Below are 115,343 nucleotides of genomic sequence, written 5' to 3'. Positions count from 1 at the left end.
ATACCATAAACCCTTGAATTTGCGAGGGGAGTCAAAATAGAATTCAGGTTTGGCCATCCACTCCGTATTTCCGAAATCAGAGTAGCCGTATACAACAGCAAAATTGGAACCGCTGTGACCTGCCCCTGTATTGGCCCCATCTGTGGATGCTGTATTATAGACACTACATTGATTCTCCCAAGTATACCACCAATTAGTTCCAGAAGTCTTGCCGGCAGCAGAATCAGAACGATAATTGTATTTCGACAACGCAATGGCACCACTGGAAAATTCAGTATACGCTCCATAAGAATTGGTTACAGTATTCATGTCGGAGACAAACACAAAATCGGGATCGTATATTTCCCTGATTTGGTTCTCTGCAGTATATCCATAAAGCGTGTAGTAGTTCTCTGCTTTAGGCGAAACCGCCATGAATGTTTCATCGAAGTCATCGAATGTAATGGTTGTAGTGCCATCATCATTAAAGTTGGCTCGGGTTTCGGGAGTTACTGAATCAGTTTGAGGATTCATCAAAAAGTCATCGTCTGAATTACAGCCGGTGAACAGGGCGGTTGCCGTCAACAGGAAAGCTCCCGCCAGAAAGCGTAAATTTCTTTTCATAGCTTACTTGTTTTTTAATAAAACATATTTTTAACAAACACAAAAAATCCCGTTCGCGCAGGTTTACACGAACGGGATTATGTTTGTCTTCAAATATGAGAATGACTCCTACGGCATTCCGTATCTGATCGCAACCCGATTTTCTCCCGCGGGTGTAAATCCTTTTCCGGTCATGGCAGGTCTTCTGACTCGTCCCAGTCGTCGCGCCTTCCCAGCATTACACCAGTGGCAGGTTGCGGCAACCTTGAGGGGACTTACAGCAGCGGGTACTGTCCCGGATTCTCACCGGATTCCCTTTTCATCCGTGGCGGCGAACCGCCCGGAACCATTTCCAATTACAAAAATACAAATATTTTTTATAATAATATCATTTACACGAAAAAAAATCCGCAACCTGCCGGAATCATTCCGCACTATACTTTCAGAAAAAGGTTTCATGGCAAAGATTCTCATCGCCCGGGGACAGGCGACCATCTATGTCCAGAAGGACGGGTATACCATAACCCAGTCTTTGGGTGAATACGTGTTCCCCGCGGATGACACGGGGAAGATTCTCTCGTCCGTCACTCTCACCTCGACCGTACGGGTGATGTGCGGGGACGAGGAACTCACGGCCTTTACCATCGGTGCGGTGGGTAAGCCGGCGGGATTCTCATCCGTTACCGTCAATAACGGCACGAAGACCTTAACCTACGTTATCACCGCCGGTACGACGACCCTCGCCGACCACGGAACAATAGATATTCCCGTGACAATTTCCGGTATTGTCTATCATCTGTCGTTCGTCTGGTCGAAAGCCAAGGCGGGTATCCCGGGCAAGGACGGGGTCGATGCCGACATGCTCGACTGGGTCAAGGAGTGGAATACGGGTAAGACGCTCATCAACGGCAACACGGTCATCACCCCCAAACTCTTTGCGGGCACGAAAAACAGCGACGGCACCGTCTCCGGGATAGCCATAGGCTCGTTTACACTCAATACGAAGACCTCCTCGGGAACGATCGCCGCAGAGGCGGTAAACGGCATCTATGGATTTAGGGATGGCTACAAAACCTTCTATGTAGATAACGGCGGTAACGCCCAGTTGGGTTATGGCGACCAGTATGTCAGGTATAACGCCACGACAGGCAAGGTCGAGTTCGGCAGCGGAGTGAGTCTGAACTGGGTCGGTGCGACCTACATCGACAAGGACGGCGTCTTTACCGGAACACTCTCGGCCGATACGATTAAGACGATTTCCATCAGTGCTTCCCAGATCACATCGGGGATTATCGCTGCGGCACGCATCGACACGGCGGCGTTGAAAGCCTCCTTGATTACCGCCGGAAACATCGAAGCTCTGACCTTGAACGTTACAAAAGGGAAAATCGGCGGCTGGACGGTGGATGCCGACTCCCTTTACCGGGGTACGAAGAACAACACTGTGGGGAGCTGCACCTCTGCCGCAGGTAGCATTACGCTCGGCTCGAACGGTATCCGGGGCTATAAATGGCGGCTGGATGCCTCGGGAGCCGGAGCGGTCGCGGGCGGCAACATCGCGTGGGACGCTTCGGGCAACGTCACGTTCGCCTCGACGGTCAGTGCCTTGTGGACGGCACCTATCGGCTCCCTCACCACGGCTTTGGGCGGCAGCGGCTATCCCAAGCTGACGAAGATCACGGCCGACGGAATCTATACCGGCAGTATCACCGCCTCGCAGATTACCGCAGGAACCATCTCCGCCGACCGCATAGCGGCAGGCAGTATAGCGGCCTCGAAGCTCGATGCCGCCAGCATCAGGTCCTCCATCATCAACACGGACTATATCAACGGCCTGAGCTGTACCTTCACCAAAGGAAAAATCGGCGGCTGGATGATCGGGGCTTCGGCCCTCACTGCCACGCATATCTCGATAGACAGCGGCAACAGACGCATCGCGGTGTACGGGGCCAATTCGGGTGTCGCTAGCGGGCAGCGGGTGCAGCTCTACTACAACAGCGACACGGACTTCGGGCTCTATACCACGGACAGTGCAGGGTACTGCGTGGCACAGCTGGGTTCGAGCAACAGCATAGCCGGCTGGACGATCGACACGACTTCCATTCGCAAGGGCAACGTGTCGCTGGGCAGCGACGGCTCGATCATCAACTCCACGAAATGGAAACTGAACAACGACGGTTCGGGGCAGATCGCCTCGGGCAACATTGCATGGGACACTGCCGGGAACGTTACGTTCGGGGCTTCCGTATCGCTGCAATGGAAGAACGACATCGAAGCGGCCAAGGTTACGAACTTCGGCTATCGATATTACAAGAAACTCATCATCAACGGCGACGAAGCGACCTATTATCCAGTCGTTTTCAAAGGTGGCGACCAGAACATCAAACGTACCATTCTCGTCCGTCGGGGATATGCCGAGCAGGCTCCGGTCTCGTGGAACACATCCACGCACAAAGGAGGTCTGATCGTACTTATCAAAACCAACTTCGGCGGTTGGGGTGGCATTGCCTATTCATGGGATATCTATGACCTTTCCGAGACCTACTGCCGGATGTTCGCCGGGGCGCAGCTGTGCGGCAACTACTGCATGTTCGCCGTCTTCCTGCGTGGCGGCGGCGATACGGGTGCCGTGTACCACCTCTACTCCGACCAGCCGATAGAGAGCAGCAGTTATAGTCCTTCGCCGATTCCGGCAGCTCCGCAAATCGCTTACGGCAACGACCTTATCTTCCAGAGCGGTTCCACACAAGCCTATGCCCCCGCGCCGCGCACCCTCACGGCTGCCGTCGAGGAGGAGATCCGCCGCCATCGGTTCATTGCTCTGGCGCAAAGCACGGACAGCACGCTTGCGGCGCACCCGCTGACCTATATCGGCTCGACAGGGATTTACACGGGCACCCTTACCGCGGCGCAGGTCAACGCCGTGGCGATCGATGCCGGCAGTATCAAGACGGGAACACTTTCGGCAGACCGTATCGCCGCGGGCAGCATCAGCGCCTCGAAACTCGATGCCGTGGGTATCAAGTCGTCCATTATCAATACCGATTACATCAACGGTCTCAGCTGCACGTTCACGAAGGGCAAGATCGGCGGTTTCTCCATCGGCAGTGACAACATGACCATAGGGAACGTCGGAGCTGTGGGTGCCATCCCGTTGCAAATCCGTTCCGCCTCCACGGGCAGCGGTTACTGGTACACGGGAGCCTACAAGCCGCTGGGTATATGCCTTACGTGGTATCAGAGCAGCAATGCAGGGCATATCGTCCTCGGGCAGGTGGCGGCATCCGGCAACAGTGTCAAGACCGGATTCATAGGTCTTCAGATGATGTCATGGGACAATCTGGAATACTTCTGCCTCTCGGTGAACTATACCAAAAGCGGCAGCAAGGAGGTATACAACCGTATCGCGGGGTGGGCCTTCGACCACAACCATATCTGGAAAAACAACATCTCGCTGGGCAGCGACGGATCTATCGCCAACTCCACGAAATGGAGTCTGAACAACGACGGGTCTGGGCACATAGCCTCGGGTAATATCTCATGGAATGCCGCCGGCACGGTTACCTTTGCCGCATCCGTATCCGCCCAGTGGACTACGGGCATCACGACGGCGCAGGAACTCGCTTCGGCCATGGCGTTCGGGAAGATGCTCTACCGCGACCCGACTTTCTGGAACGGAAACAACGGTGTCGTGGTTTACAACAACTCCCAGAACGGTATGGTGACCGTTACCCGGCAGCAGGATGCCACGGCACCCAATGACAGCAAGTATGTCCTGAAAATCCAGACCAGCGGCAGTGCCAGCCCTCGCAACGGAGGCTTCTATTTCGGGGCGAAATGCGGTTACCGCAAGGTGCTCGTCGCCCGCATTATCGCCAAGATCCCCGCCGGCAGAAATCTCTGTTGGGCGACGAACAGCGTCGGCACGGGAGGTTCGCACCGGTGGCTTACGTCGAACGCCGGCACGGGCGACTGGAAAGAATACGTCTACAAGGTCGTGTGCGGCACCGCCGATTTTTCCAGCACCCATTTCTTCTACGTGGACGGCACGCAGGGGACTTCCGATACGCCTGTCATCTGGTATGTGGCCTATGCCACGGTCTTCGACCTTACCTCCACGGAGAAATACACGACCACCATCGATGCCAACGGCATTTACACGGGAACCGTACGCGCCAACCAGATTATCGTGGATTCCGCCCTGACTGTCGGAGGGAGCAGCTATAACGGCAGCATCTCCGTCAAGGATGCGAACAATAGCGTAAAGGTCACGCTGGACAGGAACGGTATCACGGCCGTGAGCGGCAAGATCGGCGGCTGGATTCTCGGAACAAGCGCCCTGACCGCTTCGGCTCCGGCCTCGGGGCACCGCATCGTTATGGGGGCTTCAGGATATATTTACCACGACAACCCTTCCACCGGAGTAAACTATTGGGCGCTGAACACGGACGGTTCCGCCACGTTCGGGTGCGGGAAAATCTCCTTTGCCAATGACGGATCGGGTTATCTGGCCAACCAGAATATCAAATGGGACGCCTCGGGAAATGTCACGATGACGGGCACCATCAACGCCAATGCCGGCACCATCGGGGGATTCGTCATCGGTCAGGGGCGCATCGGCTCGACGGCGACAGGAACCGGCTCAGGCGGCGGCCTTGCCATCTACGACGACCTGTTCCGCGTGGGGGACACCATTTCGTATGTCCTGTTCGGCAGCAACACCATACCGGCATCCGCCGGCGGATCATGTGCCACCGGACGTATTGTGAACAACAAGGTGAACAGCATCTTTAATAACAACTACGGGCTTTATATCGATGTCAAAAACGGTAACCGTAACTACGGAATATGGTCCAATGCCTCTGTTATAGCCCCTGCCTGCATCGGCAACAAGATCAAGAATGTCTATTTCACAGGCAGCGGTTACACGATCGATTTCTCGCAGTTCAACATCTTTTTCGTTTATGCCAACCAGAAGTACAGCGTGACCCTGCCGTCGGCATCGTCCGTGGCCACCATGTTCGGTTACTCGACTCTGCCGTCGGACTTCGCCTGCATATTTACCCTAATTTACAACTACAACTGGGGGAATAGCCTTGTATTCACCAATATCCGTAACCACAACGGGGATCTTGCCAGTTACACGTTAGCCAAGGGAGACTCCATTACGGTATTGTGCGCCAATTACCCCTCGTTCCATTACCAGATATTAAATCACTCTTATTAAAAACTTTTCTGCTGGGAATATCCCTACACTTAATAAAAACAGAAGCGAATTATGAACATCACCAACGTAACGGTAACCAAGGTTGCCGAAGAGAGCACGGAGAATGCCGACTACCAGTTGGAATATTCCATCGTCAATGACGCGCTGACCCGCGTCCACGCCTCCATCCGCAAGAAGGATACGGATGGCTCGGGGAACGCTCCGCAGATAGGTATCATCTACATGGAACAAGGCGTTATTTCATGCAACATTCCTATGGGAGAGCCGCTTGCACCCCTGTTTCATGATTTCGATACCATGATCGACGAAATAAAAAAGAGTAACGTACAAAATGCATAAATAATATGGAACTGTCAGTCAAAGACCGCCTTTACCTGCCGTCCTTTTTGCCGGCACGGGGCAACTTCAAGGACTTCAACCTCAAAAAAGAGATTCTGCGCAAGATCGCCATTCCGGACGAGGAGCGCAAAGCCATCGGTCTTCACGAGAATGCCGAGGACAAGCGCATCGAATGGGATGTGGAGAAGGAGAAACCGCTTGCCGTGGAGTTCTCGGGGGACGAGATGGAGTATCTCCGGAAAGCCTGCGAACGCATCTCGGACGAGGAGCTTCCGGACGATATGTGGGCTACCGTGTCGCGCATCTACGATTTCATTCAGGAGAAGTAAACCATCCTTTCTTTCTGCCGCTACTCTTTTGAAAAGAGTGCCCGGTCGTACTCTGATGTATGGTCGGGCTTTTTGTTGAAGTATCGTTCATGGCAAGACAGGACATAACAATGGACGCCGAATACGGTGAGGTGGAGACTTCCGGCAATATCGCCGGCAAGAGTTTCTACGACTTCCGCCTGCTCGATGCCGTCGCGGGTGCGGACAACGACACCTTCCGCTACGGAGAGATTACCGTCCCCGTCGGCTTCGTGTACACGTATAACGACGGCAAAGGGTTCCATGTCAGGATTCCCTATACGCCCGACATGCGCCGCCTGACGGTCCGTCTGGTTATGGAAAGCGGTTCGGGCGGCACGGAGTACCTGAGAAATCCTGCGACGGGCAAACATTGGTTTCCCGTCGTGGTGGAGACGGAAGCCGGCACGGCCGATATCGCCCTGGCCGCATTTTTCTCCCTCAATGAGAAGGGAGTCTACAACCTGCTGTCACGGGACGGTTACCTTGCCGTGTACAGCGGCTCAGAGACCGACTTCGAAATAGGAGCCGCCAAAGCCCAGAACGAGACGTTTCTGCTGAAAGCTTCAGCCGGAAATCTCTACCAACATTCTACGACAGGTGTCGGCCTCGTCGACTACCTGCATTCGAGTCTGGAAAACAACGGTCTTGCCGCCAAACTGCAGTCGGAATTCCTGTCGGACAAGGTCGTCATCAAGAATGCCTATATGGATTCTGCCACGGGAGAGCTGCTTTTAGAAACCGAGGAAAAGGAGGAGAACGATGGGTAAGTACAGGGTCGTAGCCGGACAGAATATCTACGATGTGGCCCTGTACCTGTACGGCAGCATCGAGGGAGTCGTGGATTTGCTCATCAACAACCCCGATCTCTCCTTCGCCACGACATTGACTGCCGGCCGGGAACTTGTCTACACGGACGATTTCGTTATCCGCGCCGATGTAGTCGCCTATAACGGGTTGCACGGCATCGTCCCCGCTAACGGTGAACGGCATGTCTATCCCAAAACGTTCACCTTGCCGCTTGCTGTCGTCCTCACGCTCGCTGCCGGGATCATCACCGTGCAGTGTGCCGTTTCCGGTGCGGGACAGCTGGAAATCGACTGGGGCGACAACAGCGACACCGAGACCGTCCTCCTCGCGGACACGCCGCAGCTGCTCACCCATACCTTCGACAACAAAGTCAGGGACAGGCGTCGTATCCGTTGGTTTACCGATGCCTGCTTCCGGAGTATCGACTGGAGCGGGCTCAAACCGCGGTCGTTGGTACTGGTGCAGACACTGCCGGTGGAGGAGCTGACGCTCACGCACGCCACACTCTCCTTGGAGAGCCTGCGGCTGCTTTCCGGAACCTACAGCCTGAACCTGTCGAATTGCGCGTTGGCCGATCTTGCACCGCTTGCCGAATGCCGGGAACTGATGACACTCGACCTCTCCGCCGCCCGACTGAAACCGACAGTCATAGATCATTACCTGACAACCCTTGTGGAACATTACGGCGACCGACGGAATTGCACGGTCATTTTACCTACAGCCCCGACGGGAACCTATCGGGAGCCGGACCGGGATACCGAAACGGGGCGCTACCGTATCGCCTCGGGCATGGAAGCCGTATGGGTCATCCTGCACGAGGAGGCCTGGAATGAGGGTGGCGCGTGGAAATTCATTATCGACGATATAACCTATACAGTGGAATGAGCCGTACGATCAAGGAAATATACAACGAGGCCGTTGCGGAACGCAACCGGAGGCTGGAGCTGGCAGAGTTTGCCAGCGACTCCAAACTGTCCGTCATGAACGGCATCCTGTGGGTAGTGGCGGCAGCCATATACAGTTTCGAGACCCTGCTGGATGTCTTCGCGGTGGATATTTCCGAAGCCATCAACGGGCGTATCAACGGTACGCCTGCCTATTATGCCAACGCCCTGCTGCAGTACCAGCAGGGAGACGAACTGACGGTGCGGGAAGACGGGCTGGCGTTCGGCTATCCGAATGTCGACGAAACCAAACGCATCATCACACAGGTATCGTATGTGGAGAGTACCGATGACCGGAACCTGGACAGCAAGCTGATCCTGAAAGTAGCTACCGGCACGAAAGGCAACCTTTCCGCCATACCGCCTGAAGACCTGGTACCCATCAATGCCTATATCGGCAAGTTGAAGTTTGCCGGAACACGGGTGGAGGTCATCTCCACCAAGGGCGATGTGCTGATACCGCGCCTGACGGTCTTCCATGACGGGGCCGTACCTGAATCCGAGGTATATGACGCCATCGAGGAGCAGCTGAACGCCTATATGATGGAAATCGACTTCGATGCCGCCGTCTATGTCTCCCGTCTGACGGATGCCGTACGTCGTGCGGAACATGTGACCGATGTCCATATTGACGAGAATGCGGTACCCGAACAGGGAATCTTCATAGCCAGCCACGATACCGACGGCCATATCCGGCCCCCGCAGCGTGTCGCCCGCATGACCCATACCGCATCGGGATACCTGAAAGAATCATCCGGCAAGGACGAGGAGGCCGGCCTGCCCAACTTCCGTGAGGCCATCATCCTGAAAATAGAAAACCATGAGGTATAAGTTATCCATAGACCGCACCGTAAACCGCCTTGTCCCGCACTATCTGTCGGGACGGAAATTCATCCTGTTCGTGCAGAGCTGCCTCTACCCGCTGCAACGCACCAACGAGTGGTTCCGCAGTTTCACGAGGGAACGGCACATCGAGGCGCGCATGACCTCACAGGTCATCTATTTCGAGTGGTTCCTGAACTACCGGTTCGGTAAATACATCAAGGACGGCAAGGACCGCATCTTCATCAAGGACAGCACGAGTGTCGGTGTGGACCTGTACCACGAAGGGGCGGAATACCAGCGTCCTTTCACCGTATGGTACAACGGGGAACAGGTTACAACGGACAATGAGGCGGAACGCCCCCGTCCGTTCTACCTGCTGGCGGAAGAGAAGCTGATCAACAAGGTCAGCTTCATGGTCTGCGTCCCGCCCGTCACCATACCTCCGCGGGAACTGGTCTATATGCTTTCCTATGTGGTGAACACCTATAAGACAGCAGGCAAGACCTACCTGATCAAGATCGACGAAGACGAATACACCCCCAATAAGAATACAGGACAATGAAAGAATATATTGCGGAAACCGGCGGACGGTATACCTACTCGGACGATATCCTGAACTTGCAGGAACTGGCTCTCAGCATGAGTGCCGTTTTTGACGGCTGCTCGGACTTCATCATCTCCGGATGCGAGATCGAGGGTCCCCGCGTCTCCCCGGGTTATGTCTGGCTCGGCGGAAAGGTACGCCGTTTCGACGGCTGCGCCGATGCTGTCTATCCCTATTATATATACGAAATCAACCGGCATGAATCGGTGGTCTACGCCAATGAGGTCAACAAGCGCGGGCGTACCTGTTATCTCTGTGCCGGAGCCAAGGCTGTCCCGGATACGGTCGATCCGGTTACTGACAAACTGCCGGCGGCCATCGAGGTGACGGAGAGCTATGCACCCCGGTTCATCGACAAGTTCTTCGGCCGCTATGCTGTCCTGCTCGATACACCTTTTGCCCGGCAGACCGTCAAGAAGGATCTGGTGCTGGCCGGAACGTTCACCGGGCAGAAAGAAATCAGCTCCAAGACCGCCGTCTCCGTCAGCGGCGGGAACGGCTACATGCTCAAAGGCATCGTCAAGGCGGACGGCCATGCCGCCATCGGTGCCTACCTGCACGGTCTGCTTGTCAACGAGATTGTCATCCGGACGGACGGCACGTTCAGTTTCATGAAACAAGGCAAGGAACTGGCCAGGGTTACGGAAGACGGCATATCCTGCGGTACTTCGCTGAATGAAAACGCCCGGATCGGGGCTGTCCGCATCAAGGGATACGACATCTATAACACCTCGGATGTGACGGATGAGGGTTGTATCCGTATCAATTACCACGGCACGGAGGGCGGCGGAACAAAATACCGTGACTTTGCCGTGCATGACGGAAAAGCCTGCACCACACCTGTTTTGAAAGTCATCGGGCGTACCGCCACCCTGCAGGTCGGCGGACTGCTCTCCCTGCAAAGCACCGGACGGGGTATCGATATTCAGAATACCGCCTATACGAAAGACAATGCCAGGCTGACAAACCTGATTACCTGGCGCGACAGTGCCGCCGCGCTGCTCGCCACCGTCGGCTTCGACACCGCTGACAGTTTCCGTTTTGCGCTGAGGAACGCTCTGGGCGACATCGTGCTTGCCCCTTTGGGAGCGGTGGATGTGCTCGGTACGCTTAAAATCAACGGAAAATCCGTGTCCGACACCTATGTGACCGTCAGGGCCTTTACGGAGGCGATGGGAAAGAAAGTGGATGTGGTAGAAGGCAAACAGCTCTCTACCGAAGACTTCACGACCGAATACAGGAAGAAACTGGCGGCTATCACTACCGGAGAACTGACGGAGGGCGGCGAAGGTTATGTCACATCGGGAACCGTCGCGGCGGCTTTGAAAATGAAACTCTCCGCCGACGGGAACCTTTCCGATGTCATGGACAAGGCTGCCGCCCGGAAGAATATCGATGTCTATTCCAAAGCGGAAGCCGGGGAGGTATTTCTGGAAATCTCCGAAGGATTGAAGGAGCTGGTGCGCCTGACGGCGGACGAGATCAGCGGGCTGACGGCAGAGGAAGCCGCCGAACTGAAAGCAAAGCGGCAGGCGGCCGTCAGGGATACCCTCGATGCCGAAAAGAAAGGTACCGGGGAGCTGAAACTGGCCAAGACCTCGAACCTGTCCGACCTTCCGGACAAGGGCAAGGCACGCAAGAACCTCGAAGTCTATTCCACGGCCGAGATAGACCGGATGATGGACGGCAAGCTCGGGACTGACTCCGCTTACGAGGGCATTGTCTTCACACCCGAACTCAGGGACAAACTGCTGGAAATCAAGACCGGTTCGTTCGCCTACATAGATGAAGGCGGCATTTCGCACGCGCAGGTCGAGGGATACGTGATGACCTCGCAGGTTGTCAGGGAACTCAAGAAAAAGGCGGAGCGGCTGATGGGCGGCTACAACGCTTCCGAAAAGGATACCATCGCCACCAACCTGAACCTGTATACCAAGGCCGGGGCGGACGCCCGCTTCGCCGCGCTTGAAAACCTGTTCCAGGATTACATCGACTTTTTGACCGGGCAAGGAAAATCCCCCATGGAAGCCCGGCAGCTCCTGCGGAACAAGTTGGACGTGCTGTCCAAAGACGAAATCGTCAAGGACTACCTGCGCAAGGACGGCAAACTTTCCGACCTGTCCTTGCCGACAGCGGAGGCGAAACGGCAGGCCTGCCGCGCTATCGGAGCCGCCTATGCGGAAGAATACCAGCCCCTGCTGGCGGATACGGGATGGATGCACATGGAGAACAGCGGCTCGGGAACAGATACCCAGGGGCTGTTTATCCGCCAGATCGGGAATATCGTGTCCATACAGGGGTATATCAATACCGCACGCAGGGACGGCAGCAACTGGGGCGGCATCGTTGCCGTCATCCCGAACAAGATACAGCCCCCGAGATACAGCGTGCGCTGCAGCGCCGCTGACTGGAACGATGACCACAAGTACAACCGGGGCTCCTCGTTCACCATCTACGGCGGTTCGCGCAGGATACAGCTTTACGAGCGCGGTATGTACAATGTCAATGTAGAACTCAACTTCACCTATTTTGTATAGTCATGAAACATAAACTCAATGTAAACGGCGATATTGAAAGCCGCCGGAGGATTGCGGAGCGCAGGAACGTTCCCGTCCGTGAAACCGTACAGCAAACCATTCAACCGCAACATCATGAAACAGAAGAAAATCAGGCGGCAGCCGCAGAAGAAACCGTCTCCCCGGCAGCAGAAGCCCCGAAAGCGAGAAGACGGAAGACCGCAGGGGACGCTTAAGCGCTTTCCTTTCGACGAGACACGGATAGGCTTCATGCTCCGGTATGAGATGCCGGTAGTCTATCATCTGCTCCGCAGGTTATGCGCCACGCAGCAGCCCTTCGAGCCGGACTGGCAGGTCATACGGTCGGTGGCGGAGGCATCGAAAGACCCTTCCTGCGGCAAGGCGAAGTTCCGCCGCTACCTGGACGAGTACCGCCGGGACGGGGTCTATTGCCGGCGCGGGAAACGGCTCACGCCGGAGCGCAAAGCCTACTATGAAGGCATATGCCGCCGCAAGAGAGAAGAGTATATCCGCCGGAACCGCAGGAGGCTGCTTGCCGAAGCGCGGAACGCGCCGGGCGGCGACAGACTGCTCGGAGAGATTAAAAGCATTCTTAAAATGAAACGGTAATGCGCTGAAGGACAATGCCGGTGAGAAACATTCATGTACATGTATGGCTGTTCCGGGTAATTTGCCTAATTTTGTATTCCACGGTCGCTGCAAGACCTTTCCATATTGTCAAATGAGTATCCTCTTTCGGGATACGGTCAGCGAGACATCCTCTCCCAATTTTATCAGTTGAACGCGGACGGTGCAACCGAACCCGTCCGTCCTGTTACCAGTTTCTTTGCGATGCGGGTATACCGTGTCGCATTCTTCGGGCATTTTTAAATCCATAAAACAAAGCGTTTATGCAAGAAGAAGAAAAGAACAACGGCATGGAAGGCATGTCTGTCGAGGAAATGTTCCTCGGCGTTCAGGAATCTTATCAGGAGGCACAGTTGCGTGCCCAGGAGGAGAACAGGGCGTTCGCCCGTACGGAGTTCTTCCGCATGGACAAGTTCGGGACTTACCGTCTCCGTATCCTGCCCATCGCTCCCAATCCGGACGGCTCGCCGACACGTCCGGGCTATGAGTATCCCGTCCACCAGCTGCTTCTGGAGCTGGAGAAACCCGCTACGGGGAACAAGCCCCAGAAGATGTATGTCACTGTCACCCGCGCTACCGATGCCGGATATAGCGTTGATCCCATCGAGACTTACCGCCGCATGGCCGTCGAAGCCGCAAAAGAGGACGGGGACGACAAACTGGCGGAAAAGATTGCCGGGGGCTCGTTCGGAGGCGGTCTGAAATACAGTTACGGCCACTGTCTCTATGTATTCGACCTGGGTGAACGAGCCAAAGGCGTGCAGATGATGACCCTTTCCCATGCCCAGTTCAAGGATCTGGATGAGAGGAAGTTCAAGCTGTGGAGCAAGAAACTGGCCAAGAATCCGTCTTACCCGTGCCCGATTTCCTCGGTGTATGACGCCTATCCGGTGGAGATTGAAAAGCGCAAGAACGGAGCCAAGACCGAGTATGTCATTTCCATTGACAACGAATCGGAACCGGTACCGTTGACCAAGGAGGAGCTGACCGCCCTGATGGGTGCGCCGCGTATCCCGGAAATCATCTACCGCTACACCCGTTATCATCTGGGAGCCACCGTCGAGTTCCTCAAACAGTGCGACGGTATCTACGGCATGTCGCTCATGGAGACGGATGAAATGAAGACGGTCATCGACACGCTGGACGGTGAACTGCCCAAGGAGGATATATCCGCGTTCTCGTTCGACCGCCGTACGAAAGATAACAGAGAAAACGGGCGTGAAGGCGGAGGCATCTCGCTGGACGACCTTTTCGAACGTTATGACGAGCTTCAGCGGCAGGAACTCGGTGAGAAGACCGAGGAAGGCCAGGAGCTGCGTGCGATGATCCGCGGCTACATCGAGCAGGAAGGGCTCTCCGTGCGTGTCACACGCTCCACGAGCAACCGGGAACTACTCGACCTGATCGAAAGCGAGATGGAGGGTCCGAAGCCCAGTGACGAACCGGAGGATGTCCCCGGGGAGGAAGAAGAGCAGCCGGAGGAAACGGAAGAGCGTGCCGGGCGTCCCCGCCACCGCAGATAAGCCTTTCACAAGTTCTTGAATTCTAATCCGACGGGAGGCATCCGGGCCTCCCGTCCTAATCACAATCACTTAGTATGAAAGAGAACAAACCCTGCCTTTTGTTATTGAATGACATCCACATCTCGAAAGACAACATCCCTGCATTCCAGGCCAACTGGCAGGAGGCCATGGGAATTTGCAGGGAACGGGATATCCGGGAAGTGGTTGTCGGAGGAGACCTGTTCTTTTCCCGTGCCGCCCAGACACTCGATGTCCTGCTGGCCGTCAGGGATATGCTTGTATCCGCCGCGGACCATGACATTCATGTCACGCTGGCGGAAGGGAACCACGACAAGGTGAACCAGGAATCCCTGCGCGGATATTGTCATGTCTTCGACCGGCATCCGAATGTGACTGTCGTGGATGAGTACCTGACCCTGTGCCGCCCGGAATGGAAGTTCGCGCTCCATGTAATGAGCTATTTTCCGGAAGACGGCTCTTTTGCCGAAAGGCTCGGACGATTGGCTGCGGAAGCGCTTTCCGGAGAACCGGAGCACTTCCTCTACATCCATGAGGGTATCAACGGGGCATTGGCACAGCCTTCGGAAAAGGAACTGCCTGCCAGGATATTCTCTCCTTTCGACAAGGTCTTTGTCGGCCATTACCACAACCGTACCGTCATTCCGGGGACGGGAATCGAATATATCGGTTCCTCGCGCCAGCATAACTTCGGGGAGGACGAGGAGAAAGGATACACGGTGCTGTATACGGACGGCACGTACGAGTTTGTCAAGAACCGCGTGAACATGCGGTACCGTGTCATGGATATGCCGGCGGAACGTGCCGGGTTGCACCTGATGGACGAGCTGCGTGAAATGGAGGCCGATGGTCGCTACAAGGTCAAGGTGCGTGTCCATGCACCTGCCGCCGCGATGAAATCGGTGGACAAAGCCGCCTTGCTGGAAGCCGGAGCGGCGAAGGTAGAACTGGTTGCCGATGACGAGCAGCTGCCGGAGGCGGTATCCTCTTCGCTCTTCGAGAAATTCGACAGCCGCCGCATCCGGGAAACCTACGAGGACTTCTGCCGGGAGAAACAGATCGAGGATGTGTCGATGGGATTGGAGTATTTATCTAGAATAGAAAACAGATCATGTGGAAATTAAAGACGATAGAAGCCGAAAATCTCTGCGCCTTCCGTTCGCTGTCCTACATGCTGCGGCAAGGCGTGACGACATTGATTTTCGGCGATAACCGGGACAATGAGTCCCAGCAGTCGAACGGGGCCGGCAAGTCTGCCCTGTTGGAATGCATTGCCGTGGGTATCACGGGCAGCCCGCTTAGAAAGATACGCTCGGAGGAGATTATCAACGATGCAGCGGAAGAATGCCGTATCGCTTTGCGTTTCATCAACGATTCCGCCGCCGAGGAACTGCTCGTCAACCGCCGTATCCCGCGCAAGGGGGCTTCCTCTGTCAGCTGTACGCTTTACCGTGGCGGCAAGCAGGTGGTAACCGATGAAGCGGTACAGCCTTCGGTGGATGCCTATAACCGGTATATTCTTGACAAACTGGGTATCACACGCGACGAGCTGCTCAACAATTTCATCCTTTCCAAATACCGGTATGAGGATTTCCTCTCGTCATCGGACAAGGAGAAGAAAGAGGTCATCAACCGCTTTTCCAACGGTATCCTGGTGGATGAAGCCATCGCCAAAGTGGAGGAAGACATCGTGCCGCTCTCTGAAAAGAAACGGCAGGTGGAACTGGAACTGGCCGGGTTGGACGGGCGTATCGGGATGTTACAGGAGCAGATACGCAAGGAGGAGGAAGCCGGAGCCGAGCGGGGGCGTACCCGTGTGGAACGTATCATGGGACTGGAAACGGCCATAGCGGCCAAGAGGGAGCAGATCCGTACCGGGCACGAGAACGTGGACAGGCTTGAGGAACAGCTTGCCGGAGTGCAGCGGGCGGACGAGGCTTTGCAGGAACTGGAAGCCGGAGATACCGCATTGGAAGCATGTCTGGAAAAGATAGCGGAAATGATGTCCCTCTTTCCCGATGCCCGGCAGACGGACTGGGACAAGGTCATTGCCGAAAAGAAAGGACGGTTACAGACCGCCACAGAGCGGCTGAAGGATTGCGATGCCGTCTTGAAGCAGGCGGAACAGGAACTGAAAAACAGGACTGACGGCTGGGAACAGTTCAAGAAGGAGTATGCCGCATTCTGTGAGGCATACAGGGATCAGTCCGATACGACTGCGGAGAGACTGCGGGAAATCGACATCCGTCTGCGCGACCTGTCCGGCAGCATCGAGGAACTGCGTCATAAACGGCGTATCGTTTCTGCCGGTATTGACGGCCTCTCGAACAAACTGGCCGGCTCCATCACCTGTCCTTTCTGCGGGCATGAGTTTCTGGTGGCAGAACCACAGTTCGACATCGAGGCCGGCATGAAGGAACTGAAGCTCCGTCAACGGCAGCTCACGGAAATCAACGGCCGTATCGATGAGAAGCAGGAGGAGACGGATGCCGTGGAGTTGCAGCAGAACCGGCTGAACCATGAGCGCCGGATATTGGAAGGCAGACGCACCGGATGGGAGGAGCAGCTGGCCGGGCACGAACGGGCCATCAGGAATGCCACCCGCCACGTGGAAGAGGTGGAAAGCGGGCATAAACGCATCGCTTCCGAAATTACCGCCCTGCAAAGTGAAATCGAAGGTGTCCGCCGCAAGGTATTCGACGAGGTGTTCGGATTCATAGACGAGCGCAATGCCGCACTGAACCGCGGCATACGGGTAGGCAAGGAAGATATACAGGCTGCGGCCTGCGCCATCGACACTTTGCAGGCCACGATCCGGGAGCTGGATGAGGCGGCTTCACCCGACCTCATACAATCGCTCAAGGACACTCTCCGTGAAACGCGCGGGAAGTCCAACGAGGCGGCAGGGCGCAAGACGGCCGTCGATGCCCGGGTCCGTGCCCTGGAGATACAGCGGGAACGGTTCGTGCAGTTCAAGACCTATCTGGCCAACACGAAAATCGAGGCGCTCAGCCGTATCACCAACGAGTTCCTGCAAGACATCGGCAGCGACATCCGTATCCGCTTCGACGGGTATACCGTCCTCAAGAGTGGTAAGGTAAGGGAGAAAATCTCCATCTCACTGCTGCGCGACGGCATGGACTGCGGCTCGTTCGGCAAGTTTTCGGCAGGCGAAGCCGCCCGTGTGAATTTGGCGACCATCCTTGCCATGCAGAAACTCGTGAACAGCAACTGCGACGGGGACAAGGGACTGGATCTGCTCGTGCTGGACGAGATACTCGAGGCGGTCGATGAAGCGGGGCTGGCCTCCATGTTCGAGGCGCTGAACTCGCTCGGCGGTACCGTGCTGGTAGTCTCGCACGGGAATGTGGCTGAAGGCTATCCGCATAAACTGGTAATCGTGAAAGAGAATGGCGAATCGAGACTCGGAGAATAGCGTACTGACCCGGGAGCAGGTACTGGCGCTGGACATCGCCACGCATACCGGATACTTCTCCCTGCATGAGGCCGGGACATGGAACTTCACCGAAAGCAAACGGCGCAACGGCAACAAGATGCACGGCGCTTTCAGGACTACGCTGCTCTCGCTGCTCCGTCGTTACGGCATCCGCCGCGTCGTGGCCGAGGATGTGAGCGTGAACCGCCATTTCTACGACATGCGGCGGCTCTCGGAACTCAGGGGTATCCTGCTCGAAGTGTGCGATGAACTGGATATCCCGGAACCGGAGTTCGTCAACCCGGCTGTCCTCAAGAAATGGGCGACGGGAGACGGACACGCCACCAAGACGCAGATGGTCGCGGCCTGCAAGGACAGATACGGTATTGTCCCGGTGGATGACAATGCGGCGGATGCCTGCCACCTCTTCTACTATTACATCCGCAGGCACAGGCTGTGACAAGCCGACAACGGTTTGGATTTTTTCCGGGCGGCGGTAATGCTGCCGCCCGTTTTTTCAATTGACGCTCACGGTAGCTGACAGATTAGGACATGAGATTCATTATCAACCTTTTCAGTCAGTGGAAACGTGGAAAAGAAAGATGTGTTTATTGCGGTTCTCCAGCCTGAAGACGAATCCGCGAGACAGAGGGCGGAACTTCTCAGAAAATATGTGATGCCGCACAAGAATCTGATATACAGCATTTGTATCAAATATACCTATAACCAGGAGGACATCGAGGACAACTACCTCGAGGCGTTGGCCAACTTCTTCAAGTATATGGACAGTTATGACCCGGCCCGTCCGGTAAAGACCTGGATCTATGCCGTGACCAAACGGCTTGTGGCGGACCTGAACAACCGCAACAGGAACCGCATGCCCCCGGACGACAATATCGACATTTCGGAAATATCCTCTTCGCTGTCGGATGAGGACGAACCGTCGGGAAACAGCATGGGGATGGACAACTACCGCGAGTTCTATAACGATGACATCCTCTGGGCACTGGACCGGCTCAAACCGATTTACCGGGAAGCCCTGCTCTTGCAGCAGGCTGGTTACAAACTCGGGGAAATCATGGAAATCACCTATAACAACGGTACTTTGCAGACCAGGAACGTAGAAACGGTAAAAAGCCGCATCTTCCTAGCCAAGACGCAGCTGCGCAAACTATTGACACGCGATGGAGAGAAAAGAATGGATTGACGGATGCCGGAGGCTCTTTACACGGCTGGTCCGCACCACGGTGTGGGCGGATTTTGTGTTCCCTACCGGCGGCAAGTCGGACAGGCAGCTCGGGATGTGTTTCGACGGCTTGTGCCGGGAGGTCGTCTCCGTCAGTGCGGAACGCCTGTCCGACTTCTGTATCTGCCAGGCATATGCCATTTCCGGATATGATACCGCGTATCGCAGGAAATGGAACGTCTCCCATTCATTCGGAAAGAAAGCCATCGGCCGCTATCTCCGCTCGGGAAAGGAACGCCGCTACCGGGAGGACCGGTGGCTGAAGAGTTTCGGGCTGTCACGGCATGATTTGGCGCGGGCAGTGGAAGACCGCCGCAGCCATCCGTTCGGGCGTTTTATTTATCCGGAATACGAGGAGACGACCAAGCGGCGACTGCTCTCCACCGAAGCGGGATATCTCGTCTGTGCGCTCTCCACGCTGATGTGGACGCCTTTCTCCCCGTCATGCTCAAAATGTGCGAAAGCGGAGCCATGCCGCAGAAGGACACAGGCGCGCTATCCGGAACTGTACCGTATCCGCTGTGAGGCGTGGCGGAAAAAGGAGGCGAAGCCATGAGTGCCGTCAATCCGCTCAGTGCCGAGTTCCTGTATGAACTCTATGCCACGGCGCTCAGACAGGAACCGTTGTGTGCTGTCCTAGCCCGGCATATGCGTAAGGAATACCTGCCGGACCGTTCGTTCCAGCGGGTACAGGAGGCGATAGCCGTACACTTCAAGACATACAAGGCACCGCCGTCGTATGCCGTGCTGGCACAGACCTTCCATGAGGATTACGACGCCATCGAGCTGATAGACACTTTCCGGGAGTATGACGAGGGACAGAGTGCCGAGGTGATGACCGACATGCTGGAGTCCTACATCAAGGGGGTCCGGTTGCAGTCGGTCTATGCGGAGGTCGGGAAACTGTATAACGAGAACAAACAGGACAAGGCGGAGAAGACTCTTCGGGAATATGCCGAGTGGCTGGCAGGGTTCACGCTGAAGAGTTCCTCGTTCGTCGATGTGGCCGCGACTTTCAAGGAGCGTTTCGAGAGGAACCGCCGGCGCGAGGAGGAAGAGGAACGCTCGGCCGCCCCTCGTGTGTCCCGCTTCTACATCCCGTATCTGGATGCGCTCAATGCCGGACGTAACCTGCGAGGTCAGCTGACCTGTTTCCTGGCCAGCACAGGCGTGGGAAAGTCGCACATCGCCAAATGGATCGGTGTCAGGGCGGACATCGATGACGGGCTGCATGTGCTGCATTTCCAGCTGGAAGGTTCGGAAGAAGAGGCGTTGAACGCCTATTCCGGCGGACTGATTTCCAGGAACGCCTACTATTACGAGCGGGGAAAGATTTCGGATACGGAGATGAGACATCTGGAAAAACTGGTCGCCTCGTATGCCGGAAGCATCACGGTGCGCAGTTACCCGCGTTTCAATGCCCAGGTCTCGACACTCGACATCAAGAACGGCATTTCGGAATACAGGAAGCTCAAAGGATATAATCCGGACATCGTGATTGTGGATTCGATGGACTTGCTGACGGATGCCAACCGCCGTTCATGGGGAGCCGACCATGAACGGGCGAAGCGTATCGCGGTGGCTAATGACCTGAAGGACCTGGCGGCGGACGAAAAGGTATGGATGGTGGTGACTTACCAGTCTACCATCGAAGACCGGGAGTGGCTGAATGACGAGCGGAACGTGCTGACCGAGTACAACTGTTCGGAGGCCAAAGGTCTGGCCCGCCCGTGCACGCACCTTGTTTCGCTCAACCAGTCATCGGCTGAAAGAAAGGAGAACGTTATGCGCCTGCACGTGGCCAAAAGCCGGTTCTTCAAGAAAGGAGACACTATCAGGATTGCCACCGACTACGACAATGAGGTGTTCTATGACGGGCAGAGGACACTGAATCTGAACAGGGAATAAAAAGCCATCGATCCGGATGCGGCGTGTCGGTGGCTTTTTGACTTGTAACGACTGGAATGTTGAGAATATATGGCAGCTTACATGCGTAAAACCAATTCCGGACAGATACGATTTTTATTGTATGCCCTTTGTATTCCGCCATATCGTCCGTTCCCCATGTTATCAACAGCAGGTTTTCACATTTCAATTCCTCTGCCGCCTCCAAGACTTTCAGTTTCCGCTCACGGGTCTTGGCGTTCGAGATATCATACGACCTTTGTTCGAGGAAAGTTCGAATGACCTCGCAAATACAAATCCGTTATTTGTAGTAATTGGAAAACGATACTTTTCATTCAGTATGTTTATTGTACTGCACAAAAAATACGCTTTTTTTATGTAGAGAGTGATCATTTTAGAAAAGTACATCTCTACACCTGATAATCAGCCAATGCTGATTATCAATCTCCTTATTTATATATTGTTTTATCGATTAGACAAAAGCAGTCATTTTTTGTCCAGCCGGGAAGACAATTTCTCTTTTCCTTTGGGTGGAAAGACCTTCCATGATTCTGCCGGTCTATTTTTATTGGGCTAATCCGGATTCTTTTTCCAAACATTTCAAACCAACCTGTAGCGGTCACGACTATACCTTAATATGGAACTGTCGGTACAGGAATATCAATATCTGGTTTCGGAGATAACCCGCGAGACGGGTGCCAAACGGGACGGGAGCGGTAAGAACCTTATCGTTCCGCGCTGCCCGTTCTGCGGAAAGTCGGGCGGTAAGTTCGGTATCTACATCGGCAAGGCGACTGCCCACCGCCGGCCTTTCATGGCCCACTGCTTCTCCTGCGGGGCATCCACCCGTACATTGGAGCAACTTCTGGCGGCTATCGGTCGCATGGACCTGATGGTTTTGCAGACAGCTGACATTGCCGCACCGTTGAACCTGCACCTGCTGGAGAAGGACGAGGCGGAAGAAATAGACGACGAACTGGTGCCGGTCGAATTGCCGGACTTTTACAAGCGCACTTTCCGGCATCCGTATTTGCAGCGGCGCGGCTTCTGTTTCGACGATTACGAGTATTTCCCGGTCGGGATAACCGGCAGGCTCAATCCGCGCTACGCGGACTATGTCGTCTTTCCGGTCATCGATGACTGTACGGTTGTCGGCTATGTCTCCCGCCATACCTGGCCGAAAGAGGATATAGACGCCCACAACCGCAAGACCAGACATAGCGGCGGGTACAAGATCCTGCGTTACCGGAACTCCACGGAAAACGACTTTTCCAGACTCCTTTATAACTACGATGCCGTCCGTATGGATGAAACCGATACGGTCATCCTCGCGGAAGGTATTTTCGATGTCATCGCCCTGACCCGCAGACTCGAACTCTATGACAATTCCCATGTCGCAGCCGTGGCCACTTTCGGAAAGAAAATATCCGATGTACAGATCTACAAGCTGCAATCGAAAGGCGTCAGAACCGTAGTCATCGGTTACGATGGTGATGCCGTCGAGTCGGTAAAGCGGACGGCTGAACGGCTGAAACCCTATTTCGAGGTTTTCATCGCGGACATTGCTGATGCCGCCAAAGACTGGGACGAACTCACGGAAGCGGAAATCTACGGGATTTTCGCCTGCCGCCTGCTGTCCGTCCTTGAATACAAACTCAAAAAAGTACAGGAAAGATGATACAGGAACTTTTCTCATGGCTCGATGCACAACGGATAACCTATATCCCGGTCGATACGGAAGTGGTGGATATTCCCGGCTTCGGGCGGCTTTTCACGGCCGACCTGTCGGGAGTGGAATCCATCTTCCGCGGCGACGGGGACAAGCTCGTGTTCAACCTGATGGAAAGTCCGGATGTGCTGATGGAAGAAGGAATCTTCCATGTGGCCTTCCCGTTCGGCAGGAACTGGTACTACTATGACCTGCGGGAAGAATTCCGTTTCAACCTGCTGAAATATATCGGCCGGCCCAAGCCTCCGGTACATGATGTACCTTTCGTGAACCTCGGCATCCATACCTCCTACGAGCTGCTGAACGCCTGCTGCTCGCCGGAAGATTTGTGCCGCAAGGCGAAATGGCTCGGGCATACGGCTGTCGGCATCTGCGACCGCAATACAATGGCCGCCACGCTGAACCTTCAGAAGGAGTGCGCCAATACCGGGCTGAAACATATATTCGGCTACTCGCTGACAATGATGCACGAAGAAGAACGTGTCGGGCTGAAGATTTATGCCTTGGATAACGAGGGGCTGCATAATCTGCTGCGCATCCAACGGGCCGTCATGGTCGATTCGGAAGACAACACCCTCCGCTATGAACAGCTGCTGATGTATGCCGCAGGTTGTGTGGTGGTTTTCGCCATCCGTTCCGTCTACTGGATGGCCGGACACCCCAAACAGGTGAAGCGTATCCGGAAAGGTGCCGAAGCGGTCTATTACCAGGTCGACGCCAACGAATACAAGGCGGACCGCATCGACAGGGAGCAACTAGAAGCCCTGAAATATTATTTCGGCAACTGTTATGATGCCGACACGGATTCATTTACAGTAGAACCAGTCCTGATTCCGGACTGCTACTACATGGACAAGGACGATGCAGGGTACAGAATCGTGGTGAACAAGATTGCCACGGGAGCCGCCCATGAACAGAGCGATGACCAGTATTTCAAGACAGCGGATGAATTGTATGACACGCTCCGTCCTCTGTTCTCCGGGCAATGGGACTTCGATTCCCTGTTTAGGCGCATGTGCCGTCCCACGGTGGAGATTGCCGGACGTGCGGACGCCTCATTCGAGACCGGGCGAATGTTCATGCCGGAATACCGTATGCGACCGGAAGAGCGGGAACGGTATGGTGACCGCCGTACGATGTTCCTCCGACTGCTTGACGACGGGCTGGACCGGAAAGTGCCGGAACCGGAGCGGGAACGCTATCGGGAACGGCTGGACGAGGAAGTCTATATCATTGAATCGACCGACAATGTGGACTATTTCCTGGTGCAGTGGGATATGGTGCGGGAGGCGCACCGGAGAGGCATCGCAACTGGTATAGGTCGCGGTTCCGCCGGGGGCTCGCTGGTTTCCTACTTGCTTGGCATAACCTCCATCGACCCGCTGAAATACGACCTTATCTTCTCGCGCTTCCTCGTGCCGGAACGCTGCGGGCTCAGCTGGAAAGACGAACTGACGGTGCTTGCCCCGGACATCACACTCGGCAAGGGCGAACGCTATGTGGAGATGGAATCTGAAGGCAAGACTTACCGTCTGTGCACGGATGCCCGGATGCGGGTAATCCGTAACGGAGAAGAGCGGACGATATACGCAGATGAATTGATGTGTGGCGACGAAATCCTTTTTGACCGCCGAGATTGCTTGTGGAACCTAAAGGAACTCGAAACCCATGAATCCGACCTACGAACACCACCGTCCCTATGACGGTTGCGACCTTTACCGGGGCGATGCACTCGATGTGCTGCCCCTGCTGGCTGAAGAAGGCATCACTGCCGACATGGTATTGTCAGACCCTCCATACGGTACGACACATTGTCGATGGGACGCCGTGATAGACATCCCCGGGATGTGGAATGCTGTACAGGGCATATCCAGACCTGACACTCCCGTACTGCTGTTCTGCCAGCATCCTTTTACGAGCCTGCTGGGCAGCTCCAATCTCCGCAGGCTGCGGTATGCCTGGGTATGGGAGAAGACGCAGGCGACAGGCTTCCTAAACGCCAGGCGTATGCCGATGAAGGCGCACGAGGACATTCTGGTCTTTTACGACAGGTTGCCGAAGTATCATCCGATCAAGACGGACGGGCACAAGCGCAAGGTCGTGATGGCCGAACATCAGCGGAAATGCGATGCCGACGAGATATACCGGAAGCACGATAATTTCCGGGATTACATATCCACGGAACGCTATCCGCGCAGTGTGCTAAAATTCAAGACGGACAAGCAGCTCTCCTGCCTGCACGCGACACAGAAACCTGTCGCCCTGCTGGAATACCTGATACGCACCTACACCGACGAAGGAGACATCGTCCTCGACTTTGCGATGGGCAGCGGCAGTACAGCCGTGGCCTGCCGGAATACGGGACGCCGGTTCATCGGCGTGGAGATAGACCTGGGAATTTTTCAGACAGCACTAAACCGTATAACCCATGGCTGACACCCGGGAAATCTGGGTGGATATCAAGAACTATGAAGGAAAGTACAAGATCAGCAACCTCGGGCGTGTCAAGAGTCTGGAACGGCAAGTTTCGCATGACGGTATCACCTGGACACAACCCGAACGTATCATGTGTCATTGGTGTGGGACGACTTCGCTCTATGACTGTGTCCGACTCTACAAGGGCGGTGTCGGAAAGAAGTTCTCCGTGCACCGTCTGGTGGCACAGCACTTCCTGCCCGACTGGAATCCGGGACTGGAGGTGAACCATATCGACGGGAACCGCGACAACAACCGTGCGGATAACCTGGAAATGTGTACGCACCAGCGGAATATGGAACATGCCATAGCGGGTGGCCTCAAACGGGATTACGGCGAGAAAAGCGTGAACGCCAAACTGACCAACGGGCAGGCGGAAGAGATACGGGTGAGGTATTCCTCCGGCCAGGCTTCCCAGAACAGCCTGGCAAAACAGTACGGTGTCAGCCGCCAGACGGTAAGCGCGATAATACGATACAAGAAATATATCAGATGAAAGTAACACATATAAGAATCAGGAAAGCAGACGGACCGCTGACGGTCATGGATGCCTTTGTGGACAAAGGACTGACAGAAGGCGGCCACGCTTCGCTGCCGGACATAGATGTCGACTATGCCTCCGACCGGCGGCAGGAGATCAAGGATTACCTGGAAGAACGGTACAACGCGGACGGCCGCCAGCGTGTCTTTTCCGCCGGCACCTTTACCACGATGAAACTGAAAGCCGCCTTGAAGGACGTGGCACGCGTACACCGCGTGCCTCACTCCATCGTGAACTATATTACCGCCATGATAGATGACGGCACGGACTGGACAGGACTGTTCAGACAGGCTGCCTTCAACAGAAAACTTCGGGACTTTATCCAGACCTATCCGCTGGTCATCGAGGACGTGCAAGGATTGCTCGGACAGCCCAAAGCGGCCTCCATACACGCCTCGGCCATCGTTGTCACACCGGACACGCGGGACGGCAGGCCCGCCGAATGCTTCGATTTCCTGCCGGTCCGTAAGATGGACGGGGCACTGGTATCGGAGTTCGACGGCTATTCGGTCGATGAGATCGGATTGTTGAAGGAGGATGTGCTGGCGACAAAGGAACTTGCCAAACTGAGTGCCGTCATCGCGTTGGTCAACCGGAATTTCGGGCAGGAACTTACTATCGGGCGTATTACGCAGGATATGCTGGAAGACGGGAAGACCTACCGACTGCTCTCGGACGGCAACACGCAGAATGTGTTCCAGTTCTCTTCGCCGGGCATTACCCGGTTTATCCAGGATGTACAGCCGGAGTGTATCGAGGACCTGATCGCCATCAATGCCCTGTACCGTCCCGCCACACTCGACATCGGTGCCACCGATGATTATGTCCGTTTCAGGCGTGGCGAAGTGGCCCCGGTCTATAACTACGGCTGTTATGAAGCAACGAAGAACACTTTCGGAATCATGGTCTACCAGGAGCAGTTCATGTCCGTTGCTCATACGCTCGGGGGATTCGACCTCGGGAAGACCGACTATCTGCGCAAGGCCATAGGAAAGAAGAAAGCCGACCTGATGGCCACGCTGAAGGCGGATTTCATTGCCGGAGCCGTCGGGAACGGATGCCCGGACTATGAGGCGGAGGAAATCTGGCACAAGATAGAGGTAGCCGGGAAATATTCGTTCAACCGTTCCCATGCCGCGGCATACGCCCTTACAGCCTATTGCGGGGCATGGCTCAAGGCCAATTACCCCTCGGCATTCTACACGGTGGCATTGCAATGGGCGGACGACAAGGAGATTCCTTCGTTGATGGCGGAGATGGAACGCTGCTCGTCGGCCAAGATCGTGCCGCCGGACATCAACCGCTCCGGGACGGAGTTCTTCACCGACTATGCCACCGATGAAATCTTCTGGTCGCTTACCCGTATCAAACAGGTCGGTGTCAAGACAGTGGAATACATCGTCACGGAACGCGACCGGGGCGGGGCATATACCGGTATCGAGAACTTCATCCACCGCATATTCCGTTACAAACTCAAGAAATACAGTTACTGGGACGACCCCGACAACGCGGAAGAGGCCGTGAAAGTCCCCGTGAACGCCCGGCATGTCAAGCACATGATCCTTGCCGGATGCTTCGACCGTATCGAAAAAGTCGGGGCGGTTACCGAACGCTGCGCGCTGCTCGAACGCGCAGCACGGGAACTGGGATTCTCCCTTTCTGAAAAAGACTTCCCGCAGGACATGCGCGGGCGGCATTTCTTCTGGTCGCAGCAGCAGATTGCCGTGTCGGGCATAGGCAGCATCGATTATCGCCGCATCTTCAACAATTCGGAAGCCCGCAGGCAGGTCAAGGGAAAAGCCTCTTACCTGACCCTGGACGAGGTGGCACGGGACGAGAACGACGGCAGGCGTGCGACTATCTGCGCCACGGTGGTGGATGTAACCGAACATACCTACAAGGACAGGGAGACGGGAAGCCGGAAGCGTTTCGCCAAGCTGACACTCTCCCAGAACAACCGTCTGGCGGAATGTGTATGCTGGAACGACTATTACATGGAACACCACACCGAGATCCAGTCGCTCAAAGACCGGGTGGTCATCCTCACTGCCGTCATCCGTTACAGCGACTACAACGGATGCAATACATTACAGACCTATAGGAACTCATTGTTATTCATTCAATCCTGAAAAGATATGGCACCCAAGACAGAACAGAAGATATATGTAGGCATCGGGCTGGACTTCGAGACCGGAGGGCTGGACTGCCGTGAATGCGCCTGTACACAGATCGCCCTGCAAGCCGTCCGTTTCGACACATGGCAGGTATTCGACCGCTATCAGGCGTATATCGCCCCCTACGGGAAACAGGACGCGGGGCTTCCCCGACGCAAGGTGTTGCGTACCCGCCATGAACAGGCGAAAGAACCGGAATATGTCCCGATGAAGTACGAACAGACGGCATTGGACTATTCCGCCATTACCATGGAGATGCTGCGCACACAGGGTGTGGACATGAAGAAAGTCGCCGGAGAAGTCATCGCCTTCGCCAAACGCAGCACCCTCTCGAAGGGCTATCAGTGCAAGCCCGTGCTGGTCGGACAGAACATCGCTTTCGATATCGGATTCCTGCAACAGCTGATGAACTATGCCGGACTGGCCGCCGAGTTTGAAAAGACCTTTTCCGGTACCAAGGACTATTACGGCAACTTCCAGCCGCACTACATCGACACGCTTGTCATGGGACGGTTGGCTTTTGCCGCTGATCCGGAGGTTACTTCGTATAAACTGGAACTGGTAGCCTCAAAATTGGGGGTGGAACTGGACGATGCCCACGATGCGGCTGCGGATGTGACGGCCACGCTTGACATCCTGGGGGTCTATACCTCCCGTCTGCGCCAGACGGAAGGGGCGGCAATCGCTACGCAGAAGAAAGAGAAAACCCGTAAATATTTCAAGATATGAGTATGGACACGAATAAGGAAGCCCAAGGCATTGACCGGGAACAGATTCCCGAGACCATTACATTCCGTACGGCGGACCGGATGACCTACGGGGCGCTGGGCTATGACGGGAACGAACTGATGGCGTTCATATCGGGCTACGACCTGGAAATCAAGTTCAACCTGCGGCTCATCAACTCGCTAGCGGATGCGGAGGCGTGTGCCGATGCGTTGGCCCAGGTATTCTATGACACATTAATGGAGCAGTTGCTCAATGAAAAGGCGGATTTTGTAAAACCTCCGGGATACAAACCCGCTACTCTTTCAGAAAAGGAAGGAAGAACCGATGTCAGACAAGATAACGAACACGCAGGATAGGCCGGAAGAGAAACCGCTCACGGAGCAGGAGCTGCAATTCTGCAACCTCTATGTGAACGGCGGGCTGGAATATGCCGGACGGCCGAAAAAATGCTTTGTGGAGGTATTCGGTGAGGATACGGTGAAGAACCCGTATGCTTCGGCCAATTACCTGATGAACAAACCGCATGTGCTGGCACATATCAAGGCATTGCTCTTCTCGGAACGGTTCGAGATGGAGACGATGGCTGTAAAGCTGCAGGTGACCGAGACTCTCAAGGCAATCATGGACGAGACGGCCACTTCGGACTATACAGACCGTTTCGGTGTGCCGCTCTCTCCGGCACCGCTCAGGGCCGTGTCGGTCAATGCCGCCAAGGCGCTGATGGATATCTTCCCCATCAGGCACAAGGAGGAGAACCGCCTGCGTATCGAAGGCAGCGACGGCAATGTTATCTTCAATGTAATCGTACCCCAAAATCCTGTAAAAGATGGCGAAGCGGAAACGTAAAATCACTAAGGAAGAAATCGCCTGGTGGGTCTATCTGGCGATGATGATCGCGCTTGTCATCTATGGGTTCCGGGATAGTGCGGCAGCCGAGACTCTGCTGAGGGCTATCAGGGACGCATTCTCACTTTTAATGGAATAAGATATGGAACAACTCAAAGAATTTGTAATGAAGTACTTCAAGATCATTGTCGTGGTACTCTCGTTCTCGCTGACACTGTACATACAGCATGTCAACAACACCGCCCAAATTGCAGAACTGGAAACCAAATGTATCGGTTTGGAAGTGGAAATCAAGAACCAGTATGACCGTATCAACGCCATGAAGCTGGACAAGTCCGTGTTCGAGGCAACCATGATGCAGCTCAACACGGTACAGAATGACCTGCACGAAATCCGTGCCGATATCCGTGAACTTCTCAAATGTCAGGGAACGCACAAGTAAAAACATCGTGGAAAGACCAGTTATGAAAAAGAATGCATACGTTACCATCATCGCTTCGCCTGAACTCTCCGAAATGAGGTTGGACGAACTGGTCGGTCGCCGTGGACTGGTCGTTGAAGACCTCCCGCAGAACCGAAAAAAGAACCGGGGCGGCCTTGTATTGTTGGAAGAAATCTATATGGATGAATTTCTGTGGTTCATCCCCGAAGAATCAGTATCATATGAGTAGATTAAACAGAATACTTCTGGCAACGGTGTTGCTGCTCTGTAGCATCCTCTGGCTGCAGCACCGGCGGACAATACGCCTCACGGAAGAACGCGACCGATTCCGCATGAACAGCACCGCACTGCTTTCCGATGTGAAGCGGATGCAGATCGATTCAGCGACGATGGTCCTCGATGCCAAGGCATTGCGGCTGACTATAGATGAGTATAAAGAGTTCCGTGCCAAGGATGCCGAGACCATCGAAAGGCTAGGCGTGAAAATCAGGAACCTCGAAGTGGCTGCACGGCATGAAGTCGAAGTGAAAGCCCCGATAGATGCCGCCATCCGTGACACGCTCATTATCCGTGATACCGTTCCACTGCTGCGGCAGAAGGTGGAGATGGTTACACCGTATATCCAACTTACCGGGTTGATCGAGAACAAACGGCTCAAAGGCGACATCAAAGTTCCGGTAACCCTCAATCAGGCGGTTTGGGTAGAATACAAGGGATGGTGGTTCTGGAAGCGTGTAAAGGCTATCCATCAGTCCATTTCCAGTGACAACCCGTATGTGGAAATCAGGTATTCGGAATATATACGCATACAGTGAAAGAACATGTGTCTTTTATATGTGAAAAGTTCCTGTGACGCCGGTGCGCCAAGGGACTTTTTGCTTTTAGATGTGTTAAAGGCAGATGAATATTCATGCAATGGTTTCCCCGGGATTAGTTTTCAGGTGAAAAATTAAATAACAGATATATTCATGGCAACAATAAAAGTTAAATTCCGTGCCTCTTCCGTCGAGATGAAGGAAGGCTCGCTCTACTATCAAGTGATTCACAACCGTCTGGCAAGACAAGTACATACCGGCTACAAGCTTTTTCCCTCGGAATGGGATGCCGGCATTTCCGAGATCGTGATGGATTCCGGCACGGAAGGGGGGCGCAGGAATTACCTGCTCTCCGTGAAGACCGCCTTGGCAGATGACTTGTCCCGTTTCAGAAGCATCATCGCACGGCTCGAACGTTCCGACGTAATGTATACCGCCGACAAGGTGGTGGAACTGTTTTCCTCCCCGGCTGACTGCGGCGGGTTTGTCTCTTTTGCACGGCAGCTCATAAAGGAGTTGAAACAGATAGGGAAAAGGCGTACGGCTGAGACGTATACGACCGTGCTGAACAGTTTCCTGCGGTTTCGTGGCGAACGTGACCTTCTGTTCGGGGAGGTGGACTCCAACCTGATGGTGGAATACGAGACCTTTCTGAAAGGGTGCGACGTTTGCCCGAACTCCTCCTCTTTTTACATGCGTAACCTGCGTGCCATTTACAACCGTGCGGTGGAACGGGAACTGACCGTGCAGCGTTACCCGTTCAGGCATGTCTACACGGGCGTGGACAAAACGGTCAAACGCGCCGTTCCGCTGAAAGTGATCCGCCAGATACGGGATCTGGACCTGACACTCAGTCCCATGCTGGATTACGCGAAAGACCTGTTCCTTTTCTCTTTCTATACAAGGGGAATGTCATTTGTGGATATGGCTTACCTGAAAAAGAAAGATTTACAGAATGGAGTTCTGGCCTACCGTCGCCAGAAGACGGGACAACAGCTCTTTATCAGGTGGGAGAAGCCCATGCAGGAGATCATCGACAAGTACGACACGTCCGGGACTCCTTATCTGTTGCCGATCATACGGGACATGAAAGAGGATGCCCGAAAACAATACAAGAGCGAGGCGCATCGGGAAAATCAGAGTTTGAAGAAAATCGGTAAACTTTTGGGGTTGGCCATACCACTGACGAGCTATGTGGCCCGCCATAGCTGGGCAAGTATCGCCAAAAGCAAGAATATTCCTATCGCTACCATCAGCGAGGCGATGGGACACGATTCCGAGAACACCACCCGTATCTATCTCGCTTCACTCGACACTACGGTGGTGGACAAGGCGAACAGTTTGATTCTGAAATCACTGTAATAGAAAATCGCGTAAGTGCATCCGTTTATATGGCCATTAAACCGTTCTTTGACCAAGTTCGGTTTATGGCATACCTTATATCTTTAAAATTCATGTGCAAGAATTTTGTTTTCAGCCTTTTATATATCATTCAGATGGGTATGATCCGGCAGATTGATTTCTCCGGCGGTGTTTCCGTTTACGACCGGTTGCACCGGAAACGCGTCATCCCGTTATAACACGCCCCGGACAGAACGGCCCTTCCATTTCTACAGGTACCGGCAGGACAGACCCATGTTGTGCGATATCACCGGATAACGGACAAATCCCGCCCGCAAATTTTTTACACCGTTAAGCGATAGATACATACAAAAAATCGGATGATTTCTTTTGAAGAGAAGTTCTAAACAACTACAAAAATACGAAAATTATTGAGAATGACAATGAAAGCAGCCGGAATAATTGCCTTGTCGTGCAAAAAAAGTTGTGCGACAAGAAGAATATGTTGAGCCAATTAACGCTATTTTCAGTGTACGTCGCTGATATATAGATGATTGTATAAATAAATTTCTCTTCAAAAGAGAAATGCGACAGGTTGATCGGCAAAGACGAATAGTTGGAACAGACAACCGTTAAAAAGAGTCTTTGTCATGACTGGCTAAAAGAAAAAGGCAGGCAATATGGAAAGAAATAATAAGTGCAAATGACTCTTGAGCGACATGAAAAGTGTTGAGTGAAAAAACGTTTCTCTCTTTAAGAGAAATGACTACGCTTCGAAGATACGAAAAATCCCTCAAACGGCTATAAAATCAGCCATGTTTTTTTTCAGTTATTTGCATCTTATCTCTTTTCCACAACAAGCATTGAGCTTTTGCCTTTCCTCTTAAAATTATTAATAGTTGAATATCAGCTAATTACAAGCAGAACCAACCTTTTGTATTTCTCTTAAAGAGAGAAATATAAATCGTGTGCGGGGTATTTCCCTCTAAAAAATGAAAAAAAACACGGGACCACAGTCCCCATGATTGATAACAAAGTGCCGGCTTTGCCGGTTCAAATGAGATAACAAGAAGAAGGAAAATATGAAAAAACTGATCCTCGGTGTTTTCCTTGCCGTCTGCTGGTGTACAGGCACCGCCAACGCGCAGGATATAGCAGCAAAGACCAATCTGCTGTATTGGTCAACCACAACGCCCAACTTGAGTCTGGAATTTGGGTTGGGTCAACGCACAACCCTCGACCTCACGGGTGCCTACAACCCGTGGACGCTGAATAAGGACAAGAACAAGAAAATCAAGCACTGGCTGGTGATGCCGGAGTTCCGCTACTGGCTCTGTGAACGCTATAACGGCCACTTCTTCGGTCTGCACAGCGGCTACGCCTTCTACAACATCAGCGGCGTGAGAATCCCTTTCCAAAGCAAATCCACCAAGGACCACCGTTACCAGGGCTGGGCCACGGGCGTCGGGCTTTCATACGGCTACTCGTGGATTCTGGGCAAGCGTTGGAACCTCGAAGCCACGATCGGTCTGGGCTACATCTACACGAATTACGACAAGTACGAGTGCGCCACCTGCGGAAAGTTCAAGGGCAGTCAGAATAAACACTACTTTGGCCCGACCAAGGCGGGCATCTCTCTGATATACATAATCAAATAACAAGGAAACGACTATGAGACGCTTATATATCATACTATTGTTGATACTGGCAGGTAGCCCCGTGATGCTGCATGCCGAGAACGAAACCAGTTACCTGCCCTCGATCGGAATCCGTCAGGGAGGTGTCGTCAAGCGGGACCGCTCGGTCGAGCTGACGATGTCCGTGGATTTGAGCAAGGCCAAAATCCGCACGCAGCACACCGTGGCGCTGACGCCCGTGCTCGTGTCGGCGGACGGCAACCGGGAAATCGCCTTTCCCCCGATTGTCATCGACGGCAAGACCCGCCACAAGGTCTATTTGAGGGCGCAACGCCTCGAAAGCGTGGAACTCCCGCCTTTTCACAACGATTCATCACAGGTTATCATACGTCACGGCGGCAAGAACCAACAGTATGACTATGCGGCCTCCGTCCCCTACGAGCGATGGATGCTCGACGGACGGGTCGAGATCCGCGAGGAGGTACACGGCTGCACCAACTGCGGCGAGGGTAAGGCCGAGCAAGGTCTGTGGAGTGGCATACTGCCCACCTTTATCCCGGATTACCGTCTCGATTCCATAGCCCCGGAACCCGAACCGGTGAAGGTACGTGCCGAGACCCGTACCGCACGGTTGCAGTTCCGGCAGGACAGTTACAAGATACTGCCCGGGTTCAAGGATAACCGTGCCGAATTGGACACCGTTTCCAACTCCATCGAACTGGTAAAGAAGAATACCGATGTCAAGATTATCGGCATCTACATCACCGGTTACGCCTCTCCCGAGGGCAGCATGGCGCACAACATGACCCTTTCCGAGAACCGCGCCAAGGCACTGGCCGACTATATCCGTCGTCACGACGGCATATCGCCCGACATGCTCCACGTGGACTGGAAAGGTGAGGACTGGGAAGGCTTCATCCGTACGCTCGGCGACTTCCCGAACCTGCTCAAGCGCGACGAGGTATATGAGGTCATCGAACGCTATCCCGACGAACGGGACTTCTGCGAGTTACAGCTCCAGAAACTCGTACCGCCGACCATTTACCTCAGGCTGCTCACCGAGATATACCCCGCATTGCGCCGCAACGAGTACCGCATCGAGTATAACGTGCGCAACTTCAACCTCGAAGAGGCGCGCCGCATGGTCGATGAGCGTCCCGATCTCTTGAGCCTGTCGGAAATGTACAAGGTGGCCGGCTCCTACGGGAAAGGCACGCCCGAGTACGACAAGGTGATGGCCACCGCAGTACGCTATTTTCCGACATCGCCCGCCGCGCTCAACGAGAATGCCGTGAATGCCATCTCCCGTGAGGAGTACGCCAGGGCGGTGGAGCTGCTCGAAAAGTCGGAAGTCACCGCGAAATCTGCCGGGTTGCTGACTACGCTCGGCGTGGCATACGCCGAAGCGGGACTGTATGACAAGGCCGAAGACGCTTTCCGGCGTGCCGCGGAGGCCGGTTCCGAGACGGCCCGGCATAACCTCGAAGAGGTGCGGCAGGTCATCGACCAGTTGTAGACAAAATCCATAAGCGAGAAGTTATAAAAACCTTTTTACTAATTTTTAAATAACAAAAAGATGAAAGTCAAGAGTTTTTTATTGACAGCTTTAGCTGCTTCAATGACGTTTGTTGCATGTGACAACAAAGACGATGAAATGGGACAGTTGGACAACACCCCAAAGAGTGTAAGCATTGACCTGTCTAATGTGATTCCAGTAACCAGAGGCGCCGGTCAAGAGGTAGAAGACAACTCAAAGGTTTCTTTGACAGATTTACAGGTATTCTTTACAGACGGAACTACCCTGTATAAAGGAAAAACAATCGAAGGAACTGAGGCAACCCACTACTTCAGCAATAAAAGTAATTTTGACGACCGCGCAGATAAGGTATTCCATTTTTTACCTGCTGAGGTGAACAAGGTAATCGTTGTAGGTAACAACGGTAGTCAAATAAATGCATCTACTTATGTAGATTTGAAAAAAGACCTGATAATCGCCGAACAGCAAAATCCGACTGATCTAGACCTTTATAAAGAAGTCGAGTTGACTTCTGTGTCCGGTCAAGACGAGGCAGGACACCCGCTTTACAAAGCGAAGGTAGTGCTTGAACCGCGTGTATCCAGAATTGAAATCGGTAAATTTGAGTATACAGCTCCTACTCAAGGTCAGCGTAAGTACAAGAGTATTGAAGTTCAGCAGGTCATGTTGAACAACTATTTCGGGAAAGCAGACCGTCAGGGAGGAACAGCCAGTGACATACAGAACTCCGATATTAACCCCGGTTCTATATTCGGCCTTTTCGAGACAGCTGCTGATGCGTGGTATAACGATGAATTTACCTCAACAGAGAGTCCTGCAACCACCTTGCCTTTGGTTACATTGGATGAAAATACACAGTATAAGCATTCCTACGAGAAAGGCAATGTCCGTCCTGCATACCACTTCTTTCCTAAAGATAATAATATTGGAAATACTAACCATCCTCAAGTTCTTGTAAAATTGATTGGTACAACAAATGAAGGAACTAAGGTTCCTCTTTACTTGGCTACCAGTACATTCACTCCTGCTGTTACAGCAGATTTCGCCAAGATTTACGTCATGAACTTTGCATTTAGCGATGAGGATTTGGATAATCCTCAAAAATGTGTGGAGGTAACTGTTGACGTCATGAGCTGGGATGTAGTTCCTGTCACACCTGAATTTTAATTGATAACCCGATAGGCAGGGCGAAAGTTCCGCCCTGTCTATCCTTTAACACTTCAATCACATATATATGAAATTGACGAATATTGTTTTCTGCCTGACGTTGCTCGCCGGAGCCGCCACATCCTGCATCCGTGAGGATCTGGACGACTGCCTGAGCACGAACAAGTTGTTGCTCAGTTACAAGGGTGACGGCACCACGGAGATATTCCCCGACAAGATTTGCCGGGTGGAAATGTTCGTATTCGATGCAGAGAATCGATGCGTCAATTCGAGTATCTTACCAGAGGAACAAGTTAAGGGCCGCACGGCTACGCTTCCCCCGCTCGCTGACGGTGATTACCGGATTGTCTGCTTGGGGAACACCCACCACACGAAGGTCGATGGCATCGCTACGGGCGACTACGACCGGATGCTCTTTGCCGCCGGGGATTATTTCGACGAGAAACAGGTTGCCGGCAATGATTCGCTTTATTATGCCTCCACCTCCTATACCGTGCTGCCGTACAGCGCCCACAAGGGGGAGGACCAGACCAAAATCATAGAGTTCGCCAGCTCTCACTACGATCTGTTGGTGGAAGTGGCCGGAGTTCCCGTCACGGGAAACCGCGCAGGCTCGATGCCTGTGCTTGAGATATGCGGAGTCTCGCCCTGTACCGATTTCGAGAACCGGGCCTGCGGGGAAGCGACCGACTATTTGCTTGAAACCGAATACGAGGCCGGGAAAGCGTTGCTCACGGCCCGTACCAATATAATGCGTCACAAGGACCACGAGAACGTGAACGTCCGCCTGAGCGCCGCCCTTGATGGGGAGACGCTGGCCGAAGTCAACCTCGCCAAGTTCCTTGCCGACAATCCCGTTATCGACTGTTCCAAACACGAAGTGCTCATCCCGATACGCTTCGAGTTCAAGTCGGGAGAAATCACGGTAAGCGTACCCGAATGGTACATCGAACAAGTGAAACCTGAGTTTTAAGACCGAACCGAAAAGAATATGCTGAATACAAGAAAAATATTATATTGGGCGGTTACAGCGGTATGCTGTGGCTTGTTGCCTTTCGGGTGTGTCAAGGAAGATGCCGCCTCGCTCGGCGAACGGCACGACGTGGCGGTGCGCCTCAACGTGGGGACACGCGCCGTCAGCGAAACCGACGGCACACCGACCGGCGAAGAATCGGCCATTCACTCGCTTCGTGTCTATGCCTTTGTAAAAGGACAACTGGCGGGCCACGAGTTCCGGAGCGGAGACATGGAGACTCCGGCTACATTCTGGATGGATCTGACGATGACTTCCCTGACTACCGAAACGGTAGACTTCTACATCATCGCGAACGAGAAGGCCATGAGTACCCCAGGTGCCGAGAAAACCTTTACGGAAAATACTACGGAAGCGGAACTAAATGATTTCACGTTTACCACGCTGACACGAGATGTCCAAGCCTACGGACTTCCAATGTTCGGCAAGGAATCCAAAACAATCGACTTCTCGAAACTTTCTAACCGTCAGCCGATCGACCCCGGCCATTCGGGGCATACACCGCTGGAAGATGTCTTGACGTTCCAACTGAAGCGTCCCATAGGCAAGTTGGGCGTGTTCGCGGCCAAAGAAGCAGGTGAGGCAGGAGAGCTGTGTGTAACGGACCTGACCTTGCTGGAAGCCGGAACGCGTGCGTATAATTACCTGATGCCACAGACCGACGAAACGCTGAAACTGGCAGGCGCCACTGGTACCGGCGAGTTTTCACTCGTCCCCTCTTCAGCACCGGTAACGAAGACGCTGGCCACGAATATCACGCCCGAAGAGAGGCAGAACCCCGAAAACTACACGCCTGTACTGGGGGCTCCTTTTTATCCTTTCGAGAACCCTTGGGGCAGCGATTCGTGGAACACACCGGGTGATGAGCATGGAAACATCCTCAAAATCGGCTACACGTTCGACAGCGAGCCGCGCGAAGGTCTGGTCTATATGCCACGCATTGAAAGGAACAAGTATTATGCGGTATGCTGCCTGATGCACAACAGCGGCAAGATAACTGTCGCATACGATGTGGCCGACTGGGAGGACGGTGGAGATTATCAGTTGGAGTTCGATTACCCTTCCTATGAACTGCTGCAACCTTTCGGTGGAGGGACCGCCCCCTACGCGCAGCCGACGGTTTACTACAATGGCGGCGCATCATCGACAGCGGGAACCTACTCTTTTAGGTTCACCATCACAGGTCCTGTGAGACAGGAATGGCAGCCCACGCTGTTTGATGCCACAGCCGCAGACTATGAACTGACGGTATATCAAAACGTGGATGGTGTCAACACACTCGTGACACCGCCTTATGTGGCTTCCGATACAGCGTACGAAATCCGGGTAAGGGCACTGAAAGGCGAGAACGTGGACAAGCAGTTCTCGTTGGGCATCGCCTATACCCCGAAGTGGGATCCTTCGGGAAGCTCGCTCCTGCTGATCAACATGCAGAGCGGAGCCACGAACTGGACAGGAAGCGAGAGCACCGAGAAGATTGTAATCAAACAGGTTGACATACCTACAAACTAACAAGCGATGAGACGGATTATATACAATATGATGATTTGTTGTGCGGCGGCATGGCTTCTTGCCGCTTGCAGCAAAGATGACGATCTCCCCGGCGGGCAGACAGGAGGTAACGGCAACAGCATTATCCTCGACATCTCGTCGGGAGCGTTGCCGGTGAGTCGTGCTACCGTACCGGCCGAAGGGGCGGAGGTCGCAGTGAGCCATATCGACGTGCTGATTTTCAACGATACCGACGAGAAAACGAAGGTGTGGAGCGACCGGGTGAACGCGTCAGCCAATGAAACGGGACGGATTACACTGCCCGTAAAACGGTCGTCTTTTACGGAAAATGAGAGGTATTGGGTGTATCTGATCGCCAACAGCACCCACCCGGAAAAGGATTTTGAAAACCTCGCGAACCTGAACGCCTTGAAGGCGATGACGCAGGAGGACGAGAACATTCACCTGACAGGGAAAGACATTGAAGGTGTCCCGGGAACATTCCTCATGGACGGCATAGCCTATCCCGAAGGGAACGATGAACCGGCGGTTGCTGCTCCGGTCGTCCTCTACGACGGCTCGCAAGGGAATGACACGCGGCTGGCGGTCACGCTGCGCAGGGCAGCGGCAAAAGTCGTGGTGACCATCAACAAAGGCCAAGACGTGACTTTTGATTCCAAAGGCATAGGTTACTACCTGCGCAATATGCCCTATACCACATCGGTAGTGGCGGGTGCGGACGGTGCGGCAAAGCTGAGGAATACCGCCCAGACCTCCGGCGGCTATCTTGAGTGGACGGCGAACAAAATTACCGTAACGGCTTACATGTATGCCCATGCCTGGGACAATGGAAGTTCCATGGAGCAGGAAGTGCGCCTGGTGATGAACATCCCCCTGACTTACCAGAAGGATACCGACCCGCAACTGCGTCCCGATAACTACTACCAGATTCCTGTCTGTAACGGCAAGGCCCTGAACCGCAACACCTGCTACAGGGTAACGGCAACGGTCAATGCCCCCGGAGCGGAAAATCCCTCCACACCGGTGCAGTTGACGGATTTGAAATATACCGTGGAGAATTGGATAGACGAGACGGTAAATGTCGGAGGCGGGGACCGCCCGACTTTCCTTGTGCTCAACCGGTACGACCTGGAAATGCACAACAAGGAGGACGACCGCACCAGCCTGATCTTCACCTCCTCGTCGGAAGTGACGGCACAGATTACCCGGGTTTACTATATAGACAAGTTCGGAAGGGAACAGAACTTGGAGAAAAGATACCCCGATAATCCAAACGATAACGAATGGGGAGTGAGTACCGGATACAGATGGCGCAGCCATGGCAACATCCTCATTACTCCCGACAAGGGGCTCAACGGCAAGCTGGATGTACACAGCGACCTCCCCAGGAACAATACGATACGTTATATCGAAGTCCGGGTAACAAATGAGGACGGCAACGAACGTACCGTAACCATTGAGCAGTATCCGTTGGAATATATCACGAATATCCAGGGGTGGTACTCGTACCGCGATGATTTCAAGAATTCAGATCCTAACCCGACTACCTATGAATATGTAGGTGATAAAATTACCGGAATCGCCCTTGCCACCAGAAATATCTCCAGTTGGAACGGAGAATATAGATACCTAACGGGGACAGATGGTTTATTTGGAGGTCCTCCGGACGGATTCTTCGTTTCAAAAGTAGCAAAATTGAGGAATGATGGAAGCGGACAGTCTGATTTATATGAATACTATTACACATCAAACTCAAACAGACTTCGGGAATCCCGCTATAGCGAAATTAACGGCAGAATGTACACCATTGTATTGACAGGGACATCCAGTGAATATACTCTTGGCCGTCCACGTATGGTCCAGGATACATACCATCCGGAACTTATGGTTACGGATCCGGGACAGGACAATGCCCAATTGGTCTCGCCGTCATTCATGATAGGTTCCTGTGTAGGCGAATTCCAAGTTGGAGGAGGAAACCTGAAGCTGGACGGGAGTGACAACAGTGTCCGCGTTGCACGCGAGCACTGCGCGCATTATGTAGAAACGTATAAAGACCCGAAAACCGATAGGACGGTTACCTTGGATGACTGGCGCCTGCCCACAGAAGCCGAACTTAAAATCATTTTTAAATTCCAGGGCTCGAAAGACCAGGATGCAGACGCCATAGACTACCGCTTGAACGGACAGTACTATTACAGCGCAAGCGGAAGATTTTATAATGAGAAATACACCGTTAGCGGTACCGGAGTGGCCTGTGTACGCGATGCCTACGGTAAAAAGGAATAAACGTAGAAACCTGTCAAAAAGAAACGAAATATGATAAAGGAAATAATAGACAAGCTTGTCGCCCTGCTTGCGGTATCGGCCCTGCTCGCTTCGTGCAGCGAAAGCGAGTTGTGGCAGAATCCGCAGACCGAGGCACGCGACGGCTACATCATGCTGAATTTCAAGACGGAAATTCCTGCGATGCAGGAAGTCGTCACCCGTGCGGTAGACCCTGACGGTGGCGGAGTGCAAGATATGACACTTTTCTGCTTTGACAGTTACGGGCTTTTCATCTCTACCGTCAAGGCCGGTGTCACGGTGCAGAAGCCCGGCCCGGGGGAGATGGAGGGCACATTCAAGGCTGAGGTGCCCGAAAATACCCGGACCATCCATTTCCTGGCCAACCAGAATATGGATGAATTCAAGGAGGACAGTTTCCGCAACAAGTCGGAGTCCGAGGTCATGGCAGTGTTGGAGGGCTCGTCCGGACGCATGATCTATTGGGGCCGTTTCGCCTGCGATGCAGGAAACGACAGCAATATAGCCGAACAGATGGCCACCTCGGGCAATTCCGTCAAACTGATCCGCAACCACGCGAGAATCTCCGTCGACAACCCGGACAATAACGGGCATATCGTGATTACGGGCTTTGCGGTCTGCAACACCAACGCTTTCGGAACGGTGGCCCCGCACCACCCGAAGAAAGGCTTTGATTTCACGTGGCCTTCCAGCGACGACCCCTTCGTCACGCTTCCCGTGAACGATGCCAAGATGAGCGATATTACGGACGTGACATCCAGCATGAACCAGTATGTCTTCGAGTGCGAGAACAGTGCCGATGCCCCTGTCAGCGTAATTCTTCGGGGACATCTTCCGGATCAGGACGAAGAGAAATACTACCGTGTCCTGCTGGTTGACGACAAGGGCGAGCAGCTCCTCGTGCGCCGGAACCACCATTACAAGCTTCACATCGAGGGCGCGCTATCTTTCGGTCAGGCCTCCTTTGCCGAGGCGTTGGAAGCGGCAGCCACGAACAACGTATGGATTTCCATTTCCGATGAAGTGAACGAGGTGGAAGATACGGACTATATCCTGACAGTAGAGAAGACTTTTGTCGTACTGGACGAGAGCTTTACGGAAAACGGAGGCAGCTACACGCTCAATTATACCATTAAAGGAAAAAATGACAAAGCCATCACCGAAGCCGATGCCGCAACGGTCTCCTGGATAGACAACGGGGTGGCGACGCAGACATTCGAGACGAAATTCGAGGTCGTGAACGGTGTCGGACAGGGACATATCCAGATACACCTGCTTCGTTTGGAAAATAACGAGAAACTGGAAGGTACGCTGCTTGTCAAGAAGGGACGGCTGCAACGCAAAATCAAGGTCATCACGATCAGGAAGCAGTCTTTCGTGCCTGCATGGGTCGGGACGGAAATATACGGTAATTTAGGGAACGGTGCCAACAAGAACAACCGTGCCCATGTTACGGCCATGTTCACCATACCCGAAAGCTGTCCCAAGGAGCTGTTCCCGATGAATGTGTACCTTTCCGTTGGCGATCTGGATATCCGCAACGCTTCGGGCATGGAACTGCCCGTGGTGCGCGAGGCGGACAATGACTGGTACAGCAGCGGTGAAATCTCTTCCGTCTATCAAGGCAAAGAGCCGGATTACAAATTTGTCTACACGGCCGATGGTCCCGGCGTCCAGCGTGTCTATTTCGAGAACATATTGAATCAGGAAAACGGCTACGAGGGCACGCTCTATATCGAAGCCGAATATTTCGAAACGATGCGGCGCAAGTTCAAATACTCCACCAATCTCGTATCCATCACGGTGCAGGGACTGAACAAATACGATGCCGTAGGCTCGGGCGTACAAGATGAAGTGATATACTATCGTCTGGTTCCACAGAAAAAAGGAGCCAACGTGCAGTTTGACATGCTGCTGGCAGAGAGGTCCGACAATGATCAAGGGACAGGGAACGACAATCCTGCCAATGCGCAAGGCAAAGACGAATTCCTGCTCTACTCGCAATACCTGGATTATTACGAGGACGGTGAGGAACCCGATGCCGGAGTGACTGCATTCGATTGCAAATTCTATCCCGATGAATCGAACAATTGGTGGCAGACCAACAATCCCCAAGGCGGCCGTATGCTGATGTTCAAACCGAGAACTGAAGTTTTGAGCAGCCCGTCGCAAGGTACCGGAAGATATTCCATCTACATGAAGACCAACCGTGCCCGGAGCGCCGAGGTGATCCACATCGCCTCCAACGACAACCGGCTCGGACCGGTATTGCCGGAAGATGCAAACGAGGATAATCCCGGTATATATGGCGGCCGATCATACCGCAGTACGACTTTCGAGCTGGCCAACTACACCCCGTTCCGGTTCGGAGCCCGCGTGAAGTACGGCAACAACGACTGGCAGGGAGAGGCCGACGAGCCTGACCGCACGGTAGCATCCGGTGCCATACCGGCAGACATACCGGAAAAAGTCACCCCGTTGGAATGGACATATCAACCCGACCAGCGGGTGGATATCGGCATCGATGTGACGAGCTTTGCCGGTTTTGACAACAAGTCGGTGGATCCTTTCGGCCAAGCGTTCGAAATCTATATCGACGCGCCTATGCTGAAAATCGATGCCGGCCGTCTTGCGGAAAACAGACTGGACGGAACCAAACTGAAAGCGCATCCCACGATTCCCGGGCGTTTTGTCTATACCGTGGATGCCAAGCGGGAGACGGAACGGCGATATGGTACGGATGATATTGCTAACACGGACAATATTGCCTCCAGTCAGCGTGGGGAACGCAAGACCCTGCCGTTCCTTGTGAATAGCGTCGTAAGTGCCGGGGACATCGTGATTTCGTCCGATGAAAGCCGGGTAGTGTATTATTCCAAGACTTTCCGTGTGTCGAACCAATCGATTGCCGGGACGCTTCAATATAAAAATACCGCCGGCGTGGTGCAAAACATACCGAAGGATGCTTTCGTATCCTTCGAGCGTACCCGCAACGGAAGCCGTATCGGGTCGGTAAGCGTAACAGCCGACGGCCAGTACGAACTTCGGCTTCGCAAGGAATATGAGTTTAACTGGTACACGGACGAGGTGGAACTGCATTACACAGGTGACGGAGGCATGGTTTATCATGCGACATACCCGAGCCTGTCCAGCCTGTTTGCCAGTCCGCACATCGTACTTGAACCGTCTGCCGGCGAATGAGATTTTCCGAACCGGTATATGCAACGGCACCGGACGTTTCCACATCCGGCGCCTTTTTAACAACATAAGATATGAAGATGCTGAATCATACTTTTTTCGCCTGTCTTTTGGGCATGAGTCTCGTTTCCTGTTCACATGCCCAACAGCAGAAAACCAAGGAATTCCGTCTGCCCGACGTGCCTGTCACGCTGACGGCGCCTGAAGACAGGGCGGCGTACTTGTCCCTGCATTACTGGGACCACTTCGATTTTGCCGATACGTCGCTCATCTCCCGTCCTGAAATCACCGAGCAGGCCTTTGTCGATTTCCTCGGCATCCTGCCCTATACCGACCGGGCACAGGCTGCCATCGATACTCTTTTCCGCCGCGCCGCAACCGGACAGGAGATGCTGTATCACTTCATCGGGCTGAGTGACAAGTACCTCTACGAGCCCAATTCGCCCATGCATGACGAGGAACTGCATATCCTCGTATTGCGGGCACTGCTGGACAACCCCTGCCTGTCCGATACGGACAAGATACGTCCCCGCTACCTGTTGGAAATAGCCATGAAGAACCGTCCGGGAGACGTGGCGGCGGATTTCACCGTCACTTGCCGGGACGGCAGGCGCAGGCAGCTCTCCGGCATAAAGGCCGACTACGTGCTGGTTTACTTCAACGACCCCGATTGCGAGGACTGCCGCCGGGTGAAGGAATTGCTCACCCTGTCCCCGGTTGTGAACGACCTGTTGGAGTCCGGCCGTCTGAAACTCCTCTCCGTGTGTGTGGAGGGCAAGACCCCCGCGTGGGAAAAGGCGGAATTTCCCGCCGGTTGGATAGATGGTTATGATGCCGATCAGCGGCTTACCCGCGAACAGGTGTACGACCTCAAGGCGATGCCCACCCTTTACCTGCTCGATGCGGAAAAACGGGTGATACTCAAGGACGCTTCGTTCGAGCAGGTGGAAGAACGGTTGTCCTGAAAGATGCCTCATGAAAGCCTATGAAGACATCCGGAAAAGACAGTAAGGAGAGCAACCGTTTCAGGGGCATCAGGCCGGAGACGGAGGAGAAATACCGCCGAGCGATCGAGATGTACGCTTCCACGGAGCTTTCCGGCTGTGAGATATGCCGTATCTGCGAAGTGACAGAATCGGGTTTCCGGTGTTACCTGACCAAGTACCACCGTGAACTCGTGCTGGCCCGTTACGCTATACTGTGCAGCAAAGAAGAGGCCGGGCAGATTAAGTTGGGACAGCTCCGGGGACAGTTGCCCGCTACCCGTGTCAAATACAAGGATACCATCGAGGCGTGCGGGAGCATGGAGCATATCGGATTGCACGTAAATTCGGGTTGGAAGGCACGAATCTGGGCAGGCAGCCGTGTACGCACTACCCCGAGATAATCGAATGGCGCGAGAAGGTGCGCGATTGGCTGGGTATCGGTGACGGGCTGCCGCGCGGCACGCGCCGCTCCTGCAAGGAATAGTATGCTGAGGCCGTCAGGCTCTTGCAGGGTAACTCGTATGTCACGGTGCCGGAGGTTGCCGACTCCTGCGGGCTTTCCTATACCGGACTGGAACAGCACCTGTTGTTCTACCATAAGGATCTGGTGAAGCGGCGCATCAGGATACGCAAGAAGGCTCTCCGACGGCAGCGGAAAGGGGAAATCACCGGTCGGGGTACCGTGCACGCCCCCTCTCCGGAGTTGGTGGAGAAGTATGCCGAAGCGGTGCATCTGTATGCCACGACACCCATGTCGGCCGCACGGATAGCCGGGAAGACGGGAGTGTCGAAGAAGGGATTCTACGAGCACCTGCAAAGGTGGCATCTGGACCTGGTATGCAGGCGGAAGAATATCCCCTACGAGGAAGGGCGGCTAGTGGACTGGTCTAAAGTCCGGAAATACAACCCCGCGACAAAGGCCAAATATGCCGAAGCCATCCGCCGGCTGAAAGAAAGCGGGCTGCCGACGGCACAGGTCGCCGCCGAGTTCGGGCTGCAACCCGAAGCGTTCCGCAGCTACCTGAAGGAACACGAGCCGGAACTGTATGCCCGGAAGGGAATGGTCAGGACGGATACGGGCGGCGCGGTGTCCCGCCGCAGCATGGAGAAATACAGCGAGGCCATGCACCTGTACGGCACGACAACCGAAAGCGTGAAGTCGTTGGCCAGGCGGTTCGGGTTCAACGACTGCTCGTTCGGGCAGTTCATCAGAAGGAATTTCCCCGAACTGGTCGAAAAGCACAACGAAATCGTCCAGAAAAAAGGAAAACAAAATAAATAACCGGCTTTCGTATGCCGCTCCGTTGCGGAAGATAAGCTGTCATAGACAGTCTGACAAAATTCAATTAGGATACCTACTATCAAAATGATTTGCAGGATTATCCGATTCTGTCATTTTTCAATACACTCTCTCTAATAATCATCAAGGTTAGATGGACATTCATCGCATTTTTTTTCTGTCTTTTAATCCTAAGTGTTGCATAATATCGGATAACGATTTAGGTTCAACGCAGCTGACAATCTTATTCAATCGACTATCAACTTTTGGGGAACCCCCAAGCATCATGGACATTTTTTAATATCCGGTTGCGATAAATACAGATAAATACTACATCTTCTCTCAAAATACTGTTATTGGGGACCCAGCATTATACCTTGATTTATAAAAACAAGGAATCTATATACCAATTTACTGTCAACCAACTTTCTTCCAACTTCGCCATACTTTCTCTATAAACAGATAGAGTTAAGTTACTTACTATCTGTTGGGGAAAACAAAAATTTTTTCTCTGTTTATAGAGGAAATAAGCAATTAAATGCGGGTAAAAGAAAACTTGCTCCTTATCTACAGAACGTAGCCCATTTGAAACCCGTTTAGACTTACTTAGCATGAAGTGACAAAAATTTGGCATGAAAACAAGTATCCTCGTCATGCGCTGTAAAGTGGTACATAATATATAGTATGAAAACGTCTAATTATTGGGAAGTGTATGACCGATAAGTTCAGACTAACAATAATGAAGCAAAAAAGGTTTTGTTACAAATAAGTCTGAGTGTAAGTTATATAGAGAGATTGTTCGACAAAAATTCCGTTCTCTCCATAAGAGAAGTATTTGGGATACAAAATTATACAATTCACTGAAAATAACAATATAAAAATGATATAATTTTCAACCGAGTGCCTCATTTCAAACAGATGTTATAGGTTTTACTCAACAGTTGTTAAGTGAATCGTCTTCCAAGCAAATAAAACAAATATTGTTTACTAGCTGATTACAACCAATTTTATATTCAAATACTTCTCTTATGGAGAGAAGTAGCAGAAGATGGAGCCGGAAACGGCTTCAGAGATTTTGTGCATGTGTGAGATAACGGAATCTTTTATGGTGTAAACATGAACAGATATACTGACATGGGAAGTTATTCTCCAGCTTTTGAAAAGAATGTTTGTAACTGCTTGATATGTAGTATAATTTACAATCTTGCAGGATTAGAAGAATTGTCCTAAATCCAAAATATGGCTACTTCGGAAGGTGAAAAACAGACATGCTGGTACGTGATGCGCGACCTTAAACGGGCCAATGCCAAGTTGCCCGCATACAAGCAACTGTTGAACGAGCATTTCGAGGTGTTCACTCCCATGAAAGAGCAGTTGAGTGTTCATGGCGGCAAACGGACTCGGGAAGAAGTTCCCTTTATCCAGGATTTGCTTTTTGTTCATGATACCCAGGAAGCTATTGATCCGTTTGTGGAAAAGTATCCCACGATACAGTATCGTTTCCAGAAGGGAGGTGGTTACAAAAATCCGATGACTGTCGCTGATGCGGACATGGAGCGGTTCATACATGCTGTAAGTGTGTCGAAAAATCCGAAATATTATCTTCCTGGCGAATTGACACCCTCTATGTGCGGACGGCACATCCGTATTGTAGGCGGTCCTTTGGACGGTTATGAAGGAAAATTGCTGACTGTACGCGGGTCGAAAACGAAACGTCTGTTAGTGGAGCTGCCCGAGTTCTTTTCCGTAGGGGTGGAAGTCAATCCCGAATATATCAGGCTATTATAAAATAATGATATGTAAGCCCGACTCTATTTTGGATGATATATGGTCCAAAGTTAAAGCGGTGTGCATTGATTATGACCTGCCGGACGAGCTGCGGATATTAAAGGTTATGCTCCGGAACAAGATGAGTACTGGTTTCTGTTATCTGTTTTGACAAATGCATCTGTACAGAACAGCCCGGCGCATGTTACAATGAGGATAAAACCTGCATTTCTGGCTTTGTAAAATTGAATATACGCTAATTCCCGACAACGGATGAAACATTTTTGAAAGTAATGAATGGTTACAATTCCGGAACTGAGCCTTGCTGGATGCCATTGATGGAACTCATCGAAACATGCCTGTTCGACATCATTCACACAGAAGATACAACCGGACGATTCATTCGTCTGTATGGAGCAGGTGACTATTGGCACGCATTCGAAGAATCCGCCTACCAATTGAGTCAGCTGTTCGTGACACACGATGTAACTGTACTCAGGCATAAAGTTTACCCATTTCCCGTTTTAATGGTCAGCATCTCGGATGACGAACTCCAGGCTTACGGCAAAAATCACATCTTCAGAAAGAAAGTATCAGGGTACAGGGAACTTGTTGGGATAGGAATCTCGATGAAGCGGTACAAGGAATGGCACAAAAAAGAGGTGATGAAATTCTCTTCTCTTCCATGACTTTGCACAAGTAAAGAACAAATTCTGACATAATATGATTTTTTGGATAGTTAATTGCAGTATTGCATTCCTGATCTGTGTGTTCTGTGCGGGTATCATCATTCCCCAGATTTTGTTGATCGCTTTCCGCAAGCGGTTATTCGACCTTCCCGACGAACGGAAGATTCATCATTGTGCCGTGCCCCGGTTGGGCGGCATCGCATTCAAGCCGGTAGTGTTTTTCACCGTAGCCTTGTTGCTGGGGATCAATATGGTTATGGGGCATTCGGAGATGTTGTCCGAAATCGAGAACGATGTTCGGCCCTTGGCTTTCGCCTTCTGCTCCATCATGGTTCTGTATCTGGTTGGCATGGCCGATGACTTGATCGGCATCCGTTATCGAGCCAAGTTCGTTATCCAGATTCTGTGCGGCATGATGCTTATCGCCGGTGGTATATATATCGATAACCTGTACGGCATTCTAGGCATTCATTCGGTTCCATTATGGCTGGGGTATCCTCTGACCATTCTGTTCGTGGTCTTCATCATCAATGCCATCAACCTGATCGATGGCATTGACGGACTGGCTTCCGGGCTATGCAGTATTGCCTGTTTGCTTTATGGGTTGACTTTTCTTATGTTTCACCAGTATATATATGCCATGCTGGCGTTCGCCACATTAGGGGTGTTAGTGCCGTTCTTTTATTACAATGTTTTCGGGAATGCCGAGCACGGAAAAAAGATTTTCATGGGTGACACAGGCAGCCTGACCGTTGGCATGATGCTCTGTCTTCTCAGTCTCAAGTTGACTATGTGTGGGACAGATGATAATACGGTACATATAAATCCGATGGTGCTGGCATTCTCCCCGCTGCTGATTCCTTGCTGTGATGTGGTCCGGGTTTATCTGCATCGGGTACGCAACGGAAAGAACCCGTTCTTGCCGGATAAGAACCATATCCACCATAAACTACTTGCTGTCGGAATGCAGCAGCGAAGTGTCATGATTATCGTCATATCCGTATCGACCGTATTCATACTGTTTAATATTCTTCTCTCCCTTTATCTGAATGTAAACTGGATCGTACTAGTCGATATCCTGATATGGACTTTCACCAATATCCGACTGACGAAACGTATCGGACAGCTTCAGTCGAGACAGGCAACCAACAAATAAAAATCAATGAAATATGAAAATCAGATACATTTTACTCTTATTGACCGTGGCTTCCCTGCTAGGATCATGTGCCGCGCCGAAAGTCGCTTATTTTACGGACCTGAAACCGGGTATGGCAGAGCAGGTTCTTAATCCATTGGAAATCAGGGTACGTCCCGAAGACAAGATTTCCATATTGGTCAACAGCAAAGACCCTTTGTTGATGGACCTTTTCAACCTTCCGATTATATCCCGACAAATCGGTATAAGATCAGAAGCATCCAACAATCAAGGAATGTCAGGATACACGATAAACAAGGATGGAAATATCGATTTTCCCGTGCTGGGGCATATCCATGTGGCGGGAATGACACGCGAGGAGATTGCCTTGTGCATAAAAGAAGAGTTGATCTCGAAAAACCTCGTAAAAGATCCGGTAGTAACAGTGGAATTCATGAACCTGACCGTTTCCGTGTTGGGTGAGGTCGCCAACCCCGGACGTTTCAATATCGACAAGGACAGGCTGACGCTCCTGGACGCTTTAAGCATGGCCGGGGACCTTACCGTCTACGGGAAACGGGAGAACGTGCTGGTACAGCGGGAGGAAAACGGCAAAAAGACCCTGTACCGGGTCAATCTGAATTCGGGATATGACCTTTATGCTTCTCCCGTGTACTACCTGCAACAGAACGATATTGTTTATGTCGAACCTAACTCGGTCAGGGCAAGACAATCGACAGTCAATGGGAACAACGTGCGGTCTACCTCTTTTTGGTTATCGTTGGCCTCGCTGCTGACCACCATTACCGTGTTGATCGTGAAATAAATATAGAATCTGATATGGCCGTAAATCAAAAGAATACAAAACCGGGACAGCCGGATGATTTCCTGCGGATACAGGATCTGTTGTACCTGTGCCTCGCGAGGTGGAAGTGGTTCGTCCTGTCTTTGGCGATAACGACAGGTGTTGCTGCTGTCTATCTGCTGTGTACCCCTGCCGTATATACACGCACTGCTTCGGTGTTGATCAAGGAGGATTCCAAAGGCAAGTCGGTTTCCCCGGATCTGGAATCCTTTTCGGAGTTTGGGTTGTTCCAGTCCAGCACCAATGTAAATAACGAACTCATCACCTTTCAGTCGCCGGCTTTAATGACCGAGGTAGTTAAACGATTTCGTTTGGATATGAATTACTTCGTTCCGGGGAAATTCCACCGTCAGGTGGCCTATGGACTGACATTACCAGTGGATGTAACGATAAGTGACTTTCCTGAAAACGAATCGGCTGGGTTTACATTGGAAGTACAGCCAGACAGCACATTACTCTTATCCGACTTTACACGTAACGGGACGGAGCTCGACGGAAAGGATATAAAGGGCCGCTTGCTCGACTCCATCACTACGCCATTAGGGAAAATCATTATCCATGCAACCCCCAATTATGTGAAAGGCGAGACATACACATTGTATGTAGGTAAATCCAGTTTGTATGATGCTGTAAACTCCTGCTCGTCCAATCTGTCCGTTTCATTGAATAATGAGAAAGCGTCAGTTATCGACCTGTCATTCAGGGATAATTCTGTACAACGGGCGGAGGATGTATTGAGCATGTTGATTTCCGTTTATAATGAGAACTGGGTGAAGGACAAGAACCAGATCGCTATCAGCACCTCGATGTTCATCAACGAGCGTTTGGGCGTAATCGAACAGGAACTGGGCAACGTGGACGAGGACATTTCATCCTACAAGTCCGAACATCTGTTACCCGACGTGCAGGCGGCTTCGAGCATGTATATGGCGCAGAGCAGCCAGACGAATGCGCAGATTCTGGCTTTGAACAACCAGCTCTACATGACCCGCTACATCCGGAACTATTTGTCCAATGACGCCAACCGTACCCAACTGCTTCCGGCCAATTCCGGCATTGAAAGCGCCAATATTGAATCGCAGATTGCCGAATACAACAAACAACTGTTGCAGCGCAACAGCCTGGTTGCGAACAGTAGTACGGAAAATCCGCTGGTCGTTGATATGGATCAGGCCCTGGCATCCATGCGTGGGGCGATAATCAGGTCTATCGACAATCAGATAGTAACCTTGAATTCGCAGATAAAAAGTTTGCGGCAGACGGAGCAACAGACAACATCACGTATAGCAGCTAACCCTACACAAGCCAAATACCTGCTCTCGGTGGAACGCCAGCAGAAGGTAAAGGAGGCTCTTTATTTGTTCTTACTGCAAAAGCGTGAGGAGAACGAACTCTCACAGGCATTTACGGCCTACAATACCCGTATTGTTGCCCCGCCCCACGGTAGCATGTTGCCGATGTCACCCGTGCGCAAAAACATCTTAATGGTCGCGTGTGCTTTGGGACTGCTTATTCCGGTAGTCATTATCTTTATATGTGAGAACATGAATACCCGTGTACGGGGAAGAAAAGATCTGGAAAGCGTAACCGTACCGTTCATCGGTGAAATTCCGCTGTTCACAAGAAAGAAGAAAGGAATATTCAGAAAGAAACCACAGGAAGTCAGGGCCATTGTTGTCAAGGAGGGCAGCCGTGACATCATCAACGAGGCATTCCGTGTATTGCGTACCAACTTGGAGTTCATGACTGGCAAGGATAAGGCATCGAATGTCATCATCGTGACCTCGTTCAATCCGGGCAGCGGCAAGTCGTTCCTGACCATGAATATCGCCGTGAGCTTTGCCATTAAAGGGAAGAAAGTGTTGGTAATCGACGGTGACCTGCGTCACGGCTCTGCGTCATCCTATATCGACTCTCCTACCAAGGGGTTGAGCGACTATCTTGGCGGCAGGATTGACAATCTCAATGAAATAATTGTCACCAATCCGAAACAGAAATATCTGGACATCCTTCCTGTCGGCACCATACCTCCCAACCCCACCGAACTGTTGTTCGACGACCGGCTGAAACAGGTAATAGATACCGTAAGGGAACAATACGAATATGTGCTGATTGACTGTCCGCCCATCGAACTGGTGGCCGACACGCAGATAATCGAGAAGCTGGCTGACCGTACTATTTTCGTGGTTCGTGCAGGATTGCTTGAACTGAGTATGCTTGCTGAACTGGAGAAAATCTACGGGGAGAAAAAATACAAGAACATGTCCCTGATCCTGAATGGAACCGAGGGAAGCGGTGGTCGCTACGGATACCGTTATGGCTATCGGTATGGTTATCACTATGGTTACGGTTCGGAATATCACTATGGTTCCGATGAAAAATATATAGAGTAAATCGTTGATTATCAAGCAATTAAATACGGAGTAAGAATGTAAATTTGATTTCCCTATTGTTTCACTAAAAATCACAACTATGGCACAGAACGATTTTACAGAAGACAAAGCGACCTTATTCGGTGCGGGTATGGTTACTGTAGGTGTATTTGGTAAAACAGCATTGATTACCAAAGGAGTCGGAGTGGTTGCCGCAACAAAAGCCGGAGTATTGGCTGGTGGATTTATCTGTCCTCCTGCGGCTATCTGTATCGGTTTAGCTTGTGTTGGGGCCGGGTTGATAAATCATTTCGGCAAGCGAAACTGGTGGTGAAGTTTATCACCGGGACAATCAATTCATTCCCGGATTCCGCATATATGTCATGTGGAATCGGGAATGATTAAAAAGTTTTATGTCATTATATGTGGTTTTTTAAAAAAAGGGAAAAACAAAATATAATAAAGCTAATCGGTTTTACAGACTATCATTCGCATATTCTTCCGGGCGTGGATGACGGTGTACAAACGATGGACGAATCTTTGGAAATTCTACGTTTGTATGAGGAGCAAGGGATCAAATCCGTATGGCTCACACCGCACATCATGGAAGACATTCCCAATACGACTGCCCATCTTCGCGACCGTTTTGCAGAATTGCAGGCTGCTTACACAGGTGGCGTACAACTGCACCTTGCAGCGGAAAACATGCTTGACAATCTCTTTGAGGAACGGCTGGGAAAGAATGACCTGCTACCTTTAGGCGAGAATGGCGACCACCTGCTGGTGGAAACCTCTTATTTCAGTCCTCCGATGGGCTTGAAAAATATCCTGCTTCGCATCAAATCTAAAGGATACCACCCTGTTCTCGCCCATCCGGAGCGTTATGCTTATATGGATGAATCGGATTACCGACAGCTAAAAGACATGGGTGTGAAATTCCAGATTAATCTTCCATCAATAGCGGGTATGTATGGCAACCGGATTAAGAAAAAGGCCATGTTTCTTATGAGAGAACAGGCTATTGCTTATATAGGGACAGATATTCACAGTTACAGTATATTTCAAAAGTTCATTTGTACAAGCGTTACAAGAAACGTACAAAAACTGCTTGATTTATAGTCAAGATTATTGCGGCTATGGATAGCCAAGCTATAACAAAAATTCCTATTAATAAACAACAAGATGACAAGCGGAGAAAAGGCTCTTTATCATTCCATTATAGAGCAGTTAAAAGATAAGGAACTTTCCGATAGCCAAAAAGACAATTTTGTGAAAAAGCTGGATGAACTGTTCAAAAGTATGAATGACCAATCAAAAGAATTTCAATTAAACTCAATTTTATGAAAGCATGTTTTATGGGCTTGGGCTATATCGGATTGCCTACAGCCATTATCGCAGCAAAGCACGGAGTACAGGTAACGGGTGTTGACATCAACCCCAAAGTTGTAGAGCTGACCAATCAAGGTAAGCTCCACATCATTGAACCGGGGATGGAAGAAATGCTGCAAGAAGTTGTGAAAAACGGGACATTGCACGCAAGCACGAAGCCGGAGACAAGTGACGCTTACTTTATGGTTGTTCCCACCCCGTTCAAAGGTAATCATGAGCCTGATATTTCGTATGTAGAGGCGGCAACTCGTGCTGTACTTCCTTTTCTCAAGGAAGGTGACTTATATGTAATTGAAAGCACATCACCCGTTGGTACGACTGATAAAATGCGTGACTTAATTTTCGCTGAGCGTCCTGAATTGGAAGGTAAAATTTATATCGCCTATTGCCCCGAGCGTGTACTTCCGGGCAATGTGATTTATGAGTTGGTACATAACGACCGTGTCATTGGCGGTATGAACGAAGAAAGTACAACAAAAGCAATCGAGTTCTACTCGCAGTTCGTACAGGGGACGCTGCATCGGACTAATTGCAAGACCGCTGAAATGTGCAAACTGACTGAGAACAGCAGTCGTGACGTGCAGATAGCTTTTGCCAATGAACTTTCATTGATTTGCGACAAGGCAGGGATTAATGTTTGGGAACTTATCAGGCTTGCCAACAAACATCCGCGCGTAAATATCCTGCAACCTGGCTGTGGAGTCGGAGGTCATTGTATTGCTATCGATCCATATTTCATTACAGCGGATTTTCCGGTTGAAAGTCGCATAATTTCTACAGCACGCGAAATCAACAATTATAAATCGTTCTATTGTGCTGAAAAAGTAAAGAACGCCATGTTTGAATTTGAACTGAAAAATCACTGTAAGCCTGTGGTAGCAATGATGGGGTTGGCATTCAAACCGGACATTGACGATTTGCGTGAATCTCCAGCAAAATATATCACAACTAAAGTAATGCAAGGATGTAATAATGCCAACATTTTAGTGGTAGAGCCAAATGTGAAAGAACATAACGTGTTCAAGTTGACAGACTATAAAGAGGCTTATGACAAAGCCGATATTGTTGTGTTCCTTACAGCCCATACACCTTTCAAAGAACTACCGTGGAAAGATGATAAAGTGATACTTGATTTCTGTGGAATATTTAAGCAATAGAGGTAGACAATCATTAAGTTTACCAAGACTTACCCTCCCAATAAACGTACACATATACTGATTGCAGATTTACAGAAAATCTATTGCTTTAAGAAGATGACATTAAGCCAAGTTTTCAAATCAAGATTGTTGTCAAATATTTGGAATCAGTTTCTCCTTTATGGTTTCAGTAGCATTATACCAATTCTACTAATTCCATATTTGTTGAACGTTATAGGAGTAGAAAAATACGGTCTTGTAAATTTTGCCATTATATTTAGCTTTTACTTTCAGATATTCAATGAGTTCGGTTTCGATTTATCTAATGTCAGGCATGTCGTCAATAATAGAGACAATCAAGAAAAATTGGGAAGGATAGTTTCTTCTATTCTGCAATGTAAGTTTTTTCTCATACTCTGTTCTCTATTTGTTTATATTTTAGTTGTAGGGTTGATTCCTTCACTAAGGAATGAACTCACGCTTTATATATTAGCCTTTATTCGTTTGATAGGGGTTGTCATTGCTCCCTATTGGCTTTTCCGTTCAATGGAGGACATTAAATATATAACACGTATCAGCGTGCCAATAAAGCTATTATGTATATTGCCTATTTTTTTAATCGTTAAGTCTACTGATGATTATGCATTGGTGATGTTGTGCTATGCTCTTGAAACATTTGTTTCAGGTATTGTCGCTTTATTCATTGCCCAAAAAAGATACGGGATCAAACTTCAAATAGTCTCGGCACAAGAAGTGAAATTTTATCTTAAGGATAGTATTCCGTTTTTCTCATCAACTTTTTTGATGAGAGCCTATAAAACAATGAATACCTTAGTGCTTGGCTTTATTCTTGGAGATTTTGCAGTCGGATTATATACAGCTGCGGAAAAACTTCATAATGCGTATTCATCATTTGTTTCTCCGCTTTTATCTCAGATATTTTACCCATATTTCACAAGGATAAAAAATATGGGTAGAGCGACTAAGATGGTATTGCTTTTATGTATTGCCAATACAATCGCTTTAGCTTGTATATATTTCTTATCACCGTATCTTATACCGATTTTTATTAAGACTGAAACAGCAAGTATAACCACGTATTTCAACCTATTCTTGCTTTTATTGGCGATTAGTGTGCCAGCTGACATGTTCGGTTTCCCTTATTTGGGCGTACTTGGAAAAATCAATGAGGTAAATATGACAACCATTTATTCTGCAATCATATACATCATTGTTGTCCTTGTCTTGATTCTTACTCACAGTATTAGCATAGGAAGTGTTATTTGGGCTTTGATTATAGCGAACGTGGGATGTTTGGTTTTGCGCCTATATTTAGCCAATAAAGTAAGAGTTGGTAATGTTGATAAACAATAGGATATACAATATAGATACTAATTCTCGACATTGGGCTATTTCTTTAGCCTTAATTGTAATCTTGTCTGTAATAATGACATTTATTCCTTTTGTAGGACTGTGTTTGTCATTAATGTTTTTCAGACAAAGGTTTGCCCCCATTCTATTTATTATCTTTTCTTTCTATTTTGGTTGGTTTTATGAGCCACAAATGGATTTGTTGGTTCATTATGAGCATTTTCATCGTATTGCCGACAAATCATTGGTTGAGCAATGGATGGACTCTGGAACATCAAAATATGGCAAAGAAATATATCCTGTATTATTTAAATATTTCATTGGTTTAATTGCTGATAACCGGAATTTTTTCTCTGCTTGTGCGTGTGTGGTATATACTTCTCTATTTATATTTGGAGTCGTAAAACCACTCCAGCCATTATATATGCAGAAAATGTCAATTCCTGCATGGCTACTCTTCCTGGGGGTGATTTTTACTGTAGAATACTATTGGTTTCTCGGTTTTCGCTTTTGGAGCGGAGCATTTGTTTTTACTGGCTTCTATTTGAGATACCTTAATTCAGGAGCCGTTAAGTACCTTTGGTTATCTGCGTTATGTATTTGTTTTCACTATTCACTACTCGCCTTATGTGTCGCGGCTGTATTAAACCTACTCTTGCGATATAGGTTTAAAGTGTACTATTTAATTCTTATCGTATCATTCATCGTTCGCTTTGCGAAAATCGCGTTTGTCACTAATATCGCACAATTTGGCATATTTGAAAACTACGTCAAAGAGAGCGTTAGGAATCAAAATATCATACAGTCTGTTGGAAAGTATGCAGAGGAAATACGCGAGTATGGTAATCAGTTCTATTTGCTTCGTGAAACAATTGCCGTTTTCGGTGTCTTGGCTGTGATCTATATACTATATAAAAAAATAGGGAAAGAATTTTGGGAGCAGAATGTCAAATTCTGGGGGTTCTGTATTCTCCTATTGTCTTTTGCCAATTTCGGATATGTCAGTTTGACTTTTTATGATAGATTCTTCAAACTTGCCGTGCTATTCTTATATGTTTTTACATATATGTGGGTTATGGATATTCAATCCAAATTGAGTTTTAAGTCCCAGCTACTAATAACTATGGTTACAATTATACCGGTATTGTATTTCATTGTTACACCATTAGTTGAACAGAGGCACATGTTGTTCCAACTAAACTTATGGTTTAGTAATCTATGTTCATGATGAAAAATTTTGTAATCTGAATTTCTCATCGTGCTGATGTATGGTCTATGGATAGCTACCAATACGAACAACCAAAAAGGCATAACATCAGAAAACGAAAATAGATTAACCGTTGATGTTCAATGTTCTTAATTATTTTAATCATATCAATTGAAACACTAACAATGAGGGTATTAATAACTGTTCCCACTAAATCCGGATATGGAGGAGTAACTAATTATTATTTAGGGATTAAAGAGTATTGGAAAGAAAATGTTGAATATTTTTATTTCGGTCGTAAGCCTTGGCGTAATATATTTTATCCATTTTTAATTATCCGTTTTATAATCCGATTGATTTGCTTTAAACCTGATATAGTACTACTTAACCCATCGCTTGGAGATAAAGCCTTAAAACGAGATTTTATATATTTAAACATTTGCCGATTTTTCAGAAAGAAAACATCCGTATTTATTCATGGTTTCAATTTCGAGTATGCTAAAAATGCAGATTGGAAATGGATAAGTGCCAATTTGAATAAGGCCTTGTGTATTTTTGTGTTATCCCAAGATTTCAAGAATGAATTGATAAGGAGGGGGATAAAATCTGATATACATCTAACTTCGACAAAAGTACCCGATTATTTTATTTCAGGTTTTGACCTTTCGATGAGACAAGGAAAAGCCGAAAACATTATGTATAGCGGGCGAATAGAAAAGGCCAAGGGTGTATATGAAACAGTCGATACATTTTCAATACTTAAGTCACAATACAAGGATCTGACATTGACCTTTGTCGGTGATGGCTCAGAACTTCCTATGTTGAAACAATATGTTGAGAATAAGAAAATAAAGGATGTCCGTTTTACTGGAGAGTTACGTGGGGAAGATTTTAAAAAGGAATACATTAACGCCGATATGTATTTGTTTCTAAGTTATACGGAAGGTATGCCAACTGTGGTTTTGGAAGCAATGATTTTCGGACTCCCTATTTTTACCAGAAAAGTGGGTGGCCTAATAGATTTCTTTGAAAATGGAAAGATGGGATATATATCAAGTTCGTTAGATCCGGCAGTTTTTGCAGAAGCAATGAAACCATATATCGAGAATCCTGCTAAAATGAGGAGTGTATCAATATATAATTCCGAATATGCGAAAACCCATTTTGTTGCATCCGTTGTTGTCCGAAAATTTGAAAATACACTAAAGAAATATATTGAGCTATGAATATTCTGAGAATCAAGAAGCTAATATTTTTACACCTCCAACATCTACCCATGAAATCAAGGGCATGGAGACCATTAGTTTGCAAATGGGGTGGAGTGCAGATAATCAGCCCCAAAAGAACGTTTATCGGTGAGGGCGTCATATTTGACACAAATTATCCACAAGATATTTTTATCGAAGAAGGTGTTCGTTTGACATCGGGGGTGAAAATAGTAACACATTTCATGAATCCTAATACTGGAAGTTACGACAGGGGGAAGGTTCATATCTGCAAAGGCGCCTATCTCGGAATGAATACTTTGGTGGTAAAACCTGTAACAATTGGAGAGCGAGCTATAATTGGAGCAGGTTCTGTTGTGACCAAAGATATACCAGCCAATGAAGTTTGGGCAGGAAATCCCGCAAAATTTATAAGAAAACGGTAGGATTAATTCATATGGACATTATATCATTCTATAGGGTAGAACGTTGGCTATTTGAACGCCATATTCCGGTTTTGCCCAAAATCGTACAACTATTGATTTTTCTCATTTTCAATTCAAAAATAACCGCTGATTCAAAAATAGGAAAAGGGTCATACTGTGTGTGCAAAGGGATTAGCACTGTCTTAATACCGGGAACAGAAATCGGAGAAAATTGCGTATTAGGATTGCGATTTTCTACTGTACGGCAGTTTCCATATAAAGAAGTTCCTTGTCTAAAGAATAATGTTTGGGTGGGACCTAATGTTATTATTGCTGGCCCTGTTGTAATAGAAGATGATGTGGTAATCGCTGGAAATTCATTTGTCAACCGAAGTGTTCCCAAAGGTGCTATTGTAGCAGGATGTCCGGCAAAGATTATTGGCTGGAGAAAGAATCTTGATTATGCGATTGAGACAAACCCAAAGTATAAAGATGGCCGTATGCCATTCTTGACAAAATGAATAACACCAATGAATGATATTGCAGATGCTTTTTATAAGCTAAAAATTTATTGTGAGACTGAACATTTCAAGGGTTGGGATCCGTATGATGGTCTCAACTCTAAAATTTTTCAGGCAATTCCGCTGCTGAAAAAGTCTGTATTGTGCAGATTGATGGTCATACAAGGTTTCAAGCGTTGCCCTTTCAATATGAGACGGATGGCTTTCGTTCCGAAAGAGTATAACGCAAAAGGTATCGGGCTGTTCTTGTCCGGATATTGCAATCTGTATAAAGTTGTGGAAAATCATCCGCAATTATCCGAAAAAATGGGAACGTTGGAGATGATAAAGGCTCGGATTGAAGAATTGGCAGAGTTGCTTATATCCTTACAATCTAAAGGCTACAGCGGTGCTTGCTGGGGGTATAACTTCGATTGGCAGGCACGCCGTCTGTTTCTTTTTCCCAAATTCACGCCCACAGTAGTTGCTACAAATTTCTGTGCCACGGCACTGATGCAGGCATATGAAATAACTAGGAACAAACACTATTTGGAGATTGCATTAAGTGCAGCGGATTTTGTAATAAAAGATTTGCATCGCACGCCGTATAATGGTGGCTTTCTCTTTTCTTATAGTCCGTTAGAGGGTAATGACACTGTGTTCAATGCTTCGCTGCTCGGTTCTCGATTGTTGAGTTATTGTTTTTATTATACACAACAGGAGGAATACAAAAGACTAGCGGAGCTATCCATTAAAGCCTGTTGTTCCGGGCAACGGGAAGACGGGGCTTGGGTATATGGAATGCTCCCCGTACAGAATTGGGTAGACAGCTTTCATACAGGATATAATTTAGATGCGCTGATCGCTTATCAAGAGTTGACAGAGGATCATGCTTTCAATGGTTACATCGAAAAAGGTTTCGACTACTATGTCAATCATTTTTTCGAAGCGGACGGAACTCCTAAATATTATGATAACCGAATGTATCCTATTGACATCCATTGTCCAGGGCAGCTATTGATAACATTGACCCGCCTACATAAGATGAAAAAATATGAGGAACTTGCCAAAAAAGTATTGCAATGGACAATCCGAAATATGCAAGATAAAAAGGGGTATTTCTACTACCAATTAAAACCTGGCATCAGTTCTAAAATCTCGTATATGCGATGGAGTAATGCATTTATGTTTAATGCAATGTCGCATTATTTACTCGCAATATAAAATTTCCAACATAAATGAATAAAGTTTCTTTAAACGGAGTCGAAATATATCCGTTCGATTCCGAACAGTCTTTGTTGTCTTTTGTAAACGATAATAAGGGCATATTAGTAGCCATAAATGCTGAGAAAATTTTACATGCTACAGATCAGACACGAGGAATTATCAATCGGAACATAGGGTATTGCGATGGAGCCGGCGCACAAATGGCTCTCAAACAAAAAGGTTTTGAAAATGCGTGTAAAATTCCCGGTTGTGAGTTGTGGCTCAAAATTGTAGCTCAATTTTATAGAGAAAAGACTTTTTATTTGATAGGTGGTAAACCTCAAATCATAGAAGAAACTGTGTCTAAACTGCGTAAAGAATATGCAGGGATTCACATTATCGGTTATCGGGATGGATATATCAAGGCAAACGAGGAACGGGAAAGACTTATAAAAGACATAACCGAAAAAAGACCTGATGTGGTATTTGTGGCTATGGGGTCTCCTAAACAGGAATTACTGATGGAAGAAATACAGCATAGACACAAAGCCATCTTTCAAGGATTAGGCGGCAGCTTCGATGTATATACTGGCCATGTGGAAAGGGCTCCTAAATGGTGGGTGAACCACAATCTTGAATTTGCCTATCGGTTGCTCAAAGAACCGAAAAGAATAAAACGGCAAATTCACTTGATAAAGTATGCCTGGTGGCTGATAACTAAAAAATTATAGAACAATGAAGAAGGTAATGCTGGTCTTCGGGACTCGTCCGGAGGCCATTAAGATGGCTCCGTTGGTGAAGGAGTTCCAAAAAAAATCAGCAGACTTTGAAACAATCGTCTGCGTGACGGGGCAGCATCGTGAAATGCTCGATCAGGTGTTGCAGATATTCGATATCAAGCCGAATTATGACTTGAACATCATGAAGCAGGGGCAAGATCTGTATGATGTAACCGCCCGTGTGCTGACCGGGATGCGTGATGTGTTGAACAAGGCGAAACCTGATGTGGTATTGGTGCACGGTGACACAACCACTTCTACTGCCGCCGCACTCGCAGCTTTCTATCAGCAGATCCCTGTAGGTCATGTAGAAGCGGGCCTGCGTACCCACAACATATACAGCCCTTGGCCGGAGGAGATGAACAGACAAATAACAGGGCGCATTGCCACCTATCACTTTTCTCCGACCGCTTTAAGCAAGAAAAATCTGTTGACGGAAGGTGTGCAGGAGGACAAGATAACCGTAACAGGGAATACGGTCATCGATGCCCTTCATATCGTTGTTGATAAAATAAAGACTGACGGAGCTCTACAACAAGAACTTGCCGGGGTGCTGGAAAAAGCGGGTTACGATACCTCACGGCTTGCTGATGGCAAGAAACTCGTTTTGATAACCGGACACCGACGTGAAAATTTCGGAGACGGATTCATCAGCATGTGCACAGCCATTAAGGATCTGACGGCAAAATATCCATATGTGGACTTTGTCTATCCGATGCACTTGAACCCCAATGTCCGCAAACCTATCCATGAAGTATTCGGGGAGAATTTGAATAGTTTGGGAAATATGTTCTTTATCGAACCATTGGAATATCTGAGTTTCGTGTTCCTGATGGAAAAAGTGACCCTTGTCCTTACCGACAGCGGTGGTATTCAGGAAGAGGCTCCGGGGTTAGGCAAACCGGTACTGGTGATGCGTGACACCACCGAACGTCCGGAGGCGTTGGATGCAGGAACGGTAAAATTGGTAGGAACCGATTATAACAAAATTGTCTCCGAGGTATCGATTTTATTGGATGATGCATCTGCTTATGAGCAAATGAGTAAAGCCATTAATCCTTACGGTGACGGAAAAGCGTGTATGCGTATAACGCAAACACTTAATGTTCGGTTGTAACTTTTGTATTTTCTTGACACATTCACCAGAAGAAATATGTTAGTACCGAAGGTGAATGTCGTATTGCAGGCGGACAAAGACATCGGCAGCATAACAGAGGCAGACATTTGGCTCAATTGTATGGACGGCAACGGTAACTTCTTGTCTGTGGCTGCGGAAGACCATACCGGCGACGGACATTACATTGCCACCTTGCCGTTAGACTACAGCCCGGTAGAGCCTTTCATCCAAGTTCACTTGAATGAAATGGTCTATGATTACCTGTCCATTCCGAATTTCAAAGCGGGACAGGAATGTCAAATCTCGCTTATACTCGGTACGGACGGGCTTCGCACACCGGGAATAGGAGCTGAAATCGACGACTGGGAAGTTGTGGAAGGAGATGTCACATTCGTAAAATGACAAAATATAATAAATGACGCCTGCTGGTTTTGTTATCATTGGCAGGCGTTTCACTTTTTATCCCTCATTCAGGAATCCCGGCATTTACCGAGTGTTCCGCTTGTTCTGCACGTCTTTTTCCCATTTCGATGTGAAGGATTTACCACAAAGGGCTTGGAGAAGAAGAAACACATAGCAGAACTGAAAATCCGACCTAGCTAAAAAGAAAAACAGATTTCTTATTTATGCCTTCAGACTCCGGACAAATTAACTCTATAGTTTTTTGAGCATTCCTTCGTTCGTATTGGGATTTATGGTTATTTTTGTAATTCAATCAATAATATGACGATAATGGCAAAGACATACCAAAGGACTAAATTACAAGAAGTCACGATCAGAGGATATAAATCCATAGCCTATGACAGACCTGTGACCTTGAAGCTGGGTGATGTCAGCATCTTGTTGGGTGCCAACGGTGCAGGCAAGAGCAATATCATCAGTTTTTTCCGGATGCTGAGCTACATGATGAGCAAGTCATTCGGGAGATATGTGGAAATATCGGGCACGTCTCATGCCTTGCTGCATTACGGCATTAAACGGACACCGGTCATGTCCGGAGAACTGAAGTTTGCCGACAGCAATTCCATGGATGTTTATGGCTTTTCATTGGCCAATGCCACTCCCGACAGGCTGATTATCACGGAAGAGCGGATTACATGGCATCGCAAGGGGGAGAAAAAGCCCTATGAGATAGCACTGGAACCGAATTTCAAGGAGTCCGCTCTCGCAGAGTGTGAGGATCCGGTTGCCAAAACTATTTTCCAGATGCTTTCTTACTGCAAGGTATATCAGTTTCACGATTCATCGACAGAGGGGCCGCTACGTCAGGCTTGTCCCGTCGAGACGGCCAATTACCTCCAGTCGCACGGAAACAATCTGCCTTCTTTCCTGCTGTTCCTGCGGGAGAACTACAAGGATGCCTACAACCGGATTGTTGACTATGTCCGTGACGTAGTTCCCCAGTTCCAGGACTTCTATCTGGAGCCCGTGGGTGGTATCATTTCTCTCCGGTGGATAGATAATTCTGCCACGGACTATCGTTTCAATGCCTACCAGTTCTCCGACGGATCTATCCGTTTCATTGCCCTGGCCGCCTTGCTTCTGCAGCCTGCCCAGACAATGCCCAACGTCATCATTTTGGATGAACCGGAACTTGGCTTGCATCCCTATGCCATCAGCCAGCTGGCAGAAATGATTAAGGATGCGTCCATACACGCACAGGTCATTATTGCCACGCAGAGCAAGGATTTGGTCGATCATTTCGACATCGGCGATATCTCTGTGGTGGAAATGAACAAGGAAACGCAGGCAACCTCTGTCACTCACCTTGACGCCAAAGAATATCATCTTTGGCTTCAGAACTATACGGTGAGCGAACTTTGGGACAAAAACATCATAGGAGGACGTCCCGTATGAAAGCGAAGATTATTCATGTCCTTTGTGAGGGACAGACGGAACAGGGATTTGTGGAGGAAGTGTTGCGTCCCTACCTGCAAGCGCAAGGTGTGGCAGGTGTAAAAAGCATCCTGATTACCACTAACAAGAAAAAGAATGCCCGTGGTGGAATGCTGAGCTATGCTCAGGCGGTGACAGACCTAGAACTGTTGCGGAAAATGAAGATGGACGGCGAATACGAACGTCATGTTTTCACAACGATGTTCGACCTCTACGCATTGCCGGATGATTTTCCCGGTTATGAAGCAGCCAAAGCAATCGGTGAGCCTTACGCCCGTGTCGCAGCATTGGAAACGGCGTTTGCTGAAGCAATCAACGATAGTCGTTTCATTCCCTATATTCAGCTGCATGAATTTGAAGCTCTGCTCTTTTGCGGTATTGACTATCTGGCAAAGCGTTACCCCGGTTGTGAGAAACGCTGCGAACAGCTGAAAAAAGACCTGGAGAAAACCAGCAACCCCGAGCTGATAAACAATAGTCCGGAAACGGCTCCGAGCAAACGTATTATCAAGGCGATAGAAGGAGACAAAAAACAGCATTACAACTACAATAAGCCGGCTACCGGCAAAGATGTTACCAAAAGTGTCGGCATGGATGAACTTCGTGCCCGGTGCAGTCACTTCAATGAATGGATAGAAAAGTTGATAGACTGCTGATTCTGTAATCAGATAATATCAAGGTTCTGACAGACAGGTTCGAGTGTTTATCTCAAAAATGGAAGAGATGGGGATTATACAGAAAGAGGGTGTAGGAAGAAATACTCGCTATATAAAGACTGCGAGTTTCCCATCTTTTAATTGAGAAGACAATTTTTGCTCTGTCCAAAAAACAAGTTTTTGGTCAAAAAACAGCACAAATAACTGATTATCAATTATTCTTTCAATGCCCGAAAATCTGTTTTTTTGTACGAAAGAGTTCTTTCACTTTTCTATCCCTCATTCCGGAATTCCGGCATTTACCAGATATTACTAATTAAAAAATTTAGATAAGTAACGAGATGCTAGATTTGATTAGTTGCTCGTAAGGTATAAGGCATCGACATTCTTCTGTTATTTAGTCAGTTGAAAAAATGTAACAATTATTTCTCTGATACCTAATACTTTTTCTATTTACACCATCCACGGATTCTTATACGGATCATAATCCGTCTGGAAAGTAGCCAGTTGCCAGTCGGTGACAGGTTTCTTCGAGTCATCGACTTTGCGGGGAATCTGCGGATTAAGCCGTAGTTTGGCGGCATCATTGAGCCATTTCATGCTATCCTCGTAATCGCGCATGCGGACAACACTGACATTATTCGGAGCAATGAGTTTCGTGAGTTCGTAGATGGCCAGCCGGACCATGTGCTTCTTGAGATTGTAGTTGCGGGGGTCATGCAACGAGAGGTTCTGCCCGACTTGCGGTGTGTCCGCGTTCACATCCGTTTCCGGGTAAAATACCCGTCCGTCATAAACGACATATTCGTGTTCCGACAACTCATAGGCATTGTATGATGAATCGTAATCGGCTATGGCTCCCCAGCAGTCGGAAACCATCGGGTCAAGATTGTAATCGAAACCTTCAAGCGTCATCAAAGTATAGAATGCTCCTTCATACTCGACGACTGCCCACAGAGGATACTCGACAGGCTGCCATAACGAGGCTTCCGCCTCGATCCAACCGCCGACCAACGGGATACGGACATCATCGAACTTGTACCCGTTTTCATTAAGACAAGTATAAACAATGCCGTTATAATTCACTTTATCTCCCGGATAATAGGTGTTGAACTGGGAATAATTTACAACTTGTCCCGCATCGACACGGATATCAGAACTCTCTTCCCAATAGACAACCGTTGCCGGCTTGCGATAGCCGCTGACGGAGCGTATCACCTCATGGATTTGTCCCTCGAAATAGACATGCACACCCACGGGATAGGTAATCCGACGGTCGTATTCGGCGATATATTTTCCTTTTGCAAGTTCCTTTTCAATCTCGTAGTTCTCCGACAAATATTCCACGATACTCATCTCCGTCGATTCTTCCGCCTGGATGAATCGTGCATCATTGCCCCGCGTGAGTTGTGCCAGGGCTTCCGGAGTAATTATCCCAAGATAGTCGTCATTATTGAGAAACCGTCTGTACATATCCTTGTTCCGTTATTAGTATGAAAATCCTTCCTGAATTACCGATGTGGATACCACATACCCGTTCCCGTCGCCTCCGCTCTTGAACTTGTACCAGCTGTCACGCAGGTAGTAACAGAGCAGGTAGTCAAGGCAGTCGGACAAGTGCCCGTACCGTTCATATTTGACACCGGTTTTCGGGTCGGTGGTCTTCTGTTTGCTCTTGGTACCGTCCTCGTTACGAAGCTGGTAAATCAGATCCTGGGTAAGTTTGCGACATTTGATATCGATTTGTATCTCCCAGCCTTCATAGCCCCCGAATACCTCGTTGACGAACTCGCACCGTGTAGCCTGCGGAGGCTGCTTGCGTAATAGCTTTACCTTCGGTCGCAGGATTCCTCTGCCGAAAGTGTCCGTGATGATGGTATAGTTGTTGATGCCGTCCTCGTTGGTGGTGGAGCGTTGTAACCCGGAAGGGTCACCGGTCACATCCACTCCGCCAATATGCTTGTCCCGGTAAAGTTTTAAGCGTACTTTCCGTGCCAACGCAGGTGTGTTGTTCTCCTTTTCCTCCGGCTTGCCGAGTATCTCTTCCAGTATATAGACCTTCCTGTTTTCATAGTCTATTTGTGCGGAGAGTACCGACATTTGGGGGGCAACATTGAAGTCCCACACCGTGATGAGCGGCTTGATCGGATCGTACGCTTTTTCTTTCAGTCCGGTAACGAGATGCCGGGAGCCGTCGAAACTGTTATAAATCGCCATATCGTTGGCTTCCACGAAATCCCAGTTGCCATAGAGCAGGCGTTCTTTTGTCGCCTGGTCCCGGATCTTGTTCAGGGCCGCCTCGTACACCTGACGGAAAGCGATATTCGGGTTGTCAAACACGGAGAAAGGTATATACGCTTCACCCTCGCGGCAGATGACCTTGTCTCCGTTTTCGTCCTGCACGAAGCGGGAACGCACCCAGTTAATTGTCGGATTGGTGGTGAGCAGCATTCTCGGGGTCTTGAATGTCTCATGGGTTCTCCAGCGGAGACGGGAGAACAGCACTTCGACGGCCCGTTCCGAGATTTCCGACACCTCGTCCACCATGGCGATGGTATATTCCGAAGAGCCGAAACGCTCGAAGTTGGGGTCGCTGGGGATATCCGCCATCTCCTTCATGATGATGACCGAGTCATTCCAGAATGTGAGCGTGCCTTCGAGGTTGTTTATCTTGTAGTTTGTATCCTCTTTCAGTCCCCAGTCCTTCAGAATCGACTTGATGGTGTTCCATGTCGATTCCTTTAACGACTTGAGTGTCTTACGGGCCACCACCGCACGGATATTCTCGAACCGAATACATGAAGACACCAGCCAAACGCTGCCGATATACGATTTTCCGCCGCCGGCCGCTCCGCCTCCCAGTATCAGCTGCGGCAGGTTCTGCGACTTGCAATGCCTGCATTGAGGCCTGTACTGAGGGTTGCCTTGCTGGTCATAACCGATAAGGATTTGCTCGATCTCCCCGCCACAATGGGGACAATAGTTCGGTTGCAACAGTTTCCAGAGTTCATACTGCCGTGGGGACGGTTTGAACTCGATGCGCAGGTTTCTGGGTGGTTTGAGCCTGTTGACCGCCATTCGATTTATATAATCTGAATGGTTATGTCCCTTTCGGACTCGAGCATGGCATACAGTTTTTGGAATGTAGTACGGGATTCCAAAACTTTTCCCTTGACCGTATTCTTTCCCACGATGATACAGCCGGCGGAATCTCCCTCGGTGTTGCCTGAATGGATTAGGATGCCAAGGAAATGCGGTACATCGTGCAGATATGGCATTTTTTTCTTGTACTTGGGGCTGTACTGAAGGGTAACTTTATAAGTCCCGGCAGGAATGGCGGTCTTGGAATAGACCTTCTCCCTGCATGTGCAGGAACGGCCGCGAGGAGTATCCGGACAGGTTGCCGGAAGTTTCCTCACGGCATCTTCGATGGTGTTACAGAAAAATTTGCCGTTGATGGACAGGTCGCCTATGGTATAGGTCTGACCTTTGAATTTGCGGTTGAGTGTCAGCTTCATACTTCGATACTATTTGTATCGAAAGAGTAGAGACGGACGCCGGCTAATGTTTATTATATGTGTTTGTAAAAGGAGGATATTTCAGGAAATGATGTATCTTTGTGACCGGATTGACAGTATTTAATCAAGAGTTAATATGACAAAAGCGGATATCGTCAGGGAAATAGCAACGCAGACCGGTCTGGAGAAGCAGGTCGTGTTACAAGTTGTCGAAGGATTCATGGATAGCGTAAAGTCTTCCATGATAAACGGCGAGGAGGTTTATCTTCGCGGCTTCGGTTCTTTTATCATCAAACACCGTGCGGAAAAGACAGCACGCAACATAAGCAGGAATACCACGATAATAGTGCCTGCCCACAATATCCCGGCATTCAAACCGTCAAAAGCCTTTGCAGGAAGGATGAAATCAGACAAATAAGGTGATTATATGCAACAGGAGCGTTATTCAGATGCTCCTGTTACTTTATACAGGGCAACGAGGTTGGCATTGTCCGATTGGAACAGGAAACGGCCGTTGCTTAAAAGGCATTCGTGGATGGTGTTGTCATTAGGATCCGACTCCAATAAAGCCCCCGCCTTGTTTTCATCGATAAGAAGCATTTCTATGCCTTGTACGGTAGCGGCAGTTGCATCGGCCGGAATTTTCAAAAGTTCATCCATCAGATTCATGTCGTTCATAATATCTCCGTATTTGGCTTGAGTCCCGTCAAGCATTCAATGTACCAAGACCAAAAAGCGTGGGACATAACCCGTAGCACCGAGGTTCTGGTAAACCTATCCGCAAACAAGTTAAGCCCACGCAAAAGCATAGGCGAAAACTGTTTGTCCTGCGGATAAGTGAAATTTACCAGATTTCGGTGCATGACAAAAGCTAACGCTTTCCGTATTTTATTATGTTGTTCTGCCAATATGGTTTTTATGCCGCATCTGCAGAAGAACCGGCATTATGTGATAACGACCGGACGTGTAAAGGCTATTTCTTGGATTCTTCCAAGGAAACCTTACGAAACTCTTTCATCAGTTTTTCCAATTCCAACGAAGTCTTGCGGGCACGGGTACCTGCGGCCTTGTTGCCTTTTTCAATCTGAAGTGCCGCATCCGTGGAGAATGTAGCATATACTTCCTGTATCTTTGAAACCAACTCTTTCATATAAATATTATTTAAGTTATTGACTACAAAGGTAGTGAAAATAATCAAGAATAAGAGCGATTCTGTCAATATAATAAATATCACATTGGTAATCAATGACTTTTAACAGCCATTATACCGTATGATTTATCCATCAGAGAAATTGTCAAGGTGTTTACAACTTTATGGATATGTCTGGTCAGAACATTTCTTCCATCTGCCGCTTGATTTCTTCCCGCTTTGTATTCTTGTAGTAATGCTTATAGATGGTCAATGGGCTGTTACCAGCCATCTCTGCAACCACATACGGATTGTTACCGGCATCTACCATCTTCGATATGAAAGAGCCACGGGCGGAATACCATGTGATGTTTTCTTTAATGCGCAGCATCTTGCATGCTTTCGTCAAGGTTTGTGAAAGGCGTGTGGAAATTTGCTTGACACGTGTAGTCTTCTTGGAAGTGGTCGTGTGTTTATGAGTAAAAACAGGAAATACATAATTTCCATAACTTTGCCCACGGTATTTATTCATGATGGCTTTTGCTTTACTGAGTAATTCCGGTTTGGCTGTTTTGGGAAACTTGATACGTTCATAGACGATGCGGTCTTCCTGGACCAAATCCCATGTCAGGTTACATACATCGACATTCGCCATACCTCCGGTATAGTAGCTGAACAGGAACAAATCAAGATGCAACTGCTCTTTTTTCGTAAACAAGGTACGGTCAACATTTGCGATTTTAGCTATGACTGTTTCCGGAACTGCTCTTGAAGTGGTTTCCGGCCAATTAATATCATCACCGAGACAGAGGAAGTTATCCATATTCACCCCGTACATCTCTTTCTTTTCTGCCTGCCTGCATACGGCACGGAGCAACCTTAGTTTGTGTGTAAGTCCGGCCTTGTTGCCATTTCTGATACCTCTTTCTTTAAGCCAAAACGCAAAGTCAAGAAGAAACTCTTCTGTAATATCCGTAAAGAAATAAGAGGAAAAGGCTTTTTCATATTTTTCCTTTGTAAACGCCTGCAGTTCACGCTTGAGATAGACATACCGTTTAGCATTGGTCGTGCTGTCGACAATCTGACCGTTCTTGATGCGTTTCTTGTTTTTGAATGTCTCTTCAAGATAATCGATCATCTGCTGGACACTCTTTACTTTGACCTCGGGTTTGGCCGCCTTGATTTCATCGAAGCAATGTGATAGCTGGACGGGCGACCAGTTCCTGCCTTCCATCTCCCAGGTATCGGCGACATGCAGATATTTGGTTCGCAAATCGAAAAGCAGTTTGTTCTTGGTAGTGGCCTCCGCACTCCCTACACGGAAACTCTGAGACTTGACATCCCAGTCTTTTAATAGCCCTGTGATGTTTATAACCTTCGGCACACGGGCGTAACCGGTCTTGAAGAAAATTATCTCCAGCTTGACCATCTTGGTGTCTTTCGGGTTCTGCTTACCCCTGATGTTAATCGTGTACATAGACTGATAACGAGTTAGTTAATGACTTATTATTAATTCGCATTAGTAGGAATCAATTGGTATTAATTAACCTACATAGAAACCTACATGAAAAGAGTAGTTTCCTTAGCGAAATAATGTTTATACGGATAAATCCGTACTTGTGTCATTTACTAACTCGTTATCAATCAACTATTTTCCCTAATCACAAAAGTTGTGTCCGAAAAAAGGGTGTGCCAGTTTGGTGACTCTCTTTTTTATTTCTTTACTTTTGTCTATTATAGAAAATTCGGCTTTCACCACGGACGGTACAATGGTCTTGTCGGTTGAAAATCGCGAGGCGAATCGTGATAGCCGCTTATTCGCTTTCCGGCAGTGTTCAGTAAGTACCAACCCATGATTTTGTCTTTCACCAAAGCGACGCCTCGGTGAAACGGATAGGCTTCTTCGTAATAGTCGCCGAGTCGATGACCGTCTCTATTGATGAAACAATAGCCCATGATTTTATCTTTGACAAGTGCGTACCCTTCGTGGAAATCGTCGACGAGAAGGTAATAATCGGTGCATCGTTTACCGTCGAGGGAAATGAAACACCAACCCATGATTTTGTCTAATGCTGCTGCCCGACCTTGCCTATAAGGTCGGATTTGTTCGTAATAGTCGCTAATGCGGTTTCCGTTTATGTCGGAAACGTACCAACCCATGATTCGGCTTTTCTGAATGATAAGACGTGGGGTATTATCGTAGTAATGATTGCCGCTATCATAGGGATAGTCATATTGGGCTTGCATGGATAGGAATCCGAATAAAATCGAAATAAGGATAAGTAGTGGTTTCATGTGCAATTTTTTTTCATTTGACGAAGTTAACGAAAAAAGGTTTAAACGCAGTCATAACTTATATTAATCTCTGCTGGGAATATGCGATTTTCTGTGTTCGAATAGAAGTCTGTTTGTATATCGGCGAGTGTTTATAGGTTGTTGTAATGACTCTAAAAATAAAAAGGTAGGCCGTATGAATCTTTTAGTGCATTGTTTATGTAACTTTGCAAGAGGCAATGCGATAAGGGAGATTTCGGTACGAGTGTATTTATTGTTGTCCGAAGCTGCGCTGTCATTGGAGAAATAATTTATAAGATATGAATGTGAGGATAGAGGAAAGTTGGCGAAAGAGGCTGCAAGACGAGTTCGATAAGCCCTATTTCGAGCGATTGGTTTCTTTTGTGCGGAGCGAATATGGCCGTGCGCATGTTTTGCCTCCGGGACATTTGATATTTCATGTATTCGATGCATGTCCTTTCGAGTCTGTGAGAGTTGTTATTTTAGGCCAAGATCCCTATCCCAATCCCGGACAGTATTACGGTGTTTGTTTTTCTGTACCCGAGGGGGTGGCTATTCCCGGCTCTTTGTTTAATATGTTTAAGGAGATACATGATGATTTGGGCAAGCCTATTCCCGCTTCGGGCAATTTGGATCGGTGGGTGAGGCAAGGTGTATTTCCTTTGAATTCTGTGCTTACCGTGCGAGCTCATGAAACAGGATCGCATCGAAACATGGGCTGGGAGATTTTTACCGATGCGGTCATTCGAAAGTTGAGCGATGAGAGAGAAAATCTCGTGTTTATGCTGTGGGGTAGTTATGCTAAGGAGAAGATTGCGCTTATTGATGCTCGCAAGCATTTGGTTTTAACAGCCGCGCACCCGTCGCCACGATCGGCTGATCGTGGCTTTTTCGGATGTCGGCATTTCAGTAGAGCGAATGCATTTTTACGGAGTAAGGGAATACGGGAAATCGATTGGTGAGATTTTTAGTCCCCGTTTATTATGATTTCAATCTTAGTATAAAACGGCTCCCTTTTCCTAATTCGCTTTCTACGGAAAGAGTCCCCCCATGTGCTTCTACAAAATCTTTGGATATAGACAATCCTAATCCGCTGCCTTGTACTTTTGTTCCCGGCACTCGGAAATAACGGTCGAATATGCTTTGATGATAGCGAGGGTCGATTCCCTTCCCAAAATCTTGTACATAGATTTCGACCATATTGCCGTCTTGGTAAGTGCCGATAATGACGCGACCGTTTTCTTTGGAATAACGTATGGCATTGCTTACAAGATTGGTAAGTACCCATGCTATTTTTTCGCTGTCGACGAATAGTTTCTTTGTATTTTCGTCATAATCGACTTCGATGTGTATGTTGAATTTGTCGGCTTGTACCTGATTGGCCTTGATCGCATATTCGATCAATTCTATGGGCCGGGTTATCTTGGGCATCAGTTGTAGTTTTCCGGCTTCTACTTGGGTCATGTTCAGCAATTCTCCGGTGATATTGAGCAACCGTTCTCCGTTTTCCTTAATACTTTGGGAGAGTTGCTCTTGTTCTTTGTTAAGAGACCCGATACGTCTGTCTTCCAATAATTGCAAACTCATCATAATGGCTGATATGGGAGTCTTCAATTCATGAGATATCGTCGAGATAAATGTTGTTTTCGCAGAATCCAGCTCTTTAAACTCCGTGATGTTTTTCAATATAATTACGTGCCCCAGTTTTTCGGGTTCTTCACTGTCGTGATTCGTGTTGTCTATTTCTATATAGGAGGCTTTGAAGTAACTTTCTTTATTGTCGGCATATATTTTGATAGGCTCTTTCTGAGGATTGGGAGAAACCAGTTCTCGTATTAATTTCCTTAATAAATCATTCTTCAAAGAAATCTCTTCGGCCGATTTGAAGATTGTGTTTTCTTTTTTCAGATTCAGTATGTTCAGAGCTTCACTATTTATGAAAAGTATTTTGCGGTCTGGATCTAATCCTATTATGGGATCGCTGATGCTATTGATAATTGCTTCGAGAAATTTTTTATGTGCCAGTAGTGTCGATAGGGTGGTAGATCTGTATTCGGACAAGTGTTGAGCCATTCTATTGAAACTATCGACCACATTTTTAAATTCTTCGTTTTTATCCGATATATTCAGCCTTTTTTCATAGTTGCGATTCGCTATTTCGAGGATACCGTCGGTTAGCTCCTTGATAGGTCTATTTATCGATTGAGGAAGCCAGATAGCTAATGTGACACCGCAGACTATGCAGATGCCTCCGATAATTGCCACCCATACAACGGCTTGTTTTAAGCCTGTCGAAGCTATCGGGCTGTCTGGTTCGGCAGCCGTCAGCATCTGTAAATAGATAACTGATAAGGAGACCAGCAGAATAATCATTCCGGTCAGTAACCCTATACTTAAAAGCAACTTTGTTTTTATATTCATGACGGGTATTTTTATTAGGCTAAGATAATTAAATCTATATTGTTCTCGGATAAAGATTTCATGAAATTTTTATATTTGGACACCGTAAATATGGTTTGGGGCAATTTCAGTGCTGGAATTCCTGTACATATTGTTGTAATTTGTTTTTCGATTGCGACCTTTATAATGCTTTCGAGAATGTGCGGGGAATGTACCTGTATGACTTCTCCACCTAATTCAGTGGCTAATTTGAAATGGTTTAACAGATGTCGCTGATCTGCCAGCGAGATGCGATCGGGATCCTCTTTGGGTGTTTGTACATATAGTACGAAAAATTTTGTGTTATATCGTGTAGCCAATCGAGCGCAGCGTCGAATGATTTTGCGGGGCGTTTTTTCGTGGGAACTGATGCACGCCATGAATTTTTCATGACGTACGTGAGATGTATCTAAGGGGAGTTCGTTTTCTACTTTTTTTTCGACCCGTAAAGCAACTTCTTTGAGTGCGAGTTCTCGTAGTTGTAAAATATTCTCGGCCTTGAAAAAATTATTCAATGCCAATTCTATTTTTTCCGGCCTATATATTTTCCCGGCTTTTAACCGTTCGATCAATTCTTCTGCTGTGAGGTCTATATTTACGACTTCATCGGCCTCTTCCAAAACACGATCGGGAATTCGTTCTCGAACTTCGATTCCTGATATTTCCTGCACCTCTTCGTTCAGGCTTTCGATATGTTGGATATTTACTGCCGATATAACATTGATACCGGCATCGAGTAACTCCATGACGTCTTGCCATCGCTTTTCATTGCGACTGCCTTCGACGTTGGTATGAGCCAGTTCATCGACAATGACCAATTCGGGACGTATTTGAAGGATAGCATCCAAATCCATCTCTTCCAATTCTTTCCCTTTGTAGAAAATTTTTTTTCTCGGGATAACAGGAATACCTTGTAAAATAGCTTCTGTACCGGTACGTCCGTGTGTCTCTATGAAACCCACTTTTACATCTACTCCGTTTTCTAAGAGTTCGTGGGCCTCTTGTAGCATTCTATAAGATTTCCCTACACCGGCAATCATGCCGATGTAGAGTTTAAACTTACCTCTCCTCGATTTTTTTATCAAGTCGAGAAAATATTGTACATTTTTTTCGTTTTCAATTATATCCATTCTCCCTGTTATGGTTTAAGAGTGATTCCGAATACGATATGAGCATCTTCCATACGAGGGTTCCATATTACTTGTGAAAATATCGGAAGGGAGAACGAATCTGTGATTTTAATTGCGTAGCTTCCTTTCAATGCTACATTAGTAACGGCAAATCCGTTGGTATAGTATTGAGGTGCTTTATAAGGTACTATACCACATGTTACATTGAGATCGACCGATTTTACACTGAACGGATAATTGAGTTCTACATAAGACGAGTAGTTGTTTTTATCGCCTTTTTCATTTTTATCCATACCGGCAAACATGGTGTACCATGCGATCGAAAGAGGAAATTTTTCTACCGGAAGTACATAAGCAAGACTTGCTTCGAAATGATGAGCTGTCGTTTTGTTATTGAAATCGAAATATTTTCCAGCTCCTTGTCCGGCCCACCACATATCGGCAACCGAAACTGTTAGTCCCAATTTTGGGAAGGTATAAGCCAGAGTCAAGTCAAGTTCTTTATTTGCAGAGGGAATATTACCATTCCGGTAACCATCGAAGTCGGTGGATCCCCATGCCGTCAACGATAGGTTTTCAACACTGAAACTCAAAGTCGGTTGAATACTAGCGCCTGTTTGATACATACCTCTCCACACATAGGAACTGACTAAATCTCCTTGTACATTGAATCGTACTTGGGCAGATGCTTTATTGGTAAACATGGCAAGGAGCCCTATAATCGAAATGATTATCAATGCTCTGATGAGTCTGGCTCCTTCTTTATCTATTGATTGTTTCTTTTTCATGATAGCTATTGCTGAAATGTTTTTATTTGTTTTCATAATTTTCTAAATTAATGTTCAATTTTAATACGTTTACTTTCTCTGTTCCGAATAATCCTAAAAATGGTTTTTCAATTGTTTGGTCTACTATTTCTTTTACGGTAGTTTCGTCCATATTTCTGGCTGCGGCAACACGCTTTACTTGTACGTATGCACTTTCTGGCGTGATGTCAGGGTCGAGACCAGAACCACTGGCTGTGACCATTTCTGCCGGTACATCTTTACGTTCCAAATAAGGGTGGTGTACCAAGAAGGTGTCGATACGAGTTTCTACTTCTGCCAAGTATTCTTCGTTCGTAGGTCCTTTGTTGCTACCGGCAGAACTACTGGCATCATATCCATCTCCGGCACAAGAGGGACGGCCCCAGAAATAGATGTCTTCGGTGAAGACTTGCCCTACATTGGCTGCACCCACTACTTTCCCATCTAAGGTCGCAACCTCGGCGTTTCCAGAGTTTGGCCCTGCGAATTGGGCGAATATCCATAATATCAGTATATAAAATACTGAGAAGAAAAGGCAGAAAACTAATGTTAGCCTGATTGATTTTATGAAATTTTTCATTGTTGCTTTTATTAAAAGAATAATCCTATTACTAAATCTATGAGTTTAATGCCGACGAATGGAGCTATTATACCACCTAATCCGTAAATGAGCAGGTTGCGGCGGAGTAAAGCCGAAGCTCCGATAGGCTTGTATTGAACACCTCTTAAAGCCAATGGAATCAAAATGGGAATAATGATTGCATTGAAAATAATGGCCGATAGAATAGCACTTTCGGGGCTATGTAATCCCATAATGTTCAGTGAAGCTAATTCTGGTACGGCTATCATGAATAGAGCCGGAATAATGGCAAAGTATTTTGCGACATCATTGGCGATGGAGAATGTGGTAAGGGTTCCGCGAGTCATTAATAATTGTTTCCCGATTTCTACAATTTCGATTAATTTCGTCGGATCGTTGTCCAAGTCTACCATGTTTCCAGCTTCTTTGGCTGCCTGAGTTCCACTATTCATAGCTACACCAACATTCGCTTGGGCCAAAGCAGGAGCATCGTTGGTTCCGTCGCCCATCATGGCTACCAGTTTACCGGCACTTTGTTCTTTCTTGATGTAGTTCATCTTGTCTTCGGGTTTGGCTTCTGCAATGAAGTCATCTACACCGGCTTTTTCTGCAATGTATTTGGCTGTTAATGGGTTATCCCCGGTAACCATGACTGTTTTAACTCCCATTTTACGTAACCGTTCGAACCGTTCCTGTATTCCCGGTTTGATAACATCTTGTAATTCTATGACACCGGCAGGTTTTTCATTGACGCTAACTACAAGAGGTGTTCCTCCATTTTTTGAAATCTCTGTGATACGATTTTCCAAATCTTGTGGAATTTCGTAGCCTGCGTTTTGAGCAATTTTTCGAATAGCTTCTGCTGCCCCTTTTCTAATCCGAGTACCGTCTGCTAAATCTACACCGGAACATTTTGTTTCGGCACTGAATTTGATAAGCTTGCTACCGGTTGTATTCAAGTTGTGTACTCTTAAACCCGATTCACGAGCCAGTTCTACGATAGATTTACCCTCGGGTGTTTCATCGGATAGAGACGACATCATACAAATTTCGGCAAAAGCATGATTTTCCAGACCGTTGGCGGGATAGAAATGGGTAGCTTTACGGTTTCCGATTGTAATAGTTCCTGTTTTATCCAAAAGGAGAGTATCGATATCTCCGGCAGTTTCTACTGCTTTTCCCGATTTGGTAATTACATTTGCTCTCAGAGCTCTATCCATTCCTGCTATACCGATAGCTGAAAGCAAACCTCCGATTGTCGTCGGGATAAGGCAGACAAACAACGATAAGAAAGATGCTATTGTAATAACAGTTCCTGTATAGTCGGCAAACGGTTTAAGGGTTACACATACGATTAGGAATACCAATGTGAAGCCGGCTAAAAGGATTGTCAGCGCAATTTCGTTAGGAGTTTTTTGTCTGGAAGCGCCTTCGACGAGAGCAATCATTTTGTCCAAGAAACTTTCTCCCGGTTGTTGTGTGACAAGCACTTCGATGCGATCCGAAAGGACTTTTGTTCCACCGGTCACTGAACTTTTGTCACCACCGGCTTCTCGAATTACAGGAGCACTTTCTCCGGTAATCGCACTTTCGTCGATAGAAGCCAATCCGTTTATGATTTCACCATCGGCAGGTATGGTATCACCTGCTTCACAGATAAATACATCACCTTTTTTCAGTTGAGAGCTACTTGTCGTTTTTATTTGTCCATTGACAAGTAGTTTTGCCGGAGTTTCTTCGCGGGTTTTTCTCAAACTATCAGCCTGTGCTTTGCCTCGGGCCTCAGCGATAGCTTCGGCGAAGTTGGCGAATAATAGTGTGATAAACAAGATAACAAAAACCCATGCATTGTACACGAATGAACCTTGAGCGTTGTCAAAGATGGAATAAATCATCACAAGGAACATAATGGCTGTACAAACTTCTACCGTGAACATGATGGGGTTTTTCACCATGATTCGAGGATTCAATTTAACGAATGATTGTTTTAAGCTCGTTAAAACTTGCTCTTTTTCAAATAAAGAAGCTGATTTATTATTTTTCATATCTATCGTTCTGTTATTATAAGCTGAAATGTTCTGCAATAGTACTTAATGCTTGAACCGGGAAGAATGACAGAGCTGCAACGATAAAGATGACAGCGAAGGTCATGACACCGAAAGTAACTGTATCGGTTTTTAAGGTTCCTGCACTTTCTGGTACATATTTCTTATTGGCTAATAATCCTGCAATGGCAACTTGTCCTACGATGGGAAGGTATCGGCTGAGTATCAATACTATACCGCAAGAGTAGTTCCAGAACCATGTATTATCACCCAATCCCTCGAAACCGGAACCATTATTGGCGGCACAGGAAGTAAATTCATAAAGCATTTCGCTTAGTCCGTGGAATCCCGGGTTATTCAACCAACCGCCTTCGTTTTCGACAAAGGAAGGTGCATGAACATATAAATAGGCCGCTAATGAGGTTCCTACTAAGATGACAAATGGGTGTAACAAGGCAACGATCGTAGCGATTTTCATTTCTCGAGCTTCTATTTTTTTGCCGAGGAATTCGGGGGTACGACCAACCATCAATCCACTGATAAATACGGCGATAATGATAAAAGTAAAGTAGTTCATCCAACCTACACCTACACCACCGAACCATGTATTGATTTGCATGTTCAGCATTTCGATCATGCCGGAGAGAGGCATGGTAGAGTCATGCATACCGTTTACAGAGCCGTTGGAAGTAACGGTGGTTGTCACGCTCCAAAGCGCCGTAGCAGCAGAACCCAGTCGGACTTCTTTTCCTTCCATAGCACCGTTGTCTTGTGCTATACCCATTGCGTCAATGCGCGGGTTGCCACCTGTTTCTTGGGATACATTTATCCATACCCCGGCTAAGTAAGCAAATAGCATTACTCCGAAAATACTGTATGCTAATTTCTTTCGTTTAAGGTAAAACCCAAAAGCGAATACCATAGCCATAGGTAAAATCAATATGGCCCAACATTCTATCATATTAGTGAGATAGGTAGGATTTTCAAGAGGGTGCGATGAATTTACTCCGAAGTATCCACCTCCATTCGTACCTAATTGTTTGATGGGAACTATCGCCGCAGTAGGACCTTGCGATACATATTGTGTTTGTCCTTCTATTGTAGTCACTTCCATCTTTCCGTCAAAGCCCATAGGGGTCCCTTCTATAATCAGTATGAATCCGATAACGAGGCAAATAGGAAGTAAAACACGGGTACAGCTCCTTACTAAGAAGTACCAGAAGTTTCCAATTGTTTTGGTCGTTTTAGCGGCCAATGCCTTCATGATACCCGCCATTGCCGCCATACCGGTTGCAGCGGTAATGAATTGGAACAGCATGATAACGAATAACTGGGTGAGATAGCTTAGCCCACTCTCTCCGCTATAATGTTGTAAGTTACAATTCACGAGGAAGCTGATACATGTGTTGAATGCCTGATGAACAGACTGTCCTAAATTGCCGTCTGGATTTAGGGGCAGTACTCCCTGAGAAACTAACAATATCATTCCCCAGAAAAACCAAAAGAGGTTTATCACGAGCAATGCTTTCAGGAATTGTTTCCAGTTCATCTCTTCTGTTGGATCGACACCTCCCAGTTTGTACATGATTTTTTCGATGGGAGTCATGAAGTCCGACCAAACTTTCTCACCTTTGAAAACCTTTGAAATGTATTTCCCGATGGGGTAGGCGAGTACGACCATCAGGACAATTTGTGCAATAACACCTAATATCTCTGTATTCATTGTGTTTAATCTTTATAAATGACTAAAACTTTTCGGGTTTCACTAATACATACATCAGATACCCGAACATAATTACGCTGATAATAAATAATGCAGTGTACATGTTAAATCTCCTTTTAATTAAATTTTTTCAAACCAGTCTATGCACTTATAGAAGAGCCAGAAACAGGCAATTCCACTGAGTATACAAACTCCAAAACCTAATGCGTCAAATTCCATGTTACATTTTTTTAAGTGAATACTAAATTATTTTTTTTCGGTTTGGGATATGCCAAAGTTGTGCCAATATTGTTTTTGAATATTTTAATTGGTTCATAATTAGTATTATAAATGAAAAGGGAGCATCTGGCGAACAGATACTCCCTTTTCATTTTGGTAGGGTTGTGTATTATTTTGAAAAGAATTAGAGTTTATATTCCTCTATTTTTCGATATAAAGTGGTAAGTCCTATTTTTAGGAGTTTTGCAGCTTCGGTTTTATTGCCGTTCGTATAGTCTAGTACTCGGGCAATGTGGCGTTTTTCCATAGCCGATAATTCGAAACCACTATTATTACTACTTTTTTCCTTAAAAGCTGCATTTTGTATTTCTATGGGTAAATCTTCGGGGTGTAACTCATCATTTTCACAAACAATAAGACTTCTTTCGATAACGTTTCTGAGTTCACGCACATTGCCTTTCCATTCTTGTTGTTCGAGCATGTCGATGAATGCTTTGGAAACCGTTTTCGAGGAATGGGTCATTTTTTCGGATAGGGATTGTACAAACGCTTCGGTTAGAAGCCTAATATCTCCCGGACGTTCTCTCAAAGGTGGTAAATGTATTTGGAAAACCGACAGCCGATAAAACAAATCCTCCCTGAAATGCCCTGCATTTATTTCTTCCGGCAAGTTTCGGTTGGTTGCTGCAATAATACGAACATTTACAGATGTCGGTTTGGTTTCACCTATTTTGATATATTCTCCGGTTTCTAATACTCGAAGCAACTTGGCTTGCAACTCTATCGCCATTTCTCCGATTTCATCTAAAAATATCGTTCCGTTGTGAGCCTCTTCGAAAAGTCCCTTTTTGTCTTTCAAGGCTCCGGTAAAGGAGCCTGCTTTATGTCCGAATATTTCGCTTTCCAAGAGCTCTTTGCTAAATGCCGAACAATTTATTGCAACGAAATTTCCTTTATTTCGTTTGCTCTCGTGGTGAATCGCTTGGGCGAAAACTTCCTTTCCTGTACCGGTCTCTCCGGTTAAAAGAACCGGTACATCGGTTGATGCCACTTTTCGTGCCAACGCGATAGCTTCCAGCAAAGGCTTTGACTGACCAAGAATAGAATTGAATGAATATTGCTGAAAGGTTTCTTTTTCGGGACGATTTTTTACTCCGTTAGTTCGAGCTTTTTCCATAGCCCGACTAATCAGAGGAATAATTTTGTTATTGTCGTCACCTTTGGTTATGTAGTCGAAGGCTCCGTTTTTTATGGCTTGTACCCCGTCGGGTATATTTCCGTGGGCTGTTAATAAAATGATTTCCGATTCGGGCGATATTTTTTTTATTGTTTTTATGAAATCTACACCATTCCCGTCGGGGAGAAAAACATCGCATAAGATAACATTGGGAGAATACTCCATTTGTTTTACTGCCGCTTTACAGTCTCCTGCCTGTAAAACTTCATATCCTTCCAGCCCTAAAATGCGGGCTAATAACTGTCTTATCTGTGGTTCATCGTCGATGATTAGAACCTTATTCATAATATTCTCATTCTTACTCATGCGTGCAAAGATAGGATATATTTTTGTTCCGAAAAAGCAGATACAGAAAAGGCGAGACATTGCATGTTCCCGCCTTTATAGTTTATGGAAGATTTATTAAAGAGCAATTTTAAATGTCGGACCGTATCCTTCTATGGAGATGAAATATATGCCATGAGGGAATCCTTCTATACTGAGAACCGTTGTCTCGTGTTCGGCTGAAATTTGTCGGCTCAAAATGCCTTGATCGGTATATATCGAAATCAATTTTCCAGTTTGAATGCCGTCAATTTGGATTGCGTTATTGTGTCTGACAATAGAAATATTTTTATGAATATTGGTTATGGCCGAGGAGGTAGATAGATTGACCGAGAAAGCATCGGAGAATGCAGTTTCCATAAACGAATGTGCCTTTACACGTACAGTGTAATCTTTTTTATCGAGATTAGAGAAACTGGCCTTCTTTTCGGTAAGTCTGGTTTTCGTGTCGACAACTTGTCCATTGGCAGATAATTCGACACTCCATGTGTTACCGTCGGTTCCGTCCCATAAAATGTCGAATGAATTTTCGGTTTGATTTTCTGTCCGTAGATTCGTAGGAGTCTGCGCTACTGTTTCCCAACTGTAATCGGTATCGATAGCGCCCATACACCATGCTTGATTACCTTCGGGCTCTGCTAAGTTGGCCGTGTGGTCTCCATTACCTTCTGCGAAATTGAAATTTTTAATCAGTCCTGTCGTGGACGGTTCTACTTGTTTCTGATAATTATTTTTTATTTCTTCTGCTGTGCGGGCTACACTCCAAAGTCGAAAGTCTGCCATTTTGCAATTGCAAGGATTGCCCCACGGAGCAGTTCCCAAAAAAAGAGGCTTTCCATCGGCTTCCGTATTATATCCTGTTGTATTCTCCTGTGTTCCGGCTATTTCACCGTTAACATAGACAATCATCTGACTTCCGTCGGCGACACAAGCGATGTGAGTCCAGTTCTCTTTCCAAGAAGTAGGATCGATCCATATAGATGCTCCGTCCAACTGAAATTTAAACCACCCGTCGAATCCTAATGCGAATCCCTTGTCGTTGTGCATATTGCTAGCGAAAAATCCGGTACTATTGTCTATATATAACCATGTTTCTAAAGTCATTTGATTAGACCCGATTGTTGTTTCCAACGCATTCATACCGGCAGCCGATGTTTTGAAAGAAATAGCTCCGATGTCCGCTTTTGTAGGCATAGCTGCAAAAAGACAAGCTGTTATTAAACCTGCGATTTTGAATGAAGTAATTGTTTTCATAGATTTGAAATTTAAATGATTAAAGAATTATTTACTGAGAATTTCTAAAATGGATTTTCTGAATTTTTCTATTTCTGCATTGTTTTTCGAGTATTTTTCGGGCGATTGGTATATAGATTGGAAAAGGGTTTCGCTTTTGGCTCTTCCTATTTTCTTTTCGAGCTTGGCAAGGTATTCATAGTCTTCCATACTGTCTCTCCAACGTTCCATTCGTATTGATACTACGGGGCTTGTGCTGTTGAAATATTGGCCGGGGTAAATCAGCACACCGTCGCCCTCGGGGAGGTCTTTGCGAAAAGCCAATGTGTCGGATTCGGCATAGGCATTGACTGCCCAATATAGGAATCCGGTGGTACGCTCTTTCCAGCTACGCCATAATACAGCTCGATGCTGGTATCCGTCCATCGTGAGCAATAGATTGGGCTGCTCTTCTCCGGGGCCCATGCAGACATAAGTCCACCATTCTTCATTGCCTCGGAGAAGAGAACGGCATGTGTCTGCGTTGGCTTCGTTCGCTTGTAAAGCCCAAGCGCTCATACTGAAAATTTGAGTGTCTCCTCGCCAAAGGTCGAATACGGAAAACAACCGGTCTTTGTATTTCCCGTCTTTCGGTCCACAGTAAAAGGTCGTGAGGACCTTTGCTTCGGGCATGAGCTTGTGTATTTCTTGGGAATATTGACCGATGAGGTGATATTCTTTCATATAAGCAGGTTCGTCCCATAAGTAGAAGTAGGATTTATCGAGTAAATCGGTTTGTTTTAATCGCTGCAACAAGCTGTCCAATTCGTTGTGTGACAGAGAGTGGTAGGGGACAGCGAACCGATTGAATCGTTTGTCCGATAGGAAAGGAACTGTTCGCTTGTCGTTCCATTTCCACGGAGATGAAGATGCCTCATGTTTCATGCTGTTGGCCAACCATGTGGAGAAATAGGGATTCATGCGATAATCAAGGCATAATTCTGCCCATTCCAGTTTGTTTTGCAAAGTTTGTTCTTTCGAAGTCGAGTCGATGAGATTCTTTTCTATGATACCGAATGCTGCTGGTAACGAAGGTGTCGAGGGTAATGCCGTGTCGTACACTTGCAGATCGATTTTTATTTTTTGCCGTTTTCCGTTACCATCGATCGAAATTTGTTCTTCGTATTTCCCCGGTCGGATCGACTCGGCCGTACGGAATGTAATCCATAGTTTAGCGATAGAGTCATTTAAAGTAATTTGTTCTCCATCTATGGGGACTAAGGCATCGTCGAATCCATATACCGATTTGATTTGCCGACAACTATATCGGATAGAATTGTCGTCATTTCCGTTTCGATGTATTTTATAAGTTTCTCCTGGACAGCCTTTGAAAACGATTTGGATATGTTCCGCTTCATTTTTAGCGAGGAATAACGTGCCGGAATTTTGGGGTTGAACTTTATGAAAATCAGATGCTTTGTCGGTCGAAGGTATAAGGTAACATTCGATTGTTTGTTGACAAGAGATTAAAAAGAATGTACAGCTTATGATGAGAAGCCGATAGAAAAGGTGATGTTGCATATCGAAATATTTATTCTGTGATGTTTTCAATTAAATTTTTACGTAGAGCCAATGCGTATTTGCTTTGATCTGTGTAGTTCGAGGGACTCTTATAGACGTTGTTGAGAAGAGATAAGGCGGCCGATCGTCCGAGTTTTTTTTCGTACAAGACCAGCATGTCGTAATCTTCGGCTCCATCGCGCCATCGTTCCAACCGGACAGAGGTACAAATTTTGTTTGTGCCGAACGATTCGCCGGGATAGATGAGTATCCCGTCTCCTTCGGGCAGTTCAGGGCGAGGTCTGAGGGGATAAACGCTGGCGAATCCGTTGACGACCCAATATAGGAATCCGGAATTTTGTTCTTTATAATTACGCCACATGGTCGCCCTGTTACCGATAGCGGTAGAATTTGAAGCAAGCCCCGGAGTGTTAGACATGCACACGTAGCTCCACCATTCTTGTCCTGATTTTAATTTGGCTTTGCATTGCTCCGAGCGATTTTCATTATCCTGCAACGCCCATACGCCAGTACAATAAATAGATGTCGCTCCATTTAGAATGTCGAATACGGCGAATAAATCGTCTTTGTGTTCTCCGTCGGTAGGGCCGCAATAGAATGTAGTGAGCACTTTGGCTTCCGGTGCATATCGATGAATGCGATCCGAAAGAGTTTTGATCTGTTCATATTCATTGGTCTTTGTAGGTTCGTCCCATACATAGAAAAATGCTTTGTTTAGCAATCCGGTTTCGCGAGCTTTATTCAGCATCATCTCTAACTCATCGTCGGATAACCCATGCGATGGCAAGGCAATACGGCTAAAACGTTTGTCTGCCAAGTATTCCCAAGTGCGATCGTCATTCCATGCGTATGGCGAGGAGAAACATTCGGTTTTCATCGTTCCGCTCAGCCATGTGGAAAAGTAGGGCGATATGCGATATTCCAATAAAAGATCCGAAGCTGCTTTGCGCTTTTCTATTTTTTGTTCTTCCGATAGACCGGTGAATATGAAGTTTTGAGGGTTGATTCCGAATACCGAGGCAATAGATGGAGTTTCTGGCAAAGATGCGTTAACGACATTAATCGATATAGCTACGGCATATTCTTTGTCATCGGTTTTGAATCGTATGATTTCTTTATGTCGTTTAGCCTCGGCTTCGGACCTGACTTTAAAAGTGAGCCAAGCTCGCACTACTTTGTCGTCGGGTTCTATTTCGTTATCGCAAGGAATCAGAACATCGTATTTCCCGTTGAAAGCTTCCAGTTTCCGACATTGAAATTCAATGGCATCGTTGTTGCCGATACGTTCTATTTTCAGACTTTTTTTACTATCGGTTTGTATAACGAGCTGTACACTTTCGTATTCGTTACGAACCATATTTATATCGTATCGGTTTTCTGGATCCGAGTTGGAATAATTTTCTATGTTATCCAGACTGTTTAATAGCCAAGTATTGGTCGCTACGGAGGGAACGTCGTTGTCCGAATTTTCTTTTTCACCCGGCCCGTCGTCTTTACAGGCGGCAAGTAAAAACGAGAATAGTATTATATAATAAAAATGTGATGATTTCATACCTACAAGACTATTTAGTTAGTTTAATCAGTTTTACGCTATGCGCAGGAACAGAAAACGAGACTGAGTTATTTTTGATTTCCATTGATTCGTTTTTCCACAAATCGGTGATGTGACCGTCTCCGATATAATTTATGGTTTGTAGTGGAAAGGTGTAAGATTCTATATCTTTATCGGTAGTGTTAAATATGGCGATATAGTGGGTCAATTCGTCTTCGCTTTGAGCATACCAAGCGATTATTCCATTTCGATCGAACAATTCTTTATTTCCTTTGGAATATTGATTGATGTCAAGTACCTCTTTATTTGTAATCAAGTTTAGCGTGAAATCGTCTATTTCGGGTAGATTACAGCCAATCATCAGAGGGGATCTAAACATGGCCCATAGTGTAAGCATCGTGTACTGTTCGTCTGGTGTAAAATTACTCATTCGGGGAGTTCCTCTCATGGCTCTTTGTGCCATTGGGCCTATGGGGAGCATATCGGCGTCGGGCCAGTGCCCTTTACAAATATACTTTTGCCATTTCCGGCAAAGTGGAAATTGTTCTTTCAGAGCCTCCCAGTCGTCCCAGAAATCTTCGGAAATGCGCCATAGTTGGGCTACGTTTTGCAAATGTTTTATGTTCTCGACAGGGGCAGGGCCCGGAGAAAGGCTCAGGACGATGGGCCTTTTCCCTTTTCTTACGGCTTTGGTTATCGCTTCTATTTCGTCGTGTGCATAAATGGGAGATAGTAAATCGTCGGCCTTTACATAGTCTATTCCCCATGATTCATAAAGTTCGAAAAGCGAATCATAGTATTCCTGAGCTCCGGGCTTACTCATGTCTATCCCATAAAATCCGAAATACCATTTGCATCGAGAATCGGTATTGACAATGTCTCGTGCTCGATATGATGTCCCTTTTATGGGCGTATTAGCTTCGACAGCTTGAATGGGAATGCCTCTCATGATGTGTATACCTAATTTTAAGCCTCTGCTATGCAGATAATCGGCGAGAGGTTTCAACCCTTCTCCGTTTTTTGCAGATGGGAATTTTTCCGCATCGACGATGAGGCGTCCGAATTTGTCGATGATTTGATGTGGCGTTGCCGATTCATATTGCTCCAAAGTCTCCATGCCGGGCGCATACCAACCGGCATCGATAACAATGTATTCCCAACCGTATTTTTTCAGATTTTCGGCCATGAAGTCGGCATTGGCTTTAACTTCGTCTTCTGTTACAGAAGTTCCAAAGCATATCCAGCTGTTCCAACCCATCGGTGGGCGTTCGGCTAATATTGCGGTGGATTCCGGTTGGTTGGTTTTGTTGACGTTGGTGCAATTAGAACAAAGTAGGAGTATGAGTAGCCCTATTGCAATTGAGGTTTTGATGTTCATGATATTCAGTTATCGGGGTTAGGATAAGTATGTTATACGTTATTGCCGAAGGATCCGGCAATAACGTATAGCAATAGTTTAATCTAATACGCAGCGGACACTATATCCTCTGTTCCTGTCGTAAGGATAAAGGGCGGCTCCTGAATCGTTAAGTGTGAATCCGTATGTTACTCCCTGATTGGGGAAGTTTACGGGATCGGGATTCCACGGGTACACATCTCCGTCTTTGGGAGCTGTCGAGGTCCAGAAATAGGTATTGGCAAAGGCTTCTATTACATCGTTTTCAGGTATGCTCCAAATGTATCCAGTCCCAGCCATATTGAATCCGATAGAGTTCATACCGACATCTCCGGCATTAGGATCCCAATAGCTTTTTTCTTTTAATATGGTGGCGGGCATAGTGGGGTCACCGCAAGCATTGATTAAGAAGTCCCATTCAGTTTTAGTCGGTATGTGCCAACCTTCGGGCGCTATACCTTGAATTTTTTCACCTTCTTCTGCTCCACGAGTGCCCCGCATGGTGGCGGTCCATGTGTAATACCCTCCGAAAACTTTTGTCCAAGATTCGTCTTCTCCTTCTTGGGGAGTATAGAATTTTACATCATTTTCTCCAAGAGGAGTTCCGTCGGAATAGGTCGTCGCTCTTAAATTGTCGGCCAACCATACGGCATAATCTTCGGATATGGGATCGAAAACACGACATACGCGATATTCTTCGTTGTCACGAGGATCGATGAAAGGTTTATAAAAACGGAACAATTTCATGCTGCGAATTTCACTGCGGGACAAGGTTCCTTCGTTTTCGCTTTCGACCGCCCAATATAATTCACCTCTTTTGTATTCGCCTACGCCCAGTTTACCGAGTAAGTCGTCGAGGTCTTGATGGGTGAGAGATGTGTACATTTCGGTTCCGATATCAATTCTCTCGATGTTGTTCATTTCTTCATCGAGGCTGAATATAAGAGCGTATGTAGCTCCTTCTTTATCGCCTTCCCATTCGAATTTCAGTTTTCGTGTGGGATTTTCGTACAAAAGATCAAACTCTTCTAAATCGTCGGGCGCGTATAGTGTAATGTTGCTCTCTTGCCCTTTGGGGTCATTGTCATTGTTGTCCTCGGAACATGAGGTCGTAGCAATGAGTAGTGCTGCTGTTAAATAAAAAAGTGATTTTTTCATTGTAATTGTGTTTTTAGGGTTGATGAATTATTTAGTGATTTGTATAGTACCGATTTGTAGCCAGTCGTTTATGAATTTCCCGTTTTTTACGGCAAGATTCAATCCCGGTTTTTGATTTTGGGTATCGTCTGTAATGGCAACTGCCAATATGTATTGTCCGGCTGGGACAATTAAAGATTCGCTGGTTTTATACGTTTTATCGGTTCCTTTTATCCATGCCGACGGTTCTGCGTTTTCATCGGTGATCCGTTGTTTTATTTCATGGCTTTCGGGATCGAGTAGGGCAAATGAAACTTTATATTTATAGTTCCATCTTTTGTTATTGTTGGGACATACGCCTACCCCGCTATTTCGCCATGTATGCTTTATGGATAATGTATTTCCCATTTGTACCGATGCTGGATATTCTATTTGGATAGGGGTTAATCTGTATCCACCGTTACTAATGAAGTCTTTTACCAAATCTTTGGCGTGGGTTATCCAACCTCTGGTTTCGGTAGCCTCTCTCAAATCGAGTGTATTGGCATGTCCTCGTATAGCGTCTTTATAAGCCTGAGCATAAAAGTCGGACCATGATTTGAATTTGTCGGCATAAAGCGGATCGGTGTTCCACGGTTGATAGCTGTCGGAATTTCCTCCCCAATAGCAGCTTTCAGCTATGAATGCTTTTTGTGGGAAAAGCGAGTTGATGATATTGACTTCTGCATCTTGGAACCAATAACTGCCGATTCCGTCGCGGCGAGTCAAAAAATCGTGTTTGTCGATAGCCAATCGTTTTTCATATTCGAATCCTATTTCTGTTCCAAAGTTCACGACAAGCAAAACATTTTTGAAATTCTCGGCATATAGGTCTGTAATCCATTGATACACTTTGAATTTATTATTGTTGTTCAAATATTGTACGTGATGCCCTTCGCCCCACCAGCCTAAATTGTAAGCGTCGATAAAATCTACTTGTTCGGGATTGTCGAATTCTTTGGCGAAAGCACGGATAAAATTCCCGAATTTTTCCTGAAAGACGGGGTCGTCGGCATAGGGAGTCCAGTTGTTGTTTTCATTTTCAGGGTCCCAGAGCTTATGGACTGCATAACCTTTGGCTCCGGCCTCTCTTACGAAGTCGGGAGTACCGTTATGAATATTGTCTTGTCCGTCGATGTAAACTCTGAATGCCAATTTCAATCCTCGGTCAAGGGCGCCTTGAATGAGCGCTTTGAAATTCTCGTCATGTTCCCATGCGTATTTACCTTCTTCTGGTTCGAGCTCAGACCATCGGGAACGCCAATAGAAAATAGAAGCATATTTTTCTGCTGCGGCTCCCTGTTGATTCCAATAGGTATTCGCTTGTGCGACGTAGTCGTTTGCATCGTCGTATAAAGTCCAACCCGATGCTGGATTGCGGATAAGTGTATTCAGGTCGGGTTCGAACGAGATTATTTCATCTCCCGATTGTAGATTGTCTCCGCTACTGTTCTTTTCACTGCACGCTGTAAGGTTCATGCAGATACAAAATAGGAATAAATTAGGAAACAGATATTTAAAATTTAATTTGTTCATAACTAAAAACCTTCGTTATTTTTGAGATTTGGATTTTCATAAATTACCGATTGTGGTATTGCATATAGAATGTGTTTGGGTTCGGCCATAAGCTTGCCACGAGCAATGGCATTGGATATTAGTTCTCCATGACGAATCAAATCGGGGCGACGCATGCCTTCCCAACAAAACTCCCAACCTCTTTCTTTTAATAGGTGTGCTCTGAATGCATCTTTATCGGTTATGTCATTTATCTCTTTTTCGTATTTGCTACCTTTGTAATTATCGAATGCTCGTTCCCGTATTTCATGAACGAGGTCTTTGGCCTCTTGGGTCGGACCGTATATTTCGTTCAGAGCTTCGGCTCTGGCCAATATTACTTCGGCATATCGGTTTATTACGTATTCGCTGGCATCCCATTGCCCTGTCGTGCTAGGATTTTCTTGGTATTTCATTGGAACAGCACCCGGTTTACCCGTGTATTCAGTACGGCGGTCGACCATCTTTTTTCCATTCCAATAGGTCGCCAACAAAGCATTTCTCCGTTTGTCTTTGGGATCATAGGTGTCGTAAAAATCCCAGGGAACAAGGAAACCTCCCCATTTAGTCAGTGCTATTCCGTTTTGCGATACATAATCGGCGGGTAATGCATGTGCGAGGAAACAGTTTCCTAAACCGCCTTCGGGGAAATTGGGTATCGGGAAAATTACTTCGCTGTTCCTTTGGTTCGAAGGAGACCATATCGACATGTAATCTTTTTGCAGGGAGTATTCTCCGTCTTTTATCATGACTTCGGTAATCGAATCTACTCGATTCCACCACATCATAGCTTTGCCTTCGTCGTTTCGATAGTGGCGTTCTTGACCGGCTTCATGCATATAGAGTTTCAACATATACATTTGAGCGATACCTTTGGTCATTCTCCCGTATTCGCTTGCCGCGAGCAGACTGGCCGGTTTCAAATTTTCTTCTGCTTCTTTTAATTCAGTGTCTATGAAGTTGACATACCATTCTATCGAGGGCCGTTCTGGCATATAAGATTGGGCTTTTTGAGGATCGAGGGCTATATCTGGATCGGTAATTAATGGTACTGTTCCGTAGAGATCATATAGATCATATGCCCACATAGCTCTGAGACATCGGACTTCGGCCATATATCTGCGTTTTATTGGAGCGGATATAGATATTTTTCGCATGCGTTCCAGCAGAGAGGTCGCTTTGGTAACAGCGGGAACTAGTCCGGTATAAAATTGCCCTAAATCGGTTGTTTCAGCAGTCCACAGGAAATCGAGTTGTTTGTCCCATACCCAGTTGCAGTCACATTCATCGGTACAACCGATTTGCATAGTTAGTAGAGAACCCCATGCACAATTATAGCGATCCCAGCCTCCGCCACGTAGTTCGTGGTATATCCCGGTGACAGCGGCTTTGACATCGTTTTCGGTAGTCATCACGTTATCGGAGCCAAGTTGATCATAAGTTTCGTTTTCCAAAGAGCACGAATATGCTGCTATGAGAAACAGCGAGGAGAAAAATATATTTTTAGTTTTCATAATTCATATAGGATTAAAATGTTATGTCCACTCCAAAAGAATAGGTACGTTGATTGGGGTAACCGGCTTTGAAATCGGTTTCCGGGTCATTGCCAGAGTAAGGTGTAATTACGAAGGGATTTGAAACATCTGCAAAAATCCGGGCTCTGGAAAATACTTTCCGTATCCATTTTTGAGGAAGTGTATAACCCAGAGTGATATTTTTACAACGTATGAACCAAGCATCTTCCCACAGATAATCAGATGGCTGCGGGTATTGGCTTACGAATCCAGACGGATATTTGCTGTGTGAGTTTTCACTAGACCAACGTTCGGATATTTCTTTCATCATGTTTTGTCCGTTTAGAATAAAACGAATATTGGGAATGGAGAATTTTCCACGCGTGGCGTTGTTGACGATTCGGTCGAACATGCCGTAAAAGAATATATTCAGATCGAAGCCTTTGTATTCGAATGTATTTCCAAATCCGATTGAGAAGCCCGGATCGTATGTTCCCAATAATACGATATCCGCTTCATCGATAATCCCGTCCGGGGCATCTGTGTATTGAACGTTTCCGTTTTCATCGGGTATAAGGTTCCCGAAGTCGTCTCGGAGATAACCGTTTACGTCTTTTATTTTATATTCACCGGGCAGCAGGTTGGGCATGGAAGTGGGAGGTGTCTCGTCTATACCCAGAACTCCGTCGGATAGGTATCCGTAGTGAGCTCGAATGGGATCATTCGCTTTTTGCCAAGGGCTTAGTTCGTCTTCGGGATTACGCTCTTTCCAACGGTCTACATATCGGGTGAAATTAAGTTCAGTGTCCCATTTGAATTCTCCTGTAAAATTTCGGCTTTTCAAGGAGATTTCTATACCGGTACTTTGAGTTTTTCCGATGTTGGCGGCTACCGTAGATACTTCCATGAATGATTTTAGCGAGCGGTAACCCAAAAGGTCTTTCACTTCTTTTTTAAAATATTCGAATGTACCACTTAACCGTTGGTTGAAGAATCCGAAATCCAAACCGAAGTTAAATTCGGTTGTTGTTTCCCATTTTAAATCTGGGTTGGCGATTTGCGATTTTGCCGTTCCGGTGTTAATCGAATTGCCAAACACATATTGTTGCCATGCTGCCGTATAGTATTCAAAGGCGTTATTCCCGATTTCACTGTTACCCGTCTGACCTAAACTTATTCTCATTTTTAAGTCGGAGAGGAAGTCGACGTCTTTTAAAAAGTCTTCCTGTTTGATACGCCATGCAAATGCTCCCGACGGGAATATTCCGTATCGATTGTTTTCACCGAATCGGTTTGAGCCATCGACACGAGCAGTGAGAGTGAAAAGATATTTATCGAACAAGTTATAATTTATTCGACCGAAGTAGGAGATGAACATAGTTTTTGACTTGTTGGAAGCTACCGTGGGACGGGCTGCTTCTCCGGAAGCCAGTGAGTTGTATTTGAATATATCGGTGAAAAATTGTGAATTGGCGGCAGAGAATCCTTCATTGTTGAAATCTTGATAGGAATATCCTGCTAAAATATTGAACTTGTGCGCTTTTGCAATATTGAAATTATAGTTTACGGTTGCTTCTAACAAGCGGTCGAATTGCTGTGCCATACTTTTGCTGGCTTTTCCTCCTTCTTGCTTACCGTATAATGTAGTAGTGGGTATGTAGGAATTTCTTACACCGTTTTGGTCATCGAATCCTATATTGATTTTCGCAACCAATCCTTTTATAATTTCTGCTTGAAGAAAGGCGTTCACCAATAATCTTTTAGTTTGTGTATAGTCATCTATTTCGAGCATGGAAACAGGATTGGGTACAGTAGTCATTCGATCGCTTTGCGCATAATCCCCGTTTTTGTCTCTGACAGGTGTCGTCGGGTCGTACGACATAGCCGAGTTTATCAATCCAGAGTTTTCGAAGTCTTCTGTTCCCAATGGAACATTCGAGGACTTGATGTAACTTTGAGTCGCATTGATTCCGTATTTGAATATTTTATTTATTTGATGTTCGATGTTCAGACGTCCGGTATAGCGGGTGAAGTCGCTGTTTCTAACAACTCCGTTTTGATCGAAGAAGTTGAATGATGCCATGTATTTCAGGTTGGAAGTTCCGCCAGATACCGATAAATTGTGTTGGTGAATCATACCTTCTCTGGTAATTAAGTCATACCAGTCGGTTCCTTTCCCCGCATTTTTTATATCTTTTGCGTCATAAGGATAGACGATGGGGTCTTTTATAGACGATGGGTTCGTATTTCCGTATGGATATACTCTGTTGTTATAGAGCCATTGCTCTTTGGCGAATTTGTTGGCTTCGGTCATGAATTCTTCGGCTGTCATCATTTCCGTCTTGTTGGCAATTTGTTGGACGCCATAGTTTGCGCTGTAATTGACAACGGGTTTTCCCTCGCGTCCCTTTTTAGTCGTAATGATGATAACACCGTTCGCAGCTCTTGCTCCGTAAATAGCCGTGGAAGAAGCATCTTTTAGAATCTCTATGGATTCGATGTCGTTGGGGTTGATAGAGTTCAGAGGATTACGAGACCCGAAATCGCTATATCTGTTGTCTGCTGCCGGTTCGACTTGGGATCCTCCTACTGGAAATCCGTCGATGATGTATAAAGGTTCGTTTCCGGCTCCGGTAGATGCTTCGCCTCGTATACGTAGAGTGACGCCGCCACCCGGTTGTGCGCTGTTTTGAACCGATGTTATCCCGGCGGCTTTTCCCGATAACATGTGAGAGATCGATGTGTTGGCTGCCATCGGAAGGTCTTCGGTTTTTACTGAGGTAACAGCTCCTGTCAGGTCACTTTTTTTCATACTGCCATATCCGATAACGACCACTTCGTCGAGGTCATTTATCTTTTCTTGTAGGGTGGCGTTCAATATATTCCCTTTTCCTAATTTTAGTTCTTGGGTATCGTAGCCTACATAAGAGAATTGTATAACCGATTTGTCGGGTACAGTTAAAGAATAATACCCGTCTATATTGGTTATCGTGCCTTTGTTAGCTCCTTTTGCAATGATACTTACCCCGATGAGTGGTTCACCTTGTTTATCGGTTACTCTACCGGAGATTTTTTTGCTTTCGGCTGTGCTTCCTGTTTGTTTCGAATCTTTTTCAGGGGCTTTAATGATTCTTACCATTTTACCTTCTATTTCGAAAGAAACCGGTTGGTTTTGGAATATGGTTTCCAAGACCTTTTCGATAGGTTGGTTTTGCAAATCGGCATTGACTTTTTGTCGTAAGTTTACATCATTTGTTTTGACAGAGAAAGAATACCCTTCTTGATTCCGAAGAATTTCCAAAGCTCTTTCTACTGTTATATTCGGGAAGTTGACAGATATGTTTTGTCCGTATCCCATAAAGACGAAGCATAATAAAAATGGGATTATGCCTTTCTTGCATCTCCCGACAATGTCGGCGGAGTGATGAATTTTGTGCCTTTTCATGATAAATTAGTTTGATTGTCAATAAATTTCTATGATTTTACCATCTCGTTTGATTGTTAAATATCCGTCTAAATTCATGGCCGATAGAATGTCGTCTAAAGTTTCGTTGTTGACAAATGCCATGTGATAAGGAATTTGTTTGAGTGAATCGTTTTTGATAATTATGTTGACATCGAAATTCCGCTCTAACTGTTTGGCAATATTTTCCAATGTTTCGTTTTTGAAATAGTATTTTCCATCTTTCCATGAAGAATAGTCGGATAGGATAAAATTTTTCTTTTCCAGATTGTGGGTTGTGCGATTGTAATAAACTTGCTCGCCCGGAGAGAGGATACATTTCATTTCTTGGTCTGTCGTACTCGGATAACAGAACGCTACCGATCCATCGAGAAGGGCTACTTCTATTCTGTTGTCGTTGCTGTACGATTTTAAATTGAATTGGGTTCCTAAAACTTCTATACTGCTTTCGTTCGATTTAATGATGAATGGTTTTTCTTTATTTTTTGCCACAGAAAAATGACCTTCTCCCGTAAAGAATATTTGCCGGAAACGGCCGATGAACTCTTCGGGGTAAATAATAGTGCTGCCGGCATTCAACCATACAGTAGTGTTATCGGGCAAAGTGATATGTTTGATGTCGCCATATCCGGCACTTTTTTCTATCCACACTATGTTTTCTTCTTTTTGGTGTTGATAGAATAAGTACCCCGAAAATATAATCAGAGGGAGAATGAGGATTGCCGCAATACGTTGTATCCAGAGAAACAAGTTTGGTTTTTTAGACTTGTTTTCTTGGGGTGCGGAGCTCAGTAGTCGGGCTTTGAATTGCTCGAAAGCGGCTTGTATCTCTTCGGGAGAAGTAGATGATGTAGTATCTTCCAATTCTTCCCATAAGGAGAATAATAACTTTTTGGCTTCTTGACTGTTACCGTTCTTGAAAAACCAGCGTTCGACCTTATTGCTTATTTCGGGCGTGCACCGGTCGAAAAAATAACTGGATAGTTCTTGTCTGGTTGGAGTTGGATTCTGCATAATTTTATCTTATATAATATTATACGATTGAAGGAAATTACACACGTAACGACCGTGAAAAAATTTTAATATAAATCTTTATCGGAAAGAAAATGACGATAGGAGATAACAGCTATTTATTTAATAAAGAATATAAACAGCCAGAAAAGGAAGTCTCCTAAATTTTTTTTAATGGTAGCCAATGCGAGGCTGATGTGTTTTTCTACCGTACGTTTGGATAAACCGAGGGTTTTGGCGATTTCGTCATTGCTTAAGAATTGTTCTCGGCTCATTTGGTATATTGTCCTTCGTTGCGGAGGCATGTTTTGCAACGTACGATTGACAATGGATTTTATTTCTTTGATGTTATATTCCGAATCGATTTCGTACTGTAAATTTTGTGGAGTAGACAACATTTTTTCTTGGTATCCGAGCGAATAGTGTTTTTCTCGAAAAAAATCGTAAACTTCATTTTGCACGATGGTGAATATGTAACTGCTCAAAGTGTTGTCGGACGAGAGTTTTTCCCGATTGGACCACAACTTTAAGAATACATTTTGTGCTATTTCCTCGGCTTCGTATTGATCTTTTATCATACCGAATGCAAAGCTTTTAACCCGAGGATAATATGCGTTGAACAAAATCTCGAATGTTTTGATTTTGCCTGCACGTATCTCTTCTATTTGTTGACTGGTGATTTGCATAAAGTGATGCTGTCGAGGAGCAGCTTGTTTTATCGGCATCAAATTACGGTAAAAAATGATAGAAAAACAATATTTAAGGAATGAAAAGAATGAAGTTTTATAATTCTAAAAATCTACATAGATAAATCAATAATTACCTATGTAGATTTTTTAGAATAAATATTAATATTTATTGGTATAATTGTTTCCAACGGAGATTTTCTTTGTAGGCCGCTTGATTAAAACGTTTCCATGATTTATTTGAAGGTGAGGTCCAGCCACATTCGGCAAAAGCCGCTATACGAGGATATAATTTACGGTACATGTCCGAAGGGGTAGGTATCCATTCTCCCCACATTTGGGCTCCTATTCCGATAATTAAATCCGTTTCTTTTCCGGTGATACCCACCAAAGGATCGAAATGGTATGCTTTTTCGAGAGAAGTGTATGCCGTGTCATAATCGAGGTAGGTATATTCGTGATAGGAGTTAACCACTTGGTATCCTTTTTTGACTGTTTGTTTGATCAAAGAAGGGTCTCCTCTCCAAAAATGTACGATGGTTCCTTCTGCAAGCGATGCTCCGGAGGCTGCATCCTCAAAATCGGTGTAATCGTGTATTTTAACTCCGGTAATTTCATTCCAGCCCATCATGTGCTTTTTTTTGTTTTCCAGGTAATGGGAAATGGTATTTGTGAACCATATTTGGAGATCGGCAGGTGTTTTTATATTCTGTTCTTTCATGAAATTACGTACCTGTGCCGATTTTTTCCATTGGTCGTATTTGACTTCGTCTCCTCCGATGTGAATTGTTTCCGAGGGGAAAAGGTTACATACTTCGTCTAAAACATCTTTTATAAATTGTATGACTTTGGGGTCGGCGACGTTATAAGCATGGTATTGTACTCCGAAGCGTGTAGGAACCTTGATAGATTGTTTTTCTGTTCCTAACTGGGGATAAGCTGCAATAGCCGCAGAAGCATGCCCCGGCATTTCGATTTCGGGAACGATAGTTATTTGTCGCTTGGCTGCATAGTCTATTATTTCTTTGATTTCTTCTTGTGTATAAAATCCCTCGTGTACTTTTCCATCGTAAATGTTACTGTTCCAATTCCCTATTTGGGTAGAATCTCGTTTCCCTCCGATTTTGGTCAGTAACGGATATTTTTTTATCTCGATTCGCCACCCTTGATCGTCGGTCAAATGCCAATGAAACGTATTCATTTTGAGACGAGCCATTTCGTCCAATAGCTTTTTAACTTCTTTTTTTCCTTTGAAATAACGGCCTTCGTCCAGCATGAGGGCCCGCCAGAGAAATTTAGGGCTATCGGCTATTTCGACGAACGGAATAACAAGCGTATTGTTTTGAGATGTTATTAGTTGTCTGAATGTCTGTAATCCATAGAATAGACCTTTTGTATTGGAGGCCGTAATTTTTGTTCCATAGTCGTTGGATACGAGCCGATAGCCTTCTAGGCCGATTGTATCGGGTTCTATGTCGAACGTTAAATCGGCTATCCATTTAAAATTAGTAAACTTACATTTGACACCGGTATCGGACAAGAGGTCTTCGATATAATCTTTGTCCATTCCACTTTCGGGAGATAGGTAAATCGATAAGTTTTTCCCTATCGGCCTATATTGAGTTCCGATGGCGATTTGGTTGGGGTAGGGGATTATGTGGACTGTTCCTGTAAAGGGCTGTTGTCGGCAAGACGAGAATAATAAAATGATAATCAGCAGATTGAAATTTGATAAATTTTTCATGGTACTATTGTTTTTTATTTATACGGATAATTTTTTGAACGTACGTAATCGGTTATTTTCTTTTTTGAATCGAGAACAAAAATATATTTATCTTTGTACTCTTAAAAAAGGATTGTTTATGTTGCGGTTACATACACTTTTTGTCTTTCTCTTTTTTGTATTTATTTCGGCTTATGGAGCTCAAACGTATTCTGTAAAAGGAGTGGTGACGTCTCATGCAACGGGTGAGGGATTGCCCTTTGTCAGTGTGGGTATTTGGAATACTTCGATGGGGACGATGACCGATTCTTTGGGTAATTATTTCATTGGAAATTTATCTCCGGGAATGTACCGCATACAGGTTTCTTCTGTCGGATATAAAACTTATGTCTCTCCTGAGTTTCGTATATCGTCTTATGATTATACGCTTGATATAGCGTTGGAAGAATCGCAGGTGGCTTTAAGCGAGGTAAGTGTTGTGGCCGCTCCGTTTAGAAGTTCGATAGAGAGTCCTATCGCTATGAGGGTTATCGGTGTGCAGGAGATAGAAAAAAGTCCGGGCGCAAACCGGGATATTTCGAAAGTCGTAAATTCTTTTCCCGGTGTGGCTTCGGCTGTGGGAAACGGGTACAGGAATGATTTGATGATAAGGGGTGGAGGTCCTTCGGAAAATAAGTTTTTCTTAGACGGGGTAGAGATACCTAATATCAACCATTTCAGCACACAAGGTGCATCGGGGGGGCCAGTTGGGATTATTGATGCCGATCTTATCCGTGAGGTTAATTTCTATACGGGGGCTTTTCCTGTAAGTCGAGGAAATGCTTTAAGTTCTGTATTCGATTTTAAACTGCTCGACGGTACTCCCGATAAATATACTTTTAAAGGAACCGTTGGAGCTTCGGAGTTGGCTTTGACCTCGAAAGGACATATTGGGAATAAGACGACTTATATCGTTTCAGTAAGGCAGTCTTATTTGCAATTACTATTTTCCTTGCTCGATATGCCGTTTTTGCCCCGTTATACCGACGCTCAGTTCAAGGTAAAGACCCGTTTTTCACAGGAACATGAGCTTACGGTCTTGGGATTGGGCGCGATAGACGATATGAAGTTGAACACGGAAACGGATCCCGAAGATGAATCGAAACAATATCTGTTGAATTATTTACCTACCATTAAACAGAATACCTATACTCTGGGTGCAGTCTATAAGCATTATTCGGGCAATCATACACAGACGGTCGTGTTGAGCCGTAGTTTTATGAATAACAGTAATATTAAGTATAGGGATAATGATGAATCTTCTACCGATAATCTGACTTTGAGGCTTAAATCGGACGAGATTGAAAATCATTTGAGGTTCGAGAACAGGTCATTGGTGGGGCTGTTTGATTTGACCGCTGGATTTAATGTCGATTATGCCGTTTATAGGAATAATACGTTTCAACGTGCATTTACCAATATCTCTAAGGAAATAAGATATAAAACGGATTTGGGTCTGTTCAAATGGGGTATCTTCGCAACTTCTGGATATAAGTCGGCCGACGATCGTTTTTCGGCTTCATTTGGATTTCGTCTCGATGCTTGTAATTATTCTTCTTTGACGAATAATCCTTTCAAACAATTTTCTCCCCGGTTGTCGCTTTCGTATAATGTGATAGGGAATTTCTTTTTGAATGGTAGCATAGGTCGGTTTTATCAGTTACCGGCATATACGACAATGGGGTATCAAGAGGATAATGTTTTGATAAATAAATCGAGATTGAAATATGTTTGTTCCGACCAAGCTGTCGTTGGAGTGGAGTATTATATCAACAAGTGGGCACGTTTGACGGTTGAAGGGTTTTATAAAAAATATACTCATTCACCGTTGTCTCTAAGGGATAGTATTCCATTGGCCTGTAAGGGGACGGACTATGGTGTGTCGGGTAATGAGGCGGCAAGCTCGACTGCGCGAGGCAGAGCCTATGGTTTGGAAGTGATGCTCCGTTGGTTTGGTATGGGGCGGTTTACGGCATTGGCTTCTTATACATGGTATCGTAGTCAGTTCGAGGATCCGGCCACCGGGATTTATATACCGTCGGCATGGGATTATCGTCATCTTTTTACTTTGTCCGGGACGTATAAGTTACCTAAAAATTGGGATATAGGATTGAAATTCAGGTTGATGGGAGGGGCTCCATATACTCCTTATGATGAGTATACTTCGTCTCTTGTTCCGGCGTGGGATGCCACGGCTAGACCATATTATGATTATGAGCGGTATAATACAGGACGTTTGAAAACTTTCTATGAGGCTGATATCAGAGTGGATAAGTCGTTTTATTTCAAAGGTGTGATGTTGGGATTTTATGTAGATTTACAGAATGTGCTGAATTTTAAATACGATAATCCTCTGGTATTGATAAGCACGGGCGAAAAATATGTGGATAATGACGGGACAGAACGGTATCGCATGAAATACATCGCCCAACAAAGCGGAGTGATTCTGCCGACATTGGGAATTACCGTGGAGTTTTAAGAAACTGTTTTAATTTTTGTAGATAGATATTTTGTGCGATGATCTTAATCTGGCATAAAAAACTCAATGCGGCTTCGAAGTTATTTTTTCACTTGTTTCGATCTGCGGTTCTTATAGATTATGTCTGAAATTTTTTCATCGAATGATGTTCCGGTATGTTGCATGAAACGAACATGTATCGGAAGAAAATAGAGCGCTTTTTTTATTGCGTCATCGAATGGGACCGATCGTAGTCTCGCTGCATCTTTTTCTGTGGTGATGATGTATTTTTTCTCTCCTTTCAAGGCCGAAAATCGTGTCGTTATATCGTTCAGATCGTTTGAAGTGAAGTTATGATGATCGGGATAAAGTAACTTTTCTCGCAGGTCGTGAAAATGAGAGATGTATTGCAGCATGGGAGCCGGGTTGGCGATTCCGGTTACTACCATCAATCCGTCTTTTCTCGATATATCTTTTAGCGATATTTCTCCTATGGCAGTATCGGGGAATACTGCTTGCAGATGACCGTAAGAAAGAGTGGAGAAATATAGATTTTGGTAGGGAAACAGGTGTAACCAACGAGATATAATATTATATTCAATAGGTTTCATATCTATTGGACACTTGGTTACGATGACCATATTGGCTCTCGACAATTCGTGTCGAGATTCACGTAATCGTCCCGCCGGTAATAGTTTGTCGAGGTGTAAAGCTCTATTGTAGTCGGTCAGTACTATCGAGGACAACGGCGTAACATAGCGATGTTGGAAAGCATCGTCGAGTAGAATCACATCGATGTCGGGTATTTGTTTTTTTAATTGTTTGATACCTCGACGGCGATTGGCATCTACCGCGACGGTTATATTGGGGTATTTTCTTTTTATCTGGTAAGGTTCGTCTCCTATTTCACGGGCGGTAGACTTGTCATCGGCCAATATGAATCCTCTACTTTTCCGTTTGTATCCTCTGCTGAGTACGGCAATATGATATTTATGACCGAGTAATTCGATCAAGTATTCGATGTGAGGCGTTTTGCCTGTTCCTCCTACGGCAAGGTTACCTACTGATATGACGGGTATGTCAAACTCTTCGGCCGGGAGAATGCCCCAGTCGAAGAGTTTGTTTCTAATCTCTACTCCGAGTCCATATAGCCAACTGACCGGAATGAGCCAATGGTTTATCTTAACCGATTTTCCGTACATAAGACTTAGTAGAGCTCAATGTCTTCCATACGGTATTGTACGGGATCTATATTTTGGCATTGCTCCAACGCTTTGAAATATTTATAATTTTCACCTAAATAAGAAGCGGCTATTTTTGAGCGAACATTCATTCCCAGCTCGTCCATTAATTGTTCCATAGCCGTTTTTTGTTTTGGATAAGCACTTGTTTTATATTTGTCGAGTTTGGCTTTTTGAGCAACCCATTCGATAGCAGCATCCAAATCTCCCAATTCATCGACCAGACCTATTTCGAGGGCTGTTGCACCGTCCCACACACGACCTTCGGCGATTTTTTTGATTGCCTCGATGCTCATGCCACGGCCTTCGGCGCAACGAGTGGTGAATAATTCGTAGCCTCGTTCTATGTATTGTTGCATTTGCCGATGTTCATCGGTTGTCATAGCCCGGCTTACCGAGGGGAAATTACCATATTTATTGGTTTGTACGCCGTCGAATGTAAGTCCTAATTTACCAGTCAATAAACCTTTATAGTTAGGGATTAAGCCATAAATGCCGATCGAGCCTGTCAATGTAGTGGGATTTGCAAAGATACGGTCGGCATTGCAAGAGATGTAATATCCACCCGATGCAGCGACATCGCCCATCGATACGGCTACTGGTTTTCCGGCAGCTTTAATAGCTTCGATAGCAGCCCATACTTGTTCCGAACCATAAGCACTTCCACCCGGAGAATTAACCCGGAGAACAACTGCTTTTACGTTTTTATCGTTTTGTATTTTGGTTAAATCTTCGACCAGCTTGGCGGTGTTCACTCCGTTAGTTTCACCCATATCGATTCCTCCCTCGGCATAGACGATAGCAATTTCGTCTTTGGCTTTATTTGGGGCTTGCTTGATCGATGCTACTTCGTTGATTGATGCGAAGATTAAATCATCGTCTTTATCTATTCCCACTTTGGCTTTCAGAAATTCGTTCATTTGAGGACGGTACATTAACGTATCGACCAATCCTTTGGCAATTAATTCTTTGGCATCGACTGTCACCAATAGAGTGTCGGCCAGATTGTTCAGCTGGTCCACCGATATGTCTCGGTCTTGCGAAAGTTGTTCGAGAAGATGATTCCAAATAGGAGTCATGTAGGCCATCGTCTGCTCGCGGTTCGCTTCACTCATTTGCGTGTTGATATAAGGTTCTACCGCCGATTTGTATGTTCCTACTTTTAGGACTTGGACTTCGATACCCAATTTATCGTAAAGCCCTTTTACAAACATTATTTGACTTGCCAGCCCTCTGAAATCGATAGCTCCTACCGGATTTAGAACGACACTGTCGGCTATCGCACTCAGTAGATATTCGCGTTGTGTGTAGTCGTCGGCATAAGCATAGATGAATTTATCGCTCTCTTTGAAATCTTTCAGAGCCCGGTGTATGCGGTCGAGAGTGGCAACACCGAGGGAAGAGCCGTTAGCATCGATGTATATGCCGGCAATGTTCGGGTTTGTCTTGGCCGTTTTTATAGCTTTAATGATGTTGTCAAGACCGTCTGTTTTTTGTTGATTCCCAAACAAAACGCTCATGAAATCTTCTTGGCTACGGTCGGTAACGATACCTAAATCCAATTTCATGATAGTGTTTGGTTTCGCTGTGTATTCGGTTTCTGTCGAAACCGCCATTCCGGTTAATGCGGCGATGGACAATAAGGTTAATAATATTCCTGCAATCATTACGCCCAATACGCAGGCGAATGTCGTGGTGAAAAATTTTTTCATTGTTCCTTGTTTTTATTTATTGTTTGTTTCATTCTATTTTTACAAAGATAGATTTTTTGTGAATAAAAAGGATTGTAACCGGTTTATCTTTCATTCTTAATATAGTGCAAACATACATATAAAATTTTAATTCAAAAAGAAAATCAATAAATAATTATCGTTTTTCGATAAAATCTATATATTATACTTTACTCTTGGGTATTTATTTTGATTGATATTTATGAATTTTTATTTGTATTGTTTTGATTATTAGTGAAATATATCCTTTTTGTTGATTCTTCGATGATTGTTCCGCAGAGTGATATGTGCCGTGAGATTGGGGAAAGATAGATTTTTGGGGGTGGTGACATTTCTTTTTATATTCAAGAATCAGTATCTTCGTAATGAAAAAGAGTATAAGCACAATGATAATAAGGTTTGCAGAAGAAAAGGATATAGAGCAGATAAACAAACTTTTGGTTCAAGTGAATAGTATTCATCATCGAGGACGCCCCGATTTATTTAAATCCGGGAAGAAAAAATATACAGATGAAGAATTAAGAAAAATTATGTCCGATTGTGATACCCCGGTTTTGGTAGCGGCAGATGATAAAGATAGAGTCTTGGGATATGCGTTTTGTATTTTTCAGCAACATCGGGATAGTCATATCCTCACGGATATAAAGACTCTGTATATCGACGATTTGTGTGTCGATGAAGGCCAACGGGGCAATGGTGTGGGTAAAGTGATTTATGATGCGGTGGTTCGGTTGGCTAAGGAACAAGGGTGTTACAATGTCACTTTAAATGTGTGGTGTTGCAACGAATCGGCTATGACGTTTTATGAAAAATGTGGTTTAAAACCTCAAAAAGTAGGAATGGAGATGATTTTGTAGGTCAACCTCTGTTGTTTTTGTCTCATGAAGAAGGTTAAAGGAAGCGATTTTTTCTGCGGTGAATTATTCCCTGAATCGACTTCTGTCGAAAAAACAGAGGCTTTACCCAATACCTATGATTGGGGAGACCTTTTCGAACGACTTTCACAGTCCCGGTTCCGCAGCAAATTTCGTTTAACTACTAAGGAAATAGTGTATCTGAAAGAAAAAGGAGAGGATACGATTGCCCGTCATGCCGCCGATTTTATTCGTAAACGATTGGCTCCGGCCGTGATTCCCAACGATGGTAAACAAACTCCCATGCGCGGGCATCCCGTGTTTATAGCTCAACATGCCACCGGGTGTTGTTGCCGAGGTTGTTTCGAAAAATGGCATCGTATACCGGCCGGTCGAGAATTGACCGATGAGGAACAACATTATGCCGTGGCTGTGGTGATGGAGTGGATAAAACGACAGCTCGGAGAATAGTAAAGAACACGGTTGTAGTTTATTTCTCATTTATTTTTCGTCTGTATCGGTTTAAGGTTGTTGTGTTCGGTGGCAGCCATTATCTCTTTGAACATATATTACTATTTATTTCTAATTAAACCATTTTCAGACCTATGATTGATGCAATTAATGTCGTAACGAAAAACAGTCGACCGAAAGTTGCAGGTTCATGGAAAAAGACGATGCCTACTATCACCGTACCGACAGCGCCGATTCCTGTCCATACAGGGTAGGCCGTGCCGATAGGAATTGTCTGTATGGCTTTGGCCAGAAGTATCATACTTAGAGCCAGACAAGCTAGAAAACCTATGCCCCAAAAGTAATATTCGAGGCCTACAACTCCTTTCATTTTTCCTAAGCAAAAAGCGAAACACGATTCGAAGAATCCTGCTACAATCAAAATAATCCAGTTCGTCATAAAATCGAGAGGTTAATTTGAAAACGGTGCAAAGTTATTCCAGTCCCGCCTATTTTTACTTTACATTTGATAAGAAGTGAAATAAGTTTTTGACGATTAATGATGAATGATATCGAACGTAGTAAAAAAATCCCGATACATCGTTATGTATCGGGATTCTTCGAAATATAATTAGAAAATTATTATTTAGTCACGACCAATTTGGTCACCTCTGTTTGGCTGCCGGAAACGATTCTGACGATGTAGATACCCGATGGCAGGTTCCGTACGTTTATTGTTTCTCCATAAGAATAACGAGACTTTTCATTCCCGGATATATCGAATATGGACAAGTAGTCATATTCACCGGAAACTGTTACTGTCTCTTTTGCCGGATTGGGGTGAATCGTTCTGCCGTTTAATTGGTTTTCTTCTATTCCGCTGCCTTCTTCCACATCAAACTCTATTTCTGTCATAGGGGTCGTTACCGAAGAAAAGACAGCTTTCACACCTGCTTTATGTTTACCTTTATTCAGACCGGAGAACAGATAATTGCTCTGTTGGGTCGTGTTGATTTTTTCACCATCTAAATAGACTTCGAAAGAGATATTTTCTTTCATGTTGTTTAAATCGACTCCTTCTGGTAACTCTACTCCGATGAATATATCGTCGACCATAAAGACGAAAATATTATTGGAGACGCAGTTAATCGTTATATATTTGGCTTCGGCAGGAATGGTATATTTATATTCCGTCCAATTTCCCATCGGAACTTCTATCGGTTTTTCTCCGTTCAGCCAGATGAAATCGGTTGCGTCATTACCGGTGACCGAATATCCTACGTTCATCAACTCTTTACCATAATCTTCCGTATAACTCTTGGCATAAAACTTCAATATAAAGTTTCGATTGAAGTTCAGTTCGGGAGAAATGATAAAGTCATTGTTCGCACCCGGACGTGCAGGGAATGAAGCTAAGTATTTTTCTCCGCTACGAGGTCTGATATTAGGATCGAAAAGAGCGATGTTGGGGTCGGTAGCGTATGGGTTAAAGATCATATAGGCTTTCGGAAGAGTCGCATTGATGTAGTCTACGTCGTCGATTCCATAAGTTTCTTGACCGTCACCGTCGATATAAGTCCAGCCTATGTTTCCTGCCGAGTTGATGACAAAATCGGTATGAGTTTCAAAATCGTCGAAAAGATGTTCCGCCACGTTCCATTTGAACATACGCTCCTGTTCGTTGTCGGTTTTCACCACTTCGAGATTGAACGGATTGACGATATATTCTTGTAATACGTAGCCAGATTTTTCGTAACTGTTTTCAGTGGAAAAGTCTTCGGATTCAGCTGTGTAGTTATTGAATCCTTTTAATGAAATGTTTATATCGTAAGTCCCTTTCCATATATTGGAGAAGACGATTTTACCCGAAGCATCGGTTGTACCGGTGTATATATGTTCGCTGTTTCCATCAATATTTGTCAGAACTACTTGGGCTCCTTTCGCTTCGTTGGTAGGAGTGTTCGTTTTTATATTGAGGGTGACCCGAGTGTACATATCTTTCGTTAACGTTTGCGTGAATGCTGCCGGCGAAACGATTTCTCCATTATTGTAAACGGTTTTGACTGCATAATGATAAAATCCTTGTTTCAAGGAACTCCAATTTGTATCGGTATAAGAATATGCCTCTACTGTTTCGGCGGTTAATAATTCCCATTGTTCCGGAGTGTCTTTCTGTTCGGCGGTTAGTCTCCATACTTGGTATTTTTTATCTGTCGTGGCAGGCGGTAATTCGTCTTCACCGATCAGAATACCGATACCGCGAATCATCAGAGAACGTTTGATATCGTGTTCTTCCGTATAAGTGAACTTTCCGGTCGTGTAATCCTCTGAGAAACAATTTGTTTTTTCGGTAAACGGATAGTCGGGACCTTCGCCTGTATCGAGTCCTAATCCGACGTGGCCTTCATAGCTGAGTGCCAACATGTATCCATTCGGTGCATTTATCGGTTCCGGGAATTCAAAACTGCTCCATTCCATATCTTTGTTGGGAACATTCGTTTGAGAGTATAAGATGGTCGAAGTGGGCTCTCCTTCGGTATCTAAATCGAACACAAAAATATTGACCGTGTGATGTGTGGTAAGGTAGTTTTCTGTGAACCATGTCATTCCGGTTAGCTTGGTCGGTGTTCTGAATACCGAACCATATACGCTTTTTACTGTCGATCCTGTTGTTCCGAGTCTTCCACCATGTATCCCGTTATCGTGACGGAATAAACGGGTATCCATAGGTTCTTTCCACTCTAATTTTACCTGTTCTCCCTGAATTTCAGCTTGCAATGAATAGGGTGGAAGAGGCTTGTCTTTTAGTATGATGTCATCTAAAACGATATTACTATTTTCTATGTTCAGAGTCAGTGTATCGTTGCTTAACCCGTAACGTTCGATGGTTAGTGCGTATAGGTTGGATTGATATACTTGTGGGAATATAAATGTACCGTCGGAACCGGATTCTGTCGAGTAATCGGTATATCCGGTTATCGATACTTTCGCATGACTGATAGGTTCGTTTTTACTGTTTACTATTTTACCGCTTACGGAATAAGTAGGCAGTTCCTCCAACGTCGTATTTATTTTCGCAGTATCTCCCATTTCGACGATTATATCGCTCTGTTCGATATAGCGGTAACCTGTTTTATTGAACGTCAATGTATAGTTCCCTGCTTCCAGTTCTTTAAATTCATAGAAACCTTTTTCATCGGTAGTGCATTTGGTTTCAGCGTCTTTTATGGTTACTTCCACGCCCTCCAAAGGTGTTTGTCCGTTTGTTACGACACCCGATAAGACCCCTTCGCTGACTTCTTCTAATAAGACGTCGGTTACATAAAGGATAAACATGTACGGCTCAGAGTGGCAATGGAAAGAAATGTGATAATTTCCTGATTCCAACTTTTCGGGGAGAATGACTTTATATTCGACGAATGTATTGCTTTCGATTTCGTAGTCGCCGAGTAAGGTCGTCTGTTCAGCGACAGAAGCTCCTGTACCCAGATGTACGGCGACCTTTTCGGGATAACCTACGTCATAGGATTGTAATTTAAACTTTAAGCGATAGATTTTGTCTTTTTCCAAATGAATCGGCGAAGAAACCAACCAATCGTCTCCCCCGGTTTCTCCATCTTCATTATAGTAATAATAAGCGGCTGCAAGAGTCGTTTCCCGTTTCCATGTGTATTTGTCATTATTGGCGTCGATCACATTCCAGAGAGCGAATTGGTCGTCTGTCGCGAAATTACATCGGTAAGGTACAGTTAATGCCGGGCCCATGACAAGCCTGTCCGTGGTTGCGGTTGGACCTGCGCCATCGGGGGTAATGGCTTGTATCTGATAAGAATAGATATTTAGTTTTGTAATGGAATTATCTATATACTCATTACCGGTCGTAGTTTCGGCTACAACGATAGAATCCGGAAGACGAGTAATTTTATAGGTGAGAGCAGAGGCATCTATCCAACCTCCGTTTGCACCGGTTTGTGGAGTAGTCCATGTTATCTTTGCTCTGTTTTCATCGAGGGCAATCAATGATAGTTGGGAAGGAGCTGCCGGTACGTCACGTCCTATAAATATTGCTTGTGCCGTGGTGCTGCTTGTTCCCTCGTTATTGATTGCGGTAATTCGATATACAACCGATCCATTTTGTTGTATTCCGGTATCTTGCCAATTACTTTTTTCTCCGATTGTCGGGTTTGTGATTTCGTGAACGAGTTGTTCGTTTCTATAAATTTCTATCTTTGTTAAGTTGGTTAGTTTATTCCCTCCGAAAGTTAAAGATGGATTTGTCCAACTCAATTCGGCAGATAATTCTCCATTAGCTCCCGGTGTGATTTGTAAATCCGAGATTTCGGCAGGAGCATTAGGATTCGTTTTTTTGAAGGGTATATAAAGTCCTACGACTTGTGCATAGTTCCCTAATTTACTAATCCCTTCTGCTGCTCCCGTAGAGGTATTTATCGTTCCCCAAAAATTATATCCGGCCCAATAAAGAGTATTTGTTTCGTGATCGAACTCCATAGATTGAAGATCCTCGCTTACCCGTTCACCGGTATAGCCGATGTCTGTGGCTGCCCCCGTAAATTTATCGATACTCCATAAATCTCCATAGTCTACATCGATGGCATATAATTGACCTTCATAAGAACAGGCTAAGGCTACATATTTGCTTTCGCCTATCTCTCCTGCAATGGTCGTTTCTCCGGTGGTTAGATTTACTTTCAATAGCAGTGTTGTATAGACGCTTTCATCATACCCGATGGCATACATGGTTTGGGTCGAATAGTCGTATGTCATATCCTGAAATAAAAATGGCATGCCTCTATAATCTGCGACCTGTGTGGACTCTCCGGTGGAAAGATCTATGCGATTGAATGAGTAAGGGGTGGCATTATAACCGTCGGTCTCATATAGATAAACATAATAGAATCCTTCGGCGAATGCACCTGCACAGGCTACTCTTGCTTGGTCGTAAGGCCATACGGGTTGAATGTCATCGGCCGCATCGGTTTTGAATTTACAAATACCGTATTCGTCTTGGTTGTAATCGTCATATCTCAGCCAACCGTAAACATCACGACTGTCGGTTTGGGCAGAGATGGTCATGGATAATAAGGTAAATCCTAATAATACTAATAAATGAAAAAGTTTTTCTTTTCTCATATTAACCACTATTTTTTAGTTTTAATATACAAATGTAAACTAATATGCTGCTTTTCTCGAAAAAAAAGAATGGACAATCGGTGGACAGATGGCATTTTTCGTATATTTGTATCATGAAAAGAGGTTTTTTATTCGTTTGTTTATGGTTATATTCCTTTAACTTTTGGGGGCGTGAGGTTATAGGGACGTATTGGAAGCCTATCGATAATACATTCGATTCGATTGCAGATGTGCTTGAATTGGAATTTATATCTACCGATAGTATTTATTATCGGGATTCGTTGATACAGGAATTATATACCATAGCCAGAGCTCACCATAAAGAACCGATGTACCTGTGGCGAGCTAAATTTTGGGATGCAAGGTCGCAGCTTAAAAAGAATAATTCCGATTCTACAATTCATTTAATTGATGAGGCCTATCAGCAGGTAGATTCCATACGTTATGTTTATGATTATATGCGTGTTTTTCATTTATGGACAATTATGCATAAAAATCAGCCGCATGTTGCTTATAAGAATTTAAAGAAAATATCGGAGTATTATGCCCGGACGAACAATCTGTTCATGTTGGCTCATGCTTATATCGATATGGGAAACATACTGAGTCGCCTGAAAGATTATCCTAAGGCGTTGGAGTATTTGCAGAAAGCAGATTCTTATTATAAGAAACTGAATAAGCCGGTTTATCGGGCAAAAAACCAGTTGAATATTTCGAGCGTTTTATATTCGATGAATGAAGAGGTGCAGGCCGAAAAAATTCTTTATAAGCTGTTGGAAAATCCTGTTTGTGTTGAAGATACGTCTTTCTATATCAATACTTTGTTATTGTTGACTGAACATGATGTACCTCTGAGTAAAAAATATGTTTCAGAAGCGTATCGATTGTCTACCGAATTTGCGAATAAAAGACTGTTGATTCAGTCGGAGTGTTTTATGGGGCGTTTTTACCAAAATAATCATAGACCGGATAGTGCTTTGTATTATTATAGAAAGGCATGCCGTAGAATGAATATTCGGAATATCGACCTCATCGTTCCTGTCATAAAGAATATGTCGGAATGTTTTGCTGCCATACAGCAGGAGGACAGTGCTTATGTTTATTTGAACAAGTATGAACAATATAAAGATTCGTTGGACCAAGTAAACAGTTTGGCTGAAATTAGACGTATGGAAAGCCGGGCGGCCATAGAGAAACAGGAACTCGAATTGCAGCAGGCGGAAGAAAGAGGCAGGTTCCGGTTCGTTTTGATTCTTGTCGTTTGTGCATTCATACTTTGTATTGCCGCATTGATTTGTTATATATTTTGGAAAAAGAGTAGGGAGGAGAAGATAAAGAAACAATTGAAAGAGTTGGAAAATAAAGAATTGGTGACTCGGTTGGAGAATGAGATGTTGCAGAATAATTGTTTCAAAGTGGAATTGGAGTACAAAGATAGGGAGCTTGCCTCCAATTCGTTGATCATCATGGAGAAGAACCAAGTATTGGAATCTCTTGTCGATGAGTTGGAAAAAGAAAAAGATGCCGGAAATATTCAATCGAACACGGCTTTGCAAATTAGTAACAATATAAGAATGCACTTGGGGACCGACGATGAATGGGATTTCTTTAAAATGCAATTTGTAAAGGTACATCCCGATTTCTTTGTTCGGTTGAAGACTTTGTGTCCATCTATTACCGAAGGGGAGCTTCGTTTATGTGCATATATCCGTACAGGTATGGAAAATAAACATATAGCCCAAATGCTCTCTTTACAACCTGAGAGCGTTAAGAAAAATCGTTATCGTTTGAGACAAAAGTTGAATTTGGGGAAAGAGTCGCTCGAAGATTTTTTGAGAGGTATTTAATATACTTGGAATGAGTCGTGTTTTATGGATTTACGAGACATAATCAACAGCATATATCCGATATCGGAGAAATCGATGGATAGGTTGTTATCTTGTTCTTTGGAACTCGGACTCCCTAAGGGGCATCGCCTATTGGAGGCAGGGAAAATCGAGTCGGATATATTCTTTATAAAAAGAGGAATTGTGAGGGCCTATGTTTCGCACGAAGGTAAAGATATAACGTTTTGGATCGGGAAAGAGGGGGCGACTATCATGTCATTGAAAAGTTATGTAAAGAATGAGGCTGGATACGAAACCATAGAGCTTATGGAAGATTCTCTTTTGTATTGCTTAAAGAGGAGCGATTTGTATCGCTTGTTTGAGGAAGACATCGATATAGCGAATTGGGGGAGAAAACTCGCCGAATTGGAATTTTTGCGAGCAGAGGAAAAACTAATTCCACTGTTATTCACGACGGCTTCCGAACGTTATAGAGTTTTGTTGGAGCGTACTCCCGATTTGTTACAAAGAATTCCCTTAGAATGTCTTGCCTCATATTTGGGAATTACTCCTGTAAGTTTAAGCCGTATAAGGGCGAAGTTAAAATAAATTGGGCGATACCATGTTTCTTGGAGAAAGAACATTAGCTTATGTAGAAAAATTTATTCGCTTTTCATTTGTTCGAGTTATCGTTTGCACAACTGTTTGAAATCGCAATATTTACAATGCGATTCAACAGTGGTTTGTGAAAATGGTTTGTCGAGGTCGAATATATCTTCTAAACAACGAGTAAGGTATAGGTCGAATTCTTTTTCTACAAGGTTAAAGTCTGTGAGAGGCTCTTTGTC

General features: G+C 46.7%; 101 protein-coding genes and 1 riboswitch (2 of these 102 cut by a window edge). Of the genes, 66 read left to right on the top strand and 35 right to left on the bottom strand.

The annotated features are described in order from the left end of the window. On the bottom strand, positions 1-603 hold the 5' portion of the coding sequence (locus tag HMPREF9448_RS00935) for a DUF4465 domain-containing protein (RefSeq protein WP_004293580.1). It extends 357 nt beyond the left edge of the window; 603 of the gene's 960 nt are visible here — the first part of the coding sequence; it begins with the start codon at positions 601-603; its stop codon lies off the left edge, out of view. A 157-nt stretch (positions 604-760) separates the two neighbouring features. Then, positions 761-948: riboswitch (cobalamin riboswitch) on the bottom strand. Positions 949-1,039: 91 nt separating this feature from the next. Between HMPREF9448_RS00935 and HMPREF9448_RS00930 the strand changes: the two genes are divergently transcribed. The 10 genes from HMPREF9448_RS00930 (at position 1,040) to HMPREF9448_RS14750 (ending at position 12,824) form a co-directional block, all read left to right on the top strand. Continuing rightward, positions 1,040-5,809 (top strand): hypothetical protein, encoded by a 4,770-nt coding sequence (locus HMPREF9448_RS00930; RefSeq protein WP_004293579.1) that lies wholly within the window; start codon positions 1,040-1,042, stop codon positions 5,807-5,809. Positions 5,810-5,860: 51 nt separating this feature from the next. After that, a complete protein-coding gene (locus HMPREF9448_RS00925) occupies positions 5,861-6,148 on the top strand; it encodes a hypothetical protein (protein ID WP_004293578.1) in 288 nt (95 codons plus the stop codon). Positions 6,149-6,153: 5 nt separating this feature from the next. Then, positions 6,154-6,477 carry a hypothetical protein gene (locus tag HMPREF9448_RS00920; RefSeq protein WP_004293577.1) on the top strand — a complete coding sequence of 108 codons (324 nt, stop codon included), beginning with the start codon at positions 6,154-6,156 and terminating at the stop codon, positions 6,475-6,477. Positions 6,478-6,587: 110 nt separating this feature from the next. Continuing rightward, positions 6,588-7,265, top strand: coding sequence for a hypothetical protein (locus HMPREF9448_RS00915; RefSeq protein WP_008860781.1), 678 nt, complete (start codon positions 6,588-6,590; stop codon positions 7,263-7,265). After that, positions 7,258-8,190: a hypothetical protein gene (locus HMPREF9448_RS00910; protein ID WP_004293575.1), complete on the top strand. Its 933-nt coding sequence runs from the start codon at positions 7,258-7,260 to the stop codon at positions 8,188-8,190. The genes HMPREF9448_RS00915 and HMPREF9448_RS00910 overlap by 8 nt, the downstream gene beginning before the upstream one ends. After that, positions 8,187-9,080 (top strand): hypothetical protein, encoded by an 894-nt coding sequence (locus HMPREF9448_RS00905; protein ID WP_008860780.1) that lies wholly within the window; start codon positions 8,187-8,189, stop codon positions 9,078-9,080. Before HMPREF9448_RS00910 ends, HMPREF9448_RS00905 begins: the two co-directional genes overlap by 4 nt. Beyond that, positions 9,070-9,636, top strand: a complete 567-nt coding sequence (locus HMPREF9448_RS00900) for a hypothetical protein (RefSeq protein ID WP_008860779.1) — start codon at positions 9,070-9,072, stop codon at positions 9,634-9,636. Before HMPREF9448_RS00905 ends, HMPREF9448_RS00900 begins: the two co-directional genes overlap by 11 nt. Then, a complete protein-coding gene (locus HMPREF9448_RS00895; RefSeq protein WP_004293569.1) occupies positions 9,633-12,215 on the top strand; it encodes a hypothetical protein in 2,583 nt (860 codons plus the stop codon). The genes HMPREF9448_RS00900 and HMPREF9448_RS00895 overlap by 4 nt, the downstream gene beginning before the upstream one ends. Before the next feature lie 2 nt (positions 12,216-12,217). Then, positions 12,218-12,430, top strand: coding sequence for a hypothetical protein (locus HMPREF9448_RS14755; RefSeq protein ID WP_191835317.1), 213 nt, complete (start codon positions 12,218-12,220; stop codon positions 12,428-12,430). A gap of 49 nt (positions 12,431-12,479) precedes the next feature. Continuing rightward, entirely contained in the window at positions 12,480-12,824 is a 345-nt protein-coding gene (locus tag HMPREF9448_RS14750) for a hypothetical protein (RefSeq protein ID WP_229031372.1), read from the top strand. A 108-nt stretch (positions 12,825-12,932) separates the two neighbouring features. Here HMPREF9448_RS14750 and HMPREF9448_RS14680 read toward each other — a convergent pair whose 3' ends face one another. Next, on the bottom strand, positions 12,933-13,091 hold the full coding sequence (locus HMPREF9448_RS14680; protein WP_008672739.1) for a hypothetical protein: 159 nt from the start codon (positions 13,089-13,091) through the stop codon (positions 12,933-12,935). A 14-nt stretch (positions 13,092-13,105) separates the two neighbouring features. Here HMPREF9448_RS14680 and HMPREF9448_RS00885 point away from each other — a divergent pair, with 14 nt between their 5' ends. The 26 genes from HMPREF9448_RS00885 (at position 13,106) to fimD (ending at position 41,237) form a co-directional block, all read left to right on the top strand. Continuing rightward, a complete protein-coding gene (locus HMPREF9448_RS00885) occupies positions 13,106-14,365 on the top strand; it encodes a hypothetical protein (RefSeq protein WP_004293566.1) in 1,260 nt (419 codons plus the stop codon). 74 nt (positions 14,366-14,439) lie between these two features. Continuing rightward, positions 14,440-15,507, top strand: coding sequence for a metallophosphoesterase family protein (locus HMPREF9448_RS00880; protein WP_004293565.1), 1,068 nt, complete (start codon positions 14,440-14,442; stop codon positions 15,505-15,507). Next, on the top strand, positions 15,495-17,819 hold the full coding sequence (locus HMPREF9448_RS00875) for a hypothetical protein (RefSeq protein ID WP_004293564.1): 2,325 nt from the start codon (positions 15,495-15,497) through the stop codon (positions 17,817-17,819). Before HMPREF9448_RS00880 ends, HMPREF9448_RS00875 begins: the two co-directional genes overlap by 13 nt. Beyond that, on the top strand, positions 17,794-18,279 hold the full coding sequence (locus HMPREF9448_RS00870) for a crossover junction endodeoxyribonuclease RuvC (protein WP_004293563.1): 486 nt from the start codon (positions 17,794-17,796) through the stop codon (positions 18,277-18,279). Before HMPREF9448_RS00875 ends, HMPREF9448_RS00870 begins: the two co-directional genes overlap by 26 nt. Positions 18,280-18,408: 129 nt before the next feature. Then, a complete protein-coding gene (locus HMPREF9448_RS00865) occupies positions 18,409-19,026 on the top strand; it encodes an RNA polymerase sigma factor (RefSeq protein WP_008672743.1) in 618 nt (205 codons plus the stop codon). Beyond that, positions 19,004-19,621, top strand: a complete 618-nt coding sequence (locus HMPREF9448_RS00860) for a hypothetical protein (RefSeq protein WP_008860778.1) — start codon at positions 19,004-19,006, stop codon at positions 19,619-19,621. The genes HMPREF9448_RS00865 and HMPREF9448_RS00860 overlap by 23 nt, the downstream gene beginning before the upstream one ends. Next, positions 19,618-20,973 carry a DnaB-like helicase C-terminal domain-containing protein gene (locus HMPREF9448_RS00855; RefSeq protein WP_008860777.1) on the top strand — a complete coding sequence of 452 codons (1,356 nt, stop codon included), beginning with the start codon at positions 19,618-19,620 and terminating at the stop codon, positions 20,971-20,973. The genes HMPREF9448_RS00860 and HMPREF9448_RS00855 overlap by 4 nt, the downstream gene beginning before the upstream one ends. A gap of 634 nt (positions 20,974-21,607) precedes the next feature. Beyond that, positions 21,608-22,648 carry a toprim domain-containing protein gene (locus HMPREF9448_RS00845; RefSeq protein ID WP_004293559.1) on the top strand — a complete coding sequence of 347 codons (1,041 nt, stop codon included), beginning with the start codon at positions 21,608-21,610 and terminating at the stop codon, positions 22,646-22,648. Then, a complete protein-coding gene (locus tag HMPREF9448_RS00840) occupies positions 22,645-24,402 on the top strand; it encodes a PHP domain-containing protein (protein WP_004293558.1) in 1,758 nt (585 codons plus the stop codon). Before HMPREF9448_RS00845 ends, HMPREF9448_RS00840 begins: the two co-directional genes overlap by 4 nt. Next, complete coding sequence (locus HMPREF9448_RS00835; RefSeq protein WP_008860774.1) at positions 24,368-25,135, top strand: DNA-methyltransferase; 768 nt, start codon at positions 24,368-24,370, stop codon at positions 25,133-25,135. The genes HMPREF9448_RS00840 and HMPREF9448_RS00835 overlap by 35 nt, the downstream gene beginning before the upstream one ends. Further along, the gene (locus HMPREF9448_RS00830; protein WP_004322855.1) at positions 25,128-25,670 is read left to right on the top strand and encodes an HNH endonuclease; all 543 of its coding nucleotides are present in this window, start codon (positions 25,128-25,130) and stop codon (positions 25,668-25,670) included. Before HMPREF9448_RS00835 ends, HMPREF9448_RS00830 begins: the two co-directional genes overlap by 8 nt. Then, a complete protein-coding gene (locus HMPREF9448_RS00825) occupies positions 25,667-27,844 on the top strand; it encodes a helix-hairpin-helix domain-containing protein (RefSeq protein ID WP_008860773.1) in 2,178 nt (725 codons plus the stop codon). Before HMPREF9448_RS00830 ends, HMPREF9448_RS00825 begins: the two co-directional genes overlap by 4 nt. A gap of 6 nt (positions 27,845-27,850) precedes the next feature. Then, on the top strand, positions 27,851-28,618 hold the full coding sequence (locus HMPREF9448_RS00820) for a 3'-5' exonuclease (RefSeq protein WP_008860772.1): 768 nt from the start codon (positions 27,851-27,853) through the stop codon (positions 28,616-28,618). Continuing rightward, positions 28,615-28,974, top strand: a complete 360-nt coding sequence (locus HMPREF9448_RS00815) for a hypothetical protein (RefSeq protein ID WP_008860771.1) — start codon at positions 28,615-28,617, stop codon at positions 28,972-28,974. The genes HMPREF9448_RS00820 and HMPREF9448_RS00815 overlap by 4 nt, the downstream gene beginning before the upstream one ends. Then, positions 28,943-29,464 carry a hypothetical protein gene (locus HMPREF9448_RS00810; RefSeq protein ID WP_008860770.1) on the top strand — a complete coding sequence of 174 codons (522 nt, stop codon included), beginning with the start codon at positions 28,943-28,945 and terminating at the stop codon, positions 29,462-29,464. Before HMPREF9448_RS00815 ends, HMPREF9448_RS00810 begins: the two co-directional genes overlap by 32 nt. After that, positions 29,445-29,603 carry a hypothetical protein gene (locus tag HMPREF9448_RS14675; protein WP_008860769.1) on the top strand — a complete coding sequence of 53 codons (159 nt, stop codon included), beginning with the start codon at positions 29,445-29,447 and terminating at the stop codon, positions 29,601-29,603. Before HMPREF9448_RS00810 ends, HMPREF9448_RS14675 begins: the two co-directional genes overlap by 20 nt. 3 nt (positions 29,604-29,606) lie before the next feature. Then, on the top strand, positions 29,607-29,906 hold the full coding sequence (locus HMPREF9448_RS00805) for a hypothetical protein (RefSeq protein ID WP_004322861.1): 300 nt from the start codon (positions 29,607-29,609) through the stop codon (positions 29,904-29,906). A gap of 22 nt (positions 29,907-29,928) precedes the next feature. Beyond that, positions 29,929-30,135, top strand: coding sequence for a hypothetical protein (locus tag HMPREF9448_RS00800; RefSeq protein ID WP_008860768.1), 207 nt, complete (start codon positions 29,929-29,931; stop codon positions 30,133-30,135). Continuing rightward, positions 30,128-30,721 (top strand): DUF6549 family protein, encoded by a 594-nt coding sequence (locus HMPREF9448_RS00795; protein ID WP_008860767.1) that lies wholly within the window; start codon positions 30,128-30,130, stop codon positions 30,719-30,721. The genes HMPREF9448_RS00800 and HMPREF9448_RS00795 overlap by 8 nt, the downstream gene beginning before the upstream one ends. Positions 30,722-30,874: 153 nt before the next feature. Continuing rightward, the gene (locus HMPREF9448_RS00790) at positions 30,875-32,083 is read left to right on the top strand and encodes a site-specific integrase (RefSeq protein ID WP_008860766.1); all 1,209 of its coding nucleotides are present in this window, start codon (positions 30,875-30,877) and stop codon (positions 32,081-32,083) included. A gap of 1,061 nt (positions 32,084-33,144) precedes the next feature. Continuing rightward, entirely contained in the window at positions 33,145-33,720 is a 576-nt protein-coding gene (locus HMPREF9448_RS00780) for a DUF3575 domain-containing protein (RefSeq protein WP_008860764.1), read from the top strand. 13 nt (positions 33,721-33,733) lie between these two features. Beyond that, complete coding sequence (locus HMPREF9448_RS00775; RefSeq protein WP_008860763.1) at positions 33,734-35,215, top strand: DUF3868 domain-containing protein; 1,482 nt, start codon at positions 33,734-33,736, stop codon at positions 35,213-35,215. A 60-nt stretch (positions 35,216-35,275) separates the two neighbouring features. Continuing rightward, positions 35,276-36,403 (top strand): hypothetical protein, encoded by a 1,128-nt coding sequence (locus HMPREF9448_RS00770; protein WP_004293543.1) that lies wholly within the window; start codon positions 35,276-35,278, stop codon positions 36,401-36,403. Between the two features lie 67 nt (positions 36,404-36,470). Continuing rightward, a complete protein-coding gene (locus HMPREF9448_RS00765) occupies positions 36,471-37,376 on the top strand; it encodes a FimB/Mfa2 family fimbrial subunit (RefSeq protein WP_007750260.1) in 906 nt (301 codons plus the stop codon). An 18-nt stretch (positions 37,377-37,394) separates the two neighbouring features. Further along, positions 37,395-38,948, top strand: coding sequence for a fimbrial protein (locus HMPREF9448_RS00760; RefSeq protein ID WP_008860762.1), 1,554 nt, complete (start codon positions 37,395-37,397; stop codon positions 38,946-38,948). A gap of 6 nt (positions 38,949-38,954) precedes the next feature. After that, positions 38,955-41,237: a fimbrial tip adhesin FimD gene (gene fimD, locus HMPREF9448_RS00755; RefSeq protein WP_004303990.1), complete on the top strand. Its 2,283-nt coding sequence runs from the start codon at positions 38,955-38,957 to the stop codon at positions 41,235-41,237. A gap of 476 nt (positions 41,238-41,713) precedes the next feature. Here the strand turns inward: fimD and HMPREF9448_RS14745 are convergent, their stop codons facing one another. Continuing rightward, entirely contained in the window at positions 41,714-42,019 is a 306-nt protein-coding gene (locus HMPREF9448_RS14745) for a hypothetical protein (protein ID WP_232297226.1), read from the bottom strand. Here HMPREF9448_RS14745 and HMPREF9448_RS00750 point away from each other — a divergent pair. The 5 genes from HMPREF9448_RS00750 to HMPREF9448_RS00730 all read left to right on the top strand — a co-directional run bounded on the left by HMPREF9448_RS00750 (position 41,988) and on the right by HMPREF9448_RS00730 (position 48,506). Beyond that, positions 41,988-44,456 (top strand): hypothetical protein, encoded by a 2,469-nt coding sequence (locus tag HMPREF9448_RS00750; RefSeq protein WP_229106165.1) that lies wholly within the window; start codon positions 41,988-41,990, stop codon positions 44,454-44,456. The genes HMPREF9448_RS14745 and HMPREF9448_RS00750 overlap by 32 nt on opposite strands. Positions 44,457-44,527: 71 nt before the next feature. Further along, the gene (locus HMPREF9448_RS00745; protein WP_004293538.1) at positions 44,528-45,418 is read left to right on the top strand and encodes a DUF5106 domain-containing protein; all 891 of its coding nucleotides are present in this window, start codon (positions 44,528-44,530) and stop codon (positions 45,416-45,418) included. A 20-nt stretch (positions 45,419-45,438) separates the two neighbouring features. Continuing rightward, positions 45,439-45,840: a hypothetical protein gene (locus tag HMPREF9448_RS00740; RefSeq protein ID WP_004293537.1), complete on the top strand. Its 402-nt coding sequence runs from the start codon at positions 45,439-45,441 to the stop codon at positions 45,838-45,840. A 128-nt stretch (positions 45,841-45,968) separates the two neighbouring features. Further along, complete coding sequence (locus HMPREF9448_RS00735; protein ID WP_004303991.1) at positions 45,969-46,721, top strand: hypothetical protein; 753 nt, start codon at positions 45,969-45,971, stop codon at positions 46,719-46,721. A gap of 1,236 nt (positions 46,722-47,957) precedes the next feature. After that, positions 47,958-48,506 (top strand): UpxY family transcription antiterminator, encoded by a 549-nt coding sequence (locus HMPREF9448_RS00730; RefSeq protein WP_004293535.1) that lies wholly within the window; start codon positions 47,958-47,960, stop codon positions 48,504-48,506. Between the two features lie 104 nt (positions 48,507-48,610). Here the strand turns inward: HMPREF9448_RS00730 and HMPREF9448_RS14740 are convergent, their stop codons facing one another. Then, complete coding sequence (locus tag HMPREF9448_RS14740) at positions 48,611-48,988, bottom strand: hypothetical protein (protein WP_232297225.1); 378 nt, start codon at positions 48,986-48,988, stop codon at positions 48,611-48,613. Positions 48,989-49,208: 220 nt separating this feature from the next. Here HMPREF9448_RS14740 and HMPREF9448_RS00720 point away from each other — a divergent pair, with 220 nt between their 5' ends. The 18 genes from HMPREF9448_RS00720 (at position 49,209) to HMPREF9448_RS00640 (ending at position 66,433) form a co-directional block, all read left to right on the top strand. After that, entirely contained in the window at positions 49,209-50,330 is a 1,122-nt protein-coding gene (locus HMPREF9448_RS00720; protein WP_004293533.1) for an MraY family glycosyltransferase, read from the top strand. Positions 50,331-50,343: 13 nt separating this feature from the next. Continuing rightward, positions 50,344-51,135, top strand: a complete 792-nt coding sequence (locus HMPREF9448_RS00715; RefSeq protein WP_004293532.1) for a polysaccharide biosynthesis/export family protein — start codon at positions 50,344-50,346, stop codon at positions 51,133-51,135. Positions 51,136-51,149: 14 nt separating this feature from the next. Then, positions 51,150-53,567 (top strand): GumC family protein, encoded by a 2,418-nt coding sequence (locus HMPREF9448_RS00710; RefSeq protein WP_004293531.1) that lies wholly within the window; start codon positions 51,150-51,152, stop codon positions 53,565-53,567. Positions 53,568-53,646: 79 nt separating this feature from the next. Then, positions 53,647-53,880, top strand: coding sequence for a hypothetical protein (locus HMPREF9448_RS00705; RefSeq protein ID WP_004293530.1), 234 nt, complete (start codon positions 53,647-53,649; stop codon positions 53,878-53,880). Positions 53,881-53,969: 89 nt separating this feature from the next. Beyond that, positions 53,970-54,665, top strand: a complete 696-nt coding sequence (locus tag HMPREF9448_RS00700) for a tyrosine-protein phosphatase (RefSeq protein WP_004293529.1) — start codon at positions 53,970-53,972, stop codon at positions 54,663-54,665. A 63-nt stretch (positions 54,666-54,728) separates the two neighbouring features. Continuing rightward, complete coding sequence (locus HMPREF9448_RS14670) at positions 54,729-54,890, top strand: hypothetical protein (RefSeq protein ID WP_004293528.1); 162 nt, start codon at positions 54,729-54,731, stop codon at positions 54,888-54,890. Beyond that, a complete protein-coding gene (gene wecC / locus HMPREF9448_RS00695) occupies positions 54,887-56,092 on the top strand; it encodes a UDP-N-acetyl-D-mannosamine dehydrogenase (protein WP_004293527.1) in 1,206 nt (401 codons plus the stop codon). The genes HMPREF9448_RS14670 and wecC overlap by 4 nt, the downstream gene beginning before the upstream one ends. A gap of 96 nt (positions 56,093-56,188) precedes the next feature. Beyond that, entirely contained in the window at positions 56,189-57,445 is a 1,257-nt protein-coding gene (locus HMPREF9448_RS00690) for an oligosaccharide flippase family protein (protein WP_004303994.1), read from the top strand. Next, the gene (locus HMPREF9448_RS00685) at positions 57,429-58,670 is read left to right on the top strand and encodes a hypothetical protein (RefSeq protein WP_004293525.1); all 1,242 of its coding nucleotides are present in this window, start codon (positions 57,429-57,431) and stop codon (positions 58,668-58,670) included. The genes HMPREF9448_RS00690 and HMPREF9448_RS00685 overlap by 17 nt, the downstream gene beginning before the upstream one ends. A gap of 122 nt (positions 58,671-58,792) precedes the next feature. Continuing rightward, a complete protein-coding gene (locus HMPREF9448_RS00680) occupies positions 58,793-59,875 on the top strand; it encodes a glycosyltransferase family 4 protein (protein ID WP_008860758.1) in 1,083 nt (360 codons plus the stop codon). Beyond that, the gene (locus HMPREF9448_RS00675; RefSeq protein WP_004303995.1) at positions 59,872-60,300 is read left to right on the top strand and encodes an acyltransferase; all 429 of its coding nucleotides are present in this window, start codon (positions 59,872-59,874) and stop codon (positions 60,298-60,300) included. Before HMPREF9448_RS00680 ends, HMPREF9448_RS00675 begins: the two co-directional genes overlap by 4 nt. 11 nt (positions 60,301-60,311) lie before the next feature. Next, on the top strand, positions 60,312-60,800 hold the full coding sequence (locus tag HMPREF9448_RS00670; protein ID WP_004293522.1) for a serine O-acetyltransferase: 489 nt from the start codon (positions 60,312-60,314) through the stop codon (positions 60,798-60,800). 9 nt (positions 60,801-60,809) lie between these two features. Further along, positions 60,810-62,003 carry a glycoside hydrolase family 88 protein gene (locus HMPREF9448_RS00665; RefSeq protein WP_004293521.1) on the top strand — a complete coding sequence of 398 codons (1,194 nt, stop codon included), beginning with the start codon at positions 60,810-60,812 and terminating at the stop codon, positions 62,001-62,003. 14 nt (positions 62,004-62,017) lie between these two features. Next, complete coding sequence (locus tag HMPREF9448_RS00660; protein WP_004293520.1) at positions 62,018-62,716, top strand: WecB/TagA/CpsF family glycosyltransferase; 699 nt, start codon at positions 62,018-62,020, stop codon at positions 62,714-62,716. 4 nt (positions 62,717-62,720) lie between these two features. Next, complete coding sequence (gene wecB / locus HMPREF9448_RS00655) at positions 62,721-63,881, top strand: non-hydrolyzing UDP-N-acetylglucosamine 2-epimerase (RefSeq protein ID WP_004293519.1); 1,161 nt, start codon at positions 62,721-62,723, stop codon at positions 63,879-63,881. A 36-nt stretch (positions 63,882-63,917) separates the two neighbouring features. Beyond that, entirely contained in the window at positions 63,918-64,283 is a 366-nt protein-coding gene (locus HMPREF9448_RS00650) for a hypothetical protein (RefSeq protein ID WP_004293518.1), read from the top strand. A gap of 330 nt (positions 64,284-64,613) precedes the next feature. Next, complete coding sequence (locus HMPREF9448_RS00645) at positions 64,614-65,738, top strand: AAA family ATPase (RefSeq protein ID WP_004293517.1); 1,125 nt, start codon at positions 64,614-64,616, stop codon at positions 65,736-65,738. Further along, positions 65,735-66,433, top strand: coding sequence for a DUF4276 family protein (locus tag HMPREF9448_RS00640; RefSeq protein ID WP_004293516.1), 699 nt, complete (start codon positions 65,735-65,737; stop codon positions 66,431-66,433). Before HMPREF9448_RS00645 ends, HMPREF9448_RS00640 begins: the two co-directional genes overlap by 4 nt. Positions 66,434-66,886: 453 nt before the next feature. Here the strand turns inward: HMPREF9448_RS00640 and HMPREF9448_RS00635 are convergent, their stop codons facing one another. Genes HMPREF9448_RS00635 through HMPREF9448_RS00625 form a run of 3 tightly spaced genes read right to left on the bottom strand, consistent with a single transcriptional unit; the run spans position 66,887 to position 69,951 of the window. Continuing rightward, positions 66,887-67,906, bottom strand: a complete 1,020-nt coding sequence (locus tag HMPREF9448_RS00635; protein WP_004293514.1) for a hypothetical protein — start codon at positions 67,904-67,906, stop codon at positions 66,887-66,889. Positions 67,907-67,921: 15 nt separating this feature from the next. Further along, complete coding sequence (locus HMPREF9448_RS00630) at positions 67,922-69,511, bottom strand: phage terminase large subunit (protein ID WP_008860757.1); 1,590 nt, start codon at positions 69,509-69,511, stop codon at positions 67,922-67,924. Between the two features lie 5 nt (positions 69,512-69,516). Further along, a complete protein-coding gene (locus tag HMPREF9448_RS00625) occupies positions 69,517-69,951 on the bottom strand; it encodes a DUF5675 family protein (RefSeq protein ID WP_008860756.1) in 435 nt (144 codons plus the stop codon). Between the two features lie 136 nt (positions 69,952-70,087). Between HMPREF9448_RS00625 and HMPREF9448_RS00620 the strand changes: the two genes are divergently transcribed. Continuing rightward, positions 70,088-70,369 (top strand): HU family DNA-binding protein, encoded by a 282-nt coding sequence (locus HMPREF9448_RS00620; protein WP_008142902.1) that lies wholly within the window; start codon positions 70,088-70,090, stop codon positions 70,367-70,369. Positions 70,370-70,392: 23 nt separating this feature from the next. On the opposite strand, the gene HMPREF9448_RS00615 is transcribed toward HMPREF9448_RS00620, so the two are convergent. The 4 genes from HMPREF9448_RS00615 to HMPREF9448_RS00600 form a co-directional block, all read right to left on the bottom strand. Beyond that, positions 70,393-70,629, bottom strand: a complete 237-nt coding sequence (locus tag HMPREF9448_RS00615) for a hypothetical protein (RefSeq protein ID WP_008860755.1) — start codon at positions 70,627-70,629, stop codon at positions 70,393-70,395. A gap of 295 nt (positions 70,630-70,924) precedes the next feature. After that, positions 70,925-71,101, bottom strand: coding sequence for a histone H1 (locus tag HMPREF9448_RS00610; protein ID WP_004293509.1), 177 nt, complete (start codon positions 71,099-71,101; stop codon positions 70,925-70,927). Between the two features lie 178 nt (positions 71,102-71,279). After that, positions 71,280-72,557 carry a phage integrase SAM-like domain-containing protein gene (locus tag HMPREF9448_RS00605; protein ID WP_004293508.1) on the bottom strand — a complete coding sequence of 426 codons (1,278 nt, stop codon included), beginning with the start codon at positions 72,555-72,557 and terminating at the stop codon, positions 71,280-71,282. Positions 72,558-72,832: 275 nt separating this feature from the next. Then, the gene (locus HMPREF9448_RS00600) at positions 72,833-73,375 is read right to left on the bottom strand and encodes a WG repeat-containing protein (protein WP_008860754.1); all 543 of its coding nucleotides are present in this window, start codon (positions 73,373-73,375) and stop codon (positions 72,833-72,835) included. A gap of 299 nt (positions 73,376-73,674) precedes the next feature. On the opposite strand from HMPREF9448_RS00600, the gene ung reads away from it, so the two are divergent. Then, on the top strand, positions 73,675-74,337 hold the full coding sequence (ung, locus tag HMPREF9448_RS00595; protein ID WP_008860752.1) for a uracil-DNA glycosylase: 663 nt from the start codon (positions 73,675-73,677) through the stop codon (positions 74,335-74,337). A 19-nt stretch (positions 74,338-74,356) separates the two neighbouring features. Here ung and HMPREF9448_RS00590 read toward each other — a convergent pair whose 3' ends face one another. The 19 genes from HMPREF9448_RS00590 to HMPREF9448_RS00505 all read right to left on the bottom strand — a co-directional run bounded on the left by HMPREF9448_RS00590 (position 74,357) and on the right by HMPREF9448_RS00505 (position 100,767). Then, complete coding sequence (locus tag HMPREF9448_RS00590) at positions 74,357-75,796, bottom strand: sensor histidine kinase (protein ID WP_008860751.1); 1,440 nt, start codon at positions 75,794-75,796, stop codon at positions 74,357-74,359. Positions 75,797-75,810: 14 nt separating this feature from the next. Further along, positions 75,811-76,944 carry a sensor protein KdpD gene (locus HMPREF9448_RS00585; protein WP_008860750.1) on the bottom strand — a complete coding sequence of 378 codons (1,134 nt, stop codon included), beginning with the start codon at positions 76,942-76,944 and terminating at the stop codon, positions 75,811-75,813. Positions 76,945-76,952: 8 nt separating this feature from the next. Next, positions 76,953-77,648: a hypothetical protein gene (locus HMPREF9448_RS00580; protein WP_229033601.1), complete on the bottom strand. Its 696-nt coding sequence runs from the start codon at positions 77,646-77,648 to the stop codon at positions 76,953-76,955. A gap of 106 nt (positions 77,649-77,754) precedes the next feature. Beyond that, a complete protein-coding gene (locus HMPREF9448_RS00575; RefSeq protein WP_008860748.1) occupies positions 77,755-78,330 on the bottom strand; it encodes a K(+)-transporting ATPase subunit C in 576 nt (191 codons plus the stop codon). An 11-nt stretch (positions 78,331-78,341) separates the two neighbouring features. Continuing rightward, the gene (gene kdpB, locus HMPREF9448_RS00570) at positions 78,342-80,375 is read right to left on the bottom strand and encodes a potassium-transporting ATPase subunit KdpB (protein ID WP_008860747.1); all 2,034 of its coding nucleotides are present in this window, start codon (positions 80,373-80,375) and stop codon (positions 78,342-78,344) included. Positions 80,376-80,391: 16 nt separating this feature from the next. After that, positions 80,392-82,098: a potassium-transporting ATPase subunit KdpA gene (gene kdpA / locus HMPREF9448_RS00565; RefSeq protein WP_008860746.1), complete on the bottom strand. Its 1,707-nt coding sequence runs from the start codon at positions 82,096-82,098 to the stop codon at positions 80,392-80,394. Positions 82,099-82,120: 22 nt separating this feature from the next. Next, positions 82,121-82,201 carry a K(+)-transporting ATPase subunit F gene (gene kdpF / locus HMPREF9448_RS14885; RefSeq protein ID WP_083855828.1) on the bottom strand — a complete coding sequence of 27 codons (81 nt, stop codon included), beginning with the start codon at positions 82,199-82,201 and terminating at the stop codon, positions 82,121-82,123. Between the two features lie 300 nt (positions 82,202-82,501). After that, on the bottom strand, positions 82,502-83,839 hold the full coding sequence (locus HMPREF9448_RS00560) for a sigma-54-dependent transcriptional regulator (protein WP_040295898.1): 1,338 nt from the start codon (positions 83,837-83,839) through the stop codon (positions 82,502-82,504). Positions 83,840-83,956: 117 nt separating this feature from the next. Next, positions 83,957-85,132, bottom strand: coding sequence for a LamG domain-containing protein (locus tag HMPREF9448_RS00555; protein ID WP_008860743.1), 1,176 nt, complete (start codon positions 85,130-85,132; stop codon positions 83,957-83,959). A 27-nt stretch (positions 85,133-85,159) separates the two neighbouring features. Further along, the gene (locus HMPREF9448_RS00550) at positions 85,160-86,671 is read right to left on the bottom strand and encodes a DUF4091 domain-containing protein (RefSeq protein WP_008860742.1); all 1,512 of its coding nucleotides are present in this window, start codon (positions 86,669-86,671) and stop codon (positions 85,160-85,162) included. A gap of 10 nt (positions 86,672-86,681) precedes the next feature. Further along, a complete protein-coding gene (locus HMPREF9448_RS00545) occupies positions 86,682-88,223 on the bottom strand; it encodes a DUF4091 domain-containing protein (RefSeq protein WP_008860741.1) in 1,542 nt (513 codons plus the stop codon). A gap of 10 nt (positions 88,224-88,233) precedes the next feature. After that, positions 88,234-89,601 carry a glycoside hydrolase family 27 protein gene (locus HMPREF9448_RS00540; protein WP_008860740.1) on the bottom strand — a complete coding sequence of 456 codons (1,368 nt, stop codon included), beginning with the start codon at positions 89,599-89,601 and terminating at the stop codon, positions 88,234-88,236. 78 nt (positions 89,602-89,679) lie between these two features. Beyond that, positions 89,680-90,777 carry an FISUMP domain-containing protein gene (locus HMPREF9448_RS00535; protein ID WP_008860739.1) on the bottom strand — a complete coding sequence of 366 codons (1,098 nt, stop codon included), beginning with the start codon at positions 90,775-90,777 and terminating at the stop codon, positions 89,680-89,682. A gap of 27 nt (positions 90,778-90,804) precedes the next feature. After that, positions 90,805-92,274 (bottom strand): DUF4832 domain-containing protein, encoded by a 1,470-nt coding sequence (locus HMPREF9448_RS00530; RefSeq protein ID WP_232297221.1) that lies wholly within the window; start codon positions 92,272-92,274, stop codon positions 90,805-90,807. Between the two features lie 59 nt (positions 92,275-92,333). Then, positions 92,334-93,863 carry a RagB/SusD family nutrient uptake outer membrane protein gene (locus HMPREF9448_RS00525; RefSeq protein WP_008860737.1) on the bottom strand — a complete coding sequence of 510 codons (1,530 nt, stop codon included), beginning with the start codon at positions 93,861-93,863 and terminating at the stop codon, positions 92,334-92,336. A 13-nt stretch (positions 93,864-93,876) separates the two neighbouring features. Continuing rightward, positions 93,877-97,308 carry a TonB-dependent receptor gene (locus HMPREF9448_RS00520; protein WP_008860736.1) on the bottom strand — a complete coding sequence of 1,144 codons (3,432 nt, stop codon included), beginning with the start codon at positions 97,306-97,308 and terminating at the stop codon, positions 93,877-93,879. A gap of 18 nt (positions 97,309-97,326) precedes the next feature. Further along, positions 97,327-98,340, bottom strand: coding sequence for a FecR family protein (locus HMPREF9448_RS00515; RefSeq protein ID WP_008860735.1), 1,014 nt, complete (start codon positions 98,338-98,340; stop codon positions 97,327-97,329). A gap of 116 nt (positions 98,341-98,456) precedes the next feature. Then, entirely contained in the window at positions 98,457-99,062 is a 606-nt protein-coding gene (locus HMPREF9448_RS00510) for an RNA polymerase sigma-70 factor (RefSeq protein WP_008860734.1), read from the bottom strand. Between the two features lie 130 nt (positions 99,063-99,192). Beyond that, complete coding sequence (locus HMPREF9448_RS00505; RefSeq protein ID WP_008860733.1) at positions 99,193-100,767, bottom strand: beta-N-acetylhexosaminidase; 1,575 nt, start codon at positions 100,765-100,767, stop codon at positions 99,193-99,195. Positions 100,768-100,885: 118 nt separating this feature from the next. On the opposite strand from HMPREF9448_RS00505, the gene HMPREF9448_RS00500 reads away from it, so the two are divergent. Next, a complete protein-coding gene (locus HMPREF9448_RS00500; protein WP_008860732.1) occupies positions 100,886-103,264 on the top strand; it encodes a TonB-dependent receptor in 2,379 nt (792 codons plus the stop codon). An 80-nt stretch (positions 103,265-103,344) separates the two neighbouring features. Here the strand turns inward: HMPREF9448_RS00500 and lpxK are convergent, their stop codons facing one another. Both lpxK and sppA read right to left on the bottom strand, forming a co-directional pair. Next, positions 103,345-104,445: a tetraacyldisaccharide 4'-kinase gene (lpxK, locus tag HMPREF9448_RS00495; protein WP_008860731.1), complete on the bottom strand. Its 1,101-nt coding sequence runs from the start codon at positions 104,443-104,445 to the stop codon at positions 103,345-103,347. 5 nt (positions 104,446-104,450) lie between these two features. Beyond that, on the bottom strand, positions 104,451-106,196 hold the full coding sequence (sppA, locus tag HMPREF9448_RS00490; RefSeq protein WP_008860730.1) for a signal peptide peptidase SppA: 1,746 nt from the start codon (positions 106,194-106,196) through the stop codon (positions 104,451-104,453). A 404-nt stretch (positions 106,197-106,600) separates the two neighbouring features. On the opposite strand from sppA, the gene HMPREF9448_RS00485 reads away from it, so the two are divergent. Both HMPREF9448_RS00485 and HMPREF9448_RS00480 read left to right on the top strand, forming a co-directional pair. Beyond that, positions 106,601-107,071 (top strand): GNAT family N-acetyltransferase, encoded by a 471-nt coding sequence (locus HMPREF9448_RS00485; RefSeq protein WP_008860729.1) that lies wholly within the window; start codon positions 106,601-106,603, stop codon positions 107,069-107,071. Positions 107,072-107,095: 24 nt separating this feature from the next. Then, entirely contained in the window at positions 107,096-107,539 is a 444-nt protein-coding gene (locus tag HMPREF9448_RS00480) for a DUF4186 domain-containing protein (protein ID WP_008860728.1), read from the top strand. Between the two features lie 115 nt (positions 107,540-107,654). Here the strand turns inward: HMPREF9448_RS00480 and HMPREF9448_RS00475 are convergent, their stop codons facing one another. Together HMPREF9448_RS00475 and HMPREF9448_RS00470 are read right to left on the bottom strand one after the other, a co-directional pair. Beyond that, positions 107,655-107,978: a DMT family transporter gene (locus HMPREF9448_RS00475; RefSeq protein ID WP_008860727.1), complete on the bottom strand. Its 324-nt coding sequence runs from the start codon at positions 107,976-107,978 to the stop codon at positions 107,655-107,657. A 182-nt stretch (positions 107,979-108,160) separates the two neighbouring features. Continuing rightward, positions 108,161-112,669, bottom strand: coding sequence for a carboxypeptidase regulatory-like domain-containing protein (locus HMPREF9448_RS00470; protein WP_008860726.1), 4,509 nt, complete (start codon positions 112,667-112,669; stop codon positions 108,161-108,163). A 113-nt stretch (positions 112,670-112,782) separates the two neighbouring features. On the opposite strand from HMPREF9448_RS00470, the gene HMPREF9448_RS00465 reads away from it, so the two are divergent. Further along, positions 112,783-114,516 carry a tetratricopeptide repeat protein gene (locus HMPREF9448_RS00465; RefSeq protein ID WP_157260313.1) on the top strand — a complete coding sequence of 578 codons (1,734 nt, stop codon included), beginning with the start codon at positions 112,783-112,785 and terminating at the stop codon, positions 114,514-114,516. Positions 114,517-114,540: 24 nt separating this feature from the next. Next, a complete protein-coding gene (locus HMPREF9448_RS00460; protein WP_008860724.1) occupies positions 114,541-115,104 on the top strand; it encodes a Crp/Fnr family transcriptional regulator in 564 nt (187 codons plus the stop codon). A 77-nt stretch (positions 115,105-115,181) separates the two neighbouring features. Here the strand turns inward: HMPREF9448_RS00460 and HMPREF9448_RS00455 are convergent, their stop codons facing one another. Beyond that, positions 115,182-115,343, bottom strand: the end of a protein-coding gene (locus HMPREF9448_RS00455; RefSeq protein ID WP_008860723.1) for a PD-(D/E)XK nuclease family protein. The gene runs 2,718 nt beyond the window's last position; the window shows 162 of its 2,880 coding nt (coding positions 2,719-2,880); its start codon lies beyond the right edge, outside the window; its stop codon occupies positions 115,182-115,184.

It is taken from the genome of Barnesiella intestinihominis YIT 11860 (assembly GCF_000296465.1).
Lineage (GTDB): Bacteria > Bacteroidota > Bacteroidia > Bacteroidales > Barnesiellaceae > Barnesiella > Barnesiella intestinihominis.
The sequence above is the reverse complement of the archived record's forward strand: the minus strand, read 5'-3'. Positions and strand labels throughout refer to the sequence as shown.

Excerpts from the sequence above, each read along its gene's own strand:
- HMPREF9448_RS00930 (WP_004293579.1), top strand. The coding sequence starts at position 1,040 with ATGGCAAAGATTCTCATCGCCCGGGGACAGGCGACCATCTATGTCCAG.
- HMPREF9448_RS00925 (WP_004293578.1), top strand. The coding sequence starts at position 5,861 with ATGAACATCACCAACGTAACGGTAACCAAGGTTGCCGAAGAGAGCACG.
- HMPREF9448_RS00920 (WP_004293577.1), top strand. The coding sequence starts at position 6,154 with ATGGAACTGTCAGTCAAAGACCGCCTTTACCTGCCGTCCTTTTTGCCG.
- HMPREF9448_RS00915 (WP_008860781.1), top strand. The coding sequence starts at position 6,588 with ATGGACGCCGAATACGGTGAGGTGGAGACTTCCGGCAATATCGCCGGC.
- HMPREF9448_RS00910 (WP_004293575.1), top strand. The coding sequence starts at position 7,258 with ATGGGTAAGTACAGGGTCGTAGCCGGACAGAATATCTACGATGTGGCC.
- HMPREF9448_RS00905 (WP_008860780.1), top strand. The coding sequence starts at position 8,187 with ATGAGCCGTACGATCAAGGAAATATACAACGAGGCCGTTGCGGAACGC.
- HMPREF9448_RS00900 (WP_008860779.1), top strand. The coding sequence starts at position 9,070 with ATGAGGTATAAGTTATCCATAGACCGCACCGTAAACCGCCTTGTCCCG.
- HMPREF9448_RS00895 (WP_004293569.1), top strand. The coding sequence starts at position 9,633 with ATGAAAGAATATATTGCGGAAACCGGCGGACGGTATACCTACTCGGAC.
- HMPREF9448_RS14755 (WP_191835317.1), top strand. The coding sequence starts at position 12,218 with ATGAAACATAAACTCAATGTAAACGGCGATATTGAAAGCCGCCGGAGG.
- HMPREF9448_RS14750 (WP_229031372.1), top strand. The coding sequence starts at position 12,480 with ATGCCGGTAGTCTATCATCTGCTCCGCAGGTTATGCGCCACGCAGCAG.
- HMPREF9448_RS14680 (WP_008672739.1), bottom strand. The coding sequence starts at position 13,091 with ATGGATTTAAAAATGCCCGAAGAATGCGACACGGTATACCCGCATCGC.
- HMPREF9448_RS00885 (WP_004293566.1), top strand. The coding sequence starts at position 13,106 with ATGCAAGAAGAAGAAAAGAACAACGGCATGGAAGGCATGTCTGTCGAG.
- HMPREF9448_RS00880 (WP_004293565.1), top strand. The coding sequence starts at position 14,440 with ATGAAAGAGAACAAACCCTGCCTTTTGTTATTGAATGACATCCACATC.
- HMPREF9448_RS00875 (WP_004293564.1), top strand. The coding sequence starts at position 15,495 with ATGTGGAAATTAAAGACGATAGAAGCCGAAAATCTCTGCGCCTTCCGT.
- HMPREF9448_RS00870 (WP_004293563.1), top strand. The coding sequence starts at position 17,794 with ATGGCGAATCGAGACTCGGAGAATAGCGTACTGACCCGGGAGCAGGTA.
- HMPREF9448_RS00860 (WP_008860778.1), top strand. The coding sequence starts at position 19,004 with ATGGAGAGAAAAGAATGGATTGACGGATGCCGGAGGCTCTTTACACGG.
- HMPREF9448_RS00855 (WP_008860777.1), top strand. The coding sequence starts at position 19,618 with ATGAGTGCCGTCAATCCGCTCAGTGCCGAGTTCCTGTATGAACTCTAT.
- HMPREF9448_RS00845 (WP_004293559.1), top strand. The coding sequence starts at position 21,608 with ATGGAACTGTCGGTACAGGAATATCAATATCTGGTTTCGGAGATAACC.
- HMPREF9448_RS00840 (WP_004293558.1), top strand. The coding sequence starts at position 22,645 with ATGATACAGGAACTTTTCTCATGGCTCGATGCACAACGGATAACCTAT.
- HMPREF9448_RS00835 (WP_008860774.1), top strand. The coding sequence starts at position 24,368 with ATGAATCCGACCTACGAACACCACCGTCCCTATGACGGTTGCGACCTT.
- HMPREF9448_RS00830 (WP_004322855.1), top strand. The coding sequence starts at position 25,128 with ATGGCTGACACCCGGGAAATCTGGGTGGATATCAAGAACTATGAAGGA.
- HMPREF9448_RS00825 (WP_008860773.1), top strand. The coding sequence starts at position 25,667 with ATGAAAGTAACACATATAAGAATCAGGAAAGCAGACGGACCGCTGACG.
- HMPREF9448_RS00820 (WP_008860772.1), top strand. The coding sequence starts at position 27,851 with ATGGCACCCAAGACAGAACAGAAGATATATGTAGGCATCGGGCTGGAC.
- HMPREF9448_RS00815 (WP_008860771.1), top strand. The coding sequence starts at position 28,615 with ATGAGTATGGACACGAATAAGGAAGCCCAAGGCATTGACCGGGAACAG.
- HMPREF9448_RS00810 (WP_008860770.1), top strand. The coding sequence starts at position 28,943 with ATGTCAGACAAGATAACGAACACGCAGGATAGGCCGGAAGAGAAACCG.
- HMPREF9448_RS14675 (WP_008860769.1), top strand. The coding sequence starts at position 29,445 with ATGGCGAAGCGGAAACGTAAAATCACTAAGGAAGAAATCGCCTGGTGG.
- HMPREF9448_RS00805 (WP_004322861.1), top strand. The coding sequence starts at position 29,607 with ATGGAACAACTCAAAGAATTTGTAATGAAGTACTTCAAGATCATTGTC.
- HMPREF9448_RS00800 (WP_008860768.1), top strand. The coding sequence starts at position 29,929 with ATGAAAAAGAATGCATACGTTACCATCATCGCTTCGCCTGAACTCTCC.
- HMPREF9448_RS00795 (WP_008860767.1), top strand. The coding sequence starts at position 30,128 with ATGAGTAGATTAAACAGAATACTTCTGGCAACGGTGTTGCTGCTCTGT.
- HMPREF9448_RS00790 (WP_008860766.1), top strand. The coding sequence starts at position 30,875 with ATGGCAACAATAAAAGTTAAATTCCGTGCCTCTTCCGTCGAGATGAAG.
- HMPREF9448_RS00780 (WP_008860764.1), top strand. The coding sequence starts at position 33,145 with ATGAAAAAACTGATCCTCGGTGTTTTCCTTGCCGTCTGCTGGTGTACA.
- HMPREF9448_RS00775 (WP_008860763.1), top strand. The coding sequence starts at position 33,734 with ATGAGACGCTTATATATCATACTATTGTTGATACTGGCAGGTAGCCCC.
- HMPREF9448_RS00770 (WP_004293543.1), top strand. The coding sequence starts at position 35,276 with ATGAAAGTCAAGAGTTTTTTATTGACAGCTTTAGCTGCTTCAATGACG.
- HMPREF9448_RS00765 (WP_007750260.1), top strand. The coding sequence starts at position 36,471 with ATGAAATTGACGAATATTGTTTTCTGCCTGACGTTGCTCGCCGGAGCC.
- HMPREF9448_RS00760 (WP_008860762.1), top strand. The coding sequence starts at position 37,395 with ATGCTGAATACAAGAAAAATATTATATTGGGCGGTTACAGCGGTATGC.
- fimD (WP_004303990.1), top strand. The coding sequence starts at position 38,955 with ATGAGACGGATTATATACAATATGATGATTTGTTGTGCGGCGGCATGG.
- HMPREF9448_RS00750 (WP_229106165.1), top strand. The coding sequence starts at position 41,988 with ATGAGCGATATTACGGACGTGACATCCAGCATGAACCAGTATGTCTTC.
- HMPREF9448_RS14745 (WP_232297226.1), bottom strand. The coding sequence starts at position 42,019 with ATGCTGGATGTCACGTCCGTAATATCGCTCATCTTGGCATCGTTCACG.
- HMPREF9448_RS00745 (WP_004293538.1), top strand. The coding sequence starts at position 44,528 with ATGAAGATGCTGAATCATACTTTTTTCGCCTGTCTTTTGGGCATGAGT.
- HMPREF9448_RS00740 (WP_004293537.1), top strand. The coding sequence starts at position 45,439 with ATGAAGACATCCGGAAAAGACAGTAAGGAGAGCAACCGTTTCAGGGGC.
- HMPREF9448_RS00730 (WP_004293535.1), top strand. The coding sequence starts at position 47,958 with ATGGCTACTTCGGAAGGTGAAAAACAGACATGCTGGTACGTGATGCGC.
- HMPREF9448_RS14740 (WP_232297225.1), bottom strand. The coding sequence starts at position 48,988 with ATGCCTGAGTACAGTTACATCGTGTGTCACGAACAGCTGACTCAATTG.
- HMPREF9448_RS00720 (WP_004293533.1), top strand. The coding sequence starts at position 49,209 with ATGATTTTTTGGATAGTTAATTGCAGTATTGCATTCCTGATCTGTGTG.
- HMPREF9448_RS00715 (WP_004293532.1), top strand. The coding sequence starts at position 50,344 with ATGAAAATCAGATACATTTTACTCTTATTGACCGTGGCTTCCCTGCTA.
- HMPREF9448_RS00710 (WP_004293531.1), top strand. The coding sequence starts at position 51,150 with ATGGCCGTAAATCAAAAGAATACAAAACCGGGACAGCCGGATGATTTC.
- HMPREF9448_RS00705 (WP_004293530.1), top strand. The coding sequence starts at position 53,647 with ATGGCACAGAACGATTTTACAGAAGACAAAGCGACCTTATTCGGTGCG.
- HMPREF9448_RS00700 (WP_004293529.1), top strand. The coding sequence starts at position 53,970 with ATGTGGTTTTTTAAAAAAAGGGAAAAACAAAATATAATAAAGCTAATC.
- HMPREF9448_RS14670 (WP_004293528.1), top strand. The coding sequence starts at position 54,729 with ATGACAAGCGGAGAAAAGGCTCTTTATCATTCCATTATAGAGCAGTTA.
- wecC (WP_004293527.1), top strand. The coding sequence starts at position 54,887 with ATGAAAGCATGTTTTATGGGCTTGGGCTATATCGGATTGCCTACAGCC.
- HMPREF9448_RS00690 (WP_004303994.1), top strand. The coding sequence starts at position 56,189 with ATGACATTAAGCCAAGTTTTCAAATCAAGATTGTTGTCAAATATTTGG.
- HMPREF9448_RS00685 (WP_004293525.1), top strand. The coding sequence starts at position 57,429 with ATGTTGATAAACAATAGGATATACAATATAGATACTAATTCTCGACAT.
- HMPREF9448_RS00680 (WP_008860758.1), top strand. The coding sequence starts at position 58,793 with ATGTTCTTAATTATTTTAATCATATCAATTGAAACACTAACAATGAGG.
- HMPREF9448_RS00675 (WP_004303995.1), top strand. The coding sequence starts at position 59,872 with ATGAATATTCTGAGAATCAAGAAGCTAATATTTTTACACCTCCAACAT.
- HMPREF9448_RS00670 (WP_004293522.1), top strand. The coding sequence starts at position 60,312 with ATGGACATTATATCATTCTATAGGGTAGAACGTTGGCTATTTGAACGC.
- HMPREF9448_RS00665 (WP_004293521.1), top strand. The coding sequence starts at position 60,810 with ATGAATGATATTGCAGATGCTTTTTATAAGCTAAAAATTTATTGTGAG.
- HMPREF9448_RS00660 (WP_004293520.1), top strand. The coding sequence starts at position 62,018 with ATGAATAAAGTTTCTTTAAACGGAGTCGAAATATATCCGTTCGATTCC.
- wecB (WP_004293519.1), top strand. The coding sequence starts at position 62,721 with ATGAAGAAGGTAATGCTGGTCTTCGGGACTCGTCCGGAGGCCATTAAG.
- HMPREF9448_RS00650 (WP_004293518.1), top strand. The coding sequence starts at position 63,918 with ATGTTAGTACCGAAGGTGAATGTCGTATTGCAGGCGGACAAAGACATC.
- HMPREF9448_RS00645 (WP_004293517.1), top strand. The coding sequence starts at position 64,614 with ATGGCAAAGACATACCAAAGGACTAAATTACAAGAAGTCACGATCAGA.
- HMPREF9448_RS00640 (WP_004293516.1), top strand. The coding sequence starts at position 65,735 with ATGAAAGCGAAGATTATTCATGTCCTTTGTGAGGGACAGACGGAACAG.
- HMPREF9448_RS00635 (WP_004293514.1), bottom strand. The coding sequence starts at position 67,906 with ATGTACAGACGGTTTCTCAATAATGACGACTATCTTGGGATAATTACT.
- HMPREF9448_RS00630 (WP_008860757.1), bottom strand. The coding sequence starts at position 69,511 with ATGGCGGTCAACAGGCTCAAACCACCCAGAAACCTGCGCATCGAGTTC.
- HMPREF9448_RS00625 (WP_008860756.1), bottom strand. The coding sequence starts at position 69,951 with ATGAAGCTGACACTCAACCGCAAATTCAAAGGTCAGACCTATACCATA.
- HMPREF9448_RS00620 (WP_008142902.1), top strand. The coding sequence starts at position 70,088 with ATGACAAAAGCGGATATCGTCAGGGAAATAGCAACGCAGACCGGTCTG.
- HMPREF9448_RS00615 (WP_008860755.1), bottom strand. The coding sequence starts at position 70,629 with ATGAACGACATGAATCTGATGGATGAACTTTTGAAAATTCCGGCCGAT.
- HMPREF9448_RS00610 (WP_004293509.1), bottom strand. The coding sequence starts at position 71,101 with ATGAAAGAGTTGGTTTCAAAGATACAGGAAGTATATGCTACATTCTCC.
- HMPREF9448_RS00605 (WP_004293508.1), bottom strand. The coding sequence starts at position 72,557 with ATGTACACGATTAACATCAGGGGTAAGCAGAACCCGAAAGACACCAAG.
- HMPREF9448_RS00600 (WP_008860754.1), bottom strand. The coding sequence starts at position 73,375 with ATGAAACCACTACTTATCCTTATTTCGATTTTATTCGGATTCCTATCC.
- ung (WP_008860752.1), top strand. The coding sequence starts at position 73,675 with ATGAATGTGAGGATAGAGGAAAGTTGGCGAAAGAGGCTGCAAGACGAG.
- HMPREF9448_RS00590 (WP_008860751.1), bottom strand. The coding sequence starts at position 75,796 with ATGAATATAAAAACAAAGTTGCTTTTAAGTATAGGGTTACTGACCGGA.
- HMPREF9448_RS00585 (WP_008860750.1), bottom strand. The coding sequence starts at position 76,944 with ATGGATATAATTGAAAACGAAAAAAATGTACAATATTTTCTCGACTTG.
- HMPREF9448_RS00580 (WP_229033601.1), bottom strand. The coding sequence starts at position 77,648 with ATGTTTACCAATAAAGCATCTGCCCAAGTACGATTCAATGTACAAGGA.
- HMPREF9448_RS00575 (WP_008860748.1), bottom strand. The coding sequence starts at position 78,330 with ATGAAAAATTTCATAAAATCAATCAGGCTAACATTAGTTTTCTGCCTT.
- kdpB (WP_008860747.1), bottom strand. The coding sequence starts at position 80,375 with ATGAAAAATAATAAATCAGCTTCTTTATTTGAAAAAGAGCAAGTTTTA.
- kdpA (WP_008860746.1), bottom strand. The coding sequence starts at position 82,098 with ATGAATACAGAGATATTAGGTGTTATTGCACAAATTGTCCTGATGGTC.
- kdpF (WP_083855828.1), bottom strand. The coding sequence starts at position 82,201 with ATGTACACTGCATTATTTATTATCAGCGTAATTATGTTCGGGTATCTG.
- HMPREF9448_RS00560 (WP_040295898.1), bottom strand. The coding sequence starts at position 83,839 with ATGAATAAGGTTCTAATCATCGACGATGAACCACAGATAAGACAGTTA.
- HMPREF9448_RS00555 (WP_008860743.1), bottom strand. The coding sequence starts at position 85,132 with ATGAAAACAATTACTTCATTCAAAATCGCAGGTTTAATAACAGCTTGT.
- HMPREF9448_RS00550 (WP_008860742.1), bottom strand. The coding sequence starts at position 86,671 with ATGCAACATCACCTTTTCTATCGGCTTCTCATCATAAGCTGTACATTC.
- HMPREF9448_RS00545 (WP_008860741.1), bottom strand. The coding sequence starts at position 88,223 with ATGAAATCATCACATTTTTATTATATAATACTATTCTCGTTTTTACTT.
- HMPREF9448_RS00540 (WP_008860740.1), bottom strand. The coding sequence starts at position 89,601 with ATGAACATCAAAACCTCAATTGCAATAGGGCTACTCATACTCCTACTT.
- HMPREF9448_RS00535 (WP_008860739.1), bottom strand. The coding sequence starts at position 90,777 with ATGAAAAAATCACTTTTTTATTTAACAGCAGCACTACTCATTGCTACG.
- HMPREF9448_RS00530 (WP_232297221.1), bottom strand. The coding sequence starts at position 92,274 with ATGAACCTTACAGCGTGCAGTGAAAAGAACAGTAGCGGAGACAATCTA.
- HMPREF9448_RS00525 (WP_008860737.1), bottom strand. The coding sequence starts at position 93,863 with ATGAAAACTAAAAATATATTTTTCTCCTCGCTGTTTCTCATAGCAGCA.
- HMPREF9448_RS00520 (WP_008860736.1), bottom strand. The coding sequence starts at position 97,308 with ATGAAAAGGCACAAAATTCATCACTCCGCCGACATTGTCGGGAGATGC.
- HMPREF9448_RS00515 (WP_008860735.1), bottom strand. The coding sequence starts at position 98,340 with ATGCAGAATCCAACTCCAACCAGACAAGAACTATCCAGTTATTTTTTC.
- HMPREF9448_RS00510 (WP_008860734.1), bottom strand. The coding sequence starts at position 99,062 with ATGCCGATAAAACAAGCTGCTCCTCGACAGCATCACTTTATGCAAATC.
- HMPREF9448_RS00505 (WP_008860733.1), bottom strand. The coding sequence starts at position 100,767 with ATGAAAAATTTATCAAATTTCAATCTGCTGATTATCATTTTATTATTC.
- HMPREF9448_RS00500 (WP_008860732.1), top strand. The coding sequence starts at position 100,886 with ATGTTGCGGTTACATACACTTTTTGTCTTTCTCTTTTTTGTATTTATT.
- lpxK (WP_008860731.1), bottom strand. The coding sequence starts at position 104,445 with ATGTACGGAAAATCGGTTAAGATAAACCATTGGCTCATTCCGGTCAGT.
- sppA (WP_008860730.1), bottom strand. The coding sequence starts at position 106,196 with ATGAAAAAATTTTTCACCACGACATTCGCCTGCGTATTGGGCGTAATG.
- HMPREF9448_RS00485 (WP_008860729.1), top strand. The coding sequence starts at position 106,601 with ATGATAATAAGGTTTGCAGAAGAAAAGGATATAGAGCAGATAAACAAA.
- HMPREF9448_RS00480 (WP_008860728.1), top strand. The coding sequence starts at position 107,096 with ATGAAGAAGGTTAAAGGAAGCGATTTTTTCTGCGGTGAATTATTCCCT.
- HMPREF9448_RS00475 (WP_008860727.1), bottom strand. The coding sequence starts at position 107,978 with ATGACGAACTGGATTATTTTGATTGTAGCAGGATTCTTCGAATCGTGT.
- HMPREF9448_RS00470 (WP_008860726.1), bottom strand. The coding sequence starts at position 112,669 with ATGAGAAAAGAAAAACTTTTTCATTTATTAGTATTATTAGGATTTACC.
- HMPREF9448_RS00465 (WP_157260313.1), top strand. The coding sequence starts at position 112,783 with ATGAAAAGAGGTTTTTTATTCGTTTGTTTATGGTTATATTCCTTTAAC.
- HMPREF9448_RS00460 (WP_008860724.1), top strand. The coding sequence starts at position 114,541 with ATGGATTTACGAGACATAATCAACAGCATATATCCGATATCGGAGAAA.